This window comes from Wolbachia endosymbiont (group A) of Norellia spinipes, assembly GCF_964273535.1.
The window spans coordinates 692,058-807,400 of the sequence record NZ_OZ187006.1 but is presented as its reverse complement, the minus strand read 5'-3'; the positions used below and the strand labels follow the sequence as shown (position 1 = coordinate 807,400).

General features: G+C 36.0%; 94 protein-coding genes, 2 tRNA genes, 2 rRNA genes and 8 pseudogenes (1 of these 106 only partly in view). 50 read left to right on the top strand and 56 right to left on the bottom strand.

The window, feature by feature from the left end; all coding sequences use genetic code 11:
* Positions 1–64: pseudogene (locus ACFZP3_RS03970) on the top strand (transposase) (its annotated part extends 639 nt beyond the left edge of the window); the annotation flags it as partial.
* 228 nt (positions 65–292) lie between these two features.
* Here ACFZP3_RS03970 and ACFZP3_RS03965 read toward each other — a convergent pair.
* The 3 genes and pseudogenes from ACFZP3_RS03965 to ACFZP3_RS03955 form a co-directional block, all read right to left on the bottom strand.
* Positions 293–1,308: pseudogene (locus ACFZP3_RS03965) on the bottom strand (IS110 family transposase).
* Between the two features lie 304 nt (positions 1,309–1,612).
* Positions 1,613–1,852 (bottom strand): hypothetical protein, encoded by a 240-nt coding sequence (locus ACFZP3_RS03960; RefSeq protein WP_353273122.1) that lies wholly within the window; start codon positions 1,850–1,852, stop codon positions 1,613–1,615.
* A gap of 19 nt (positions 1,853–1,871) precedes the next feature.
* Positions 1,872–4,697 carry a WPE palindromic element domain-containing protein gene (locus ACFZP3_RS03955; protein ID WP_386086888.1) on the bottom strand — a complete coding sequence of 942 codons (2,826 nt, stop codon included), beginning with the start codon at positions 4,695–4,697 and terminating at the stop codon, positions 1,872–1,874.
* Between the two features lie 107 nt (positions 4,698–4,804).
* Between ACFZP3_RS03955 and ACFZP3_RS03950 the strand changes: the two genes are divergently transcribed.
* The 5 genes from ACFZP3_RS03950 to ACFZP3_RS03930 all read left to right on the top strand — a co-directional run bounded on the left by ACFZP3_RS03950 (position 4,805) and on the right by ACFZP3_RS03930 (position 13,247).
* Positions 4,805–7,927 (top strand): AIR synthase-related protein, encoded by a 3,123-nt coding sequence (locus ACFZP3_RS03950; RefSeq protein ID WP_386086887.1) that lies wholly within the window; start codon positions 4,805–4,807, stop codon positions 7,925–7,927.
* 203 nt (positions 7,928–8,130) lie between these two features.
* On the top strand, positions 8,131–8,643 hold the full coding sequence (locus ACFZP3_RS03945) for a hypothetical protein (RefSeq protein WP_253309619.1): 513 nt from the start codon (positions 8,131–8,133) through the stop codon (positions 8,641–8,643).
* Positions 8,644–8,941: 298 nt separating this feature from the next.
* Positions 8,942–11,737, top strand: a complete 2,796-nt coding sequence (gene uvrA, locus ACFZP3_RS03940; protein WP_253309618.1) for an excinuclease ABC subunit UvrA — start codon at positions 8,942–8,944, stop codon at positions 11,735–11,737.
* A 54-nt stretch (positions 11,738–11,791) separates the two neighbouring features.
* Positions 11,792–12,394, top strand: a complete 603-nt coding sequence (locus ACFZP3_RS03935; protein ID WP_253309617.1) for a hypothetical protein — start codon at positions 11,792–11,794, stop codon at positions 12,392–12,394.
* A 121-nt stretch (positions 12,395–12,515) separates the two neighbouring features.
* Positions 12,516–13,247 (top strand): ComF family protein, encoded by a 732-nt coding sequence (locus tag ACFZP3_RS03930; RefSeq protein ID WP_386086886.1) that lies wholly within the window; start codon positions 12,516–12,518, stop codon positions 13,245–13,247.
* A gap of 206 nt (positions 13,248–13,453) precedes the next feature.
* On the opposite strand, the gene ACFZP3_RS03925 is transcribed toward ACFZP3_RS03930, so the two are convergent.
* The 5 genes from ACFZP3_RS03925 to ACFZP3_RS03905 form a co-directional block, all read right to left on the bottom strand.
* On the bottom strand, positions 13,454–15,022 hold the full coding sequence (locus tag ACFZP3_RS03925; RefSeq protein WP_386086885.1) for a UDP-N-acetylmuramoyl-L-alanyl-D-glutamate--2,6-diaminopimelate ligase: 1,569 nt from the start codon (positions 15,020–15,022) through the stop codon (positions 13,454–13,456).
* Positions 14,997–16,238, bottom strand: coding sequence for a cystathionine beta-lyase (gene metC, locus ACFZP3_RS03920; RefSeq protein ID WP_386086884.1), 1,242 nt, complete (start codon positions 16,236–16,238; stop codon positions 14,997–14,999). Before metC ends, ACFZP3_RS03925 begins: the two co-directional genes overlap by 26 nt.
* A 7-nt stretch (positions 16,239–16,245) precedes the next feature.
* A complete protein-coding gene (locus ACFZP3_RS03915) occupies positions 16,246–16,530 on the bottom strand; it encodes a BolA family protein (protein WP_253309613.1) in 285 nt (94 codons plus the stop codon).
* A gap of 88 nt (positions 16,531–16,618) precedes the next feature.
* Positions 16,619–18,541, bottom strand: a complete 1,923-nt coding sequence (dnaK, locus tag ACFZP3_RS03910) for a molecular chaperone DnaK (protein ID WP_264731144.1) — start codon at positions 18,539–18,541, stop codon at positions 16,619–16,621.
* An 87-nt stretch (positions 18,542–18,628) separates the two neighbouring features.
* A complete protein-coding gene (locus ACFZP3_RS03905) occupies positions 18,629–20,392 on the bottom strand; it encodes a ribonuclease E/G (protein ID WP_386086883.1) in 1,764 nt (587 codons plus the stop codon).
* A gap of 149 nt (positions 20,393–20,541) precedes the next feature.
* Here ACFZP3_RS03905 and rpmG point away from each other — a divergent pair, with 149 nt between their 5' ends.
* A complete protein-coding gene (gene rpmG, locus ACFZP3_RS03900) occupies positions 20,542–20,742 on the top strand; it encodes a 50S ribosomal protein L33 (RefSeq protein WP_064124823.1) in 201 nt (66 codons plus the stop codon).
* Positions 20,743–20,767: 25 nt separating this feature from the next.
* A complete protein-coding gene (locus tag ACFZP3_RS03895; RefSeq protein ID WP_386086882.1) occupies positions 20,768–21,043 on the top strand; it encodes a helix-turn-helix domain-containing protein in 276 nt (91 codons plus the stop codon).
* A 74-nt stretch (positions 21,044–21,117) separates the two neighbouring features.
* On the opposite strand, the gene ACFZP3_RS03890 is transcribed toward ACFZP3_RS03895, so the two are convergent.
* A complete protein-coding gene (locus tag ACFZP3_RS03890) occupies positions 21,118–21,999 on the bottom strand; it encodes a zinc ABC transporter substrate-binding protein (protein WP_253309609.1) in 882 nt (293 codons plus the stop codon).
* On the opposite strand from ACFZP3_RS03890, the gene ACFZP3_RS03885 reads away from it, so the two are divergent.
* Positions 21,991–22,731, top strand: a complete 741-nt coding sequence (locus tag ACFZP3_RS03885; RefSeq protein ID WP_386086881.1) for a metal ABC transporter ATP-binding protein — start codon at positions 21,991–21,993, stop codon at positions 22,729–22,731. The genes ACFZP3_RS03890 and ACFZP3_RS03885 overlap by 9 nt on opposite strands.
* Entirely contained in the window at positions 22,728–24,164 is a 1,437-nt protein-coding gene (gene ubiB, locus ACFZP3_RS03880) for a 2-polyprenylphenol 6-hydroxylase (RefSeq protein WP_253309721.1), read from the top strand. The genes ACFZP3_RS03885 and ubiB overlap by 4 nt, the downstream gene beginning before the upstream one ends.
* Before the next feature lie 159 nt (positions 24,165–24,323).
* On the opposite strand, the gene ACFZP3_RS03875 is transcribed toward ubiB, so the two are convergent.
* Entirely contained in the window at positions 24,324–24,716 is a 393-nt protein-coding gene (locus ACFZP3_RS03875) for a TraR/DksA family transcriptional regulator (RefSeq protein WP_253302608.1), read from the bottom strand.
* A gap of 107 nt (positions 24,717–24,823) precedes the next feature.
* On the opposite strand from ACFZP3_RS03875, the gene ACFZP3_RS03870 reads away from it, so the two are divergent.
* On the top strand, positions 24,824–25,471 hold the full coding sequence (locus tag ACFZP3_RS03870) for a heme exporter protein CcmB (RefSeq protein WP_253309720.1): 648 nt from the start codon (positions 24,824–24,826) through the stop codon (positions 25,469–25,471).
* A gap of 819 nt (positions 25,472–26,290) precedes the next feature.
* On the top strand, positions 26,291–26,578 hold the full coding sequence (locus tag ACFZP3_RS03865; RefSeq protein WP_264687830.1) for a hypothetical protein: 288 nt from the start codon (positions 26,291–26,293) through the stop codon (positions 26,576–26,578).
* 7 nt (positions 26,579–26,585) lie between these two features.
* On the opposite strand, the gene ACFZP3_RS03860 is transcribed toward ACFZP3_RS03865, so the two are convergent.
* The 5 genes from ACFZP3_RS03860 to ACFZP3_RS03840 all read right to left on the bottom strand — a co-directional run bounded on the left by ACFZP3_RS03860 (position 26,586) and on the right by ACFZP3_RS03840 (position 29,905).
* A complete protein-coding gene (locus tag ACFZP3_RS03860) occupies positions 26,586–27,152 on the bottom strand; it encodes a hypothetical protein (RefSeq protein WP_265016699.1) in 567 nt (188 codons plus the stop codon).
* An 18-nt stretch (positions 27,153–27,170) separates the two neighbouring features.
* A tRNA-Gln gene (locus ACFZP3_RS03855) sits at positions 27,171–27,245 on the bottom strand.
* A complete protein-coding gene (cutA, locus tag ACFZP3_RS03850) occupies positions 27,236–27,571 on the bottom strand; it encodes a divalent-cation tolerance protein CutA (RefSeq protein WP_253309717.1) in 336 nt (111 codons plus the stop codon). Before cutA ends, ACFZP3_RS03855 begins: the two co-directional genes overlap by 10 nt.
* 42 nt (positions 27,572–27,613) lie before the next feature.
* Positions 27,614–27,757: a hypothetical protein gene (locus ACFZP3_RS03845; protein WP_265045170.1), complete on the bottom strand. Its 144-nt coding sequence runs from the start codon at positions 27,755–27,757 to the stop codon at positions 27,614–27,616.
* A gap of 501 nt (positions 27,758–28,258) precedes the next feature.
* A complete protein-coding gene (locus tag ACFZP3_RS03840; protein ID WP_386086880.1) occupies positions 28,259–29,905 on the bottom strand; it encodes a hypothetical protein in 1,647 nt (548 codons plus the stop codon).
* 156 nt (positions 29,906–30,061) lie between these two features.
* Here ACFZP3_RS03840 and ACFZP3_RS03835 point away from each other — a divergent pair, with 156 nt between their 5' ends.
* The 5 genes from ACFZP3_RS03835 to terL all read left to right on the top strand — a co-directional run bounded on the left by ACFZP3_RS03835 (position 30,062) and on the right by terL (position 35,475).
* Complete coding sequence (locus ACFZP3_RS03835; protein ID WP_264687826.1) at positions 30,062–30,277, top strand: hypothetical protein; 216 nt, start codon at positions 30,062–30,064, stop codon at positions 30,275–30,277.
* Between the two features lie 82 nt (positions 30,278–30,359).
* Positions 30,360–31,394, top strand: coding sequence for an FtsH protease activity modulator HflK (hflK, locus tag ACFZP3_RS03830; protein WP_264687825.1), 1,035 nt, complete (start codon positions 30,360–30,362; stop codon positions 31,392–31,394).
* A gap of 2 nt (positions 31,395–31,396) precedes the next feature.
* Entirely contained in the window at positions 31,397–32,269 is an 873-nt protein-coding gene (gene hflC / locus ACFZP3_RS03825) for a protease modulator HflC (RefSeq protein ID WP_386086879.1), read from the top strand.
* 3 nt (positions 32,270–32,272) lie between these two features.
* The gene (locus tag ACFZP3_RS03820; RefSeq protein WP_386086878.1) at positions 32,273–33,757 is read left to right on the top strand and encodes a DegQ family serine endoprotease; all 1,485 of its coding nucleotides are present in this window, start codon (positions 32,273–32,275) and stop codon (positions 33,755–33,757) included.
* A gap of 176 nt (positions 33,758–33,933) precedes the next feature.
* A complete protein-coding gene (gene terL / locus ACFZP3_RS03815) occupies positions 33,934–35,475 on the top strand; it encodes a phage terminase large subunit (RefSeq protein ID WP_386086877.1) in 1,542 nt (513 codons plus the stop codon).
* A gap of 10 nt (positions 35,476–35,485) precedes the next feature.
* Here terL and ACFZP3_RS03810 read toward each other — a convergent pair whose 3' ends face one another.
* The 8 genes and pseudogenes from ACFZP3_RS03810 to ACFZP3_RS03775 all read right to left on the bottom strand — a co-directional run bounded on the left by ACFZP3_RS03810 (position 35,486) and on the right by ACFZP3_RS03775 (position 46,683).
* A complete protein-coding gene (locus tag ACFZP3_RS03810) occupies positions 35,486–36,376 on the bottom strand; it encodes a hypothetical protein (protein WP_386086876.1) in 891 nt (296 codons plus the stop codon).
* A gap of 60 nt (positions 36,377–36,436) precedes the next feature.
* Positions 36,437–37,849, bottom strand: coding sequence for a hypothetical protein (locus tag ACFZP3_RS03805; RefSeq protein ID WP_386086875.1), 1,413 nt, complete (start codon positions 37,847–37,849; stop codon positions 36,437–36,439).
* A 34-nt stretch (positions 37,850–37,883) separates the two neighbouring features.
* Positions 37,884–38,081, bottom strand: a complete 198-nt coding sequence (locus ACFZP3_RS03800) for a hypothetical protein (RefSeq protein ID WP_253309710.1) — start codon at positions 38,079–38,081, stop codon at positions 37,884–37,886.
* A gap of 339 nt (positions 38,082–38,420) precedes the next feature.
* Positions 38,421–38,600 (bottom strand): hypothetical protein, encoded by a 180-nt coding sequence (locus ACFZP3_RS03795; RefSeq protein ID WP_264687821.1) that lies wholly within the window; start codon positions 38,598–38,600, stop codon positions 38,421–38,423.
* Positions 38,601–38,741: 141 nt separating this feature from the next.
* The gene (locus ACFZP3_RS03790; RefSeq protein WP_386086874.1) at positions 38,742–40,337 is read right to left on the bottom strand and encodes a hypothetical protein; all 1,596 of its coding nucleotides are present in this window, start codon (positions 40,335–40,337) and stop codon (positions 38,742–38,744) included.
* Positions 40,338–40,937: 600 nt separating this feature from the next.
* Positions 40,938–43,124: an ankyrin repeat domain-containing protein gene (locus ACFZP3_RS03785; RefSeq protein WP_386086873.1), complete on the bottom strand. Its 2,187-nt coding sequence runs from the start codon at positions 43,122–43,124 to the stop codon at positions 40,938–40,940.
* Positions 43,125–43,319: 195 nt separating this feature from the next.
* The gene (gene uvrB / locus ACFZP3_RS03780; protein WP_386086872.1) at positions 43,320–45,233 is read right to left on the bottom strand and encodes an excinuclease ABC subunit UvrB; all 1,914 of its coding nucleotides are present in this window, start codon (positions 45,231–45,233) and stop codon (positions 43,320–43,322) included.
* Positions 45,234–45,361: 128 nt separating this feature from the next.
* Positions 45,362–46,683: pseudogene (locus ACFZP3_RS03775) on the bottom strand (IS110 family transposase).
* A gap of 490 nt (positions 46,684–47,173) precedes the next feature.
* Between ACFZP3_RS03775 and ACFZP3_RS03770 the strand changes: the two are divergent.
* Together ACFZP3_RS03770 and ACFZP3_RS03765 are read left to right on the top strand one after the other, a co-directional pair.
* Positions 47,174–48,189 (top strand): annotated as a pseudogene (locus tag ACFZP3_RS03770) (IS110 family transposase).
* Between the two features lie 293 nt (positions 48,190–48,482).
* Positions 48,483–48,617: a hypothetical protein gene (locus ACFZP3_RS03765; protein ID WP_265017381.1), complete on the top strand. Its 135-nt coding sequence runs from the start codon at positions 48,483–48,485 to the stop codon at positions 48,615–48,617.
* Between the two features lie 617 nt (positions 48,618–49,234).
* On the opposite strand, the gene ACFZP3_RS03760 is transcribed toward ACFZP3_RS03765, so the two are convergent.
* Together ACFZP3_RS03760 and ACFZP3_RS03755 are read right to left on the bottom strand one after the other, a co-directional pair.
* Entirely contained in the window at positions 49,235–51,019 is a 1,785-nt protein-coding gene (locus ACFZP3_RS03760; RefSeq protein WP_253309154.1) for a ribonucleoside-diphosphate reductase subunit alpha, read from the bottom strand.
* A gap of 58 nt (positions 51,020–51,077) precedes the next feature.
* Positions 51,078–52,154 (bottom strand): methyltransferase domain-containing protein, encoded by a 1,077-nt coding sequence (locus tag ACFZP3_RS03755; protein WP_386086871.1) that lies wholly within the window; start codon positions 52,152–52,154, stop codon positions 51,078–51,080.
* A 332-nt stretch (positions 52,155–52,486) separates the two neighbouring features.
* Between ACFZP3_RS03755 and ACFZP3_RS03750 the strand changes: the two genes are divergently transcribed.
* Positions 52,487–55,252: ribosomal RNA gene (locus ACFZP3_RS03750) — 23S ribosomal RNA — on the top strand.
* Positions 55,253–55,318: 66 nt separating this feature from the next.
* A 5S ribosomal RNA gene (rrf, locus tag ACFZP3_RS03745) occupies positions 55,319–55,425 on the top strand.
* A 16-nt stretch (positions 55,426–55,441) separates the two neighbouring features.
* On the opposite strand, the gene ACFZP3_RS03740 is transcribed toward rrf, so the two are convergent.
* From ACFZP3_RS03740 to rpmH, 3 genes and pseudogenes are all read right to left on the bottom strand, one after another.
* Positions 55,442–55,666 carry a hypothetical protein gene (locus ACFZP3_RS03740; RefSeq protein ID WP_253309152.1) on the bottom strand — a complete coding sequence of 75 codons (225 nt, stop codon included), beginning with the start codon at positions 55,664–55,666 and terminating at the stop codon, positions 55,442–55,444.
* 89 nt (positions 55,667–55,755) lie between these two features.
* A pseudogene (gene rnpA / locus ACFZP3_RS03735) lies at positions 55,756–56,079 on the bottom strand (ribonuclease P protein component); the annotation flags it as partial.
* A gap of 19 nt (positions 56,080–56,098) precedes the next feature.
* Positions 56,099–56,233 carry a 50S ribosomal protein L34 gene (gene rpmH / locus ACFZP3_RS03730; protein WP_006279898.1) on the bottom strand — a complete coding sequence of 45 codons (135 nt, stop codon included), beginning with the start codon at positions 56,231–56,233 and terminating at the stop codon, positions 56,099–56,101.
* Between the two features lie 107 nt (positions 56,234–56,340).
* Here rpmH and pstC point away from each other — a divergent pair, with 107 nt between their 5' ends.
* The 4 genes from pstC to fsa all read left to right on the top strand — a co-directional run bounded on the left by pstC (position 56,341) and on the right by fsa (position 60,263).
* Complete coding sequence (gene pstC / locus ACFZP3_RS03725; RefSeq protein ID WP_264688474.1) at positions 56,341–57,429, top strand: phosphate ABC transporter permease subunit PstC; 1,089 nt, start codon at positions 56,341–56,343, stop codon at positions 57,427–57,429.
* Between the two features lie 101 nt (positions 57,430–57,530).
* Positions 57,531–58,958, top strand: coding sequence for a F0F1 ATP synthase subunit beta (gene atpD, locus ACFZP3_RS03720; RefSeq protein WP_253309946.1), 1,428 nt, complete (start codon positions 57,531–57,533; stop codon positions 58,956–58,958).
* A 12-nt stretch (positions 58,959–58,970) separates the two neighbouring features.
* Positions 58,971–59,315 carry a F0F1 ATP synthase subunit epsilon gene (locus tag ACFZP3_RS03715; protein ID WP_386086870.1) on the top strand — a complete coding sequence of 115 codons (345 nt, stop codon included), beginning with the start codon at positions 58,971–58,973 and terminating at the stop codon, positions 59,313–59,315.
* 306 nt (positions 59,316–59,621) lie between these two features.
* Positions 59,622–60,263 (top strand): fructose-6-phosphate aldolase, encoded by a 642-nt coding sequence (gene fsa / locus ACFZP3_RS03705; protein ID WP_253309151.1) that lies wholly within the window; start codon positions 59,622–59,624, stop codon positions 60,261–60,263.
* Positions 60,264–60,273: 10 nt separating this feature from the next.
* Here fsa and guaB read toward each other — a convergent pair whose 3' ends face one another.
* Complete coding sequence (gene guaB / locus ACFZP3_RS03700) at positions 60,274–61,767, bottom strand: IMP dehydrogenase (protein WP_386086869.1); 1,494 nt, start codon at positions 61,765–61,767, stop codon at positions 60,274–60,276.
* A gap of 31 nt (positions 61,768–61,798) precedes the next feature.
* Entirely contained in the window at positions 61,799–62,617 is an 819-nt protein-coding gene (rsmA, locus tag ACFZP3_RS03695; RefSeq protein ID WP_386087112.1) for a 16S rRNA (adenine(1518)-N(6)/adenine(1519)-N(6))-dimethyltransferase RsmA, read from the bottom strand.
* Positions 62,618–62,695: 78 nt separating this feature from the next.
* On the opposite strand from rsmA, the gene ACFZP3_RS03690 reads away from it, so the two are divergent.
* Both ACFZP3_RS03690 and ACFZP3_RS03685 read left to right on the top strand, forming a co-directional pair.
* A tRNA-Thr gene (locus tag ACFZP3_RS03690) sits at positions 62,696–62,768 on the top strand.
* A gap of 24 nt (positions 62,769–62,792) precedes the next feature.
* Positions 62,793–63,521: a triosephosphate isomerase gene (locus ACFZP3_RS03685; protein WP_265016707.1), complete on the top strand. Its 729-nt coding sequence runs from the start codon at positions 62,793–62,795 to the stop codon at positions 63,519–63,521.
* A gap of 220 nt (positions 63,522–63,741) precedes the next feature.
* Here the strand turns inward: ACFZP3_RS03685 and dprA are convergent, their stop codons facing one another.
* On the bottom strand, positions 63,742–64,830 hold the full coding sequence (gene dprA, locus ACFZP3_RS03680; RefSeq protein ID WP_253309148.1) for a DNA-processing protein DprA: 1,089 nt from the start codon (positions 64,828–64,830) through the stop codon (positions 63,742–63,744).
* A gap of 61 nt (positions 64,831–64,891) precedes the next feature.
* On the opposite strand from dprA, the gene ACFZP3_RS03675 reads away from it, so the two are divergent.
* The 5 genes from ACFZP3_RS03675 to ACFZP3_RS03655 all read left to right on the top strand — a co-directional run bounded on the left by ACFZP3_RS03675 (position 64,892) and on the right by ACFZP3_RS03655 (position 69,253).
* Complete coding sequence (locus ACFZP3_RS03675) at positions 64,892–65,266, top strand: ferredoxin family protein (RefSeq protein ID WP_010082601.1); 375 nt, start codon at positions 64,892–64,894, stop codon at positions 65,264–65,266.
* Between the two features lie 214 nt (positions 65,267–65,480).
* A complete protein-coding gene (locus ACFZP3_RS03670) occupies positions 65,481–66,086 on the top strand; it encodes a hypothetical protein (RefSeq protein ID WP_386086868.1) in 606 nt (201 codons plus the stop codon).
* Between the two features lie 306 nt (positions 66,087–66,392).
* Positions 66,393–67,412 (top strand): D-alanine--D-alanine ligase, encoded by a 1,020-nt coding sequence (locus ACFZP3_RS03665; RefSeq protein ID WP_253309944.1) that lies wholly within the window; start codon positions 66,393–66,395, stop codon positions 67,410–67,412.
* Positions 67,393–68,151, top strand: coding sequence for a cell division protein FtsQ/DivIB (locus ACFZP3_RS03660; protein ID WP_253309145.1), 759 nt, complete (start codon positions 67,393–67,395; stop codon positions 68,149–68,151). Before ACFZP3_RS03665 ends, ACFZP3_RS03660 begins: the two co-directional genes overlap by 20 nt.
* A gap of 240 nt (positions 68,152–68,391) precedes the next feature.
* Positions 68,392–69,253, top strand: a protein-coding gene (locus tag ACFZP3_RS03655) for an IS630 family transposase (protein WP_386086489.1) whose coding sequence is annotated in 2 segments (ribosomal slippage) — positions 68,392–68,717 and positions 68,716–69,253 — 864 coding nt in all. Because the reading frame shifts where the segments join, the coding sequence is not laid out codon by codon here.
* 649 nt (positions 69,254–69,902) lie between these two features.
* Here the strand turns inward: ACFZP3_RS03655 and murB are convergent.
* Genes murB through ACFZP3_RS03640 form a run of 3 tightly spaced genes read right to left on the bottom strand, consistent with a single transcriptional unit; the run spans position 69,903 to position 71,911 of the window.
* Complete coding sequence (gene murB / locus ACFZP3_RS03650) at positions 69,903–70,790, bottom strand: UDP-N-acetylmuramate dehydrogenase (RefSeq protein WP_253309144.1); 888 nt, start codon at positions 70,788–70,790, stop codon at positions 69,903–69,905.
* Positions 70,781–71,659 (bottom strand): hydroxymethylbilane synthase, encoded by an 879-nt coding sequence (gene hemC / locus ACFZP3_RS03645; RefSeq protein WP_386086867.1) that lies wholly within the window; start codon positions 71,657–71,659, stop codon positions 70,781–70,783. Before hemC ends, murB begins: the two co-directional genes overlap by 10 nt.
* A 39-nt stretch (positions 71,660–71,698) precedes the next feature.
* Positions 71,699–71,911 (bottom strand): hypothetical protein, encoded by a 213-nt coding sequence (locus tag ACFZP3_RS03640; RefSeq protein WP_253309142.1) that lies wholly within the window; start codon positions 71,909–71,911, stop codon positions 71,699–71,701.
* Between the two features lie 1,137 nt (positions 71,912–73,048).
* Between ACFZP3_RS03640 and secD the strand changes: the two genes are divergently transcribed.
* Complete coding sequence (secD, locus tag ACFZP3_RS03630; protein ID WP_265016790.1) at positions 73,049–74,566, top strand: protein translocase subunit SecD; 1,518 nt, start codon at positions 73,049–73,051, stop codon at positions 74,564–74,566.
* Here secD and ACFZP3_RS03625 read toward each other — a convergent pair.
* The 3 genes from ACFZP3_RS03625 to ltrA form a co-directional block, all read right to left on the bottom strand.
* Positions 74,563–75,348 (bottom strand): enoyl-ACP reductase, encoded by a 786-nt coding sequence (locus ACFZP3_RS03625; RefSeq protein WP_253309140.1) that lies wholly within the window; start codon positions 75,346–75,348, stop codon positions 74,563–74,565. The genes secD and ACFZP3_RS03625 overlap by 4 nt on opposite strands.
* Positions 75,349–75,631: 283 nt before the next feature.
* A complete protein-coding gene (locus tag ACFZP3_RS03620) occupies positions 75,632–77,425 on the bottom strand; it encodes a reverse transcriptase/maturase family protein (protein WP_386086651.1) in 1,794 nt (597 codons plus the stop codon).
* A 557-nt stretch (positions 77,426–77,982) separates the two neighbouring features.
* Entirely contained in the window at positions 77,983–79,233 is a 1,251-nt protein-coding gene (gene ltrA / locus ACFZP3_RS03615) for a group II intron reverse transcriptase/maturase (RefSeq protein WP_386086866.1), read from the bottom strand.
* A gap of 786 nt (positions 79,234–80,019) precedes the next feature.
* Between ltrA and ACFZP3_RS03610 the strand changes: the two genes are divergently transcribed.
* Positions 80,020–80,973: a helix-turn-helix domain-containing protein gene (locus tag ACFZP3_RS03610; protein WP_265016319.1), complete on the top strand. Its 954-nt coding sequence runs from the start codon at positions 80,020–80,022 to the stop codon at positions 80,971–80,973.
* A 345-nt stretch (positions 80,974–81,318) separates the two neighbouring features.
* Here the strand turns inward: ACFZP3_RS03610 and ACFZP3_RS03605 are convergent, their stop codons facing one another.
* A complete protein-coding gene (locus ACFZP3_RS03605; RefSeq protein WP_386086865.1) occupies positions 81,319–82,560 on the bottom strand; it encodes a leucine-rich repeat domain-containing protein in 1,242 nt (413 codons plus the stop codon).
* Between the two features lie 520 nt (positions 82,561–83,080).
* On the opposite strand from ACFZP3_RS03605, the gene ACFZP3_RS03600 reads away from it, so the two are divergent.
* A complete protein-coding gene (locus ACFZP3_RS03600; protein WP_264329155.1) occupies positions 83,081–83,353 on the top strand; it encodes a hypothetical protein in 273 nt (90 codons plus the stop codon).
* An 89-nt stretch (positions 83,354–83,442) separates the two neighbouring features.
* Here the strand turns inward: ACFZP3_RS03600 and ACFZP3_RS03595 are convergent, their stop codons facing one another.
* Positions 83,443–84,264: a uracil-DNA glycosylase family protein gene (locus tag ACFZP3_RS03595; protein ID WP_386086864.1), complete on the bottom strand. Its 822-nt coding sequence runs from the start codon at positions 84,262–84,264 to the stop codon at positions 83,443–83,445.
* Positions 84,254–84,793, bottom strand: a complete 540-nt coding sequence (def, locus tag ACFZP3_RS03590; RefSeq protein ID WP_253309681.1) for a peptide deformylase — start codon at positions 84,791–84,793, stop codon at positions 84,254–84,256. Before def ends, ACFZP3_RS03595 begins: the two co-directional genes overlap by 11 nt.
* A gap of 138 nt (positions 84,794–84,931) precedes the next feature.
* Between def and ftsA the strand changes: the two genes are divergently transcribed.
* The 3 genes from ftsA to map all read left to right on the top strand — a co-directional run bounded on the left by ftsA (position 84,932) and on the right by map (position 87,546).
* Positions 84,932–86,170, top strand: coding sequence for a cell division protein FtsA (gene ftsA / locus ACFZP3_RS03585; protein WP_265016322.1), 1,239 nt, complete (start codon positions 84,932–84,934; stop codon positions 86,168–86,170).
* Positions 86,171–86,211: 41 nt separating this feature from the next.
* Positions 86,212–86,613, top strand: a complete 402-nt coding sequence (locus ACFZP3_RS03580; protein WP_386086863.1) for a MazG-like family protein — start codon at positions 86,212–86,214, stop codon at positions 86,611–86,613.
* 150 nt (positions 86,614–86,763) lie between these two features.
* A complete protein-coding gene (map, locus tag ACFZP3_RS03575) occupies positions 86,764–87,546 on the top strand; it encodes a type I methionyl aminopeptidase (RefSeq protein WP_253309684.1) in 783 nt (260 codons plus the stop codon).
* 50 nt (positions 87,547–87,596) lie between these two features.
* Here the strand turns inward: map and ACFZP3_RS03570 are convergent.
* Positions 87,597–88,807: pseudogene (locus tag ACFZP3_RS03570) on the bottom strand (MFS transporter).
* 220 nt (positions 88,808–89,027) lie between these two features.
* On the opposite strand from ACFZP3_RS03570, the gene rsmH reads away from it, so the two are divergent.
* Positions 89,028–89,981, top strand: coding sequence for a 16S rRNA (cytosine(1402)-N(4))-methyltransferase RsmH (gene rsmH, locus ACFZP3_RS03565; protein WP_253309686.1), 954 nt, complete (start codon positions 89,028–89,030; stop codon positions 89,979–89,981).
* Positions 89,978–90,289: a hypothetical protein gene (locus tag ACFZP3_RS03560; RefSeq protein ID WP_265016323.1), complete on the top strand. Its 312-nt coding sequence runs from the start codon at positions 89,978–89,980 to the stop codon at positions 90,287–90,289. Before rsmH ends, ACFZP3_RS03560 begins: the two co-directional genes overlap by 4 nt.
* A 520-nt stretch (positions 90,290–90,809) precedes the next feature.
* Here the strand turns inward: ACFZP3_RS03560 and ACFZP3_RS03555 are convergent.
* Both ACFZP3_RS03555 and ACFZP3_RS03550 read right to left on the bottom strand, forming a co-directional pair.
* The gene (locus ACFZP3_RS03555) at positions 90,810–92,084 is read right to left on the bottom strand and encodes an MFS transporter (protein WP_386086862.1); all 1,275 of its coding nucleotides are present in this window, start codon (positions 92,082–92,084) and stop codon (positions 90,810–90,812) included.
* 442 nt (positions 92,085–92,526) lie between these two features.
* On the bottom strand, positions 92,527–93,399 hold the full coding sequence (locus ACFZP3_RS03550) for a hypothetical protein (RefSeq protein WP_386086861.1): 873 nt from the start codon (positions 93,397–93,399) through the stop codon (positions 92,527–92,529).
* A gap of 466 nt (positions 93,400–93,865) precedes the next feature.
* Here ACFZP3_RS03550 and ACFZP3_RS03545 point away from each other — a divergent pair, with 466 nt between their 5' ends.
* Together ACFZP3_RS03545 and ACFZP3_RS03540 are read left to right on the top strand one after the other, a co-directional pair.
* Positions 93,866–96,514: a valine--tRNA ligase gene (locus ACFZP3_RS03545; RefSeq protein WP_386086860.1), complete on the top strand. Its 2,649-nt coding sequence runs from the start codon at positions 93,866–93,868 to the stop codon at positions 96,512–96,514.
* A 65-nt stretch (positions 96,515–96,579) separates the two neighbouring features.
* The gene (locus ACFZP3_RS03540; RefSeq protein WP_386086859.1) at positions 96,580–97,428 is read left to right on the top strand and encodes a hypothetical protein; all 849 of its coding nucleotides are present in this window, start codon (positions 96,580–96,582) and stop codon (positions 97,426–97,428) included.
* On the opposite strand, the pseudogene ACFZP3_RS03535 reads toward ACFZP3_RS03540, so the two are convergent.
* Together ACFZP3_RS03535 and ACFZP3_RS03530 are read right to left on the bottom strand one after the other, a co-directional pair.
* Positions 97,393–98,467 (bottom strand): annotated as a pseudogene (locus tag ACFZP3_RS03535) (IS256-like element ISWpi15 family transposase); the annotation flags it as partial. The gene ACFZP3_RS03540 and the pseudogene ACFZP3_RS03535 overlap by 36 nt on opposite strands.
* An 85-nt stretch (positions 98,468–98,552) precedes the next feature.
* Positions 98,553–98,852 carry an ETC complex I subunit gene (locus tag ACFZP3_RS03530; RefSeq protein WP_253309377.1) on the bottom strand — a complete coding sequence of 100 codons (300 nt, stop codon included), beginning with the start codon at positions 98,850–98,852 and terminating at the stop codon, positions 98,553–98,555.
* Positions 98,853–98,997: 145 nt separating this feature from the next.
* On the opposite strand from ACFZP3_RS03530, the gene ACFZP3_RS03525 reads away from it, so the two are divergent.
* A complete protein-coding gene (locus tag ACFZP3_RS03525) occupies positions 98,998–99,606 on the top strand; it encodes a 50S ribosomal protein L25/general stress protein Ctc (protein ID WP_250295275.1) in 609 nt (202 codons plus the stop codon).
* A gap of 2 nt (positions 99,607–99,608) precedes the next feature.
* On the top strand, positions 99,609–100,157 hold the full coding sequence (pth, locus tag ACFZP3_RS03520; RefSeq protein WP_386086858.1) for an aminoacyl-tRNA hydrolase: 549 nt from the start codon (positions 99,609–99,611) through the stop codon (positions 100,155–100,157).
* Positions 100,158–100,701: 544 nt separating this feature from the next.
* Here the strand turns inward: pth and ACFZP3_RS03515 are convergent.
* The 7 genes and pseudogenes from ACFZP3_RS03515 to ACFZP3_RS03485 form a co-directional block, all read right to left on the bottom strand.
* Positions 100,702–100,803, bottom strand: a pseudogene (locus ACFZP3_RS03515) (IS630 family transposase); the annotation flags it as partial.
* 253 nt (positions 100,804–101,056) lie between these two features.
* Positions 101,057–101,833 (bottom strand): hypothetical protein, encoded by a 777-nt coding sequence (locus tag ACFZP3_RS03510; protein ID WP_386086857.1) that lies wholly within the window; start codon positions 101,831–101,833, stop codon positions 101,057–101,059.
* A gap of 65 nt (positions 101,834–101,898) precedes the next feature.
* A complete protein-coding gene (locus ACFZP3_RS03505) occupies positions 101,899–102,288 on the bottom strand; it encodes a phage tail tube protein (RefSeq protein WP_182159821.1) in 390 nt (129 codons plus the stop codon).
* Complete coding sequence (locus tag ACFZP3_RS03500) at positions 102,263–102,673, bottom strand: DUF3168 domain-containing protein (RefSeq protein ID WP_386086856.1); 411 nt, start codon at positions 102,671–102,673, stop codon at positions 102,263–102,265. The genes ACFZP3_RS03505 and ACFZP3_RS03500 overlap by 26 nt, the downstream gene beginning before the upstream one ends.
* A 326-nt stretch (positions 102,674–102,999) precedes the next feature.
* The gene (locus ACFZP3_RS03495) at positions 103,000–103,548 is read right to left on the bottom strand and encodes a head-tail connector protein (protein ID WP_386086855.1); all 549 of its coding nucleotides are present in this window, start codon (positions 103,546–103,548) and stop codon (positions 103,000–103,002) included.
* Positions 103,549–103,950: 402 nt separating this feature from the next.
* Positions 103,951–104,262 (bottom strand): hypothetical protein, encoded by a 312-nt coding sequence (locus tag ACFZP3_RS03490; RefSeq protein WP_386086854.1) that lies wholly within the window; start codon positions 104,260–104,262, stop codon positions 103,951–103,953.
* 315 nt (positions 104,263–104,577) lie between these two features.
* Positions 104,578–106,950 carry an ankyrin repeat domain-containing protein gene (locus ACFZP3_RS03485; RefSeq protein WP_386086853.1) on the bottom strand — a complete coding sequence of 791 codons (2,373 nt, stop codon included), beginning with the start codon at positions 106,948–106,950 and terminating at the stop codon, positions 104,578–104,580.
* Positions 106,951–107,019: 69 nt separating this feature from the next.
* On the opposite strand from ACFZP3_RS03485, the gene ACFZP3_RS03480 reads away from it, so the two are divergent.
* Complete coding sequence (locus tag ACFZP3_RS03480; RefSeq protein WP_264688313.1) at positions 107,020–107,145, top strand: hypothetical protein; 126 nt, start codon at positions 107,020–107,022, stop codon at positions 107,143–107,145.
* A gap of 674 nt (positions 107,146–107,819) precedes the next feature.
* On the opposite strand, the gene ACFZP3_RS03475 is transcribed toward ACFZP3_RS03480, so the two are convergent.
* The 3 genes from ACFZP3_RS03475 to ACFZP3_RS03465 all read right to left on the bottom strand — a co-directional run bounded on the left by ACFZP3_RS03475 (position 107,820) and on the right by ACFZP3_RS03465 (position 110,302).
* A complete protein-coding gene (locus ACFZP3_RS03475; protein WP_253309385.1) occupies positions 107,820–108,398 on the bottom strand; it encodes an RlmE family RNA methyltransferase in 579 nt (192 codons plus the stop codon).
* Between the two features lie 76 nt (positions 108,399–108,474).
* Entirely contained in the window at positions 108,475–109,047 is a 573-nt protein-coding gene (locus tag ACFZP3_RS03470; protein WP_386086852.1) for a PopZ family protein, read from the bottom strand.
* A gap of 19 nt (positions 109,048–109,066) precedes the next feature.
* Positions 109,067–110,302, bottom strand: a complete 1,236-nt coding sequence (locus ACFZP3_RS03465; protein ID WP_264688311.1) for a TolC family protein — start codon at positions 110,300–110,302, stop codon at positions 109,067–109,069.
* A gap of 132 nt (positions 110,303–110,434) precedes the next feature.
* Here ACFZP3_RS03465 and rplM point away from each other — a divergent pair, with 132 nt between their 5' ends.
* The 3 genes from rplM (at position 110,435) to ACFZP3_RS03450 (ending at position 111,816) form a co-directional block, all read left to right on the top strand.
* Positions 110,435–110,893 (top strand): 50S ribosomal protein L13, encoded by a 459-nt coding sequence (rplM, locus tag ACFZP3_RS03460; protein ID WP_253309391.1) that lies wholly within the window; start codon positions 110,435–110,437, stop codon positions 110,891–110,893.
* Between the two features lie 10 nt (positions 110,894–110,903).
* Positions 110,904–111,359, top strand: a complete 456-nt coding sequence (gene rpsI / locus ACFZP3_RS03455; RefSeq protein WP_253309392.1) for a 30S ribosomal protein S9 — start codon at positions 110,904–110,906, stop codon at positions 111,357–111,359.
* A gap of 145 nt (positions 111,360–111,504) precedes the next feature.
* On the top strand, positions 111,505–111,816 hold the full coding sequence (locus tag ACFZP3_RS03450) for an HU family DNA-binding protein (protein WP_264688310.1): 312 nt from the start codon (positions 111,505–111,507) through the stop codon (positions 111,814–111,816).
* Here ACFZP3_RS03450 and ACFZP3_RS03445 read toward each other — a convergent pair.
* Positions 111,809–112,516, bottom strand: coding sequence for a pyridoxine 5'-phosphate synthase (locus ACFZP3_RS03445; protein ID WP_386086851.1), 708 nt, complete (start codon positions 112,514–112,516; stop codon positions 111,809–111,811). The genes ACFZP3_RS03450 and ACFZP3_RS03445 overlap by 8 nt on opposite strands.
* 262 nt (positions 112,517–112,778) lie before the next feature.
* Between ACFZP3_RS03445 and odhB the strand changes: the two genes are divergently transcribed.
* Together odhB and ACFZP3_RS03435 are read left to right on the top strand one after the other, a co-directional pair.
* Positions 112,779–113,951 (top strand): 2-oxoglutarate dehydrogenase complex dihydrolipoyllysine-residue succinyltransferase, encoded by a 1,173-nt coding sequence (gene odhB / locus ACFZP3_RS03440; RefSeq protein WP_253309396.1) that lies wholly within the window; start codon positions 112,779–112,781, stop codon positions 113,949–113,951.
* Between the two features lie 103 nt (positions 113,952–114,054).
* Entirely contained in the window at positions 114,055–114,942 is an 888-nt protein-coding gene (locus ACFZP3_RS03435; RefSeq protein WP_386086850.1) for an aminoglycoside phosphotransferase family protein, read from the top strand.
* The last annotated feature ends 401 nt before the right edge of the window (positions 114,943–115,343 follow it).

Here is a 115,343-nt window from a genome sequence, read left to right as displayed (position 1 = left end):
AGCTAACTTCTGGTTGGGAGTGCTAAATGACCTCAAAGAAAGAGGAGATACCGTCTTGTTAGTCAACAAAAAAATTATAAAAATTTCCCAAGTTGCATCATAAAATCAAAAAATACTTCCAATTGTGTAACAGTACACAGATTATAGTTAGTGGATATGTTGATAAGTAAATTAGTTTTATACGCACAAAACAGATGAAGTTTACTTATCAACATATCCACTAACCAACAACATTCAATAAATTTGTGTAAGATACCACTTTACATAAGATAGATAGGAAGCATTTTTGATTTTAAAGTACTAAACCTTCAGTCAACCTCCTAGCCCTGTAGTTTTTGATATGGTTAGGATCAAAAGCACTTTTGGATGTCAGAATACCGAAAATGATATGGAGTAGCTTACGCATTGCAGCACCAACGATGGCCATATTATGCTTACCCTTTTCCTTTAATCTTTGGCAAAAGCTCATAATGATAGGATTGTGATTCTTAGCTACTATGGCAGGAAAGAAAAGTGCCTTACGTAATGTTTGTGAACCGGATTTACTTAATCTGGGTTTGGCATATACAGAGGAACCTGACGTCATATTTCGTGGTATAACTCCTGTATATGCTGCCAATTGCCTGGCATCTCTAAAAACCTCTATATCAGAAACTTCAGCTAAAATAGCTATTGCTGATTCTTCTCCTATGCCTGGAATAGTCAATAGAAGTTGAAAATTTTCCAACAATTCTTTGTGTTGATTTAATAGTTCACGTACGGAGTTTTTTATTGTTTCTATTTTTTGAGCTATATTCATTGCAAGGTCTTCCCAAGCATTTGCAACTTCTTTAGGCAGTCTCTCTTTTTTTTCTAAGTGGTTATTTACTAATGTTAACTCATCTTTTAACGCAACTGAGCAACGATAAAGATGTTTTAATTTTTTCATTTCAGGAGAAGGTGGTGTCCAACTAGAAGGTTCCTGTCTTTGGCAATAATCAGCAATAACTTCTGCATCGGTCTGATCATTCTTTTGTCGTATCAGCTTACTCCTTGCATAAGATTTTATGCAATAAGGATTTACAACACTTACAAAATGTCCAGCATTGTGTAGAAATTCAGCCAGTGCTTCGCTATAACAACCAGTAGATTCCATGCAGGTTTTTACTTTTTCTACATTATGTTTGTGTAGAAAATTCAGTAGACTTTGAAACCATCGTTCTTAAAGCTTCTTTTTCTAGTTTCACGCTTTCCTTTTTTGCTTATAAATGAGAGAAAAACATCAAAGCGATCTTTTGATATATCTATGCCCAAAAAGTTGTTGATCATATATAACCCCATACGTTACCATTAAAAATGAAAAGTAAGGCTAGTCTTGTGAATACAGAATTAGAACCATTCAGGTCTTTCTACGATACCTTCCAGCCTATACTTTTGAGAAGGGAATTCTTATCTCCTCTACAGATTTTATATCTAAGAAGAAGCACAGAGTTCCTCCCTTCTCCACCTAATGCTTAAGCTTAAAACATTAGATGCTTTTGACAAGATACAAGAAGGGGCTACTCGGATAACAAGAAAGAGGCTACTCGGATGACACCCTGACAACCGTCATCCCGCTTCTTGTTAGCGGGATCTATGTTAAGAGATACCGCGAATGAATCGCGGTATGACGTAGGACTGCTGTCATCCCAGTGCCCAGACACTGGGATCCAGTTTTCCATATAATCTCATCGAAAATGTTGTAACCACTTTCTATGCTAGTTTGCTTGCTTACAAGCAAACTTTTCTGGATCCCAGTGTCGGGGCACTGGGATGACAGGAGAAGGAGGCTACTTGCATGACACCATTCTTTTTCCTGAATCCAAGTAGTCAAGCTACTCGGATGACACCATTTACAACCACTCCCCTACCCTTTCTAGCTGTTTATAGCTATTAAATCTCAGGAATTTATCAAAATATGGAGAGGCAATAAAGGGTGTGGAATTACTTAAATAATTAGATAAAAAACCAGGCAGATCATTTTTTAATTCTTGCATTTTGTATCTATAATTTTGTATAGAAATAACTTTTATTTTATCATAATCAAGTTTCCAATAAGCAAGTTCTGAAACTTCTCTTTTTGTTATATGTTCTACCGCTAAGGCTTGCAAAATTAACTGTGGAAAAAACCCCGACATCACTTCTTCGTTGGAAGGTGGTGAACCAAGTTTATAGTCTATAATTGCTACTTGCCCACTTGGTAGATACTCAACTCTATCACATCTTGCTGTCAGTAAAATTTCTTGTGGGATCAGATCTCTATTTGTCATCCAAGCAGTTTCATACTGGGATACATCATCACAAGAAATATAGATTCCAGCGTCACGCGCTGGAATATGAAATATCGGACAGGTAAAACTCTTTTCCAACTCAACATAATTGCTTCGAGTTTCATCAAATTCGACAAAAGATTGAATTATCCTTTGCAGTCTTACCCACCACATATTTGAAAAATTAAACTGACTAGTCGAGAATGCTTTTCGTGCAATGCTCATTGGCGACTTTTTGTTGCGTAAATATCTTGCAAGAATGTTGTGCACCATAGTGCCAAATTCCAATATCGATGGCTTAAAATTCAAGTCTCTTAATTGTTTAAGGCCCAGTATATATTCAACGTAAAATGAATAAGGATTACGAATTAGCTTTTCTATTGCACTGCAAGACATCACCTGCATTTTTTCTTTTCTAACTTCGGTTTGAGGTTTTGGCATAGGCTGAGTACATGGAACAGTACATTCAGGCGTATTTAATATCCTCAGCCAATCGCGATACGGCTGTTTCCCCTCCTTGAGCAGAATTTCCAAACGCTGCAATAGAATTGGTTTTCTATGGCTTAGCGATCTTGTAATATAAACCTTACTTGCACAAAACAAATTGTGTAAAGTATAAAAAAAATACCCCTGCTCTTCTTGCGCAGAAGGAAGGTTAAATTTTTCTCTCGTAAGTGCATTCAAAAGCGGACTTTGAAAGCTTGGCGCTTCATTAAATCCAGCGAGTATTACAACTTTGTTGTGATATAAGCTGAATTTATTCAAGTCATTTGCTACAGAGAAAAACTCTTTCTCTAAAAATAAGGTCAGAATTTGGCTATATAACTCTAAGGAGCACTTAATTTCTATACCCTCACATGCATTCAAGAAATTACAGGTGAAACTACCTATTTCACTATTTAGCTCTGAAAAATTTATACCAGATAGCACATTAATACACTGCAAATGAGTTGCCACCACATCAGAAATAGGGCAATTTATAGAGTTAAGTAAAAGATTAAGTATAGCCTCTAACCTATTGATAATAAGCAATATATCCTCTTTATGTTTTAGCTTTTTATAGGTATTAATAGCATCTATAATATCTTTAAGGCCATTTGTACTAAAGTTGCGTAATATCTCTATTTCAAATTCAGATAAAATCCGAGTGTACTCTTCTTGAGTGTAACCAAAAGTCACTAGCCTATGTTTAAGGAGCGAAAGTAATGACACACTGCTCCAATTTGAGGTCAAAACTTCGATACTATAAAGTAGGAGTGTTATATAAGGATAATTTTCCGGTATGGCACTGTGTTGCCTTGATAAACATGCTATACGAGCTGCAAGTAATTTATCAAAGACAACCAAAGAAACGTTTTCATAACCTTCATTCTCTATAATTAATGATGTCACTTGTGCTTCTTCCTCTCTGGAATCACAAGTGATGACTTCAATATTGCCAATATGTCCATTACTAACTTTGCTTAGATCGGCAGTTGTATCAAAAATGTAATCTAGATATTCCTCAGGACTTCCTGTTATCCCAGCCCTTTCTTCTGTCATCCCAGTGCTTGACACTGGGATCCAGTTTTCATTATACAGCCACCTGGTGCGCTCATTTAAAGTTAAGTTTTCTGGATCCCAGTGTCTGGGCACTGGAGAACACGCTTCTGGCAGAAAACTCACATCTCTTCTATCTACATTTAAATAATCGAGTAGATCTTTCAGGCAATATTGATAATGTTTTTTATCAAGTGATTGCCAATCTTTCTCTTTAATTTTCAAATTCAGATTAGGAAAAATTATTTTTCCAAACGGCAGGTCATATATAGCCTTAATTAACGACTTATCCTTTCCAATTCCAACAAAGATTATATGTTGGTCTTTTTGTAAAGAGATTATCATATTGTTTATGTAATCACTCTTATGTTCTAATATATCTACTACTCCTAAATCTTTTAAAATTTTATTCCAACTCTCAATGAGTAAGCTTATGAAATTCTCTATTTTTTTTGAATGTTCATCGAATTGATAACAATCCGTTGTTTGGGTAGATTGAATTTTATCAAGCAATGATGGCAGGCTATAAGCTAAATCAATGGGGAAATTATCATTATTTTTTCTATTCCACTCCAATATGAATTGAATGAGTAGCAGCGTCCTCTTTGTTGGATTGATAACTTTAACTCTATCAAGATTTAATATTAAATCCTCTTCATCAATGTTTTCCAGTGAAACTATCTCTGGCAAAATTATGCATTTTTTAGCGTTATAATTCTTGAACGCACTCAGCAGCGCTATTACATCCCTTTTGCAGGGAAGTATGATCTTTATCTCGGGAATTTTTTCTCTTTCATATTCAGAAAATATGTGCTGAACCAATACATTGAAAAAGGACTCATCCACATTAACGGTAAAAACTCTTCCCACTAACAGTAACAATTAATACAATATTTTATTATATAGAAATCACTCAAAATATAAATGTGCTCGCAGTTTCTTATGCTATGATATATTAAAGTCTTTCACAATATTACATGGCAAACATCAGAATAGAAGTTTTAAATAAATGTGAACAAGTTGGCCGCAGAAGGGTAGTTAATGTTTACTTGATTTACATAAGCAAAGAATTACCATCAAAATTACATGAAGAAATTTGTGGGCTATTTTATAATAAAGTCATACAAGACTGCCGTTATTATTCCTACAATGAAAACCTTCAATATGACTTCATAGAACCACAAGCAAAGTGGGGCTTGGAAATAAGCTTTTTACCTGGCATGACTGACAATATGGGCAACACAGCGAAACAAATTGTTAGAGAGTATTTAATTAGCAAGGGCCACATTGATGAAGGCGTTCATATCAAAGCAAGAAGTTCAAAGCTGATTTTGGGTAAAGGAAGCATGCCAACCGAAGATGATATAAAGCAAGAATTCAACCCTATCACTGAATATTGCACACTTATCTGTAAGAACTATAGCTGGAAATATTATGGTAAATCGAATACAACACCTGGTGTCATCCCAGTGCCCCGACACTGGGATCCAGAAAATTTCAAGCAATTGTATAATGCAAACTGGATTCCAGTGTCAAGCACTGGAATGACAGAAGGTAGGGTTGGGATGACAGAGGATAGTACTAAGTCTGTTGACCTCAATGTGAGTGACCAAGAGCTTGAAAAAATCAGCAGAGATGGAATCGATGGTAATGGCACTTTAGGGCTCTCGCTGGCAGCAATGAAAGCTATAAAGGATTACTTTAAAAAACTCGGTAGAAATCCATATGATATTGAACTTGAGTCTCTGGCACAGACTTGGTCTGAACATTGTAAACACAATATTTTTTGCTCCCCTATTGATGAAATAAAAGACGGTCTATATGCTCATTATATTAAGCGTGCAACGCGTGAGATAAATTCTGACATATGCGTGTCAGTTTTCTCCGACAACGCAGGAGGAATAATTTTTGATGACGATTACTTGATTGTCGATAAAGTTGAAACTCACAATAGCCCTTCAGCTCTTGATCCATTTGGTGGAGCAATGACCGGAGTGCTTGGAGTTAATCGTGATATAGTGGGTTTCGGGAAAGGCGCGGAGCCTATAATGAATACCTATTACTTTTGCTTTGCCAAAGAAGCAAAAGGCAAATTTTATAGGGACAAGGAGCGCACTGATGAGATCTTACCGCCAAAATATATAATGAAAGAAGTGATTCATGGCGTTAATGTTGCTGGTAACTGTTCTGGCATTCCAACGCAACTTGGATCGGTATATTTTGACGATAGATTTTGTGGCAAGCCATTAGTCTTTGTTGGAAGTGTCGGAATTATTCCACGCAATATAAATAATGCACCTTCACACATTAAAGGACCAAAAAATGGCGATAAAATCGTAATTATTGGTGGAAGAGTTGGAAGAGATGGAATTCACGGTGCAACGTTTTCTTCAGAGGCTTTGTCGGGAAACAGCCCTTCAACGATTGTGCAAATTGGTGACCCCATAACACAAAAAAAACTATCCAATGCCGTCATAAAAGCAAGAGATCTTGGTCTTTATAATGCAATAACGGATAATGGAGCAGGCGGTCTATCATCGTCTATTGGTGAAATGGGAAAAGACGGATTTGAAGTTGATTTGAGCAAGGTTCTCCTTAAAAACGATGGTATGGCTCCGTGGGAAATATGGATATCAGAATCACAAGAGAGAATGACTTTAGCAGTGCCAGAAGAAAATTTTCCTGCGTTTAAGCAAATCATGAAAAAACATGATGTGGAGGTTTGTGTGATTGGAGAGTTTAATGAGAGTGGTAAAGCTGTTGTTAAATGTCCTGAAGGGACAGTAATAATGGATATGGAAACTGAATTTTTGCATGACGGTAATCCCAAAGTGCATTTACAAACAAAGCCATGTTCTAAGGAGCCTGCTGTCATTCCGGAACCCTCTCCTGTCATCCCAACACTCTTCCCTGTCATCCCAGTGCTTGACACTGGGATCCAGCAGGCTGAGCCTGCAAACATTTTATGCAAAAACCCATCCAACGGTGGAATTGAATGTGAAATGGATTCCAGTGTCAAGCACTGGAATGACACCTTTGCATTAAAAAAAATGCTAAGCAGACCAAACATATGCAGCAAAGAGTTCATAGTGGTGCAATATGACCATGAGGTTCAGGGGTCGTCAATACTGAAACCACTGCAAGGCAAGGGAAGAGTATGCAGTGAAGCTGTTGTCTCGAGGCCAGTCCTTTCTTCAAACAAAGGTGTTGTAAAATCGCAGGGATTTGGCTCAAGTTATGGAGAAATTGACACTTATCACATGGCAGCATGTGCGATTGACACTGCAATACGCAACTACGTAGCTGCAGGAGGAAATATAAATCATCTAGCGTTGCTCGACAATTTTTGCTGGTGCGATGCTTATAATCCAGAAAGGCTATGGCAGCTAAAGAGAGCTGCAGAGGCTTGTTACGACTTTGCAACTGCATTTAAAACGCCATTCATATCCGGAAAAGACAGTATGTTCAATGACTTCAAGGGATATGACGAAAATGGCGAGAAAGTGATGATATCTGCACCACCTTCATTACTCATTTCAGCAATTGGAGTTATAGAAAATATTGAAAATGCGGTATCGCTTGATGTGAAAATTCCAGGGGACTTGATATATGTGCTTGGTACAACCCACGATGAGCTTGGTAGATCTGAATATCAGTTATATAGTGGAATAGATAATAACAACGTGCCAAAAGTTGATGCAAAGAGCGCTAGGAAGTTGTATGAGCGTTACAACCAGGCAATAAAAGATGGCATAATTGCCTCTGCAATTGCACCAAACTTAGGCGGCTTAATTATTGCTCTGGCAAAATCGCTAATTGCAGGAGACCTTGGTGCTGAAATCGATCTTTCACTAGTACCAATAGGAAAAACACAAAATACAGACATAATAAACAAGATAATAATGTTTTCTGAATCGCAAAGTAGAATTTTGGTTACTATTGCACCACAAAATCAGCAGAGGTTTGAAGCGTTGTTTGAAGATGCGGCTTATTCATGTATTGGCAAAGTAACAGAGAAAAAGGTGCTAAACATAAAGGATGTTTTAAAAGTAAATCTGAAAGATTTGGGAAATAGTTATTATATAGCTAAAGTAACTTAGGTTTACAGACGATTTGATAAACGACAAACTCGTCATCCCGCTGCTTGTTAGCGGCCGCGGCGGTATGACGTAGGAAAACCTTTCTTGGGTAGCTATAGCATGTCAGTTTAAAATGTTTTTTTTCCATTAGGTTAAATAACTCTTTCACTATGTGCAATATTTACTTAAAATAAATGTATGTCATTGAATTTGGGTAGGTAGTTATGTCTATTTTACTGACACTCTTATTTATCAGTCTTTCTTTACTCAACGCTTCAAATAAATTGATGATATGTGCTGCTTTATTTATAGGAGCTGCTTTAGTTGTAAATTCAATGGTTGAATTTTATGGCAAAGAAAAAGCTACGTATAGCTTAATAGTGTGTACAGCGCTATGCTGTATTTTAAAATGGCAAAGTTTTAGTTTGATGATATTGACTTCATATGCTGCAATTTTAGTATCTCTTCTCTCGAGCATAATTGTTTTTGAAAAATTGAAGTCCAAGTTGAATTTTCATATGGCAAATTTCATTACTTTAATTATGGCATCAGTAATTGATAGTGCCGTTGTATGTGTTGGATTACTATACAAATTTTCTGCAGGTAAATGCTTAGCAATATATATTAGAGATTTAATTTTTAAGTTTTCTTATGCGTCAGTATTAAGCATCTGCTTGTTTGTAGGAATGTATTTATTTTGCTTGGCAAACAAGAAGTATTTTAAGATTTCCACATAACCTGTTTTCTGATATAGCTAAACTGACTTTGGGTCCTGGGGATGTATTTGGTGCGTAACAACAGTTTAGAATTTATAGGTAGTAGATTTGCCCTAAGACTCTAACACAAGTTGTACAGCCCTACGTCATACCGCCCGGTATCTCAGCATAGATTCCGCTAACAAGTAGCGGAATGACGATTTACCAAACGCTGCCTAATTTTCCGTAACAGTTGAAAAAATCAATAGAAAATCAACATATCACTGTAAATTCATGTATTTTAAGGCTATAATGGTTAAAATACGTTATATAGTATAATATGGACGATTTTATAAGAGTTAAGGGTGCAAGGGAACATAATCTGCAAGGTATAGATGTCAATATACCGAAAAATAAGCTAGTTGTTATAACTGGGCTAAGTGGTTCTGGTAAATCTAGTCTCGCATTTGATACGATTTATGCAGAAGGCCAACGCCGATACGTTGAAAGCCTATCAGCTTACGCGCGTCAATTTCTCAACATTCAGGATAAACCAGATGTTGAGTCGATTACAGGTCTTTCCCCTGCAATATCTATCAACCAGAAATCGATCTCAAAAAATCCAAGGTCAACAGTTGGAACTGTTACCGAAATTTACGATTACTTGCGCTTAGTATATGCACGAATAGGGGTTCCTTATTCACCTGCAACTGGATTACCGATAACAAAGCAAACTGTATCTCAAATTGTAGATACTATAATTGCGTTACCTTTAGAAACTAAAATATATATACTTGCCCCTGTTGTGCGTGGTAGAAAGGGAGAACATCTCAAAGAGATATTGGAAATTAAAAGACAAGGTTACGTAAGGTTCAAAATAGATGGTGAAGTGTACAATGTAGATGACTTGCCTAAACTTGATAAGAACAAGAAACACGACATTTTTGTGGTTGCAGATAGAATATCAATATTGGGCGATATAGGAAATCGACTGCCAAGTAGTATAGAATCCGCACTAAAACTTGGTAATGGTCTAATGTATGTAGAAGTAGTAAACCTACCTGACAACCATAATTCCGAGTATAAAAATGGTCAAATTCTGACTTTTTCAGAGAATTTTGCATGCCCCGAGTCTGGTTTCACTCTTGAGGAAATAGAACCAAGATTATTTTCTTTTAACAGCCCTTACGGTGCATGTGGTTCGTGTAATGGGCTTGGTAAAAAGCTGGCTGTTGATGTAAAGCTGATAGTGCCAGATGAAACTCTTTCAATATCTGAGGGTGCTTTAAAGCCAGTAGGACCAATGTTCCGTCAAGTGCACACAAGTTATGGATTTCTAAAAAGTGCAATTCTATCACTGGCTGAAAATTGTAAATTTAGCCTTGATGTTCCGTGGAAGAACATAGATCAAGAAGTAAAAGATATGATACTCTTTGGCTCTAATAAATTTCAAGGTTTGATCAGTATCTTGGAGAACCAGATGGATTATGATGAAACGCTTGTTGAGCGATACTGCTCTGTTATTCATTGTAAGGAATGTACTGGCCATAGATTGAGAAAAGAAGCACTCACAGTGAAAATTGATAGCAGACATATAGGTGAAATATCAGGGCTCAGCATCGATAAATCCCTTAAGTGGTTTGAAAATTTGCCAGACAAGCTCACAGAACAACAGAAGCAAATCTCAAGTAAAATATTAAATGAAATAATCAAGAGGCTAGCATTTCTAAAGAATGTAGGGTTGAATTACCTAACGCTCGATCGAGAATCTAGCACTCTCTCTGGCGGTGAGAGTCAGAGGATCAGACTTGCTTCGCAAATTGGCTCTGGTTTAACAGGAGTGCTGTATGTGCTTGATGAACCCTCGATAGGCCTTCATCAATGCGATAATGATCGGTTAATTGCTACACTGAAAGACTTGAGAGACATGGGTAACACTGTAATCGTTGTTGAGCATGATGAAGATACAATAATGGCTGCTGATTATGCGATTGATATTGGTCCTGGAGCTGGCGTAAATGGTGGAAAAGTTATTGCAGAAGGAACACCAGACCAGGTGCAAAGAAATTCAGGGAGCATAACAGGGCAATATTTGAGTGGAGAGAAAAAAATTTTAATTCCAAGGAGAAGAAAGCAAGCAACTCAGTTCATAAAAGTAATAAATGCATGTGAAAATAACTTAAAAAATGTGAACGTTAAATTTCCTATAGGGAATCTTATTTGTGTTACTGGAATATCAGGAGGGGGAAAATCAAGTTTAGTCATAGAAACGTTATATAAATATTCAGCACATAAGATATATCATTCGTCTGCACGGTATGGTCGGTGTGATAGAATAGAAGGCCTTGAATATATAGATAAAGTTATAGAAGTTGATCAGTCGCCAATTGGTAGAACTCCTGCGTCAAATCCAGCAACATATGTCGGTATGTTTACTCATATAAGAAATTGGTTTGCAGGTCTTTCGGAGTCAAAAGCAAGGGGATATAATATAGGCCGGTTTTCATTTAATACCAGAGGGGGAAGGTGTGAGGCTTGTAAAGGTGATGGGCACTTAAAGATAGAGATGCATTTTCTACCGGACGTTTATGTGAAGTGTGAGCAGTGTAAAGGGCGAAGGTATAATCGTGAAACATTGGAAGTTACTTATAAAGGAAAATCAATCTCTGATGTGCTTGATATGACGATAGATCAGGCTTGTGATTTTTTTGAAAACCTTCCAATGGTAAAAGAAAAGTTGGTTTCTTTGCAGGAAGTGGGGCTTGGCTATATAAAACTCGGACAGTCGTCAACAACGTTGTCTGGGGGTGAAGCACAACGAATAAAGCTGTCCAAAGAGCTATCAAAACGATTTACCGGAAGAACATTATATATTCTTGATGAGCCAACAACTGGATTACACTTTGAAGATATAAATAACTTACTAAAAATACTCCATAGATTAGTCGATCTGGGAAACACTGTTATAGTTATCGAGCACAATTTGCACGTTATAAAAACTGCAGATTATATAATAGACATCGGACCAGAGGGCGGAATAAAAGGCGGAGAAGTGATTGCCACTGGAACTCCAGAAGAAGTGGTAAAAATTCCAGAAAGTGTTACAGGCAGGTATCTTAAAACGTATTTATTATAAACTATTTCTTAATTATATTAGGCTAGGTTGCATATTTATGATTTGGAGAGGGTAATGTCAATATATCAATATTTTAAAAGGTATGCTAAACATGGAATTGTACCTGCTAAGAGAGCAGAAGATTGCACACTAGTTCCAGAAAATAGTTTCTATAAGTCCGTACATTACGTTGATAATGTGCTAGGACCTGTGAAAGATGTAATTTGTGGAGTTGAGAGTAAAGACAATTATAACAAGTATTATAAAAACAATGATAAATGTGAATACGTGGGTTACAGGGCAGAGGAAGTGTTTCCACTTTGTGAACGGGGTGCTTTTCTAGTAGCTAGCATAATATTGCAACCTTTATGTTTGATACTAGCATATTTGTCATACTTCCCAATTAAGTTATTATCAAAAATAACAGGGGACTATTGTTTAAAAGCAAGTACAAAGTCATTAGTTGATCATTCAAATGCATTTTTAAGTGCTGGGCAAGATTGTGCTAGTGCAGTAGCTGAAGTATTTAACAAGATTGTAAGTTATGCTTGCGCTGCTATCATTTGGGCTGCCGCGTCAATGATAACGCCACTTGTGTGGGCTTGCAACAAAGTGCAAAGTAAGTTAAGTGAAATACAGGAGCCAGAAAAACATCAGCTTTTATCTAATAAGTTATAAGTTCTGCTTTTTCAGCAGTGGCTCAGTTTGAATTACATTGAAATGAAATAAAAAGTGAAAGAGTGTAAGCACAAGTTACTTTAGCTATACTATATAAATTTTATAATATATTTAATGAATTGTGAACCTTCTCTTACTAAAAAAAGCTACAAATCTTATATTTCCGAACGTATGCGTAAGTTGCGAATATATCATTGATGAAAATCTTAATCTATGTAGTGAATGCAACAAAAAAATCAATTTTCTAACTAAGCATTACTGCAATGTTTGTGGCGTAGTAATCTCAGACAATATTCATACGTGTGGTAAGTGCATCATCAATCCTCCACCGTTTAAAGTATTAAGATCAGTTTTTGCTTATGATCAACATAGTAAAAACATGATTATAAATTTCAAATTTTTTGATAATTTGAATTACGTAAAAATCTATGCAAAGTGGATACACCAAGCTAATCAGAATACGTTTCAGAACGCAGAGGTCATAATTCCTATACCGTTACATAAAATGCGCTTGTTTAAACGTAAATATAATCAAGCAGCATTGCTTGCAAAAGAGTTGAGTAAGTTGTCCAATTTATCCTATACGCCATTTGCAATAAAACGTCTTCGCCATACTGCGCCTCAAGCTGGTCTTTCACTTAAACAGCGTGAAAAAAATTTGAAAAAGGCTTTTAGCATAACCAACAAGAAAATTATCGAAAATAAAATCGTGATATTAGTTGATGATGTGGTAACAACCGGAGCAACTGTAAGATCTTGCTCTCAAGAAATTTTAAACTCCGGTGCAAGAGAAGTGAGAGTGCTATCACTTGCAAGAACGGTGAATGATTGGACCTCTTGCATAAAAAATTAGCAGTCAGTGTCATCCAAGTAGCTTGACTACTTGGATCTATTTTTTTCTAGATTCCAGTGCCAGCGTTACGCACATAGCTGTACGAACATTGTCTACCAGGAGGATGTCATCCCAGTGTCAAGCACTGGGATGACATCACTTTTGCTTCAATATTCGCACATTAGCCACGTCCCTGAACAGATACGGAGGTAAGCCCATTGTGAAAATCAGTATGTTAAGGCATGATTTTTAATAACCTCAACATCACTGAACTCAAAAGTTTGGCTTCCTACAATTTGGAATTTCTCATGTCCTTTTCCTGCAACTAGCAGAATCATACCCTCGTTATAGGCAATATCTACTCCTTTCTCTATAGCTTCTCTTCTATCTTCTATCTCTAGCGCATTAGGGCAATGTAGTAAAATACCACGACGAATTTCTGCAGGATTCCCATCACGCGGATTGTCATCCGTGATTATCACTTTGTCTGCATATATTTGTGCTACTTTACCCATTTCTGCGCGTTTTGTTTGATCACGATTGCCACCACAACCAAAAACTAGAATTATTTTTTTATTGAAGTGCCATTTTAAAGACAATAGGGCTTGTTTAAGCGCACTTGGAGTATGAGCGTAATCCACAAATGCAAAAGGTTTCACTTTTTCCATTCTTCCTGGTGGAGAAACGAGTTTTTCTACGCATATTTCTCTGTAATTCAGTCCAGACGAGGTAACTATACCCATTGCACACAACAGATTATATGCTTGAAATTGCCCCAGAACCGGAAAAAACGTATCATAAATTTCACCACCAATTTTTATTGTAATGTGTTGACCATTAGGGGTTGGTGTTTGCTCCAATAAAGTAATATCAGAGCCTGTTTTTCCATAGGTGATAATTTTGTTGCTGCGTTTTTCAGCTATCTTAAGCAACGCGTAGTATTCATCTATATCCGCATTTAAAATCGCTGTTTTTCCTTCTGGTAATACCTCGTAAAATAACCTTTTTTTAGTTTCTAAATATTCACCAAGATTTTTATGGTAATCTAAATGATCTTGCGAGAAATTAGTAAAAGCTGCAGCACTCAACTTTAATCCATGGATTCTATATTGATCAATCCCATGACTTGATGCTTCTAACACTAAGTGTTCTACATTTATACCACGCAATGTTGCGTAAAGGTCATCTGCATCTGGAGTGGTAAGACTGTTGCTATTACCTTTTCTACCATTATTGATGCATGTTCCAAGTGTTCCAATAGACGCAGCATTATAGCCAGAGTTTTGCCAGATCTGGCGGCAAAATTCTACTACTGAAGTTTTACCATTCGTACCCGTTACAGCAGCAACATATTTGGGCTGTTTGAATTGATAAAACCTGCTGACTATTTCGCTGTATATTTCTTGAGGATTTGGGTGTTCAAGCACTGCAAAGCTCGAAGTATCTGTCATTCCAGTGCGTGACACTGGAATCCAGTTTTTATTATACAATTGCCTAGTGTGCTCATTTGCAATTAAATTTTCTGGATCCAAGTAGTCAAGCACTGGGATGACATCTTTTTTGGTTCCTTGTATGACAACGTCTACACAGTCGTGTGCGTGATACTGGGATTCAGTAGGAAAAATCTGGATACATGCTGGTTTTCTAGATTCCAGCGTCACGCGCTGGAATGACACCGCAGACACACAAACGAAAAGATAACCTTCCTTGACTCTCTTGGGATTACATGTAACGCCCTTGATTTCAACGTCAAAGTTAACATCAACAATATCATGCAGTAATTCTCTCAGTTTCATGTCCTACTTCATCGTTTTGAAAGTCTAAACATGGTAACCTTTTTAGTGCGTCATTAAGGTCAAAGATTAAATCTTCAGGATCTTCCAGTCCACAAAATATTCGCACGAAACTTCCACCACAATCTGAATTCATTACAGATCTTGACATAGATCTACGATCTACTGGTAATATCAAACTGTCGCACCCTCCCCAAGAAGCACCAATACTAAAAATTTTCATATGATCAACCATGCAGCTTAGTTCTTCACATGAATATTCTCTATCCAGTGCTATACTGAATGTGCCGCTTGCTCCTTTGAAGTAACTTTTCCATAATTCGTGTTGAGGATGGGAGGGAAGTGCTGGATATAAAACCTTTCTAACTTTTTGCTGTGCTTCTAGCCACTTTGCCACTTCCATTGCTGTATTTTGGTGCCTTTTCATACGTGTGTGCAGTGTTCTTAGTCCCCTGTGTGCAAGGTAGCAGTCGTGCGATTGAATGGTTACTCCATAATTTTTATAGCTCTCATAAAGCAATTTAAAAATTTCACCTTCAGCAATAATAGCTCCCATAACTAAATCTGAGTGACCGGCTAGATACTTTGTCACTGAATATAGTGCAACATCAATTCCATAATCAAGCGGCTTAAATAACAAAGGAGTGGCCCATGAATTGTCGCAAACGGTTACGATTCCATGTTCTTTAGCAACTTTTACTATATGCTCTATATTCGAAATCTCAAACATTATAGAACCAGGAGTCTCGATCATTATCAATGAAGTATTACTCTGAATTAAATCAGTTATATCCTGCGTTGGATAATAAAAAGTTACTTCTGTTCCTCTTTTTGGTAGCTCATTTTCTGCAAACCTCCTAAGCCTATAATAACTATTATCTTGAATTAAAACGTGCGAGCCTGCTTTAGTGAAAGTCAAAATAGCAAAAGTAAGTGCAAATAGTCCGGAAGGATAAATAAGCGCTTGTCCACTCCCTTCAATTTCAGCCAGTGCATTTGAAAGATAATGGACAGTAGGAGTACCAACATTACTGTAGCTATAATCCCTTGCAACACCATCGTTGATTACATCGTATATACTTTCTCCATTTGCTGCATTTAAGTAGTCCTTGTAAGTAGGAAATAATATGGTAGAAGAATGATAAACTGGCGGGTTCATAGAACCTTTATAGTCATTAAATTTTCTTCCTGCTTTAACTAATATAGACTCTTCCTTCACATTTTTATTATTTATTTTTTAAATTGTACTCGTTTTGCGTATACAAGTGAAGAGAAATTGCATGTATTAGCTCTATCTCACCCTTCAATAACTCATAAATCAACTTATGTCTTTTTAGAATACTCATTCCAATAAAGCCGTCAGATATTAATATTAATTTAATGTGCGAAGGTAATGTTGAAGATGAAGCAAAATAATGATCAGCATGCTTTGCTGATTCATCGACAATGTTGATATCAATTACATCTATCGAATCGCGTATCTTTTCTTCTATTGTTTTAATAATATCCATAATGGTTTCTTTAAGCAACAACATGCTCCTCTTGTCATCCAAGTAGCTGACACTGGGATGACAGGAAAAGTGATATAACAATACACCCTTATTTATTCTCTTCCTTATTATCTATGTCTTGATAATCAGAATCTACTACTTTTTCTTCTTTATCATTTGGATTCCCTTCTGATGAAAAGCCATTTCCAGCACTATTTTGTTGTGAGGCATTATACATAGCTTCTCCAAGTTTCATAGATAATTGAGAAAGATTAGTAACTTTCTGCTGGATTGAATCAGCGTCATCAATGTTATCAGATTTACTAACTTCTTTTAATTCGTTAACTGCATTTTCAATAGCAGATTTATCTTCTGGTGAAACTTTATCACCATACTCTGTCAGAGACTTTTCTGTAGAATGAACTAAACTATCCGCTTGATTCTTCACTTCAATAAACTTTTTGCGCTTTTCATCTTCTTGCGCTTTTTCTTCAGCTTCTTTTACCATGCGATTTATTTCATCATCAGATAGACCACCTGAAGATTGAATGCGTATTTTTTGCTCTTTTCCAGTAGCTTTATCTTTTGCAGAAACGTGTGCTATTCCATTTGCATCTATGTCAAATGTTACTTCGATCTGAGGAACTCCACGAGGAGCAGGAGGTATCCCTTCCAAACTAAACTGACCAAGTAGCTTGTTATCAACCGCCAATTTTCTTTCACCTTGATGTACCTTAATTGTAACGGCTGTTTGGTTATCTTCTGCAGTTGAAAACACCTGAGATTTTTTAGTAGGAATAGTAGTATTACGTTCAATAAGTGGAGTGAATACTCCTCCTAGAGTCTCAATACCAAGAGAAAGTGGAGTCACGTCAAGTAGTAACACATCTCTTACATCACCTTGAATGATTCCCGCCTGTATTGCAGCTCCAATTGCTACAACTTCATCAGGATTTACTCCTCTATGTGGATCTTTGCCAAAGAATTCTTTAACTTTCTCTATGACTTTTGGCATACGAGTCATGCCACCAACGAGAACCACTTCGCCAATTTGACTAGCAGACAAACCAGCATCCTCAAGAGCTTTTTTACAAGGAGCCATAGTTCTTTCGATTAAACCATTCACTAAGCTTTCAAGTTTTGCTCTCGTTAATTTCATATTTAAGTGTTTTGGACCACTTGCATCAGCTGTAATAAACGGTAGATTTATTTCCGTTTCCATTGCACTTGATAATTCAATTTTCGCTTTTTCAGCAGCTTCTTTGATTCTTTGCATAGCCATTGGATCATTTTTCAAATCAATGCCATTACTTTTCTTGAATTCATCTAGTAAATAACTCACTATTGCGTTATCAAAGTCTTCACCTCCAAGATGAGTGTCACCATTTGTAGCCTTTACTTCAAAAACCCCTTCACCTATTTCAAGTATTGAGACATCAAATGTACCACCACCAAGGTCATATACCACTATTGTGTGCCCATGTTTCTTATCAAGACCATAAGCAAGCGCTGCAGCAGTCGGTTCATTTACTATTCTGAGCACATTTAATCCGGCGATTTTTCCTGCATCTTTTGTTGCTTGACGTTGAGAGTCGTTGAAGTATGCTGGCACTGTTATCACAGCATCTTTTACTTCCTCTCCAAGATAAGCTTCTGCTGCTTCTTTCATGTTTTGTAGTATGAATGCACCAATTTGACTAGGAGAGTATTCTTTATTATCAGTGGTTTTAACCCATGCGTCACCATTTTTTGCTGCAAACACTTTATACGGCACGTTTAGATTTTTCATTTCAGAATCACCGTATTGACGGCCTATTAATCTCTTAGTAGCAAAAAAAGTATTACTTGCATTGGTGGTTGCTTGTCTTTTTGCAGGAGCGCCAATCAACCTTTCTCCTGACGAAGTAAATGCAACTATAGATGGAGTAGTTCTTGCCCCTTCTTTATTTTCTATTACCTTTGTATCCTTGCCCTGCATTATTGCAACACAAGAATTTGTTGTTCCGAGATCTATGCCTATTGCTCTTCCCATAATGAGTACCCCATTGTAAATATTATCTGATATAAGAATATATAAGTATAGGACTTATTAATTACAAGCCCAATTTAGGGTTTCTAATTAGTTATTAGAACTTAAAAAGCGCGAAAGCCATTTAGTCAGCCAAAAATTGCCTCGTAGTTTATTTGAATTATCAACTTCTTCATTGCTGCTATCCTCAATTTGGTATCCAGAGTTCTGTAATGGCTTATAACCATTTGAATTAACATCATCTCCTTGTTTTAAAACAAATGTATTTACATCTAAACTGTTATCAATACTAATGTTCAATGTAATATTAAACTCTTTTTCGATTGTAGAAACTGTATTCCTTTTATTATTAAAAATATGCGCTATAACCGCACTATGCGCTACTAAATCAAAAGACTTATTTTGGTTCCTATGAGCAATGTGTTGTAAATCCCTTAGTATCGATGCAACAATTACTTCGTTCGATTTTACTCTTCCAATACCCTTGCAGTGTAAACACTCTGTAGTATTAATTTCTTGTATGTTTGGTTTAATTCTTTGTCTTGAAAATACCATTAAACCAAAGTCATTTATGTAGCTAAATTGAACTTTAGCTTTATCGTCTTTAAACGCTTGCTTTATAGCAGACTCAACAGCTCTGCAATACTGATATTTCAACATGTCAATAAAATCGACTACTATTAATCCTGATAGGCTCCTAAGATTCACCTGTCTTGATATTTCAGGTACTGCTTCCATATTGGTTCTATAAGCTGTTTCTTCTATGCTATCTTCTCCTGTCATCTTTCCTGAATTTACGTCTATTGAAACAAACGCCTCAGTTAAAGTTATTACCAAAGACCCACCAGATGGCAACTCTACCCTATTGCTATATAACTCAGAAATTTGATCTTCGATTCCATAGTAAGTAAAGATTGGGATAGAACCTCTATACAATCTGTAACGCAACTTACTACCTTTTAATGCATTTTTAGTATATTGTCTCACTGCTTCAAAAGCTTCCTTCCCAGATACTATGACTTCTATACCATCGCTACAAAAATCACGAACAGATCTCATAATTACATCTGCTTCGTTGTAAATTAATGATGGAGCATTTACAGAGAAGGCATTTTTTTGAATGCTCTGCCATAATGAGGATAAGTAATTGTAATCCTGCTCAATTTCTTTCTTATCTTTTCCTGAACCAACAGTTCTTACTATTAAACCTGATCTTTTTGGCAAGTTTATTGAACTCAGTATATCCTTTAACTGCTTTCTGATATTAGCATCTTCAATTCTGCGAGACACTCCACCTTTACTCATGGAATTTGGCATGAAAACACAGTATCTACCCACTAAAGTTATGTATGTTGTAAATGAAGCTCCTTTATTGCCTCGTTCCTCTTTAGTTAGCTGGACCAATACTTTTTGATTTACTGAAATAACATCTTGTAATTTGTATTTTTTATATAAAGGTACCTCTCTTACAAAACCACTACCTAACTCGTTGACATTCTTACTAGCTGCAGAATCTGAAGAAACATTTGCTGAAGCTTCTTCTGTACAATCGTCATTTGAGTAGCCCTCAAAGATAATTTCCTTTTCTTTTTCTGGAATATTGAAGTAATCTAGAGATATCTCGGAAAAAGATAAAAAACCTTGCTTGTTTTTTCCATATTCAATAAATACGGCTTGCAAAGAAGGCTCTATACGCTTTACATAAGCAACGTATATATTACCTCTTAATTGTTTTTTTTCCTTGAATTCTTGTTCAAATTCTACAACCTTATTATTAACTGATAAGGCAACTCTTACCTCATTAGAACAGGCAGAATTTTCTATCAATAATAACCTTTTGCCACTATTTGCCACTTATTTACCGTTTGCTTTTCATTCTGAAGTTAACTTCATGCTACTTAATGCACTGTTGATTGTCAAGAATTTTACGATCTGCATTATTCGGTTGACTTTTAGTGTTTTGCGTAATAAACTCGCATAGAATTTATTATATCATTATAAGTATGGCGAAAAAAAATGCTTCTTTGCTCGTTAAGTTAGTCAGCACTGCAATCAAGATAACAAAAACTGGTGAAGAAAAATCAACTGGCTATTTTTATGTAAAAAAGCGTAATCCAAAAAAGCTCACCAGAAAACTGGAGTTTAGGAAGTATGACCCAGTAGTCAGAAGGCACGTATTATTTAAAGAAGAAAAATTAAAGTAGTTTTTTTATAAGGAATTTTATTATTATGCAAAATTTACAATTAAGTTATCCTATAATAATAGAGGTGGGGGATGTAAAAGATACAAAACTGAAATTAATAAAGGTCATTGCACAATTAATAAGTAAGAGGTACAAAACACAGAAAAAAGCAGCAAGCGCTCTAAAGATTGATCAACCTAAAGTATCTCAAATCAATAGGTCAAAAATCGAAGGGTTTTCCTTAGAATACTTGCTTAACTTATTGATTGCATTGGACCAAGACATAAACGTAAGAATAAAGCATAATTCTAAACCTGTATAATATGTAAAGGACAAATGGTGATTTAAATGCAGAACAATAAAACAGTAAGTCAGAGGCATTTTAAAAAGAACTTGTTACTCAACAAAACAAGATTTGAAATTTTGTGCAATGCTATTGATTATAGCTAGATATGCATCTTTTCCAGGCTCTATGTCTGATCCAATAGGATCAAGAACTACCATTTTTGCGTCATTAGAAAGAGCATTAGGCTTTATGCTATCTTCTTGTGAATGAGCAAATATACATTTAACGTTTTCTTCCTTCATTATCTTTTTTAGCTTCATTAAACTCTTCATACCTATGTACGAATCCTCTTCTATAGAAAGAATGGCGCTTGGGTGATTTAAACCAAAATATTTTTCAAAATATTGATAAGCATCGTGAGTGACGATGTATTTTTGATTTTTAAAATCATTCAGTTCTTTCACGATTTCTTTTACTTCTTGGTCTATTTTTTTTATGGCTTTTGTTGCATTAGAGTTGTATCGATGGAAATTTTCTTTATCTATGTTAGACAATGTTGCACTTATAAAAAGTACCATGCTCTTTGCATTTTCGGGACTCAGCCAAATGTGTAGGTCTTTTTCATCTTGAGTATTGGTAATTTTTCTAGAAAATGAATGTGGCCGAGCAGGAAGTAGGTTGATTACCTTTGACAATTGCACTAGTTCTTTATTATTTTTGGCGAAAGTTTGAACAAACGTCTCTAAGTTATCGTCAGTGTAAAATATGACATCACTTGATTCCAAATTACTCGCATCAGACGGCTTTAATATATAATTATGCGCAGATGTTGCATAGCCAAGCAATTCCGGTTCTAAAATTCCTTCTGTCACAGAAGCTACAAGTGAGTGGATAGGTTTGATTGTAGCTACAACTTTTAAATTGGATGAAAAGGCAATATTATAGTATAGTGTAAATGAAAGTAATAGAAAAAAAGGCAGTAAATGTCTCATATAAACGTTGAGAAGAAGTTAAATTTTGCCAAAAAGTTAAATAATGTCAATAATCGTGTTCTAAAAATAGAAAATCTTGCTCTCACATATGATGGTAAAAGAATCCTTGACAATATCAATATGTTCATGGAAAGAGGAGACGTAATTACAATACTTGGTCCAAATGGTGGAGGTAAAACCTCTTTAGTGAAAGCAATTGCTGGCATAAATAAAAGCTGTACCGGTAGTATCGTATTTGCTGACAACATAAAAATTGGCTATATGCCGCAAAATTTTAGTATTAGTAATTTGATGCCAATAACAGTTGAATATTTCCTTTTAAATAGCTCCTTGAAAAGACTAAAGAAAAATCAATCCATTATTACAGAAGCGATAGAGTTGGTTAGTATCGGTAACATTTTGAAGAATCAAGTGTTAGAAATTTCTGCAGGGCAAACACAATTATTGCTGCTTGCACGTTGTTTAATTGCAGAACCTGACTTGATCATTCTAGATGAACCAGTCAGTGCAATGGATATTAACGCGCGGGCTAAATTTTATGATATTATAAATAAAATAGCAAAAAAACGATTGGTATCGATTCTTATGACTTCTCATGATCTTAACTCTGCTCTACCATCCTCAGATTACGTAATTTGTATAAATAATACTATCTATTGCCAAGGCAAGCCTGATGAGATTATGAAAAATAGAACCCTAAATGAAATATTTAGCAGTTACGCAGCAAAATGATTCAAAATATTTTGCGTCTTCTGCACATAACTACAGTGCTGACACGTTACAATATATTACCTTATTTACTTCCACCATCAAAGAAATCAATAAATAAAATACAAGGCCATAAGCTAAAGTGTGCTCTTGAAAAATTAGGTCCGGTGTTCATTAAGTTTGGGCAGTCTATCTCATCACGTACTGATGTTTTAAATGAGGATATAACAAATAACTTGTTATTGATATGTGATAGATTGCCATCATTTTCACATAAAATAGCAGTTAAAACTATAGAAAGTGAGTTTAATTGTAAATTGAGCGACATTTTTTCAAGCTTTTCTGAAAAGCCAATTGCAGCAGCATCGATTTCTCAGGTGCATAGAGCGGTTACAACTGAGGGTAAGGAAGTTGCTGTGAAGGTTTTAAGGCCAAATATTGAGAAAACATTCTCAAGGGATATAAAAATGCTTTCTTGGCTTGCAGAAATTGCAGAAAAATTTAGCGAACAATCAAAAAGGCTGAGGCCAATTGAATTAGTCAAAACTTTTGCTGAAATTTGCCGATTAGAGTTAGATCTACGTTTTGAAGCTGCTCACTCTTCAGAACTAAAGGAAAACACAAAAAATGACAGAGGTTTTTATGTACCTGAAATAGATTGGAATAGAACTGCAAAAAAGGTTTTAACATTAGAATGGATAGAAGCAACACCAATATACGAAGTTGAAAAACTGAATAATCGTAAGCAAATAGCTATCAATCTTATAGAATCGTTTTGTAGTCAGGTATACAGGGATTGTTTTTTTCATGCTGATATGCATCCTGGAAATCTAATGGTTGATAGTAATAACAATATTATTGCCCTGGATTGTGGAATCATGGGTAGAATAGATCGTGAGACATGCTATTACGTTATAGAGATACTCAAAGGTTTTTTAAATCGGGATTATGACCACGTTGCAAAAATGCACTTTAAAGCTGGTTACGTTTCATCACAGCATAGAAATTTTGTCACAGCTTGCAGGGCAATAGGTGAACCCATTATTGGGCAGCCTATACAGAAGATTTCATTTGCTAGTTTACTTGCTCAGCTATTAAAAATAACTGGTGATTTTGATATGAAAGTTCAAACACAATTGTTATTGCTGCAGAAAACTATGATTTTACTGGAAGGGACATGTAGAAAGATCTACCCAGAAATCAATATGTGGAAAGTAGTTGAAGCGTGGATAAGCAGTCAACATGAAAGTAAAATAGGGTATAGGGAAAAAATTAGAAATTCTTATCCTGTAAAAACAATCCAAGGGATATTTAGCCTTATAGAAAAATTAAACCTAATAGCTGATAAAAAATTAGAAAACATCCAAGTTAAAAATAAATCAAATGGAAAAGTCTATTTTTTACTGTGGTTTGTAATTATAATTCTAATCGTTAAATTTTTAGGGAGTGTTAAATAAACTGTGTCAAACCCAATTTTTAATTCAACTTAATTTTTAATCTGCAAGAGTCGAGTTGAGAATGTCCAATTTTCCACTTTCTTTATAGCATAACATACTTCAGTCCTGATCCGCCTCTTGCTCCTCTTGAAGCCCAATGGCTCACCACTTATGTGTAAATTAATCGTTAATGTTGTACACGTTCTTTTCTTTTTCTACTCTCTCTTGCTCTTCAATACAATATATAGCAAGCGGATTAGCTTTAAGTCTTTCGACTCCTATTTCTTCTCCTGTTCCATCGCAGTAACCATAAGTGCCTAATTTTATTTTTTCTAACGCCTCCTTAATCTTTTCTTTTCTATCTTTTCGGCGCTTGATTAATTCCTCATTTCCACTATCTCCATCAGAATAGTATGTATCAATACTATTATCTTCTAGTTCTTGTTTCTCCAACTCAGCGAGTATTGATTGTAACTTTAAGCTGAAGTATTCCAGTTGTTTTACGCTCATATATTCTTCATCTTCTGAAGGAGTATAATCCTCTGGTGACTTTATTTTCGGTAACTTTTCCATAATTGCATTATCAAAAAAATAATAAAACCTATATAACTTATGAACAAAAAATTATACTACCCTCAAAGTAAACACTATAATTTATAATAAACATTTAAAAGCCTAGTATGATCGACTTAGTAAAAAAATTAGTAATAGATGGTAAGAACCTTACCTATATAGTATGTATTTTTATTATAATGTTAAGTTTATCTTCATTTACACTTGAAAACAACAATAAACAAGAAGTTATGTTAACATTAACATGGATATGTGCTACATTTGTTTTGCAGATCTCTACAAATAATTTGTTTACATCTGATTATCATGATGGAATATTAGAGCAAATCTTTGTACAGCCACTCTCTTCTAGGCTTATAGTTGCTTATAAAATTTTCGCTCACTGGTTATTATTTGGGCTACCGATTTCAGTGGTTTCTTCCATATTCAGCTTTGCAGTTCTAGGCAATAGTATTGAACACTCAATAGCAGTTGGAGTGTCTTTATTATTTAATACGCTGATAATCATTAATATTTCAGCTACTGGAAATGCATTGATGATTGGTCGAAACAACTTAGCATCAGGAGTATCGCAAATTCTTGTTTTGCCAATGATAATGCCAACCTTTGTGTATTTTAAAATGCTAACTCAATTTGAAAATTTGTCCTTGAATATTTATACACTACTAATCACCATGTTAATTTTTGTCGTTTTGATTGTTAACAGCACTATAACTACTCACATGGCACTAAAATTTGCTGTGGAACAGGATTGAAAAATCTTACTGTTATTCAGTAGGTATCCGTTTAGCAGAGTGGCAAAATAGGTAGACAAGATAAACCAAAAAATCAAGAAAAAGTGAGTTTACAACAAATGGTGTCATGCAAGTAGCTGACAACATAGAAACGAAAAAACTTACTTGACAAACTCCGCCAGCCCCTTATTATGAAACTGAAGCTATTTATTTATCTTCTCTGTACAGATTAAATGACAAAAAAACTCAACGTATTTGGCGTCTCATGTTTAATTTTTTGCACTATGTGCACTCTATGTCTTTATCAAATTTCTAGGTTTTTACCTATACAAGCTGAAATACGCTTATAAAGCATTTAAAACATCAAAAAACGCCAACTTAAAAAATGGATAGTGAATAACTAGCTACCCTAGGGTTTCTTTTGCCTTTTTTTCTGTTTAGTAAATTTCTTAAACATTTATGACTAAAGGTTAGTTGCATTAAAAAGCAGCTAAATCGCGGTTATTAAGCGTTTAGAATAAAAAAACGCCATACTTGAAAGTATAATGTAAGTAATTAGCCAATCACGGGGCTTCTTTTGCCTTTTTTTTTATTTGGTAAATTTCTTAAATTTTATAGCTAATCAGTACTGGGATGACAAGAAAGGAGCACTGCTATTATAGAGTGAAATGAGATCCCAGTGTCAGCTACTCGGATGACATTATAGGGGCTACTGGGATGACATTATAGAGAGGCACTGGGATGACACCCTGACAATCGTCATCCCGCTACTTGTAGCGGGATCTGCTGTGGCGACATAAACTCAAATCATTTCAAATTTCAATCCAAAGAGGTATCATTATGTCAAACAACTTCAATTTTAAAGAATTTTTTAACCACTATGAAACAAATAGTACGTCAGATGATATACAAAGGTATTATTTGCTGTGGAAATCAGTAATAGCGCAGGCAATGACTGATGCAGCAAGTCACTGTAAAAAAACAGAAAGCTTGGTAGAGAAACGTAAGGCGATTTCTTGGTTATCGGACTTTAGTCAAGATTTTGCACACACATGTATATTGGCTGATTGTGATCCGGTATACGTAAAAAACAAAATACAGCCAATCTTAAAAAGCCTTACTAGATAAAGCCTTTTTAATGAGGTTTACTCCTTTTACCGAAAAAAATATCATTCAATCTCCTATCTATAGTTGCCTCTATATCTTTGATTAATAGCTGCTTTATTATGTTTACTTTCCGCTTTGCATCTTGAGCGTGATGCTCACTGTTATTGCTGTAATTATTCTTATCACTATAACTACTGCCACTTGGTTTACTACTGTTACTGAACTCACTACCCTTTTTTCTTCTTGTGCTGAGTATCTGCACTATCTTTTCCTTTAAAAAAGACTTCCAGCCTGTGCTAAGGAACAACTTATAGAGAAAATGCGGAGTAAGGAATGCTACTAATATTCGAATAGAAATTCCGTAACCGAGGTCTTCCCTATTTTCATAATACCACTTGCAATATTGAAATAAATGGTAAAACGCATTTTTGAAAGAGCCAAATTCTACAGCATACCAAAAACCATTGCTGAGAAACATGAGCACAATGCTGGATGTGTAAAGATACATTGTGAAGAGAAACAGTTTCACAATTATATCTTTTAGACTACCTAATATATAATTCAATAATCTTAATTTATAGAAAAGTGATATCATTTCACACCCACTTCAATATGGCTGGGGTGGAAGGATTCGAACCTTCGCGTGACGGTATCAAAAACCGCTGCCTTACCACTTGGCTACACCCCAATACTACTTACATCAATAACACTATTAGCCCAATTAGTAAAAGATTTATTTGCTTTTTCTATGGACATCACAGCAATAGCTGGCTGATCATAAGAATGCATTGCTTCGATTTTTTCTACAATTTTATCAACTTGATCATTTTTGCTCTTCATAATTGCTACTACTTCACAACTATTACTAATTTTACCTTCCCATAAATACAGAGAATTCACTTCAGGAAATATATTTACACATACAATTAATTTCTCGTTTAACAATTCCTCAGAAACAGTTTTAGCCTCCTTCAAACTTGAAAAAGTTGTATAAATCAAAACTAAATTATTCATTAGAATCTACGTAAATGCATTTCTACTATACTCCACTTAGGTTTATTCATCAAGAGAAAATAGATTAGATTTTTCTGTCATTCCAGCACTCTCTTCTGTCATTCCAGTGCCTCCTTCCCCTGTCATCCGAGTGCTCTCTTCTGTCATTCCAGTGCTTCCTTCCCATGTCATCCCAGTGCGTGACACTGGGATCTAGGAATTTTGATTGAGCACTAAGTTGGTAAACATGAAAGTGGCTAACATTTTTTAAAACACAGCGTTTTCGATGGGATTGCGTGAAATGGCTAGATCCCAGTGTCACGCACTGGGATGACAAGAGAGGGCGCTGGGATGACAAGAGGGGGTATTGGGATGACAAAAAAAGGAGGCTACTGGGATGGCAAGAAAGGAGCAGCAGGATGACGCCTCACCATGTCATTCCAGCGCTTGACGCTGGAATCCAGCCTTTTCATAATCATCAAAATGTTGTATTTTAACATAAAACGGCTACTTTTATGCTTCCCAACTTAACAAAATTCCTGGATCCAAGTAGTCAAGGCACTGGGATGACACCTTCCCTAGTGGAGAAATCACAATGTTCATACGTTTGTGCGCATAACGCTGGGATTTTTCTATAGTTTAAAAACAAAAAAAGGATGTTACTCATTGAGTAACATCCTTTGGAGAAAGTGAGTGGTTTTGTTTATGCTACTTACCAGATGTAACTCCTGGCTGATGTGGTTCAATGTAAACTTCAGACTTACACGTAGAAGGCTGTTCCACCATTTTGCCCAGATAACCTGTTTTTTTCAGTTCTGCACGAGCTTTACTTAAGTCTTCTAGAGAAGGACTTTTTGGCGTAGAAGAACCAGAACCCATTCTACTATCAGTAGAAGAGCTTCTTGATACCTTTGGTGGAGTAACTGGAATAGGCTGCTTACCAGAAAGTCTTCCTCCTGCTGTTGCAGTTTTACCAGTATTTTCAATGGGAATAGGAGTATCAACGTAAAAAGTGCTCTTTCCTACTTGTCTAGACAACGTGTCTGATTCAGAAAGAACTTGATATTTAACATTAGTAGTTTCTTCTGGTGCTTTTTTACCCCCCAACCATAATGGCACTTTAAATGGAGCAGTTGTTTTCACTTCTTTATGCTTCGCAGGATTGAACAATTCCGCTTCGCTGCTAATAGTACTGTCAGTCCTTACAGAATCTAGTGAACTCATTGAACTGCTTTCTGATAAACTGCTAGTTGATTGTGTAGAGTCTTTTCTTCCTAGTGAAGACAATGATGACGATATAGACCTAGTTAAACTTTTGAAAGAAGGCCTGTTAGCTCTTTTCTCAGCTTTGTTGAACATATTGCTTACGCTTGAATACAAATGACTTTCTTTACATTCTTTAATAACCTCCTTAATCTCATCATAATGGTCAGAGAAAACACTGTCGATGAAATACCTATACTTAGGCAATGACCTTTTTGTTAACAAGCTATACAAACTTTTTTCATTTAAATTATGAATGAATTCTTTCTGTACTTGCCACTTAGGAGTATACTCTTTCCATCCTAATTTTGCTTCCTCTGCCATTTTTAAATCAATTTTTGACGATATTCCAGAAAGTATATTTTTTACTAACCCAGAATTATTTCCTTTGTCAGCAAAAATTGCCTTGAGATCCCCTTTTATTTCTTGAATTTTCTTCTTTTGTGATGAATCAGGAACAAGCTCATCATTTATTCTGTCTGAATAATTCTCGCTACCAGCCGCATTATATAACTTATTTGCCGCTGCCTCAGTCACACGACTTGCTCCTTTCTTTACTTTTTCACCTACGAAGCTAACACCTCTTTCTAGTGAAGCTGCCGAATATTCATAACCCTCTTTTACCTTGTTTTTGGAATATACAGCACCATCTCTAATTTTTCCGCCAATATACTTCGCCCCATCAACTGTCTTTTCTGCAGCATATTTGAAGCCTTCTTTTATTTGTGCTCTATATTTCCACATTGCATAAGAAGCACCAACCAAAACAATAGCTCCTACTACTGCTCCAATTACAATTCCAGCTATTGGTACAGCAGCTGTTCCTGCAGCGACTGTAGCTGTTCCTGTAGTTGAAAAAGCAGAAGCAATTGCTGACCAGTTGGTTGCAACAAGATAAGATATGAAGCCAATTGCTCCCAACCTAAAAATACCACGGTCCAATCGACCCTGCTTTTGTAATGATTTTATTTCTTTCCCCAATGATTCTATTTTTTGTTTTAATAAATCCTCTGAAGAAGGCGTAGAATTATTTTGTTGTTGAAGTTGTTGTATTTCAACAACATTTGAATTTGTTTCATTATTAGGTAACATTTTAAACCTCACTATTAATTAAATATATTCATATTGTACACCCTCGATTCTTAAGTTAGTGTTAATTTGGCTGTTAATGTTCATTTGTCTTTGAATAATTCTGCTTGACGTGTTTTTTGGAAGCGTAGAAAATTAGGTCAAGAAGCCGGAGTATTTATGAGGTGCATAAAAAGAGCACTCATCTTTTTGGCTGTTATAACTTTAATAATAATAGCTTTACTATTTAGGTATAATTCCCATTTTCACGAAGACGTAGTGCACTTAAAGAGTGACAACAAAGAATTCAAAAAAAAGCCAGAAAATTCTATAGAGTCGACCATACTACATAGAGAAAAGGAAGTGTACGATCATGTTTTCCATCCTGATGATTAATTTGTAAATAAAATAGCAATTTATGTTTGCATTTTCTTATTAAAGAAGTAATATTAGCGTATTAATTATAGAATCAATCATTATGTTTGATGAGAATAATCCTTGGAATCTGGGAAAGAAACCGGTAGGGAACAAAACTCCTAATAATGAAGATATTTTAAGTAAAGCTGTATCTGATGTAAGGTTCTTTCTTAATGGATTAACCAGAAACAGGGGCAAAAAACCTTATTTCATCATTTTCATTATTTTACTGTTCTATGCTTGCACTGGCTTTTATATTGTCCATCCTAGTGAGGAAAGTATAGAACTTACCTTTGGTAAATATTCTAATACAGAAACACCTGGTTTGCGTTATCACTTTCCCTACCCTATTGGCAAGGTTTTTAAAGTGAATGTTAAGGAAGTAAATCGTGAAGAAATTGGGGTAAGTAATTCTTATGGGCGAGACACAGATCGCGGTGAAGGTGTGATGCTAACTGGAGATGAAAATATAGTCAACGTTAACTTCGAGGTTCAGTGGCGCGTTAGAGATGCTAAGGACTATTTATTCAAAGTGCGGGATTACAAACCCGGTTTCAGTGTTAAAAATGCTGCTGAAAGTGCCATGAGAGAAATAATAGGTAAAAACACGATCTCTTTTGCACTTGGTCAAGGCAGACCAGAAATTTCTAGAGATACTAGAATTCTATTGCAGCAGATTCTTGATGGATACCAAATGGGCATAGAGATTTTATCTGTTCAAATGAAAAAAATTGATCCACCAGAAAAAGTAATCAGTTCGTTTAGAGATGTACAAAGTGCTCGTGCAGACAAAGAGCGTACTATAAACGAAGCATACGCTTATAATAATGATATTATACCTCGAGCAAAGGGTGAAGCGATAAAGATAAAATTAGATGCAGAGGCATATGAGAATGAAGTAATAAATGAAGCAAAAGGTAATGCAAATCGCTTTTTATCTCTTTATGAGGAATATAGACAGAATCCTTCTCTCGTTAAGAATCGTATTTATCTTGAAACTATGGAAAATATTTTCAGTAAGGTAGACAAAGTTGTTGTAACTGATGATCTGAAAGGTATGTTTTCTTATTTACCTCTTACAAATTTAGGGAAATAACCATGAGTAGTAATATTAAAATTGTTTTTGTTTCTGTATTTGTTGTTTTATTGATTGTTTTATTTAATTCAATATTTGTTGTGCAAGAAACAAAGCAAGCGATAGTTATACAACTCGGTAAAGTTGTAAGAGATGTTATGGAAAGTGGCTTATATTTTAAGTTACCATTCATAAACAGTGTAGAGTTTCTTGATAAAAGAGTTTTAGATTTAAGTCCTGATAAGATCCCAAGGGAAGTGATAACAGCGGATCAAAAACGTATTATAGTAGATGCGTATGCAAAATATAAAATAACAAATCCTGTTACTTTTTACCAGGCTGTGAGGAATGAATCAGGGCTGGTTAGAAGATTGTATCCGGTTATAGAAGCACACATAAGAGAAAATATAGGCAGATTTTCGTTGATTAGTTTGTTGAACGAAAAAAGATCAGAGGTTATGCAATTGATTCAGCGTGGAGTTTATTCTGAAGCTGAAAAATTTGGCATAGAAATAATAGACGTAAGAATTAAGAGAGCAGATTTACCAGAAGAAAATAGTTCTGCAATATTTCGCCGTATGCAAACTGAAAGGGAAAAAGAAGCAAAAGAAATTAGAGCAGAAGGAGAGCAAGCTGGGCAGGAAGTTAGATCAAAAGCTGATAAATTAAAAAGGGAAATTATCTCCAGTGCAGTAAAAGAATCATATGAAATAAGGGGCCGTGGTTATGCTGAAGCAACTAGAATTTATAATGAGGCATTTAAGGTTGATGAAGAGTTTTTTAACTTTTATCGCTCTATGAGCGCTTACAGTAAATCATTTGCCGAAAATAATACTAAATTTGTACTTTCACCAAACAATAACTTTTTAGATATTTTAAACAAAGGATGGAAATAATTTATGAAAAGTAAGGCATTTATTTTATCTATATTTGCATATTTTCTAATTGCGTTTTCTTCATACGCTAATATGTTTGATTGGAATGCAAAAAAGGTCGTTGATGCTAGCACTACTGCATGTAACTGTAATCAAGGACTTGCCGATTTAGTGGAAGAACTCATTCCTGCGGTTGTAAATATTTCAAGCGAACAAATAATCAAACAAGAAAGTAACAATAGAACTAAAATCCCTTTTATGCCAAGAAATAATTTCTTTGATGATTTTAGAGAATTTTTTGAGCATTTTGATCAGTTTTTTATGGATAGGGGCCCTAGTGTTAACAGAGAGGTGGTGCTGCTTGGTTCTGGGTTTATTATAGATAAAGGTGGAAGTATAGTAACCAATTATCACGTTATTAAAAATGCCCAAGATATCACAGTTACTATGAACGATAATACTTATTTCAAAGCAGAAGTTTTAGGCTATGATGCAAGAACTGATCTTGCTGTGCTTAAGGTTCATTCTAATAAAGATCTTCCTTTTGTTGCATTTAGTAATTCTGATACAGCAAGGGTTGGCGATACAGTGATTGCAATAGGTAACCCATTTGGTTTGGGTAGCTCTGTAAGCACAGGAATTATATCTGCAAGGTCCAGAGACATTAGTATCGGCACTATGAATGAATTTATTCAAACTGATGCTGCAATTAATAGAGGCAACTCTGGAGGGCCATTATTTGATTTAAATGGAAAAGTTATAGGCATTAACACCGCTATCTATTCCCCATCTGAGTCTGGCGGTAACGTGGGTATAGGCTTTGCTATACCATCTAATTTAGCTATGTCAATTATTGACACATTAAAAAGTGGCAAAAAAATAAAACATGGTTGGCTTGGTGTGCAAGTTCAGCCTATAACGAAAGAATTTGCTGAGTCTTTGGGTTTAAAAGATACAAAAGGTGCACTGGTTGCAAGTATAGTAAAGGATAGCCCTGCAGAAAAAGGTGGAATTAAGGTGGGTGACATATTATTAGAATTTGATGATAAAAAAATTGATAGAATGACACAACTGCCTCAAATGGTTTCAAGAACTGAACCTGGAAAAAAAGTACAAATTAAGTTACTTAGAAAGGGCAAAGAGGTCAATATTAAGGTTGTGATTGAAGAATCTGCAAATGATGGTCAAGGTAATAATCAAGAAGAAAATAAATCAACATCCGATTACATAACTGGTTTAACTGTTTCAAACCTGCCAAAAGAATCAAAAGAAAGTAATCCTATAAAAGGTGTGATAGTTATTAATGTAGATAGTAACAGTAATGCCACGCTGCGTGGTATTAAAAAAGGAGACATTATTATCCAATTAGATGGAACCGATATAGAAAATACTAATGATTTTCAAAAACAAGTTGATTCAGCAGTAAAGAAAAACGGTAAAGATTCAATAATGTTGCTCATTTACCGCAATGGAAATCAGTTTTTTACTTCAATAAAGTTAAAGAAATAGCACTTTTCGTAGGTTATTTACTAAATTCACAAAGCAGTAGCGTTTGCCATTATAGCTACTTCAATCTTATCAAATAAATCAAATCTACATTAGATTTATTGCATAACCATATATAAAAACCAAAGGATGTCATTCCAGTGTCAGCTACTTGTAAGAACATTTACTAAAATATACACATGAACAAAATCAACTTCCTAAAATTCATTGAACTGTGCTTTCAAACGGTGGTGCCGGGATGTGAGTATAATGATTATCAGTACATAAAAGTCATAGAAGACAGGCTGAAAGCAGCGAATGCTGGCGAAGTAAGGCGCATAATATTCAATATGCCTCCGCGTTCAATGAAGTCCATGTGCATAAGCGTTGCGTGGCCCGCATGGATACTGGGAAATCAGCCAACCGCAAGAATAATAGTTGCAAGTTATTCTCGGCTGCTCAGCGAAAAGCACTCGCTTGACACCAGGTGCGTAATGCAATCGGATTGGTATAAAGAGCTGTTTCCAGAGGTAAAATTATCCAAAGACCAGAACACTAAATATAAATTCCAAACAGTGCAGAGAGGATACAGAATCGCAACATCAGTTGGAGGGACGTTAACAGGTGAAGGTGGTGATCTTATTATTGTGGATGATCCGCTTAACCCTGCTCAAGCTTTGAGTGAAACGTTTAGAAAGCGTGTTACAAACTGGTTCGATCAGACTTTAGTAACGAGACTCAACGATAGAAAAAAAGGAGTAATTGTGCTTGTGATGCATAGGCTCCACCTGGAAGACTTAACTGGGCACCTCTTATCCAAGCCAAAAAACATATGGCATCACATTTGTTTGCCAATGATTTCTGAAAATAAGGAGGTTATTTATTCAATTAATAACCATACTGGTGTCATTCCAATCCCCCCTCCTGTCATCCCAGTGCCCAGACACTGGGATCCAGAAAATTCAACCGCAAAAGACTGGATTCCAGCATCAAGTGCTGGAATGACACTACCTGCAAGAGTATTATACTCAAGAGAAGAGAATGAGTTATTATATCCCCTGGAGGGAGGAAGAGAAGAAGTTGAGATGATAAAAGTTGAACTCGGGAGTTACGCTTTTGCTGCTCAATATCAACAAAACCCCCTGCCGCTTTCAAGCGGTATAATTAAACAAGAGTGGCTAAAGCGCTATAAAAATTTCCCTGATAATCTCTCACATGTAACACAAAGCTGGGACACTGCAGTTTCAACAAACGATTCCAGCGACTTTAGCGTCTGCACCACCTGGGCAAAAATAGATAATAAATTCTATTTACTTGATGTATATCGAGCAAAGCTTGAGTATCCAAAGCTTAAAGAGCAAGTTCTGTCACTAGCTGCAAGATGGGCACCACATGCAATTTTGATCGAAGCAAAAACAAGTGGTCAGCAATTAACACAAGAGCTAAAGGCAAATAGCGATCTACCGATTATTGAAATAGTGCCACACAATGACAAACTCACTCGATTTTATCAAATTGTTCCGACTATAGAGTCTGGCAGGATTTTTCTGCCGCATCAAGCAGTATGGCTCAGCGATTTCGAGTACGAAATTTTAATGTTCCCAGAAGCCCGTTATGATGATCAGGTGGACAGTACGGTACAATATTTACAATGGATGAGAAAAATTAACACCAGTGCTTTCAGGGTCAGGGACTTTGGCCCCAACCCTAATAAAACGCTTAGATGGTTAAGGTATATCTAAAAACCTAAATTTATTTCCCCAAAGCTTCTGACATATGCTTTACCTGTTGCGGATGTTTAAGCTCTGAAGAGACACTTCCCTTATGTGGCACAGCAGGAGAAGCCGATCCAATAGAACAAAAGCCACTATCTCTATTAACTTTTTCAGAACTAAGGTTATCAGATGACGGTAATTGTGCGTTTACACATCGCATTAAGTTCTTTTCTGGACTCTCGAAAGATTTTGTTATCTCGCATTTCCCCGAAGGAGTATGCGTCAAATATAAATGCTGCTCCTCCCCAGGGGAGAAAGAGTTGGAGTCTAGCTTCTTCTGCAGCTCAGGAGAAAGAAATGGGCGTAGTTCCTTCCTCTCGTCACTAGTAAGAGGTTTTAGTCCACCTGACGCACCTTCATGCGTAGGAGAAGTCACCCCTGAGGGTGGATTACTTTTTGCTTTTATTCTAGTTGGGAATGAAAAAAATGGCTTAGACACAGATGATTTTTCAGTTACATGATACACAAGATCACTTTTACTTGAACACATCGTATCACGCTCTACGCTACGTCGCTTAAAAGGTGATAACTTTGCTAGTATCGGCATTCCTTTTTTACAGAACAAACCACCCCCATGTTTCTTCGGAGATTCACTCTCTTGTGACTGTGCTTCAGAACACTCATCACTACTTTCTCGATCACTTTTATCAGTAACTTGCTGTTTTTCAGGTTCCACACTAAAAATGCTCTCCTTACCTTTAACACTTGGAGAATCTGCAAAAACCCCAAGACTTGAGGACATTGAATCATTCCTTGTCGTAAGAAAAGAAGTCGATGATAGCAACCACCAAGTACTATTCCCTATTGACGTGCTTTCATTAGCACCTTTCCATGATAAACCACTAAATCCTGGTTCAGTAAATTGCATTGACGATATCCATTTATTTTCGGACGTGCCTTGTGATAAACAAGGGTTCGTTTGCTGAGTCTAAGCACTAGTCCCTGCTGATCCACTTTCAGCAGCACCTACCTCAGCAGCGCCTACATTATGCGGCAGCACCCCTCGCCTTGGAAAACACGACTGTGGCTCCTTTATCTCTTCAAAGGATGATCTTGGATAGCTACTTGAAGAATGTGCAACAGAATCCTTAGGTTTCGGAGGTGAATTACTATCATAACCACTGTCTGTATCTTTTTTCCTTTGGTTGGGCGGTGTTCTTAGTCCACTCGGTCCTGCATGTATAGGAGAATTTACTGTTGAGGAGAATCGACTCGAGCCACGTCTCTTAAAATTTTCAGGATCCACTGCAAATTCAAAACGTCCGTTTCTTTCACTATATGCAATTGGAGACTCCATAATTTCAGGAAGTAACTGAGCAATTCTTTCATTAGAGATAGCATAAATTGGGTTTTCAGAATTAGTAATATCTGGATCTGCAGTCTTGCCTCTGATATCACTTATAAGATTTTGATATTTTATATTAATTTTGTACACATCCTTATGCTTTAAAAATTCAAGCTGACCACTATATCTTTCTGTTAAAGGTACAAGGACAAAATCATTACCATTCTCTATTTTCTTTTTGTCTGTAAAAATATCATAATCATAAGCGTTAATTGATTTCCCTATCAATTTAAAAATAAAATCGCCAAGAACATCTTTAAAATTTTCGACTTTAGAATCTTCTATTCCTGGAGTTCTAAAATCAAATGCTACTTCCTTTTTAACATATTTTGTTACACTCTTGATTACCTTATCGCTAACGTTTTTGACGTATAACATATGATCTTTATATTCGTAAAAGTCCGAGCTCTTCAGGCCACAGTTTTCTAACCTTGAGTTAAATTCTTTAATATATGCCTGCTTAAAAAATTCAAAAGTCTCTAAATCATATTCCCTCTCAAGGTATTCATCGCTAAAAGCTATACAGTACAAATAAGGCTTACCTATTGCTCCTGTTTTAACAGTTCCTTCCATCCATTCATATGCTTCTTCCTTAGTTATCCCTACTTCTTTTTGTAGACATGCAACCACTTTCGCTCCCACAGCCCTCTCAAACTCATTAGCAAAATGAACCTTCAAGTTACGAATCACTTCATTATTTGTAGAGCCTGCAAGCTTCACTTTCACTATGCCATTACCTAAATCCTCTTTATCAGGATTAGCACCTAGAACAAATGGGAAACAGTTTAAGTTATAATATCTACTTGCTACCTCAGTTCCACCAAGATAGTGCCGCTTTATTATCTCCTCTCCTATTCCTCGCAGATATTCTTTTGTATCAGTATTACTAGCAAATAAACCAACAATCTTTTTACCTTCTACAGTAAAATTAGTATTGATCTTATTACAAGCATAATTATTTAAATTAAACGCTTTAACCAGCTCTTTTATATCCATAACTACCTCTATTAAAAATTGTTAAGAAACAACACTACTTGCTTTTGCCTTTATCTTTACTACTACCGGCACTAGTAGCACTGCTACTACCCAGTTGTGTGTTAGGCTTACTGCTTTCACGTTGCCGCTCGTAGTTTTTATACTTATCAGGACCAATCCATTCTAACCTTTCACTTGGAATCCACGAACCATCAGGTTGAGGTCCTGATTTGCTTTTTTTATCATTTGGCATATTACCCTCCAGTAAAAATATTATGTAACTAATATACTAAAAATAAATTGTAGTGCAAGTACTTTTTTTATATTTTTTAGTATAAATTTTATTCACTCTTTTTTCATAAAACTTAAGTTTTCGAGATTCCGCTAACACGTAGCGGAATGACGAGCTGTCGACATCTATCTATATACCCCTGGATTCCAGTGTCACGCACTGGAATGACAAGTCATTGGCAACCCTAAGTTCCCTACGTCATACCGCGATTCATTCGCGGTATCTCAAGCATAGATTCCGCTAACACGTAGCGGAATGACGAACTGTCGACATCTATCTATATGCCCCTGGATTCCAGTGTCACGCGCTGGAATGACAAAAAGGAAGCACTGGCTCCTGGATTCCAGTGTCACGCACTGGAATGACATGGTGAGGCGTCATCCAAGTAGCTGATGCTGGTTCCATCCAAGAGGGTGTCATCCCAGTGCCCAGACACTGGGATCCAGTTTTTTTTCCATCAAAAACACTCCCTTCTAACATAAAACCATACACTTATCAAACCTAATGTACATCCTGGATTCCAGCGTCACGGGCTACCCTCCTTTGTCATCACAAATAACCCATAGGTGTCATCCAGTACTGGGATCCGGTGTTCTTTATCACATAAGTAGCTAGCACTAGCTATCTCGATAGTGTATTACCATTTCCTCTTGCTGCACGTTCATTCAATACATCAGTAACTTTTGACTTAGGATTTTCTTTAGCATCACTTGCAGAACTACGCTGAGCAGCACTAGATTTTCCATTATCAGTAGTTCCTGATGGAGCTTGCCAAGTATCAATTGGATAATCGTGTTTAATAGTGGCAGATTCTTTTCTTTGAGTGTTCCTTTCAGCAACTTTTTTTGCAAGCTTAGCGTAAGGGTCATACGTTTCCTGCTTATTAGTAGATTTGATTCCTTCCTTGTTAACACTATTAACATTACCATTTAGACGGCTTTCTGCGCAACTAGCAGACCCGCTTTTCTTCTCTTTATTATTGTTTCCTTGTTCATCAGCGGGCCGTCTAGCAGACTTGTTTTCCTTTCCATTATCAAGCTTGTTTCCTTGTCCATTAGTGGGCGGCGTGGTTCCTCTTCCATTAACACTAGTATTTGGACACCTTTCTTCAAAATTAACATACTCGCTTGGCTTAGAATCAAGTTTTATCCCACTTGCCACAGGCTTCTTCTCTGGAACTTTCGGTGGACACACCTCTTTCTTCGGTTCCGCTTTTTCCTTTTCTTTGTCCACTTTTTCTGGTTTTTGTGAATTTTCATGAGATTTTCTTTCAAGCTCAGTAATACGCAATAGATGTTTCAAAGGATCTGACACAATTTCAAGTTCTGGCTTGCTCAGAACAACCGGCCTTACAAATCCGGGTGAAACTTCAAAAAGGGAAACTGGCACTTTAGGTTTTTCTCTTTCATCCACTTTTATTTCTTCACGAACTTCTTTATTTTCTTCCTTTAATGATGTTTTTTCTGCTTTTTTATCTTCTGCTTTAGTTGTTTCTTCTGTAGATGCCTCTACTATAGCTGCTAGCTCAATTCCAAAAATCTCTGCGAACATTGTAATAATCCATCCGGTAACGGCGAGCTGTAACTTGAGTTTCAGATCCTGCAAAAATTGTAGACGTTCGAGCACCCTTGCAAGCTCCTCTTCTGATAACTCACCACTGCCCAATTTCTCCTGCAATTCTTTTATCTCTTTGTCCAACATCTGATCGAAACTTAAATCGTGTGCAAAAATCTTCTTGATTAACTCCTTAAGCTTCTCATGCAAAAACTTCATTATCGCAGCAATCAGGTTTTTTTCTTTCTTCTCCTTGAGCATTTGGTAGATTTTCGGATCATCTACATCTACTTCAAAGAGGTTGAAGAGAGGTTCAAAGAAACTCCAGAAATCTCCGAGTGGTTTTTCACAATCGAAGTAGCCCCCGTCAACATCTTCGATATGTAGCTCTGCTTGAGATGATATTTCATCGATACAACTAGAAGCCTGACGCTCACACTCGAGCCTTCTGAGCAAATCTTGTCTGTCAAGCTTCTCTATGGCTGCTTTCAGTTCATTTAACTTCTGCTCCGCAGAGAAATCTTGCTCCCTGATTTTTCCTTGGAAGATTGAGCTATCGTTTTCGTTATTATCTGAAAAATTTTCCATTATTTTTGTCCCCTCAATAAAATTACTGTCTTTATTGTTACCTGAAAAGCTTTCCATCATTTTTACTCTCTTCATAAAACTTAATAATTTAATTCTATAGTACTAAACATTTAAGAAGTGTTAACGTAAAGATATCAATAAAAATTATTTATATTTTTACACTATGTATATTATATCATACGCCATTTAACCTTTCAATAATATTTTTTATTCTTGCTGCTTTTTCAAGCTCTAGCATGCGCTTTCCTTCTTATTAATGTTCACTTTTGCCTCTACCAACACTTTTTCTTGTAAAGTATTTGATATAAGTTTTATTATACTCTCTAGCATAACTTGTGCAACATATTGTATTCAGAGTGTATTGAACGAGCCTGAAAGGCTGATAAACGAGTATCAACAAAGACTGTCAGAAAGCAAAGATAAAGCTACGTTAGATATATCTTAGCCACTTAAGTAGGGTTGGGCCTGACCCTGAAAGCACTGGTGTTAGTTTTTCTCATCCATTGTAAATATTGTACCGTACTGTCCACCTGATCATCATAACGGGCTTCTGGGAACATTAAAATTTCGTACTCAAAGCCATACCGCTTGGTGCGGCAAAATAACCCTGCCAAATCGGAACAATTTTGAGTGAGCTTATTATTGTGTGGCACAATTTCAATAATGGGTAGATCGCTATTTGCCTTTAGCTCTTGTGTTAATTTGCTGCGAACAAGCTTGCGTAACATCAGTACGTGGAACATCCTTAATAGTCTCGATTGACTCTGTAGGTACATTACCATTTTTCTTAAAACCTTTCTCTTCTATAGCTTCCAGAACACTTTTTCCTCCCAAAAGACAGTTTTCTCCTAAACTTTTCTTCTCAGCTTTTAACTTGTTAAGCCTTTCTTCACTCTCATCATCAATTTCTACTTCTATTTTATTACTATCTTTCTCACTAGGACTTAGATAAATATTAATCTCTCCTGCCTCAGTGATAAAAGACATTTTAATGCTACTTTCTAAGACATCTGTGTAATTTCTTTTTCCATCTTTTGTACCTTCAACTCTTACTATACTCTCCCCAACTTGAAGTATGCCGACTTTTAAATTTAAATCTTCAGCTTTGTTAAAGATTTTCACAGGTTCAATAATACTATCTTGTGAATATTTCACATAAAAACATACATTATCTATGTCTACCTCTTCTGGCTCCCCCTTTTGAGCTTGTCTATCTCTGCCTACAATACTTTCATATGCTATACTCTTTAGCTTGTCTTTAGTTTCTTTATATTTCTTAGAGAGATCATTTATATAATTAGATCCATAATTTTGTGCTAGCTCAGTATTACCGGAGAAAAATTTTTGTCTTGCTTTCCCACCTTTTAACAATAACTTGTTAGTGATGCTTTCTATGATGCCTGAAACTTTATCTTCGTTGCCGTCGTCTTGGTCGGCGATACTATCAGACTGCCTTTCACGCGCTCTGGTTTCATCGCGTGGTTTCACACGATTATTAAGAACACCTTCTATTTCTTCAAGTATTAAACTTGTTACAGTTTCTTTATCACCATTGTCATTTTCATTACCATTATTACAACTTGAATTCAACCTTATTCCTTTCTTCAAGTACTCATTTACTATTTTCTCAATACTTTCTAGAATACTTTCTTCAGATTCTTGTTTATTTTGTGCTGTTATACCTCTTATCTTCTCACAAAAATCTTTAATTAGCCCCTCTTCGCTTGTAGTTAATGGTATTTCTAGCTTCATCGAAAGTAAGTCTTCTAGAAAAAGATGATCACTTGAACTACAGCTCGAATCCTCGTCTTTCCGGTCACAATCACTCGGTTCAGTAGAAATTATTTTATTATCGTCACCGGAGCTATACCCTGGATCATCACGAAGTGTCTGATCATCATTGTGCTTGTTAGGGTAATTACTAGAGTTATTTGTCAAATTCCCTTTATCTTTAGTAGGAACTGTTTTATTATCATCACCGGAGCCATTCCCTTCATTTTTACGAGAATCATCTGAATAATAGCCCTGATCCTTGTCTGGATCCGGATCACTTAATTTAGTACAAGTTGTTTCATCATTAGAACTACAACCTAAATCCTTCAAAGCTTGAAGGCAGTTATGTTCAGTAACATATTCAAATGGAGTCTTTCCACTTTGATCTTGCACATTTCGATCAGCTCCTGCTTTTAAAAGAAATCCTATACCGTCAGTATCGTTACGTTCAGCAACGTAATGTAACAGAGTTTTTCCATCTTGGTTTTGTACATTTGGATTAGCTCTTGCTTGTAGAAGAAACATTATACGTTGAATATAATCATTTAATATACCTCTATCGATTGCTAACCAACCTAAAATATCAGATAATCTTTTATCTAAGTAATGTGACAGAGTTTTTCCATATCGGTTTTGTGTATCTCGATTAGCTCCTGCTCCTAGAAGAAATATTATATGTTGAGCATAATTATCTAATAGACTTCTATCGATTGCTAACTCATTTAAAATGTCACGTAATTTTTCACTTGAGTAATCTGACAGAGTTTTTTCACCTTGGGTTCCTGTTGTATTTGGATCAGCTCCTGCTTGTAGAAGAAACATTATATATCGAGTATAATTGGAATTATCTAATAGATCGCTATTGCTTGCTAACTCATTTAAAATGTCACGTAATTTTTCACTTGAGTAATCTGACAGAGTTTTTTCACCTTGGGTTCCTGTTGTATTTGGATCAGCTCCTGCTCCTAGAAGAAACATTATATGTTGAATATAACCGGGATTATCTAATAGATTGATATCCTGTTCTAACTTATCTAAAATGTCACGTAATTGTTCATTTAATCCCTTGCTTGGTACCCCACCATTCATATTCTATAACCATTACTCACTAATTCTTTAGTGATTACCGTAATACATAGGTAAGTCAATAAAAAAATACACCTTTCCTTCTTCAGTTCTAAGAAATTGTCAAAAGTCTCAAAAAGATGAGTTAAAATAAAAAGAAGAATAGTGGAAGTTTAGTTGTTTACACTTTCATGCTATGCCCATAGCATCATATATTACTTAACCTTGCAATAATTTTTTTATTCTTGCTGCTTCTTCAAACTCTAAATTTTCAGCATGCTCTATCATTTGCTTTCTCAAGTCATCCTTATTAGTATTTACTTTTGATTCTGCTATTGCCCTCTCCTGTAAGGTGTTTGATATAGGTTTTATTATAGTCTTCGGGACAATATTGTGCAATATATTATGTTCTTCTTGTTTTTTTCTTCTTCTTTCAGTCTCTCTTAATGCACGATCTAAAGAACCAGTGATTTTATCTGCATACAAAATTACTCTACCTTCAGCATTACGTGCAGCACGACCGATCGTTTGAATGAGCGATGTTTCTGATCGCAAAAATCCTTCTTTATCAGCATCTAAAATTGCAACCAAACCACACTCTGGAATATCAAGACCTTCCCTAAGCAAGTTAACACCTACTAAAACGTCAATTTCTTTAGATCTTAATTTACATATAATTTCTATTCTCTCCAGCGCACCAATATCAGAATGCAAATAACTCACTCTCATATTTAATTCACTCATATATTCAGCTAAATTTTCAGCCATTTTTTTTGTCAGTGTAGTGATTAAAACACAAAATCCCTTTCCTATTGTCACTTGTGCCTCATGAATTACATCATCAATTTGACTCTCTATTGGTTTCACAATGCAGATTGGGTCTGTAAGCCCTGTTGGACGGATAACTTGCTCTATAAATACATTATTGGTCTTTGCCAACTCATACTTTCCAGGAGTAGCTGAAATGTAAATAGTCTGCGGCCTAACTTTCTCCCATTCTTCAAATTTTAATGGACGATTATCAAAAGCGGAAGGGAGCCTGAAGCCATAGTCAATCAATTTCTTTTTACGCGCCTCATTACCACTGTACATTGCACCAATCTGAGGAACGGTGACATGACTCTCATCAACAAATAAAATTACGTCTTTGGGTAAATATTCAAACAAAGTAGGCGGTGGATCCCCAGCTTCCATTCCATAGAGATAACGCGAATAATTTTCAATACCTTTACATATTCCTGTTGTCCTCATCATTTCAATATCAAAATTAGTGCGTTGCTCGAGGCGCTTTGCTTCAACAATCTTGTTTTGCAAGTAGTAATAATCCAAGCATTCATGCAGCTCTTTTTTGATTAGCTCAACTGTCTGCAACAGAGTCTCACGTGATGTAATGTGATAGCTGTTTGGAAAAATGGTGATTGTATTTAGGCTTTTGGTAATATTACTCGTTATAGCATCAATTTCAGAAATTTCTTCTATTTCATCACCAAGCAGCGATAAACGCCAAGCTTTATTTTCATAATAGGCAGGAAATATATCGATAATATCGCCACGCACTCTGAAATATCCTCTCTCAAACCTGGTATCAGAGCGCTTGTATTGGAGATCAGCTAAGTTACTCAAGAAATCATTAACATGAATTTTATCTCCAACACTTAAAGATATAGTCATGCTGCGGTAGCTTTCAGGCGAACCAAGACCGTATATGCAAGAAACACTGGCAACTACGATCGTGTCCCTGCGCTCCAAGAGGGAGCAGACGGCAGAATAACGCAGCATGTCAATTCTGTCGTTGATTGCAGAGTCTTTTTCGATATAAGTATCAGTTTGCGGCAAATAAGCTTCGGGCTGATAGTAATCATAATAAGAAATGAAATATCCAACAGCATTATTGGGAAATAATCCTTTCATTTCCTCATAAAGTTGTGCTGCTAAGGTTTTATTGTGTGCCATGATCAGCGCAGGTCTGTTTGTCCTTGCTATAACATTTGCCATAGTGAAAGTTTTCCCAGAACCAGTAACCCCAAGTAAAATTTGGTCTCTTTTATTGCTATTTAGCCCCGCAATTAAACTATCGATTGCCTGCGGTTGATCTCCAGCGGGTTGAAAATGTGTAGTGATTTGAAATTTCATAGACTTTACTTACTATCTTTGATTCATTGCATAGTGAACACTATATTGCTTTTAAGATAAGTTGTATAGCTATAAACTTTCCGTAAAGCCATAAAACATTAACCAACAATAGACTTCTCCTAAGAAACTCACTCAACTAACTCTTCTTGTTGAACTAATATGTAGCCAAATTCGCTCGCTTTTTTGATCAAATTTTTTACAGTTCTATCTTTATAGCGTGTTTCATAGTATTCCATTCCTTTTTCTACATATTCCTGTCCGTATTTGAGCATACTATAAAATATGCATGCCATTTTTCTTGCAGTAGCTGTTATTGCTTTTGGTGCTCCTAGTCGTTTTTTCAATCTTCTGTAGTATGCACCCAACGCACTTTTACTATTTCCTACAGAATGAGCAGCTATTCGCAAAGCATTCGCAGCACGGTTAATGACTTTACGTGTTCTTGTGTTAAACACTTTTTCCCCTGTAACTTTATTAGCAGGACTGAGTCCCAACCACGACGAAAAGTGCTTTTCTGTTGGCCATTTACTATGGTTTATACCAACTTCTGAAATTATGGTTTGTATACTTAATACATCAAATCCAGGAATTTTAGTGAAATCCATACCAGTTATTCGGTGCAGTTCCTCATACAAAGCAAAGCTTGGCTTACTTTTGCTATTTTTATTCTTTTGCTTACTTAGCTGTTTGCTTTCACAAGACTTTGTTTCAAACGTTTTATAATAGGCTTCAATATTTCTATCACATTCTGCTATTTTTTCTTGATAAATATTATATAATTCAAATTCTTGCTTTAGCGTGAATAAGTGTTCCTCTCTATAGTCACCAGCTAACGCTTTTGCAATAGTAGACTGATCATTTTTCATTCGCACGTCCCTGAATTCTGCTAATTTTTCAGAATCTCTTTCGCCTTCAATTATAGCTTCAATGATTTTCATACCAGTTATCCCAGTAATATGACTAATAACCTTGTATAATTGTATATTCATTTGAATTAATGCCTTCTGCATACGCAGAATATGTGTAGATGCACTTTCAGTGAGATTTTTGCGTTGCCGCACGTAACTGCGCAATACACACATCTGATTATCTGGCCTAAACGATCCATGAAGCAGTCCGTAGCTATGCAGTTGTTGGAGCCATTGGCAATCTTGAACGTCAGACTTCCTACCAGGTACATTCTTTACATGCCGTGCATTTTACCTCGAATTTGTATGACTCAAGTATTTGAAATAAAGGAATCCAGTATACTCCTGTTGATTCCATAGCTACTGTTGTAACTTTACACTTTTTCAACCACTGTGCTAAGTTATGAAGGTCTTCAGTAAAGCAGCCAAATTTCTGAACGCGTTGTTCATCTCTTCCTTCAGGTACACACACATAGTGTACAGCTGAACCAATGTCTATTCCTGCTGCATTAGATTTCTAATTTACTTTTTGCTTTTTTCATGGTAACTCCTACATATAATTTGTAATAGGGAAACGCTTCAGCTTGGAACGGTTGATAGTACAATCTCCTAACCGAGGTAGTCTAAATGACTCCATCAATGATTTGACCGTTCCTTCCAAAACCATGCTTGCATACGGGCACTTAGGCACCATTGAAAATGTCGGTCATAACTGCAGAGGCGCTCCCTGTACAACTATACTTGAAAACTACTAAAAACTTAAATTTGTGTGTTTCTTTCTGATTTGACAGATTTCGTCTGTTCGATGCTTGTATCTTGTCAAAAGCATCTAATGTTTTAAGCTTAAGCATTAGGTGGAGAAGGGAGGAACTCTGTGCTTCTTCTTAGATATAAAATCTGTAGAGGAGATAAGAATTCCCTTCTCAAAAGTATAGGCTGGAAGGTATCGTAGAAAGACCTGAATGGTTCTAATTCTGTATTCACAAGACTAGCCTTACTTTTCATTTTTAATGGTAACGTATGGGGTTATATATGATCAACAACTTTTTGGGCATAGATATATCAAAAGATCGCTTTGATGTTTTTCTCTCATTTATAAGCAAAAAAGGAAAGCGTGAAACTAGAAAAAGAAGCTTTAAGAACGATGGTTTCAAAGTCTACTGAATTTTCTACACAAACATAATGTAGAAAAAGTAAAAACCTGCATGGAATCTACTGGTTGTTATAGCGAAGCACTGGCTGAATTTCTACACAATGCTGGACATTTTGTAAGTGTTGTAAATCCTTATTGCATAAAATCTTATGCAAGGAGTAAGCTGATACGACAAAAGAATGATCAGACCGATGCAGAAGTTATTGCTGATTATTGCCAAAGACAGGAACCTTCTAGTTGGACACCACCTTCTCCTGAAATGAAAAAATTAAAACATCTTTATCGTTGCTCAGTTGCGTTAAAAGATGAGTTAACATTAGTAAATAACCACTTAGAAAAAAAAGAGAGACTGCCTAAAGAAGTTGCAAATGCTTGGGAAGACCTTGCAATGAATATAGCTCAAAAAATAGAAACAATAAAAAACTCCGTACGTGAACTATTAAATCAACACAAAGAATTGTTGGAAAATTTTCAACTTCTATTGACTATTCCAGGCATAGGAGAAGAATCAGCAATAGCTATTTTAGCTGAAGTTTCTGATATAGAGGTTTTTAGAGATGCCAGGCAATTGGCAGCATATACAGGAGTTATACCACGAAATATGACGTCAGGTTCCTCTGTATATGCCAAACCCAGATTAAGTAAATCCGGTTCACAAACATTACGTAAGGCACTTTTCTTTCCTGCCATAGTAGCTAAGAATCACAATCCTATCATTATGAGCTTTTGCCAAAGATTAAAGGAAAAGGGTAAGCATAATATGGCCATCGTTGGTGCTGCAATGCGTAAGCTACTCCATATCATTTTCGGTATTCTGACATCCAAAAGTGCTTTTGATCCTAACCATATCAAAAACTACAGGGCTAGGAGGTTGACTGAAGGTTTAGTACTTTAAAATCAAAAATGCTTCCTATCTATCTTATGTAAAGTGGTATCTTACACAAATTTATTGAATGTTGTTGGTTAGTGGATATGTTGATAAGTAAACTTCATCTGTTTTGTGCGTATAAAACTAATTTACTTATCAACATATCCACTAACTATAATCTGTGTACTGTTACACAATTGGAAGTATTTTTTGATTTTATGATGCAACTTGGGAAATTTTTATAATTTTTTTGTTGACTAACAAGACGGTATCTCCTGTCATCCCAGTGCTCTTTTTTTGTCATCCGAGTAGTCCCTTTTTTGTCATCCCAGTGCCCCGACACTGGGATCCAGAAAAGTTTGCTTGTAAGCAAGCAAACTAGCATAGAAAGTGGTTACAACATTTTCGATGAGATTATATGGAAAACTGGATCCCAGTGTCAAGCACTGGGATGACAGCAGTCCTACGTCATACCGCGATTCATTCGCGGTATCTCTTAACATAGATCCCGCTAACAAGCAGCGAGATGAAGATTATCGTTTAGCTATAAATATTTAAGAAATTTACCAAACGAAAAAAAAGGCAAAAGAAGCCCTAGTCATTGTCTATTTTCAGTATTTGGCGTTTTTTAAGTCTTAAACACTGCAACTAACCTACGCTGCAAATGTTTAAGAAATTTACTAAGCAGAAAAAAAGGCAAAAGAAACCCCGTGTTAGCTAGTTGTCACTCTCTAATCCTGCAAATTGGCGTACTATACTGTCTTAAACGACTTATAAGCGCGTTTCAGCTTATATAGGTAAAAACCCAGAAATGTTGTGAAGAAATAAGGTGCACATAGTGCAAAAAATTAAAAATAAGACGCCAACTACGTTGTTTTCTTGCTGTTTAATCTGCACAGATGAAGATAACTGAATACCTTCACTATCATGATAAGGGGGATGGCGGAGTTTGTCAAGGAAGTTTTTTCGTTTCTATTCCCAAGAAAAGTTCGTTATATGGTTATGCAAGAAGTCTATTATATTTCCTTACCCATTTGCTTAACTTTCTCTCTACTTTTTTTGAATAAGGTCACTATTGGCATGACAAACATTCATCGTAGTCAATATCTGTTTTGTGTTGCAATATTTCACTTTTTTTGAATATGTCATGCGAAACCTTGTCAGCTCTCTGCATTGATTGTGATCTGCAGTAATATAAGCTCTTCAATCCTTTTTTCCAGGCAAGCATGTGTATTTTATGCAAGTAACGTTTGTGTATGTTGGCAGGCAAGAACAGATTGACTGATTGAGACTGACAAACATACGGAGTTCTATCACTTGCATGTTCTATAATCCATCTTTGATCAAGCTCGTACGCTGTTTTAAATGTCAATTTTTCATGCTCACTAAGAAAATCTAAATGCTGAACGGAACCCTCGTTTGTCGAAATTGAAGACCATATTTTATCATTGTCTTGATTTTTTTCTGCTAATAGTTTTTGCAAGAATTTATTTCGCACTACAAATGAGCCTGTCAGTGTCTTTTGTATGAATACGTTTGCTGCATATGGCTCTATTCCAGGAGAGGTATTGCCTGCAATAATGGAGATTGAGGCAGTTGGAGCAATAGCGAGCTTGTGTGTAAACCTTTCCATTAGATCAACTTCTTTGGCATCAGGACATGCCCCCTTTTCCTCTGCTAATTTTTTAGAAACTATATCTGCTTGCTCACGTAAATACTTAAATATTTTTTTATTCCATTGTTGTGCTATTACTGATTCAAAAGGAACCATTTTGCTTTGTAAAAATGAATGAAAACCCATCACACCAAGACCAATACTGCGTTCTCTGGCTGCAGAATATTTTGCTCGCTGCATTTCATTCGGTGCTTTATTTATGAAATCTTCCAATACATTATCAAGAAAGCGCATTATATCTTCTATGAAGAGTTTATTGTCTTTCCATTCTTCGTAGTACTCAAGGTTTACGGATGATAGACAACACACAGCAGTGCGTGACTTATTCAGGTGATCATAACCTGTAGTTAAAGTTATTTCACTGCATAGATTTGACATCTTGATGTCTAAGTTGAGCTTTTTGTAAGATTCTGGCTTATTGTTATTTGTTGCATCAAGGAAAATAATGTAAGGTTCTCCAGTTTCAACTCTTGCTGTTAATATTTTGATCCATATATCCCGCGCTTTTACAGTTGAAATAACCTTATTGTTGTGAGGGCTTATTAAATTCCATTCTTGATCATTCTCAACAGCCTGCATAAATTTATCTGTTACTATTACAGCATGATGTATATTTAACGCTTTGCGATTTGGGTCACCGCCTGTTGGCTTGCGCAAATCCAGAAACTCTTCTATCTCCGGATGAGATACAGGAAGATAGACTGCTGAACTTCCTCGCCTTAAGGATCCCTGACTAATTGCGAGCGTTAGAGCATTTTGCACCACAATAAATGGTACAATTCCTGATGTTTTACCACTACCTTTTACACTTTCACCAATTGAACGTAAATTTCCCCAATAACTACCTATGCCTCCTCCACGTGCAGCAAGCCAAACATTTTCATTCCATAAGTCAACTATTCCCTGCAAGCTGTCTTCGGTTTCATTAAGAAAGCAAGAGATAGGCAACCCTCTCTTGGTGCCACCATTGCTGAGTATTGGTGTTGAAGGCATGAACCACAAGTTGCTCATGTAGTCATAAAGACGCTGCGCATGTTCTTTGTTATCAGAATAGTAATTAGCAATACGTGCAAAGAGGTCTTGGTAACTTTCATTTTCTATTAAATACCTGTCTGATAGAACTGCTTTTCCAAAATCGGTTAATTTGCTATCCTTTGCGTAATTAATAGTAATGTTATTCATAAAATTCCTTTTATTCTTTTATTATATATAGATACTTAAAAGCCACTTTGAGCGATTTTTAAGTTAGGTTTTTCGGATTTTCTTGTTGATGCTGTAATGCAAACAAGATACCGTCAACCTGACTGCCATATATTTTACAGTAACTCATATAACTTATCTGCATATTTATTTTTTTTGCAACATGTTGAACATAACTTTCTGAGTGATGAAAATAGTCTCCTTTGTTTACAAAGTCAATACCTTCACCTTCCTTTCTTCTTATTAAACATATAATAACCCCTTTTTTGCTCGTAGATCTTTTTGCTAATTCCAATTCTTCTTGAAAGTCATGTAGATAATGTAGCACTTCAGCAAAGATAATTACATCATACTGCTGGTTTTTCTTTTGTTTAAGAAACTCTTTCATTTCCATATGTATTAATTCATTGTAAACAGGCTTACCTTTTATAAAGCATCCTCTTGCGATATTTAGCATTCTACTTGAAATGTCAATTCCTGTTATGTGGCTTCCAGTACTATTTATTTTTAAGAAATGACCACATATTCCAGTCCCACAACCAAGGTCAAGTATATTGAGCTCAGAAGTGGAGTTGTTGAAGATTTTTGTAATTATCATGTGTACAAGTTCATGCCCTCTATACTGTTTAGCAATCAACCAATGCTCAACAAAATATTCACCTGTGTAATCAAAATATTGTCTTATGAGGTTTTTTGGCAATTCTGTAATAGGCGCTGAGTTTGTCATTTTTTTTATATAGTAAGATGCCTCCTCGTGATCACTATCTAATTTTAGTGTCTGTGTTAAATAATTATAAGCTTTATTAGTATTCCCTACCGCAAAATGACACCTTCCGATGTTATACCAGACTATGGGTAAATGGGGGTAAAATATGCTAATTAACCAAAATCGTAACTTTGCATCTGATATGCTACCTTTATAAAAGTGATATAAACCGATTTCAATGTTGGTATTTAACAGGTTCTTAGATTTTTTAAGAAGCACTGTCATTTCTTTATGAAGAGTATTATATTTATTCACAATGAAGTGTTTTACTTTCTTAATATTTAATACACCAATGAGCTTAGACATACAATTTAAAGCAACGTTTTTTATAAAAGAGAGATTACTTTTCATACATGAGAAATACTCCGAATGTTCATTATCATTTTTAGGCAATTGATTTTAACACATTTTATCTTACAAAATATCTTTTTTATTAATTTTTACTGTATATATAAGTTTAACGCATATTTCTCAGATTGTACTGTTTAGGATTGCTAGTATATTGTTGTTGATAATATAAGTAAATGTTTTGTGCAAAAAGGCGTTGACATATTATTTATTAGGTTATAATATAAAGATTAATTTAGTTTTTAGATGTTTGACAAGTTTTATGGTAGAGATTAATTTAATCTCAATTCAATTTTAATAATATTTAACTCTGCATATTCTGCATATAGTCGGATAAATAAATTATTAAGAGCACTTGATGGATGCCTTGGCGTTAAGAGGCGATGAAGGACGTGGCAGGCTGCGATAAGCTGTGGGGAATTGTCAACAAATTTTGATCCGCAGATTTCCGAATGGGGAAACCCAACTAGCTTGGCTAGTTATTACATACTAAGTATGTAAAGCAAACTTGGTGAACTGAAATATCTAAGTAGCCAAAGGAAAAGAAATCAACCGAGATTCTGTTAGTAGTGACGAGCGAAAGCGGAAAAGGCTAGTGATTTAAGAATAAGAATTAGAATACTCTGGAAATAGTAACCATAGAAGGTGATAGTCCTGTATAAGTAGAAAGTTTTTAAATCCTTGAGTAGAGTGGGGCACGTGAAATCCTGTTTGAATATGGGGGGACCATCCTCCAAGCCTAAATACTCCTTAACGACCGATAGTGAACAAGTACCGTGAGGGAAAGGTGAAAAGAACCCCGGGAGGGGAGTGAAATAGAATCTGAAATCAAGTGCTTACAAACAGTTGGAGCTCTATATCAATTTATTGATATTTAGAGTGACAGCGTACCTTTTGCATAATGGGTCAGCGAGTTAATCTATGAAGCAAGCTTAAGCCGTTAGGTGTAGGCGTAGCGAAAGCAAGTCTGAATAGGGCGTTTTAGTTTTATGGATTAGACCCGAAACCAAGTGATCTAGTCATGACCAGATTGAAGGTGTGGTAAAACACACTGGAGGATCGAACCAGTTAATGTTGCAACATTATTGGATGAGTTGTGATTAGGGGTGAAAGGCCAATCAAACTTGGAAATAGCTGGTTCTCCGCGAAATCTATTTAGGTAGAGCGTTGTATGTATGTTGTTGGGGGTAGAGCACTGGATAGACTAGGGGGATTCAACGTCTTACCAAATCTAACTAAACTCCGAATACCAACAATTAATTATACAGCAGGCACACTACGGGTGCTAAGTCCGTGGTGGAAAGGGAAACAACCCAGATCACTATCTAAGGTCCCAAAATTACAGCTAAGTGGGGAAGGAAGTAGAAAAACCATTACAGCTAGGAGGTTGGCTTGGAAGCAGCCATCCTTTAAAGAAAGCGTAACAGCTCACTTGTCTAAATAAGTTTTTCTGCGCCGAAAATGTACCGGGGCTAAAGCTGTATACCGAAGATGTGAGTGCTTATTGATTTCGATCAATAGGCGCGGTAGCGGAGCGTTCCGTAAGTCTGTGAAGGTGGTTTGTGAAAACTGCTGGAGATATCGGAAGTGAGAATGCTGACATAAGTAGCGTAAAAGAGTGTGAAAAACATTCTCACCAAAAATCTAAGGGTTCCTACGTTAAGTTAATCTGCGTAGGGTTAGTCGGTTCCTAAGGCGAGTCCGTAAAGGAGTAGTCGATGGCAATTAGGTTAATATTCCTAAACCTCTTAAGTGTGACGGGTTTCGTATTTGTATAGATCTTATTGGATTGATCTATGCTTAAAAGAAGCTCCAGGAAATAGCACTTATATTTATGAGGCCGTACCGCAAACCGACACTGGTGGATGAGTAGAGTATACTAAGGTGTTGAAAGAATGATGTTGAAGGAACTCGGCAAATTATACCTGTAACTTCGGAAGAAGGGTAACCTGCTTTTAGGCAACTATGAGTAGGTGGCACAAAATAGGGAGTAGCGACTGTTTACTAAAAACACAGGACTCTGCAAACACGTAAGTGGAAGTATAGGGTCTGACGCCTGCCCGGTGCTGGAAGGTTAATAGGAGGGGTGCAAGCTCTAAATTGAAGCCCCAGTAAACGGCGGCCGTAACACTGACGGTCCTAAGGTAGCGAAATTCCTTGTCGGGTAAGTTCCGACCCGCACGAATGGCGTAACGATTTCTCCACTGTCTCCAACATCACTTCAGCGAAATTGAATTCCCCGTGCAGATGCGGGGTACCCGCGGTTAGACGAAGAGACCCCGTGCACCTTTACTATAGCTTTACATTGCTATTAAAAGTGTGATGTGCAGGATAGGTGGGAGACTTTGAAGTTATGGCGCTAGCTATAATGGAGTCAACCTTGAGATACCACCCTTTACACTTTTGATATCTAACTATGTTTCATTATCTGGAACTAGGACATTGTATGGTGGGTAGTTTGACTGGGGCGGTCGCCTCCTAAAAAGTAACGGAGGCGTGCGAAGGTAAGCTAGAGCTGGTCGGAAATCAGCTTGATAGTATAATGGCATAAGCTTGCCTGACTGCGAGGCTGACAAGCCAAGCAGAGACGAAAGTCGGTCATAGTGATCCGGTGATTCTGTATGGAAGGGTCATCGCTCAACGGATAAAAGGTACGCCGGGGATAACAGGCTGATGGTGTTCGAGCGTTCATAGCGACGACACCGTTTGGCACCTCGATGTCGACTCATCACATCCTGGGGCTGAAGAAGGTCCCAAGGGTTCGGCTGTTCGCCGATTAAAGTGATACGTGAGTTGGGTTTAGAACGTCGTGAGACAGTTCGGTTTCTATCTGCCGTGGGTGAAGGAAATTTGAGAAGGTCTGACTCTAGTACGAGAGGACCGAGATGGATATACCTCTGGTGTACCAGCTGTTATGCCAATAGCATCGCTGGGTTGCTATGTATAGATGGGATAATTGCTGAAAGCATATAAGCAAGAAACCCTCTTCAAAAAGATTTCCCAATTAAGGCCGTGGAAGACTACCACGTTGATAGGCTATGTGTGGAAGCATGGTAACATGTGAAGCTAACTAGTACTAATAGCCTGATTGATTTATTTGCTTTCTATATGTGTGTATGCAGTGTTAAATATTAAGTTAAAATTGTTAAGTTAGAAATTTTTATTGACTTGGTGGCTATAGCAAAAATGAACCACCCGATCTCATCTCGAACTCGGAAGTGAAACTTTTTAGCGCTGATGGTACTTGAAAAGGGAGAGTAGGTCGCCGCCAAGTTTATAAAAATTTCTTTTTATCGCCTTTTAATAATTCTTTTATTACGAGAAGTCGCTTCTATATTCAAATCTAATAATTGTGGTCTAGGCTTATTCTTATTCTGCTCTAAGTATCGACTTTGCTCAAATGCTAATTCCCATTGTGTACGATAATTAGATTCTTTATATTCATAAAAATCTTCTTTAACATTATTTGTATTTATATTGAGATTTTTATCTTGTTCTTTTCTACTCTCTACCATTAAACACCCACACCCGTTAATTTATTTTAAAAATTTTACTTATGTTATCATAAAAAATATAGTTGTAAATACCTTAATTGAGATTTTTTTTATTTTATCTTTTTTAAGCAAATAGTTAGATCTTTTTGTAAGTTTTTATAATTTGCTTGCATAATGTTTCTATGAGTTAGTATTATGTAGTAGTGCCCTATATTGCTTATATTTAAAATGCTAATTTTAGCAAGCATTCGTAATTGCCTTTTTATTTTATTTCTTTTTGCTGCTTTTCCGGCTTTTTTACTGATAGCCAGACCTACTCTAATAGTATGAGTGTACTTTTCAGGTTCTCTTTCTTTTATGGCGTACAGTGATATATAAAGCCCACGATAAAAAAGACTGCTGAGTGCTAACTTATTTTTGAAAGCAAAGGAAAAATCTTTTTTTTTATACTTACTATGCGCATAATTTGTTACACCCTAATGAACGGCGCCTATTAAGGATTTTTCTTCCAGCTCTTGTTGCCATACGTGAACGAAATCCATGTCTGCGCTTTCTTATCAAATTTTTTGGTTGAAATGTTCTCTTCATTGTTTTTATATTAATATAATTATTTATTTTAAATTGTTTTACTTTATTGTCAAATGATGGTGAACTTGTATGACATTTTCGTAGAATAAAATTTGATGCATGGGAAAATGAATTCGGTGATAGTCATACCTGTCCTACTAATCCTTTTATTTTGTTTTAGTAGGTTTCAAGAAGTAAATAAGGTTAAATCTTATCTATATCTTAGTTGTGTATGGATGCTAACTTGGTTGTTAGTACTCTATAATAATTGTTTTGTAACTTTTATTTCTATAGCGTTACTTTTTTTCATGCTTGCTTTTATCTTTAAAAATAAAAGAAATAAGATAATAAAACTTTCGTTATTTGTGGCTTTGGCCATATCATTTTTTATCACTTTATTTATAATGCTATCTATTTTTATTCAATCCATTAATTTTTTTAATAAAGTAGCTATTTCAGAATTCTTGTTTTGCTTGAAATGGGGCCACAATGTAGTCACTGTCAATGAAGAGAAGATAGGATATTTTGGTATAGCGCCGCTTTTAGTAGGTACATTACTTATAACTATTATAGCAATGTTAGTTGTCGTTCCGCTTGGTTTATTTTCTGCAATATATATTAGTGAATATGCGAGTGAGAAAGTGCGTTATATTGTTAATACAACTTTGCAAGTTTTATCTGCTATTCCTACGGTTGTATATGGATATTTTGCGGTTGTGTTCTTGTCTTTCTTTATAAAGCAGGTAGCAAATTTTTTTGGTTTAAGTATACACTCAGAAAGTGCCTTAGTTGCCGGTTTATCGATTGGGATAATGATTCTTCCTTTTATTATTTCTTTACTCGAAGATGCCATAAGATCTGTTCCAAAAAGCTTGCGTTATGGCTTCATGGCACTTGGCGCAACTCCAGCGGAAACTATATGGCATATAACAATACCTTATGCAATGCCTACAATTTTAAGTGCAATTTTATTGTCAATTTCAAGAGTGATAGGTGAAACAATGATTGTGCTAATGGCTGTGGGAATCAACGCAAATTTGACTTTTAACCCTCTTAATTCAGTTACTACCATTACCGTGCAGATCGCTACATTACTTACCGGAGATCAGGATTTCAATAGTGTACAAACTCTTGCTGCTTATGCGCTTAGTTTAGTATTGTTTATTATTACTTGGCTATTAAATGCATTTGCATTGTTTGTAATGAAGCGTAACTAGTAAGCGTTTTAATGTTGCAAAATTTCTATTAATAATATAAGATTTATTTTCTTTAGAAGTTCTTTTATGGAATTATAGTGTTGGGTGATAAAAATAAAGAGATGAATATAGGTAGAGCGATTAAGGTAACTCAAGCAGTTGTTGATATAAAATTTGAAGGTGAATTGCCTAAAATATTTAATGCTTTAAAAAGCAAACTAAAATATAAGGATAAGGAGCTGGTTTTAGAAGTTTCGCAGCATATAGGTGACAATATAGTTCGTTGTATTGCTATGGATAGCACAGATGGCATGTCAAGGGGGGATGAATTTGTTGATACAGGCGCACCAATATCAGTTCCGGTTGGGCGTTCAACTTTAGGAAGGATTTTTAATGTTGTTGGAGAGCTTATAGATGAGTGTGGTCCACTGAAGGGAAAATATAACTTAGAGCCTATACATAGAGCACCTCCAAGTTTTACTGAACAGAGAATACAGGAAGAAGTTTTAGTTACGGGAATAAAAGTTATAGATCTTCTTGCACCTTATCTTAAAGGAGGAAAAATTGGCTTATTTGGTGGAGCCGGTGTTGGTAAAACAGTCCTGATAATGGAATTAATTAATAATATAGCAAAAGCTCATAAAGGATTTTCTGTGTTTGCCGGGGTAGGGGAGAGAACGCGTGAAGGTAACGATCTTTACCACGAGATGATCACTTCAAATGTAATAAATATAAATGAGCATGAAAAATCTCAAGCTGTTTTGGTTTATGGTCAGATGAATGAGCCTCCTGGAGCAAGGGCTAGAGTTGCTTTAACAGCACTTACTATGGCAGAGTATTTTCGTGACCGTGAAAACCAAGATGTTCTATTTTTTGTGGATAATATCTTCCGTTTTACACAAGCTGGTTCTGAAATTTCTGCTTTACTTGGAAGAATACCGTCAGCTGTTGGTTATCAGCCAACCCTTGCAACTGATATGGGTGCAATGCAAGAAAGAATAGCTTCAACAACTTCTGGCTCTATTACTTCTGTGCAAGCTATATATGTTCCTGCGGACGATTTAACTGATCCAGCCCCAGCAACTACATTCTCTCATCTTGATGCCACCACAGTGTTGTCAAGGCAAATAGCTGAAATGGGAATATACCCTGCTGTTGATCCACTTGATTCAACTTCTCAGTCTTTATCTGCTGAAATCATTGGTGAAGAACATTATAAGGTAGCTTCTGAGGTGAAACGTATATTGCAAACTTATAAATCACTGCAGGATATTATCGCAATACTTGGTATGGATGAGCTATCTGATGAAGATAAAATTATTGTTGATAGGGCTCGTAAGATTCAGAAATTTCTTTCTCAACCTTTTCACGTTGCAGAAATATTTACTGGTATGCCTGGTAAATTTGTTTCACTTTCTGATACTGTTTCCAGTTTTAAAGAGATTGTTGAAGGTAAATATGATCACTTACCAGAGGCTGCTTTTTATATGGTGGGGAATATAGATGAAGCAATAAAAAAGGCTGAATTAATACAAGCTGAAGCTAAATAAAAGTTAAAGATTATGAATACTTTTAAAGTGCAATTTTTCTCTCCTGATGATCAAATTTCATTCAGTGGAGTGGTTTCTCTTTCAGTAATTGGGCTCGAAGGGGAGCTTATGATTTTAGCTCACCATGCTCCTTACTTAATTTATTTATTGCCTGGTATGATTACTGTTAAAATGAGTAACCAAACAGAAAAGAAGGTTGTAATTGATAGTGGCGTATTAGAAGTTGCAAATAATAATTGTAGCATTATAACAAGTCAAATTCAGGTTTTTGATCGTGCAATTCATGATGAGAAATCGTTTAAAAATAAGAGAATTAGTATATATTTAAGTTATCTTGATGAGAAATTTCTTTCTTAGTTATTTTAGGCAAAAAGTCGGTCTTGTCATCCAAGTAGCCCAACTTTTGTCATCCAAGTGCTTTTTTTTCTGTCATTCAGTATTCTCTTCCCTGTCATCCCAGTATTCATCTTTGTCATCCCAGTGCGTGACACTGGGATCTAGGTGTAAAAATATTTGTAAATTATGCAATGGGTAATAGATTCTAGGAGCATATAATGTTCATAATAAAAAAAAGATGGATCCCAGTGTCAGCTACTTGGATGACAAAGGAGGGCGTTTGGATGACAAGATTTTGCAAGGGTATTTTTTTTATGGGAGATTAATATGGAAATTTTTCTTGATAGCGTTGATTTAAATGAAATTAAAGAACTAAAGGAGTTCATTGACGGCATAACAACTAATCCTTCTTTAATAGCAAAGTCCGGGCGTAAAGATAAATACGAGGATTTAGTGCGTGAAATATGCTCTATTATCAAGGGGCCTGTTAGTGTTGAAGTTGTTGCAAATAACCATGCAGATATGGTTAAAGAAGGCCTTAAGTTAGCGAAAATCGCTGATAATGTTGTGGTAAAATTGCCCCTTACATATGAAGGATTAATTTCTTGTAAAAAGTTGTGGACAGAGCATAAAATACCTGTTAACATCACATTATGTTTTTCTCCTGGACAAGCACTGCTTGCCGCTAAGGCCGGTGCTTGTTTTATTTCTCCCTTTGTTGGTCGCCTTGATGATATAAGCTATGATGGCTTATCGCTAATAGAAGATATATGTACTATATATTCTAATTACGGTTTTGATACTAAAGTTCTTGTTGCATCAGTGAGAAGCCCAGCACATGTAATAGAGGCTGCAAGGCTTGGTGCTGATTCAATTACTGTGCCAGCAAAAGTACTTAGACAATTAATTAATCACCCACTTACTGACCAAGGGCTAGCAATATTTGAAAAAGACTGGGGTGCAAAATAATAAACGGTCACTACTCTGAATCGGTTAACAAATTGGACGCTTGATAAGCGTAATTTGGAGCTTCTTGTGTAATGACTACATCATGAGCATGACTCTCTCTTAATCCTGATGCAGTAATAGTAACAAATTTACAATTTTTTTTCATCTCTTCTATATTCCTATTACCAGTATACCCCATTGCAGCTTGCAATCCGCCAATCAACTGATGGATTACTCCTGAAGCTGGACCTTTGAATGGAACTCTTCCTTCCACTCCTTGTGGAACTAATTTTAGTTTTGAATCTTTATCTTGAAAATAACGGCTAGCTGAACCTCGTTTCATTGCACTAATAGATCCCATTCCTCGATAGCCTTTATATGCTCTGCCCTTATACATGATAATCTCACCTGGGCTTTCGTCAGTGCCAGCAAAAATCGAACCAATCATCACAGAGTCAGCACCAGCTGCAATAGCTTTTGCAACATCTCCTGAGTATTTTACCCCACCATCAGCAATTAGTCTGACGTTTCTTGCTCTACACGTCTCTGCAACATTCTTGATTGCAGAGAATTGTGGCACACCAACACCTGTAACTATTCTGGTTGTACAGATTGATCCTGGTCCTATTCCGACCTTCACTGCATCAACACCCGCATCAATCAACGCTTCAGCAGCCTCCTTTGTTGCAATGTTTCCGCCAATTAATTGCGTATTAGGATACATCTTTTTTATTTCCCTAATGGTATTGATAACGTTTTCGGAATGACCGTGAGCAGTATCCACAACAACTACATCAACTTCTTCTCCGATCAAAGCTTCACATCTTTCTATACCATCTTTTTTACCAGTGCCAATTGCAGCGGTAACTCTGAGCCGCCCTTTACTGTCTTTACATGAATTTGGGTATCTATTGTATTTTTCAATGTCTTTAACCGTAATTAAACCTATACAACAAGAATTTTCATCTACGACCAAAAGCTTTTCTATTCTATTTTCATGCAACAATTTCATTGCTGAGGCACTATTCACTCCCTGCTCCCGCACTGTCACTAACTTATCTTTTGTCATCACTTCGGAAACTTTTACATTCATGTTCTGGTCTTCAATAAACCTCACATCTCGGTTAGTTAAAATTCCAACTAACTTGAGTTGATCGACTACAGGAATGCCAGAATAATTGTGCTCTCTCATTAATGAAATTGCTTCCGCAACTGTTTTATCCGGTGAAATCGTAATTGGGTTATACACGATCCAACTTTCATATTTTTTCACCCTTCTTACTTCTAAAACTTGTTCATCTATTGATAAATTCTTATGTATGCAACCTATCCCTCCATGTTGGGCAATAGCTATTGCAAAGCCCGATTCAGTAACAGTATCCATTGCAGAGGATATGAGAGGGATATTTAGTTCTATATTATTTGTTAAATAAGTTTTTGTATCTGCATCGCAAGGCAATATATTAGAATAGGCTGGCAAAAGAAGTATATCGTCAAACGAATAACAAGCTTCCATTTTTTTCATAGGCTTTATTTAAAGCTTATACGCCAATTAATTAAATTGCAATAGGACTTTTGCAAAATAAGCATTCTACATTATTTGCCAGTAAACAAAACTGCTCAATAGTTAAGTTTTCTGGACGTTCGTTTCCACTCAATTTAGCGTTTTCAAGGACAGTTTCAGCGTGGTTCGTTATATTTTGCAAGCTATTTCTCAGCATCTTTCTTCTTTGAGCAAAAACGGCACGTGTTAATCTTGTTAAGGTTTCCAAATTTACTGCAAACTTTGGGGTAGGCAAAGGATTTACTGTAATTACTGAAGAATGTACTTTTGGCCTTGGAAAAAACTCTTTAGGTTCAATATCAAATTCCTTTTTTATATCACATAGTAACTGGCTTAGCACTGATAAGGAACCATAATCTTTAGAATTGGGTCTTGCCGTAATGCGATCTGCTACCTCTTTTTGAAACATTAATGTCAAGTTCGTAAAAAATTTTATATTATTTAACCAATTTAAAAATAACGCTATCGAGATATTGTAAGGCAAGTTAGCAATAACTTTGACTGGGCGCTCTATCAGCTCTTCTTCTATAACATGCAGTGCATCCGCTTCTATAATTCTATACTTTCCTTGATGCTCATTTAGCAGTTGGTCATGGTGTTTTACTAAATCTCTATCTTTTTCTATAGAAAGTAGAGACTTTGGATTATGCACCAATATTTCTCTTGTTAATGCACCATATCCAGGACCAATCTCAATGACGTTAAAATTCTCTAGATTGCCAGCTAAAACGACTATTCTTTTTATTATCTCACTCGATAAAATAAAATTTTGCCCTAGACTCTTTTTTGGCTTCAGTAAAAATTTTCTCATATTATTTTCATTATACAGTATTTTAAAAATCAGTTGACTAAAATCCATTGATAATTGTATATTATTAATGTGTTTAACGCCGGCTTAGCTCAATTGGTAGAGCAACTGACTTGTAATCAGTAGGTTGTCAGTTCAAGTCCGACAGCCGGCACTCTCGCCCATATAAGTAAAGTTGATGTCCTTTTTAATAGTAGCAAATTGGAAGATGAATGGAACACGGTCTTCATTTGTTGACTTTATAGGCAAACTTAATAACAAGAACAATGAGATTACTTCTAGACTAGTGATTTGTCCACCATTTACCGCATTTTCAGACAGTATAGAGTTGAGCGATAATATTAATATAGGAGCACAGAATTGCCATTATAAAAAATCTGGTTCTTACACAGGTGAAATTAGCGCAGAAATGTTAAAGGAATTAGGGTGTACTTACGTAATACTTGGGCATTCTGAAAGGGCTAACGAAACAGATAGTGAAATAAAACTTAAGTCGGAAATAGCAATAGAATCAGGCTTACACCCAATTATCTGTGTAGGTGAAAATTCAGAAGATTATAAGAATGAAAAAACAAAAGAAGTAATAGAATATCAATGCAAAAACCGTTTGCCAACACACGGTGAATATACCGTAGCATATGAGCCAATATGGGCAATAGGCACAGGTCATGTGCCAAATAATGATGCAATTGCTGAGGTGATAGAGGTAATAAAATTGTGTACTGGTAAAAAACACATTACATATGGTGGTTCAGTCAGTTCAGAAAATATAGAAAATTTGTTAAATATTTCAAATTTATCAGGAGTTTTAATTGGCAGTGCAAGCTTAGATTTCGATCACTTTTATAAAATCATACAACAAGTTGAAAAAAAGTTTTCTCTTATCAATTCTAAAATCAGCAACTAAGAATCCTATAGCAAATGGCATCATTCCAGTGTCAAGCATATATCTGTACGAACATCTAGTAAAACGACATACTGACCTATAGCTAAAGTGACTTAGGTTTACCGATAATTTGAAAAACAAAAATTCGTCATTCCGCTACTTGTTAGCGGAATCTATGCCAAGATACCGTGGCGGTATGACGTAGGAAAACCTTTCTTGGGTTAGCTATAGCTAAAGTAATCTAGAAAATTAACGATATTTTATTCCCCGGTGAACGCTCTATTTTGTTTTCCAACTCTAGTTCTAAAAGAGCCATTAGAGCTATGTTGGCAGAAAGTCCGCTTGCTAATATAAGTTCATCTATATCAACAGGTACAGAGTTAATATGATCAACTATAACAGATTTTGCCTGTTGTAATTTTTCTTGTTTTTGGTTAACAGCATAGTGCTCAACATTAAATAGGTTTTTTTGCTGCGGAGGTAAACTAAACCTAACACTTTCTATTATGTCATCAGCGGACTCGATAAGCTTAGCACCGTTTTTAATTAAATAATTACTACCACTACAGCGTGAATCTAAAGGGAAACCAGAAACTGCAAATACCTCTCTCCCTTGATTTAAAGCAAAATCTGCTGTTATTAGAGAGCCAGAACGTTTCGATGCTTCAATCACTACAACACCCAGCGATAGACCAGATATAATTCGATTCCTTTGAGGAAAATACTGAGGCTTTGGTTTAGTAGCAAATGGAAGCTCAGTAATTACTAAACCACCGTTCCCAGTGATTTTTTTGTATAGATCAAAATTCTCTTTTGGATACACCACATCAATTCCGCTTGCTGTAACAGCAATAGTGGGATGATTTTTGTATATTACACTGTTTGCTGCGGTATCGATTCCTTTTGCAAGTCCAGAAACGATAACAAAACCAGCTTCGCTTAAATCAAGTGCTAGTTTACTGGCAAAATTTCTTCCATTCATCGAAGAGTTGCGCCCACCGATTATTGCAATTATCTCACGGCTTAATAATGATATATTACCAAACGCAGTTATTATAGGAGGACAACTAGAGATATTTCTTAAAAGATCAGGGTAATCTGGGTCACATGCGGGTATAATTTTAGCTCCAATTCTTTCTGCATTATTGATTTCTTCTCGTGCATCTTGAATGCCATACACCTTATTATTAGCCACCCTATTGAGATATTTTAGCACCTCATCTAGCGATCCATGTGTTCTTAGTATACTAAAAAACTTTATTGGTCCTATAGTTCTAGCCAAGCTTAACCATACTTCTAATTCTTTGTTGTTCAATTTATTTATCTTCATAAAAGGCTTGAATTTCTTATCAATTTAGTGTACCCAAGATAATACAAATATACAGTGTTTTATGACGCATTTTGTTACAGATAAATGCATAAAATGTAAATATACGGACTGTGTGGAAGTATGTCCCGTTGACTGCTTCTATGAAGGTAAAAACATGCTCGTGATTAACCCAGATGAATGTATTGATTGCGGAGTGTGCATACCTGAGTGTCCAGTAGATGCAATTGTAACTGATGATTCCATAAAAGATATTTTAGAATTAGATGAAGAATTACTGAGCAGCGAACAAAAAACTTTCAAGTTATTTTACGATATAAATGTAGAATACTCACAAAAATGGCCAAACATTACAGCTAAAAAGCAACCTCTCTATACTGCAGAAGAGTATAAGGAAAAAAAGGATAAAACAGCTTATTTTGATGAAAATTTAGAGTAATACTGCTGAAGAGGAAGAAACTTCTTTTATATCTTATCCTGTTTGTCTTTGGTTATTGAAAATGGTCGCATTATTTAGGTTTTTAGTAATATTTAATATTAGATTAATAATAATCTACTTGGAAACAACGAAAGATTATGTTAAATATAGAATTAACGAATTATTATATAACTTTTAGTAGGATGACAGTATTATAAAATTTAGAGGCATCAAAATGGAAAATCACGCTAAAGAGAGTATAAACCCAACAAAGCATAAAGTAGTATTACCAAACTCAAAAACAATCAATATTGAAGGAACAAAATTTAAGTATGAAATACATTACGATCAATTAGATGAGAAAGATCTCCTTACGATTGAAAAATACGCTAATTATATTTTTCATGCCTACCAAGAGAGATATGATTTAGATATGAACACAGATCATACTGTTAAAGGCTTTACATATAACAACTTAGCAAATTTGTCTGACGATGATTATGATTCTATTACCGCGGATTATCACGAATACCATTATCACAGTGAGTCTATAGCTAATGATTTGACAACAATGATTTATGTTACTCTAAATTTGTATAATGAGAAAAATTACGGCACTTCTTTCCCAAGAGGCGAATTTATAAGAGATGTAGCAGAAGAATTAAAAAACATTGGATTAGACAATAATCAAGGAGAGTTAAATACAGAAGAGAGACCTAAAACAACAATTAATCAGGAGAAACAGGAAAAAGAATTAAAGGAATCTGATCAACAAGATGTTATAACAACTACTGATCACCCGCTAGATGATTATAATCATGATTATCACTTAATAGGCTAGCAAGTAGCGCTAGCAAAAATTAATCAGGAAAAAGGGTTAGAGGGAGCAAGATGTTATCTGATCACTCGCCAGATGAATTATAGTCGTGAGAACCTGTTCATAATCTTTTGAGGATAGGTATACAGATTCCAAAATGAACGGTTCTCACAACCTTTAGTTTTTATTGCTGAAAATAATCATAATGTTAAGTTTTTAACATTATTTAATACTAAGTTAATATTAATTCATTGATAAATTTTTAGCTATAGAAGCAGGTTTTTATTGAAGATAAAAGTATCTTCTATATGCTATATAGCAAAACATAGAATGCCCATGATTCCAACTATAGCAATTTTAAGTGGTGGATTTTCTTGCGAGAGAGAAGTGTCGCTTATGAGCGGAAAAGCCGTAAAGAAGGCACTTGATAGCCTTTCATATAATGCAATAGAAATAGATGTTGACAGCAACATTGTTGAAAAGCTTAAAAAGATTAATCCGGGCCTTACTTTTATTGCTCTGCATGGACCTTATGGTGAAGATGGTTGCATTCAAGGTTTATTGGAAATCTTAGGTATAAAATATACACACTCAGGAGTTATGGCTTCTGCTGTTGCTATGAATAAAGTGATGTCAAAGCATATATTTCGATCCCTTAGTATCGACACTCCAAAAGGTTATGTAATTAGCCAAGAAGATCTACTAAAAAATAATATTAAAATCGATTATCCGTACGTCTTAAAACCAATTAACGAAGGTTCTAGCATCGGAGTGCATATTGTTTCCTCATATGAAGACCATTTAAAATTTAAAAATGACGCTATCATACTTGATGTCATTCAAGTAGCTGACACTGGAATCCAGAAAAAAGAACCAGTGTCAGCTACCTCTATGACAAGAGACTTGATGATCATAGAAGAATATGTCCCAGGAATAGAGTTACATACTGCTGTATTGCTAGATGAAGCAATTGGCACTATGGAAATACGACCAAAAAATAAATTCTATGATTATGAAGCAAAGTATACAGATGGATTTGCAGAACATATATTTCCTGCTGAAATTCCTGACAATATATATAAAATGACCTTGGAACACGCACTGAAAATTCATCAATTTTTAGGCTGTAAAACTATTTCCCGCTCAGATTTCCGTTATAATCCCAAAAATAACACTTTAAAAATGCTTGAGATTAATACACATCCTGGCTTTACTGAGTTATCGTTAGTGCCAGAAATTGCAAAATTGGCAAAAGGAATCAATTTTAATGAATTAGTTAAAATTATTATTGAAGATAGTTTGCAGCACAAAAATATTAGGGATTTAAGTCATGTTGAGCAGTATTACTAGAAGCCAAAGGAGTTTTTTGCGCAAGTGCGCTTTCGTTATTATAACTGCGCTTTTTTTTACATTAGTACTTTATAGTTCACTTGATAAAATAATAAATCGATTTAATTACTACTTTACTTGGTGTAATGAGTGCCTATCCAGTTTATTACTCAGCAATGGATTTTCAATCGATGAAGTAGTCGTGAGCGGCAACAAATTTACAAACAAAAAGGACATTCTAAGTTTGACAGATAGAACGCAACCTATCCTGTATATATCACTTTCAAAACTTGCCGGTAACATACAATCCGTAAGCAGATGGATAAAATACGTAGGAGTTCACAGAATTTTGCCCAATACCCTACATATTAATATAGATGAGCATAAACCGTTTGCTCTCTGGAAAGATAATAACAAAACCTCGGTAATTGATTTCGAAGGCAAAGTGATCGTAGATGACTATCCAGTAGATGATCTTGTTGTAATTACAGGACAAAACTCGTTATCAAACCTAGAATTTGTTAGAGATGTGTTAGAGAGTAAAACTCAATTAAGTAACCACATTTCTTCTTTTGCTTATATAGGGAATAGAAGATGGAATATCATACTTGATAACGATTCCACAGTGAAACTGCCTGAAGATAACCCTTCTAGTGCATGGGACTATTTAAACCACTTGCACAATACAACTGATTTTACTTTCAGCGATTGGAGTATTATTGATATGCGTATTACTGATAAAATTTTTGTGAAGAGGTGATCTGCTGTCATCCAAGTAGCGGGATGACGAGCTTATCGTCATGCTGCCGCGAACCGTCATACCGCCGCGGTATCTCTTAGCCGCTAACACGTAGCGGGATGACGAGTTACTATACCGCCGCGAACCGTCATACCGCCGCGGTATCTCTTAGCCGCTAACACGTAGCGGGATGACGAGTTATAGCTCTTCTCATAATAATCCAAACAAGTTAAGATATGGATTTATGGTAGTGGGGTTTGTATGCCAGCAGCGTATAGTTACGATTTAAGGAAAAAAGCAATGGAGGCATTGGATGAAGGAGAAAGTAGAGCAACTGTTGCAGAGAGATTTAAAATTGGAAAAACGACTCTATATGAGTGGCAGAAAAGGCGTAAGGAAACGGGAGATTTTCAGTCAAAAAAGCCTGGAAGCGTAGGATATAACCATAAAATTACTGACTGGAATGTTTTTACCAAATTTGCAAAAAACCATGGTGGCAAAACTCAGTCAGAGATGGCTAAACTCTGGGGTAATATCAGTCGACAAACGATTCACCGCGCACTTAAAAATATTGGATTTACAAGAAAAAAAGACCTACGGATATAAAGAAAGAAATGAAGGAAAGCGAGCTCAATTTTTAAAGGTTATAGCAACAAAACGTCATGAAAATCTTGTATATATTGATGAATCTGGAATAGATAATACAGAAGACTACCCATACGGATATTGCAGAAAAGGAGAGAGGTTTCATTCATTAAAATCAGGTAAAAAAACTCAGCGTGTCAGTATGATTGCAGCTCTAAATAAAAGGAAGATCATTGCTCCATTGACCTTTGAAGGATACTGCAATAAGGATGTTTTCGAGGCTTGGTTTGAGCAGTTTTTAACTCCAATTTTAAGGTCTGGCCAAACTGTAATTCTTGATAACGCTACATTCCATAAATCTAAAAAAATAGATAATCTTGCTAGAGGAGTTGGTGCTGAAATTCTTTATCTTCCTCCATATTCTCCAGACTTTAACGAAATTGAGCATAATTGGTTTGCTATAAAGAATAGAGCTAGAAAAAATATCCCTATTTTTAAGTCTTTCCGTCAAGCTGTTGATTCTGCTTTTTTATTCTGACTATTATGAGAAGAGCTATACTATACCGCCGCGAACCATCATACCGCCGCGGTATCTCTTAGCCGCTAACACGTAGCGGGATACTTAACCGTCATACCGCGATTCATTCGCGGTATCTCAGCCGCTAACAAGAGATCCCGCTAACACGTAGCGGGATGACGGTTGTCGTTTAGCTACAAACATTAAGAAACTTACCAAATGGAAAAAAAGGCAAAAGAAACCCCGTGGTAATTAGTGTTCACTTCCTAATCCTGCAAATTGGCGTACTATACTGTCTTAAACGACTTATAAGCGCGTTTCAGCTTATATAGGTAAAAACCTAGAAATGTTGTGAAGACATAAGGTGCACATAGTGCAAAAAATTAAAAATAAGACGCCAACTACGTTGTTTTCTTGCTGTTTAATCTGCACAGATGAAGATAACTGAATACCTTCATTGTCATAATAAGGGGGCCGGCGAAACTTGTCAAGCAAGTTTTTTCGTTTCTATAAATCTGGATTTCAGCGTTATGCGCTGGAATAACAACGTAAGGTAAATTTTTCAACATCCCAAAATTACAGAATTTAGTCTGTTTAATTAAGTGTGAAAGGTTACGATCATGCTGAGTCATTAGGAAAGATTAGAATATACAGCAGCTATAAAAACTGTTTAATAGCCACCCAAAACCCTTATTTCCCACTCAAGTTCAACATTAAATTTATCCTTCACTGCATCTTTTACTCTGTTGCCAAGGTTTTCCAAGTCAGATGCAGTTGCATTATCGTAATTGAGCAAGAAGTTACAATGTTTCTTAGAGATTCTAGCTCCACCAATATTTAACCCTAGGCAGCCAGATTTATCAATTAACTCCCATGCTCGGTAGTTTTTTGGATTTTTGAATATGCACCCAGCAGTTTTTCCTCTTATTGGCTGGCTTTTATTTTTTTTCTCAACAATTTCTTTTAACCTTTGCAATATAAGCTCATGCTCTGAGTTTACTCCTTTAAACTCAGCTTCAACAAAAATCCAATTTCCTTTTAAGCTATGTCCACGATAAAAATATCCCATTTCTTTGCTGGAGAACTCATATAGGTTTCCATCCTCTAGGTTCACTGCTTTTATGGATTGTACAACGCTTGCGATGTCACTACCATACGCACCTGCATTCATTTCTATTCCGCCACCAACTGTTCCTGGAATTCCAACTAGAAACTCGAGTCCACTAATTTGTTGCTCTCCTGCAAAGTAAGCAAGGTTCCTGAGCAGCGCAGCACCACCTGCAACAATGGAGTTGTTACCCTTACTTTTAATATATGCAAACTCCTTACCTAATTTTATTGTTATTCCTCGAATGCCACTATCTCGTACTATTATGTTGGATGTTGCACCAATAACGCTAACTGGCAGTTCAGTATTTTTAATCAAGTATGTTAAATCTTCAATATCACATGGTTTAAATAACACATCAGCTCGTCCACCGACGTTTAACCACGTCGCTTTAGACATTAAGATGTCATAACGATAGATTCCACGTACTTTAGGTAAGCTTATAAGCATTTTGATTTCAACTCTAGTCCTGCATCCATACCCATTTTCTCCGCATCTTCTATAAATGAAGTGCGCTCAGTGAAGTATATATTTTTTCCACTTGCTAACATACAACAAAGGTGTAGCATATTTTCGTTCACATATTCAGCAAAAGCTGCAAGTGGTGTAAAACATGAACCATTCACTGTCTTCATAAAACTGCGCTCTGATTTCACTCTTATAAAAGACATATTATTATTAATTTTCTCTACAAGATCGATAATTTTTACATCATTCCTTCTACATTGAATACAAATCGCTCCCTGTCCCACTGCACTTAACATAACTTTTGGTGGCAATACCTCTGTAATTAAGTGATTCTTTTCTAATCTTATGAGTCCTGCTTCAGCTAGAATTATTCCATCAAAACTTTGATTTTGCAATCTAGTTGTTACATTTCCACGTAGCGATATTATATTTAGATCTGGTCTAACATTTAACAACTGAACTTTTCTTCTTATTGAAGAAGTGGCAATAGTAGCCTGCTGTGGCAAAGACTCAAGGCTATTGTGTTTATGAGAAATAAACGCATCGCATGGACTTAGCCTTTCTAAAACACAAGGAATTGTTAAACCCCCTGAGAAAAACGCAGGCACATCCTTTAGCGAATGAACTGCCATATCTATATTATTTTCGAGCAATTCAGCCTCAATTTCTTTAATGAATAATCCTTTACCTCCTATTTCAGCAAGATTTGCGTTTGCATACTTATCTCCAGAAGTTTTTATCTTAACAATTTCAATAGATAAGTTAGGAAAAGAGTCCAGCAACTTTTGTTTTGCTTCCAAAGCCTGGGCAACTGCAAGCTTGCTTCCTCTGGTACCTATTTTGACTAGCATATGTATGACTGTTTGAATACCAAACCTTAACCTAATTAATTATTTAAACACTTTGGTAGCGTGTATCGCATGAACTTCGGTTACCATCTCTCTGATGTCATCCGAGTAGCTGACTACTTGGATCGAGTTTAATTCATCATATGAGCCTTTGCATTTATTGTACTTTAACTTAAAACCAAAAGCAACTTTGCCTTTACAAAATAATAACCTTTTATATGCATAAATAAGCTTACTGGATTCTAGTACTTGCATGACAGCAGTCCTACGTCATACCGCCGCGGTATCTCACATAGATCCCGCTAACAAGCAGCGGGATGACGATTGTCAGGGTGTCATCCAAGTAGCCTCTTTCTTGTCATCCCAGTGCCCAGACACTGGGATCCAGAAAACTTAATTTTAACCAAGTGGCTGCATAATAAAGACTGGATCCCAGACTGGAATGACACCCTACTTAACCGTCATACCGCGATTCATTCGCGGTATCTCAGCCGCTAACAAGAGATCCCGCTAACACGTAGCGGGATGACGAATTACTATCTACACCGTCATACCGCTGCGGTATCTCTTAGCCGCTAACACGTAGCGGGATGACGAGGCTTATCGTCATGCCACCGCGAACCGTCATACCGCGATTCATTCGCGGTATCTCAGCCGCTAACAAGAGATCCCGCTAACACGTAGCGGGATGACGAATTACTATCTACACCGTCATACCGCCGCGGTATCTCTTAGCCGCTAACACGTAGCGGGATGACGAGCTTATCATCATGCCGCCGCGAACCGTCATACCGCGATTCATTCGCGGTATCTCTAGATCCCGCTAACAAGCAGCGGGATGACGGTTGTCGTTTAGCCATAAATATTTAAGAAATTTACCAAACGAAAAAAAAGGCAAAAGAAGCCCTAGTCATTGTCTACTTTCAGTATTGGCGTTTTTTAAGTCTTAAACACTGCAATTTAGCTGCTTTTAAGTGCAACTAACCTTAACTAAAATGTTTAAGAAATTTACTAAGCAGAAAAAAAGGCAAAAGAAACCCCGTGGTAATTAGTGTTCACTCTCTAATCCTGCAAATTGGCGTACTATACTGTCTTAAACGACTTATAAGCGCGTTTCAGCTTATATAGGTAAAAACCTAGAAATGTTGTGAAGACATAAGGTGCACATAGTGCAAAAAATTAAAAATAAGACGCCAACTACGTTGTTTTCTTGCTGTTTAATCTGCACAGATGAAGATAACTGAATACCTTCAGTACCATGATAAGGGGGCTGGCGGAGTTTGTCAAGGAAGTTTTTTTGTTTCTATAGCTACTTGGATAGGTTATTTGGGCAATAGAGAATTTTACAAAAATCTATTTTTAACTTACACTGCAATTTTAAACCTACAACTTATGTACAACAGGCTTATAGTCAAATCTTTTTCAGTATTATGCATCTGTTTATTTGCTTTATACATAACACTGCCAAATTTCTTTGATAATAAGCTTTTTATTTCGAAAAAAAGAATAAACTTAGGCCTTGACCTGAAAGGAGGGGCATCTTTGCTTCTAAACATAGACTTAGACTTCTATTTTAAGGAAAAGCTAGGCATGCTAGCAGGTGAGATAAAAGAGACATTGCTAACAAAAAATATTGAATCTAACGTACAAAATAGCGAACAAGTAATTGTAACTTTAAATAATATTGATGATTATAAAAAAGCATCTGTGTTGATTAATGCGATAAATCCAAATTTAGAGCTAAATAGAAAAGATTCTTCAATTCTCATTTCGTATAAACCCCATTATAAAAATTCTTTGATCAGTGAAGTAGCTGCAGAATCAATAAACAATGTCCAGCGCCGTTTGGACAAACTTGGCACAAAGGAAGTCAGCGTTCAAAAACAAGGGCAGAATAAAATATTAGTGCAGGTGCCTGGAGTAGAAGACACCGAGCAGATAAAATCTCTGCTTGGCAAAACTGCTAAGCTAGCTTTTCATTTGGCAAACACTAACATAGCCAAGGTGCAGGATATAGATCACGAAACTACTGTCATGCTCAAGGATTCTTTAGGTAATTCTTATCCAATATTCCGCAAAACTGAAATAGGTGGCGATTCGCTGGTTAACGCATCAGTTAGATTTGGTCACTTAGGTAAACCAACAGTGCATTTTAAATTTGACAGCATAGCGAGTAAAAGATTCGCGAAAATCACTAAAGAAAATGTGGGAAAACCTTTTGCAATTGTTCTGGATAACACAGTCTTAACAGTACCTACAATACGTGAGCCAATTTTAAATGGAGAGGGAGAAATTAGCGGTAATTTCACTGAAAAACAAGCAAGCGAACTTGCAATACTTTTAAAATCTGGAGCACTGCCAGCACCACTTAAAATAATTGAAGAAAAAAACATTGGCCCAAGCCTTGGAGAAGAATCAATAAAGGCAGGGGAAATGGCAGCAACAATCTCTATTATAGCCGTGGCTTTATTTATAATTATCACTTACGGCAAATTAGGTATATTAGCTTCTGTTGCGCTTTTTTCTAATGTAATTCTTATATTATCAATTCTCACTCTGCTTGAAGCAACTCTAACTTTACCTGGAATTGCAGGTATTGCACTCACTGTCGGTATGGCGGTGGATGCAAATGTTTTAATATTTGAGCGAATTCGCGAGGAAATCAAATCTGGCAAGAGAGTGGAACGTGCTATTGAAGAAGGGTTTAAAAACGCTATAAAGACAATACTGGATTCAAATATCACAACACTCATTGCTGCAGGAATAATGTTCATTATTGGCAGCGGAGCAATTAGAGGCTTTTCTGTCACTTTATCAATAGGAATTTTATGTTCGATGTTTTCTGCAATCACAGTCACAAAACTCCTGATAGAGTTGTGTATGAACCCGAAGGAACTAGTGCTTTGTTAGTCAACCACCTTCATTCCCACAACGTTATATCCTGAATCGACGTGCAAAATTTCTCCAGTAGTGCCACTACTTAAGTCGCTTAATAAGTATAACGCTGCCTTGCCAACATCCTCTATTGTAACATTGCGTCTAAGCGGAGAATTATTTCTATTCCATTCTGATATGAAGTGAAAATCGCTTATTCCAGAAGATGCTAAAGTTCTGATTGGACCAGCGGAAATTGCATTTACTCTGATATTTTGTGGCCCGAGATCACATGCTATATATTTTACACTTGCTTCAAGTGCTGCTTTACATAAACCCATAACGTTATAATTTGGCATAACTTTTTCAGCGCCATAATAAGATAAAGTAAGTAAACTACCACCACCTGACATCATTTTTTCAGCTCTTTGCGCTAAAGCAGTGAAAGAATAGCACGATATATGCATTGCATTGAGGAAGTTATTCAGTGAAGTATTGACATATTTACCATCTAACTCATTTTTATCGGAGAATGCTATTGCATGCACCAAAAAGTCAAGAGTACCCCATTTTTTCTCTATTATTTCAAAAGCGTTATCTATGATTTTTTCATTTGAAACGTCACAGTGTAATATTAGCTCCACATTTAATTCATCTGCTATTGGTGATAGTTTTTCTTTTATTATTTCATTCTGGTAGGTGATTGCAAGTTCTGCCCCGTGCTCTGAGAGAGCTTTTGCTATACCGCATGCTATCGATCTCTTATTTGTTATTCCAGTTATTAACCCCTTTTTGCCTTGTAATAGACTTGTCATCATAGAACTATCTGTTTTTTATAATTTGGAGTATTAACTAGATAAAGTCAATTATGTTTTAAAACATTTTTTGCAGTAACTTGAAGTCTAATACCACTGTTAACAAAAAGGCAGCGATGAGAGTTTCTATAGGGAGAGTAGACCAGCGGACCTTCCCCGCCAGCCTCTCACAGAACTGTGCATGAAGTAGAGTGGGCAGCCAGCGAGTTACTTGTTAAGTACTTTTCCAACAACCCCTCTCCGAACCACGCATGATCGTTTCCGTATCACGTGGCTCTCCAATAATCTAACGTTTTAAGGAGTCACCATCATATTTTCCATATTGGATTTTCTTATGGCATTCATGACAAACAACAAGAGTCTTCCTCTGTCGTTCAATCATTCTCTTTTTCCATTTCGGTAGCTCAGTATTACGTTTACCTAGCAAATCAGCAAGTTTACGTACGTGATGTACTTCAATCTGCTCTTGTGATTTACATAATTCACAAGTTTGTGCCAATAGTCTTTGCTCTATTTCACTACGCTTATTCCATATTGGTATAAGGTTATCACTTATACTTACCCATTTATTCCATTTTAGTGACACAGCACCAAAGTGTGTAATTAATGGTATCTTTGATGGTAAACGATCTACTCTGACTTGGATGACTTTTCGTTTTTCACCTTCGTCGTTTTCAATCATTGCACCAAATTTTCTATAAATTTTCCTGCAAGTTGTTTTGTATTTAGATGCTAAAGTCTTTACTAATGATACTTCCATCACATACTTCAAATAACTTAGTGTGTGAAGGTTGTAGGCCATTTTGTAATATTGTACAATTCCTCGATATTCAGTTTGATACTGAGCAACAATACTGTAAGCTGTATCAAGTGTACGTTGAGGTAAATGTATAGGCTTTCCACAACGCATATATTCAGAACACTTTTTCTGCTTTATATGATGTGGTACACGTAACCCAATACTACCATTAATACATCGTTGTGTCCGATGATCATGTTTATCATCTGCATGCAAGACGTGTATTTTATAACCTAAAAAATTGGCTTTGCTATCACACGCGTGTGTAATAAGCGTTTTATCTTCATTAAGCATAAGTTTGAGCTCCTCATTGAGGAATTTAGCAATCTCATTTTTAATTTGTTCAGCTTCATTTTTTGGTCCTGCAAACCCTACCAGAATATCATCAGCATACCTAACATACCAAAGACGTCGATAATTTAGATCACAAGAATCCTTAGATGGCATACCCTGCACTAATTGACGCAGTTGTTTTGCTTGATCCCAGTTCCCTTGTTTTCTCATCATCGATACTTGCATGGTTAACCTTAAATATTTTGGATTTGTCTTTCTTCGCTTACCTCGGTTATTTGATGGTATTAGTATATGTTCCACATGTTTATCTAACCGATCGAGTAATATGTTACTCAAAATTGGACCAATAATAGAACCTTGTGGTACCCCACTATGACTCTTATTGTACTTCCAATTTTCCATATATCCTGCTTTTAGCAGTCGATTGATTAGCTGAATAAAACGGTTATCTTGGAAGCTTTCACTCAGTATTTTCAACAACATAGTATGATCAATTGAGTCATAACATGCACTGAGATCTCCCTCTATAAACCATTTTGTACCTCTGCCTTTTTGCATTACTGCTCTTAATGCAGTGTGGCATCCACGCTTTGGTCGAAATCCATGTGAACATTCACTAAATTTAGGCTCATAGTAGGCTTCCAATATTAATCGGATTACTTCTTGAAGTAACTTATTTGACCATGTTGGCAATCCTAACGGCCTGCGTTTACCACTCTTCTTTAAAATATAGATACGTTTTACTGGTGTCCACCGATATCGCTCATAGCGTAAATCCTCTATGATTTTATCGATTTTCTCCAAAGACATACCATCAACTGTTTCAGTTGTCACACCTTCTGTCATAGCACCTTTATTACGACAAAGTTTGCCATACGCTCGAAGGTAAAGATCACGCTGATAAAGTAGGCGATATACGTTTTTAACCGGCAAATTTCTTTGTCCACGTTCACGTATAATGTTAAGTATTGTTTCAGCTTTCCGCATCTTGCGTACCTCCCAATTTCAACATTCAATTATCTGTCACCCTTTGCCCTGTATGTGGCTTTCCCACGCTCCCCGGTGATTCGTTACTTTCACGACTACTACGATGACTCCGTAACCATAGAACTCGCGTTCCTTAGGTCATCCCATGTTCCGTCACTAAGAACTGTTCTAGATCAACTTAGGTTTTCCATTCATCCTCTTAAATAAGTTCACTACTTATCGTTCTACAGCCAGAATGTCACACAAACGAAAGTTTAATCTGTGCTTACCGTAGACATGGGGTTTTAAATGCGATACCCATGGATGTGAAGTCCCACCCCTGAAGATTAGAATTCAAGCAGTTTAGCTTTAACCATATTGATCAGGTGTTGCAAGCCGTTATCTTACACATCTTCAGATAACTCTCGCTTTACATACATGCTCTTGTCCTCCTTCCCTTTCGGGTTAAAGTTAGTTGTTCACCTCGAGGCCATTTATTCTGAACCCCGCTTAGCTCTGCTAAGTATTTCTTAATGCGTACCACGGCGCACACTCGCGTCTCATAAAGCTCCCACTAGTCATTGCCCTAACCCTATACTTAATTTCCAGTGCACAAAAAGATTTAGTCTACTCTTTGCGATTCTTTCTAGTAACTTAGCTGCTTTGGTTTTATGCCTACTCAGCTTCTTGTACTTTGTCTGAAACCACTTTCTGAGTTTCCTATTAAACATTCTTATTATGTCCTCTAGCGCAGTTATGTGATACTTCCCGTAATAGTTAAACCAACCCCTTAGAATTGGATTACATATTCGTGATATATCTTCTATTTCCAAGTTTGTTCTTCTAGCAGATTTCCAGCCTCTAATTTCTTTCTTCATCTTTCTCAGACTTTCTTTACTTACGGTTGGAGTAAAACTTACAAATAGACTACCATCTTTTCTATTTCTTACAAGCCTTTTGCGAAATTCATATCCTAGGAATGTAAATGACACATTCTCATGACTATCCTTTCGTTTTCCATCTTGACAGTAGATGATTTTGGTCTTTGTATGTTTTATTTCCAGCTTGCAAGTCTTCAGTCTCTGCTCAAGTTGACTTAAAATTAGTTGTGCTTGGATCTTGCTTACACAATGTATAACACCATCATCAGCATATCTTGCCCACTTTACACTTGGATATTTTCTTCTCATCCACACATCAAAGCTGTAGTGCATGAATAGGTTACTTAAGATAGGACTAACTACACCTCCCTGCGGCACTCCGCTGAGACGCTTTATCTTTGTTCCATCTTCAAGTTGTATATCTGCACTTAGCCATCTTTGTATGTATAAGAGAACCCATTTGTTTGTAGTGTGCTTTCTGACTGCTTTCATCAGTAGATTGTGGTCTATGTTATCATACATTCCCTTGATGTCAAACTCTATTAACCAATTTTGGTCGAAGCATCGCTTCCTGGTTTGTCCTATGGCATCTAATGCTGATTTATTTGGCCTATAAACATATGAATCCTCATCAAATACCTTCTCAAGTTCTGGTTCTAAAACACTTCTTACAACTTCCTGTGCTATACGATCCGAGACAGTTGGTATTCCAAGTGTCCTTGTCCCTCCATCTGCCTTGGTTATATCACAAGCCTTAACTGCAGGTGGAAAATAACTACCAGATGATAGCCTATTCCATAGCCTGTAAAGGTTCTTGCTTAAGTCTTGATCAAACTTTTCAATTGTTAGATCATCAATACCTGCTCCTCCTCTGTTTTCTTTAACTCTTTTATAAGCCATAAACACTAGAGATTTCGGTATATCAAAAGGCTTTGTTCGTTCAATCATTTTCATCCTCCTTCAAGTTGAATGATTTACTAAAGTCGACTAGTTCAACCCCTTCGCTCCATGGTCATTACAACCACTTCTTCACTACTACGAGTTGATCCGCCCCAGTGATTTGTATCGCTACTCTAAAGCTTGAGGATTTGCCTCTTGCTTGTCTCGCTTTGCATCAAATCGACTGGTTCCTGCAGTTCCTTATTAAAGCCCAGATCAGACTCACGCCACCTTTATGCCGAACACCGCCTACACAGTAATCAGGTTCCTTGTACGCTTTTAAGAGGAGAACAACTCACTCCTCCTTTCGATGTTCACTTCCCTTTTCGACACGTTCATCAGTGGTTCACTTACGTTCGCCTTTCTGATCCACACCTTCCAGCTCTTACGCTGATTTTTCCTTAACGCTTATGACCCTATCTCTTAAATAGAGCCACTTAAGGTGGTTTGAAACCTGCTCCTGAAAACCGATTTCGAAGGACCTTCCTTCATCTTCAATAAAGCTTCTCACAAACATTACCCTGTTTGTTGCTGCAGCACACCATCATTCTTTGGATCGAGAAACTTCGAAAGAGCCATAACGAACTAACCTAAAAAGCATTAATAATTATACACAATTCTGAAAAAATATTCAACTTCTTTATTTTTAGTTTATTTTTTTAAGTTTTGAATGCGTTGATGAAAAAAATGTCTCCCATAGGTGGCTTTAGAATACTACTACGCACCTTAGAGGTCCTTTCATAGTAAATTTATGCTAACCTGTGTAATAATGTGTAGTTTATTTCTGTTAGCGGCATGGCAAAACGTACTACTATCTCCATAAGGTACAAAATAGCACAAAATATAAGAAGCTGGATATTAAAGCGAAAATATACCCAAAAAGATTTAGCAAATAAAACAGGTATAGAATACTATACGCTGCTAAGGTATGTAAAAGGAAAATGTGGCATTCCAACTGAAAAGTTAAAACGTATAGCAAAGGCATTGTCAGTTCCTATTAGTAATCTACTTCCTCCACCAAGAGAAGACAGTTGTTTTGATAAAGATAAGGCGCAAGAGACGTACGATTTCATGGGAAAATACATGAAAACAAAGGGGAGAGAACCGCGCAAGGCAATTAATCCATTAACCAAATTTATTCGAGCTCAAGAGGAAAGTGATGTAAAAGCAGCAAGAATAAGAATGGCAAAAAATATGCTCAAGTTAGAATTTGATGCTGATATTATCTACCGAGCAACAGGCTTATCAACAAATGAATATAATAATAAAGAGCTAGTTGTCTGTAAGCGTTACAAGGAAGGACAAGAGATGAAGAAATGGAGGATAATAAGAGAATATACTCAAGAGGAATTGGCAAAAGAGCTAGGTGTAGCACGTTCACAAATACATAACTATGAACAAGGGAAGAGTACCTTTTTAAGCGAGGTGGCGTGTAAAGTTGCAGAAATATTATCAGTGGATGCTGAAGATCTAATAACGGAAGAAGATTACTATGAAGGTGAAGACGAGGAAGCGGAAAATGAGCTATTAAGTTTAACGAGAGAATTCAAAAGAATTGATAATCAGGAATCAAGAGATGAACTGAACATACTAATAGAATTTTTGTCCGAAAGAAGGCAAATCTACAGAGAAAAGATCGACAAAGCAGAAGGGATAAAAGTAGCAAATAATCTACTTATACTAGGTATTTCTGTTGATGCTATTTCTTCAATAACTGGCTTATCTAGAAAACCCATATATACCTCCTAGTCTAAAAAGTACAATATATGAAAACAATATGGTAAAAATACAAACATTATTTCGTATGTCAAGTTTTTTTTACTTCAGAATATCAGAACCAATCATAAGTTATTCCTAATCTTAAAAAGCAACTAGAAATGGGAATTAGTTTGGGAAAGTGTTGAAAAAAAAAGTACATAAATCTTCAAAGAAATGTATCTTTAGGTACTACATGCTTGTTTGACTGCTTTAATTCTTTCTAAAAACGCGAAACTATCATTGCTAGTATGTGTCTAAATAGGATGAAAATAGGCCAACATATTGGACTTTAGGTTACTTAAAGCTTGTGCATATGCTGATAATTTGAATCAAGATTTAAGAATACACTGGCGATTTATTGTGCCCAGTAGTCCATACACTAGAAAGGACGCTCTTAACAGCATCACACGTACCTATATCGGGATCTTCTTGCTTTTCCTCACTAACTCTCTCGCAAAACTTTCCAACACCATAACCTACTAATGCACCAATTACTGCAGCTACAAGAAACACCGCAACAGCACCAACAGGAGTTAAAGTAGCAGCTCCTGCAAGATATGCTATGCTCAAACCTAAAAACAAACCAATTGCTATACCGCCACAAACATAGTATTTGTTGTTGTTTTTAGATTTTATTTGTAATTTAGGGTGTCTTTTAAAACCTATCCCGCAATGTATAAGATTAGCTAACTCATTTGCACCTTCATCACCAATGTTGTTATCAGATAATTCAAGTTTAGTAAGATTCATAAGACTAGCTAAAGCTTTTGCACCTTCATCACCAATATTGTTATATTTCAAATCAAGTTTAGTAAGATTCGTAAGACTAGCTAAAGCTTTTGCACCTTCATCACCAATTTTGTTACTACCTAACCCAAGCCATTCAAGATTTGTAAAATTACCTTCAGCTAACCCTTTTGCACCTTCATCACCAATTTTGTTACTACCTAACCCAAGCCATTCAAGATTTGTAAAATTACCTTCAGCTAACCCTTTTGCACCTTCATCACCAATATTGTTATCAGATAATTCAAGTTTAGTAAGATTTGTAAAATTACCTTCAGCTAACCCTTTTGCACCTTCATCACCAATGTTGTTATCAGATAATTCAAGTTTAGTAAGATTCGTAAGACTAGCTAAAGCTTTTGCACCTTCATCACCAATATTGTTATATTTCAAATCAAGTTTAGTAAGATTCGTAAGACTAGCTAAAGCTTTTGCACCTTCATCACCAATATTGTTACATGTCAAATCAAGTGTAGTAAGGTTTGTAAGACTAGCTAAAGCTTTTGCACCTTCATCACCAATATTGTTATCAGATAATTCAAGTTTAGTAAGGTTTGTAAGACTAGCTAAAGCTTTTGCACCTTCATTGCCAATATTGTTATATTTCAAATCAAGTGTAGTAAGATTTGTAAGATTAGCTAAAGCTTTTGCAACTTCATTGCCAATTTCTGCTCTGTGCAAACTAAGTTTTGTAACGTCTGTTCTATTTTGTAAAAAGCTTACTAGTTCACTTACGTTTACGGCGCAATGACAATAAAGGACACCGTACTTAACATGTTCATTAAAATCCATTTCTTCTCCTTACTAAAATTATCATATAAATATTTTAGCCAGTATTTCAGTGATTGTCAATTTTGTTAACAAATTACGTGAAAATTTGTAGAAAATACCAGACTCTGTAGCGTCACAAAAAATTTGTTCATTTACTTTTTCTAAAACCGCAAAAAAGTACGTATCTTTGTGAGAGCTTGTTTGGTAAAAATAAGGTTGTGAAAATAGAAGGTTGAAATTGTTGCAACGAAGTTAAGCAAATTGGTTCGTATATAAATATGGTAAAAGTAGGCCAATATAGCTAGTTTTGTGGTATAGTAAAATTATTATAAGAAAAGTTCGAACGTGTCATTTGGAAAAGAAGATCATTAGAGGGAAAAGAGGAGCTTGATGATTTGGAAGAGAGCTTAATTGATGAAAGATAGCGCTATGTGTTTCCAAAATTGTGCATAAAAGTAAAACAAAACGAAGGTTAACAGTTGCGTCTTTTTCGCAAGAATAGCTGATAAATGGATTTATGGAAAAAAGGAGTGCCTGAACTATGAAAACATTTACAGGAGAAACTATGAGAAAAAGAACATTAACTGTTACCTGTCGATATGAGCCTGATGAGTTAGCAGATAAACGCTTATCGGATGTATACGGGCAACTGATAGAGAGATTGATAAAGAGAAAAAAAGAAAATAGAGAGAAAGAAACAAATGAAAGTAGTGAGTTTATATGCGAGAGTGTCATCGTGCAAAAAATTAAGCATAGTACGACAAATACAAGTTTTCTTGTCGTTTTAATCTGCACAGATTGCGAAGTTAAATGAAATAGCTTCAGTTTCATGATAAGGGGGCTGACGAAACTTGTCAAGTAAGTTTTTTCGTTTCTGCGGGCTACTTCTTGACACCAGTGGTGTTAAGTATTCGTACAGTTATTGGTATTATTAAGATACTCCCTAATCTTCTTTAAATCCTCCCAGGCTAAACGTTTTTGCATTGGCTGACGCAGTAGGTAAGCTGGGTGAAATATAGCAGCTGTAGTGATTGAGTGAGATAAATATTGGTTAGTGTACGTATGAAATCTACCACGCAAATTCGATATAGTTTTTGTGCTGTCAAGAAGGCTATAACACGCAATTCCCCCGACCAAAATTAGAATTTGCGGTGAAACCAGTGCAACATGCTTCTCAACAAATGGTCTGCACATATCAAGCTCTAGGTCGGTTGGCTTTCTATTGCCAGGTGGGCGCCAAAATACGGTATTGCTTATGTATACCTTAGTGCGATCAAGATTGATTGCATTTAACATTTTATCGAGCAATATTCCACTTGCACCACAAAATGGTATGCCTTGAAGGTCTTCATTTGCTCCTGGAGCTTCACCAACGAGCATAATTTTTGCGTTTGGATTACCATCGGAAAAAACAGTATTAGTTGCAGTTTTTTTTATCTCACAACCTTCAAATGATTCAACTGCACTTCTTAGTTCATCCACACTACTACATTTACTTGCAAGTTTCCTTGCTTCAATTATCCAATCACTTGGAAATATGTCTTTTCCATCTTTAGTGTCACCCCAGCGCGTATCTGCATCTTTCTTCTGGGTCCCAGTTTGGATAACAGAGGGTTGCACACCCTCTTTGCTCTCCAACTTTTTTTCCTCTTCACCCTCTGTTAGTGTGCAATCAACACCCACTTCATGGTAAAATTTTAATAATTCTAGGTCTTCATTGCTCATAATGCTTTTTAACCTTTTGTGCTTTTTTCATGGCCATATCATACTTTAATTTAGATAAATGTCTAATATATAATATGCCATTTAAGTGATCTAGCTCATGCTGAATACACCTTGCGAGCCAGCCGCAAGCTTTTAGCGTCTGTTCCTCATTATTTAAATCCTTATATTTCACAGTCAAATATTTTGGACGCTTAATTTCATAGCTTTGCTCTGGAATTGAAAGGCACCCTTCTTTGAGAATTACTTGTTCATCGGATAATTCCGTAATTTCAGGGTTAATCATGTAAAATTTGCCAGTCGATTCATACCCTACTGGCTCGTCTTCAGCTCGAGAGAGCTGAATGTCCATAACAAAAACTCTCCTCAGCACTCCAACTTGCACTGCAGCAAGGCCAAGACCTTCTGCATCGTACACAGTTTCGAACATGTCGTTTACTAATTCTTTAATTTTATCGTTTATATCTGTTACTTCACTGGCACGTGTGATTAGTCTTTCATCAGGGGCAATTACAATTGGTAATATGGACATAAAAATTATAATTCTATGTTTTGCTTTTCCTTTTGTCCAGAATTTAGTGTATATTAAAATGTTGCTATATCTATAATAGAAATATAAATTATTAAAGAAAGCTACAATTTAAATGAAATTGCGTAATAAGGTTAACTAATGTACTCTGCAGTAATAGCAAAACCAAAGAGAAACGTTTTTGCTGTTTTAGACATAGGTACAACAAAGATTATTTGTCTAATCGTTAAAATAAATGGCAACTTCAGCTATAAAGTGACAGGAACGGGCTATAAGATTGCAGAAGGTGTAAATGGTGGGTCGATAACTAATGTAAAACACGCAAATTACTCCATCTCATCAACTATAGGTTTAGCTGAGCAAGTGTCAGAGGAAACTATAGACCAGATATATGTGAACATTGCTGGATGTGGCATCTCATCTTTTAATGTACATAATGAAATTATTGCAGCTAATCATGAAATTTCTGACCGGGATATAAAACGTGTAGTTTTTCAGACGTTTGAGAAATATATTGAAGAAAATGTTATCATTCACAATATACCACTGAAATATCACTTAGATGACATGACTGACATAAAAGAAGTTGGTGGATTGTACGGAAAAAGACTATCTGCTGATGTTAATGTTGTCACTGCTTCGCGTCCAGCGCTTACCAATATTGAAAACTGTATTACCAATAATGGTGGATTAAATATGGCAGGTTGTATTGCTTCTGCATATTCTGCAGGTCTTGCCTGTCTGAGTGAAGATGAAAAAGAGCTCGGGACTGCTATTGTTGATATAGGCGGTGGGTGCACTGCAATTGGAATTTTCAAAAGAGGGAAACTTGTGTATGCAAGCAGCGTTCCAATTGGTGGCGTTCATATCACTCGAGATATTGCTTACGGGCTATGCACAAGCATAGAACGTGCAGAGTATATAAAAATACTGTATGGTAGCACTATCGTAACTTCAATAGATGAGAACGAATATATTACAGTCCAAAATAGTGAAAATGATGAACCTACTCAAGTATTCAAATCTGAGCTTATTAACATCATAAGACCAAGAGTTGAAGAAATACTTGAAATGGTAAGAGAGCAATTTCAAGAGCAGAAAGATCCAATTAATAAAGTAGTGATCACAGGTGGAACTAGTCAACTCACAAGCATGAAGGAAATTGCAGGCTATATATTCAATAAGCAAGTTCGAATTGGGTGCCCTGAGTCTTGTAGCGGTCTTGATGGCGAATATGATAAAAATCCTGTATTTTCTGCTGCTATAGGTTCTATAAAGCTAATAGTTGAAACTTTTTATAAGAATAACTCTGGAATGCTCGGTCAAGATGGTAAAATAAGTAAGTTGTACCATTGGGTTAAATCAAAAGTTACAGTTTAATTTTACTGAATGAAATTCTTATATCTGTCAAAGGAAACATTATGAATAAAAAACATTGTTTCAAAATTAATAAACTTGTTCGTGATCATACAACTGAAATTATACGTTCCCATGGAATTATTGTTTATGAGAGGGTGATGGAAAAAGATGAATACATTGAACGTCTCAAAGATAAACTTTTAGAAGAAGTAAAGGAAGTTATTGCCTCTAAAACCTCAGATGAAAACCTTGAAGAGTTAGCTGATTTACTTGATGTCATACATGCATTAGGCAAAGAAAGTGGACTATCTATAGAACAAATTGAAGAAAAGCGTATCTCTAAAAAACAAGAGAGAGGTGGTTTTGAGAATCGTATCTACAATACTTACATTGAGGTGAATTCTAATAGCATCGATTACTATCACAAAAAACCTTCAGATTATCCTGAGATAGTAGTTGTATAGTTCAGATTATTAAATAGACTTCTTGCTTGACCACCTTTCATACAAATGACTTGACACTAGGATCCATAGGGCTTATTTTCATAATACGTAAAGTTATTACATTTATGTACTTGCAAGTAAGCGTACCAATTACAATAAGACATGGAAAATATGAACATAACTATACACTCACAAGAAGATTTTGAATTTATGCGCAAGGCTGGCAGGCTTGCTGCTGAAACTCTTGATTTCATTGCACCGTACGTAAAGGTAGGGGTGACAACTAATGAGTTAAATGATCTATGTCATGATTTTATAATTAATGCAGGTGCAATTCCAGCACCACTAAACTATAGGGGGTATCCAAAATCGATTTGCACTTCAAAAAATGCAGTTGTGTGCCATGGTGTTCCCGATGATAAAACGCTTAAAGATGGAGATATTTTAAATATTGATGTCACGGTGATTTTAAATGGTTGGCATGGTGATACAAGTCGCATGTTTTGGGTTGGCAAGCCATCAATAAAAGCAAAACGTTTGTGTGACGCTACTTATCATGCATTGATGGAAGCAATTAAACAAGTTAAACCCGGCAATAAGTTAAATGAAATAGGGCTTGCTATAGAGAAATATATTAGAGATTTTGGATATTCTATCGTACGCAGCTACTGCGGACATGGTATAGGAAAAGTCTTTCATGCTCCACCAAATGTAGTGCATTTCTATGATCAAGATGAAAATCTCATCTTGAAGGAAGGTATGTTTTTTACAATAGAGCCAATGATTAATGCTGGAAAACATGAGACTCTGCTCAGTAAAATCGATGACTGGACAGTGACAACACGCGATCTTTCACTTTCTGCTCAATTTGAACATACGCTCGGAGTAACTAAAGATGGTGCTGAAATATTCACATTATCACCTAAAAATTGGCACTTCCCACCATATAATTAGATTTTTTTAAACTCTGCTATACTGCAACTATACTTGGATCTTGAAGAAAGCTAATCCTTAATTTGCGATATAGCAACTAGCCCAATTAATGCACAGAAAATCATGTAAAAACTAGCTGAAGTCTCTTGTCCTGTAACTTTGATAATTGTTGTGCATATAAATGGTGCAAGGCCACCAAAAAATCCAGCAGCTATATTTCTTGACAAGCCAAATCCGCTGTACCGAACCTTTGTTGGAAATAATTCACACATAAATGCACTGACAGGACCAAGCGATGCAGCTATTGGAATTATAAAAAGAATATGTGCCGTAAAAGTGAGTAAGTAATTGCCACTACATAACATTGAGAAAACTGGATAACTCACTATTACAAAAGCTATAAATGAAAATTTCATAACTTTTTCTCTTCCTACCTTATCAGAAAGTATTGCAAACAATATTGTCAATCCTCCGAGCGCAATTTGACTCAGTATTTCTACCATATGGTTAAAATGAGTATTTATTGTTGATGTAAGCACATTGAAAAATACCAGATATATGTAAAGAGATGAGTTTTCAACTATATCAACCCCAACTGATATCAGAAAAGGTTTTTTATAGCTATTCAATAACTCTTTTAATGGCAGTTTAGATGGATTTTTCTGTCTTTTATACTCTGGGCTTTCATCAAGTATATATCTCATATATATGCTGATTAATCCCATTGCTAAACTGAAAATGAAAGGTAATCTCCACCCCCAAGATTCAAAATCAGATACTTTTTTGCATATGAGTACTGCTATCAGGCTTAATACTGAACCAAAAATTGCGCTTAATACTTCAATGCTGCCAAAAAATCCTTTTTTATTTTTAGGAGCGTTTTCTATTAAAAATGGTGCATTTCCTGCTTCTCCTCCAAGGGATATACCCTGCAATAATCTTAAAAAACTACCAGCATTGACGCTAGTATTCCAATGCTTTGATAACCTGGAACAAAAGCAATTAATACGGTTGATAAAGTCATTAATATAATCGAGAGCAATAAGGCAACTCTTCTGCCATGCTTATCACCAATGTGACCAAATATAGCAGCGCCGACTGGTCTCATTAAGAAACCCACTGCAAACACTCCAAAAGCCTTCAATACGCTGGTTAGTTGATCATCCGATGGAAAAAACACACCACCTATTATGTTTATTAAGTGGCCAAAAAGCATGTGGTCATACCACAATAAAGTGTTACAAATCAAACTTGAAAATATTACTTTTGTTATTTGCTGCATAATTTTCTATAGTTTGTTTAGTATTTAGTAATATACATTACTTTTTTTTATATAATAGAAAAATTTGAACATTATATTAATAATAGTATCTTATTAAATCTTAATATTTTTATATCATTGACTATATTCAAGTATTTTTATATTATTGCCTATATATTTCCATATGTTTTAGTGGGAAGCTATTTTTATTTGTATGCACAGAGTCTTTTGATGGAGCACTATGACACACACTCCAGTTTTGTTAAAAGAGATGCTATCACTACTATCACCGCAGGATGGTGGTATATACGTGGACGCCACATTTGGAGCTGGAGGGTATAGCAAAGCAATATTGGAGTCAGCTGATTGCAAGGTATATGCAATTGATAGAGATGAAACGGTAACTAAGTTTTATGATGATTTAAGCGTTAGATATCCCGATAGAATAAAACTATTCATTGAGAAGTTTAGTAATATTAAAAGTATACTAAGCAGCGTTGAGCCATCTCCTGTCATCCCAGTACTTGATACTGGAAAAAATAACTGGTCACGCGCTGGAATGAAATCAAACGGAGTGGATGGGGTGGTTTTTGACATCGGAGTTTCATCTATGCAGCTTGATAACGGAGATAGAGGGTTCTCATTTTTACATGATGGTCCACTCGATATGAGCATGGATAACTCTTCTTATATAAACGCTTCAACGTTTGTTAACGCTTTACGCGAAGAAGAAATTGCAAATACTATATATAACTACGGAGGAGAGCATCATTCTCGCAAAATCGCAAGAGCAATAGTAAGTGCACGGAAGAAGAAAACTATCAAAACTACATTTGAGCTTGCGAACATTGTACGTTCTGTGGTGTTCCGTGGAAAAAGCAAAATTGATCCTGCAACCAGAACATTTCAGGCAATCAGAATATGGGTAAACGATGAGCTGGGAGAACTTGAGAGGGGCATTAAAGCTGCATCTGAAATTTTAAATGAGAATGGCAAATTAATTGTTGTCACCTTTCATTCTTTGGAAGATCGTATAGTCAAAACTTTTTTTAAAGATCTATGTGAGCCAAGATCTACTGATTGTAAGACATTCTCTCTTCTAAATAAAAAAGTGATCAAAGCAAGTATAGAAGAAGTAAGTGCAAATCCGCGTTCACGCTCAGCAAAACTAAGAGCTATACAGAAGTTGTCATGAGAACTTTCTGCATCATCTCAATAGTTATGTTTTTTCTTAGCATTGTAGGACTATTTAAGATAAAACTACATGTTCAGTCATTAAATAGAGAGCTAATAAAAATAAAAAGTGAAATTAGTTTAGTACAAAGTGATATAAAAGTTTTACAAGCAGAGTGGAGCTATTTGAATAATCCAAAAAGACTTGCAAGCCTTGTAAAGAAATACCTAAAAAATAACTCTTTAATACTGGCTAGCCAGGTTAAAAATCTTGACTCTTTAAATGGCCGCAGTGTGTTAGCACAACTTAAAATCCATGATCAACAGTGAGATTAAGTCTTATTTTTTACAGATGAGCACATCACAATAAAACTTACTTTGTATCCGTTCAGGATAGCGGCAAGGTAGTATAACCATAGAGTAAAAGTGAGTTTACAACAAATGGTGTCATCCCAGTGCTTGACACTGGGATCCAGCCTTTCCATAATCATCAAAAACATTGTATTTTAACGTAAAACAGCTATTTTTATGCTTACCAACTTAATAAAATTCCTGGATCCCAGTGTCTGGGCACTGGGATGACAGCAGTCCTACGTCATACCGCGATTCATTCGCGGTATCTCTTAACATAGATCCCGCTAACAAGCAGCGGGATGACGGTTGTCAGGGTGTCATCCAAGTAGCCCCTTTTTTCTGGATTCCAGACTGGAATGACAGCAGTCCTACGTCATACCGTTACGGTATCTCTAGATCCCGCTAACAAGCAGCAGGATGACGGTTGTCAGGGTGTCAGCTACTTAGATGAAACCCTTTTCCGGTGGAGATCACTATCAAATCACATAAGAGAAAACTAAGACCAATCACATTTTTTATCTTGCGGTTTTATTTGCAATATTGCTACCACACTGATCAACAAGCAGAAGACTATATAAAGCCCAGCAGCAAGGTTTGTTTGAGGAAATGTTACAGTCAACCAAATACAAACCATAGGAGTAAATCCTCCATGTAACGCATAAGAGATGTTGCGTGATAAGCTCACACCACTAAATCTAACATTGGTGGGAAAGAGTTCAGATGCAACTATTCCTATGGGAACTATACCTCTTTCTATTATAGAAAGAGCCATTACACTAAGCATAATTATAAGGTAATTTTTGTAGTAATATGCAATAGATAACGCAGGACAACATAGTGCCATTGTAATTGCTATAAATAAGATTGCAGTGCGCTCTTTTCCAACTTTATCAGCCAACATTCCAAACGCTATTGAAGATATCGGCATTAATACACTGGTTATAATGAGCACAATTTCGTTGATATATGTCGTTACATACACATCCACTGATGCTATTTCCTTTGCGAGTGTTCGAAGAAATATGGTAAATCCGACAGCAACATTAACAGGTACAGATATTAAAATAGCAAGTATAAGAGCTCTCTTGTGGCGCTTTATAAGCTCTATTATTGGCAAATCAGGTAAATTTCTTTGTTTTCGATTTTTTTCATATGCTGGAGTTTCTCCCAATGTGTATATGCTATACGCGCTAATTAATCCTAAAATAGCTGAGAAAACAAATGGCAATCTCCAACCCCAGGTACAAAAATCAGTAGTTTTTTTGCAGATAATTACTATCACCGCAGAAAGCAAGACACCAATGGAGCGACCACAGCCCATTATTCCAAAATACATTCCTAAGTTCTCTTTCCTACTGGATAAATGTTCTATAAGATAAACAGAACTTCCCTGTTCACCACCAAGTGCAATTCCTTGTGCCACATGGATTGCAAGAAGCAATATAGTAGAAATTATACCTACTTGATTGTGACTTGGAATAAATGCAATGAGACTTGATGGTATCGATATTAGCAAGATAGTAATTATTAATGCTATCCTTCTTCCATACCTGTCACCAACGTGACCAAATATGAATGCACCAAGTGGCCTTACAATTGCACCTAGCCCTACAATTCCAAATAATTGCAGTATGTTACTGTAGACATCTTTTGCAAAACAAAACTCTCTGCTAATTATGTTAATCAAATCAGTGAAGAGCATGTAGTCATACCATATTGCGATTCTGCAGAGTATGGTTGATATCAATACCCTTGTTTGGTGATTATCCACTAAATTTAATTCGTAAATGTTTGCTTATTCTATTCTGGCTGCTTTTTGGGATTTTGCAACCTAAGCATGTGAAGTTGACTGTTTTATTATGGTGTGTGATAATTGAGATTGTTAAAATTTAGGTATTCACTGACCGTTCTTGTTATAAACACCAGAATAATAAGCTACTGATATTCTCCATCTTTTTTATCTTTAATCCATCATAGCTAGCGATGCAACAAAGCCATTCCAGTGTCCGCTACTCAAATGACATGGTGAGGCGTCATCCTGCTGCTCCTTTCTTGTCATCCCGCTAACAAGTAGCGGTATGACGATTGTCAGGATGTCATCCTAGTAGTGTGACACTGGTTCACTCTATAATGATTTCATCCCAGCGCCCTCTTCTTGTCATCCAAGTAGCTGACGCTGGTTCCTTTATGACGGTTTCAGCTCAGTGCCTTTGTTACTTCTTTTTCCCATTCTCATTTACTTCTTGTGCTTTCGCTCCATCTACTTGAGTACTAGGTAATGCTACATATGTAATACTACCAGCTACGAGTGCAGATGCTAATGCTATACCAATCATTACTAACATCTCTAACCTAACTGTACGTCCAAGTGCAGTAAATGCTATCAGTCCAGCAGCAAGACCCATACCAACAGTAGCGGTGTACCGTGCTCCATTGCCTTGTTTTGGTTGCTCAGTTGTTTTGTTTTTAGCTTCTAGTGCTTGTTTTTCTTGATCGAATTTAGCTTGTAATTCTGTTTTTTCCTGCTCAGCTTTCAGCTTTTCAGCTTCTAATTCTTCGCCTTTCTTACTTAATTGTTTTTCTAATTCTGTTTTTTGCGTATTAGCTGCACCCAATTGAGTTTGTAAGTCTGTTTTTTCCTTCTCTATCTGCTCAAGTTTATTTACTTTTTCTTGCATTTCATTTGATAGTTCATTTTTAGCTTCAGTTTTTAGCTTTTCGGTTTTTAGTTCAGCTTTTGCAGCCGTTATTGTTGCTTGATCAGCTTTGAGTTCAGCTTTTGCAGCCGTTATTGTTGCTTGATCAGTTTTCAGTTCAGCTTTTGCAGCCGTTATTGTTGCTTGATCAGCTTTGAGTTCATCTTTAGCTTCAGTTTTTATTGCCTCATCAGCTTTAAGTTCATCTTTAGCTTCTGTTTTTAGTTTCTCTCTGAATGCACTTACTATGTTTTCTGAAGTTTCTTCCTCTTTACCTTCCAACACTCCTTTAAGGAAAACTCTCAGCTCTTCTTTTTTTGTAGCATCCAGATTATGACCATTCTTATCTAAAGCACCCAAAATCCCTGCTAATCTTTCAAATCCTATCATAACGAACCTCAATATATATAATTAACATTACATAATACCTTTAGAACCTAAGGTCAAGTAATATTTTTATTATAGCATAGAAAATTTATGTTCGTAAACAAAAAATTTTGGCGTAAAATTGCCGTATTTACTTAATTGTGCTATAGCTAAAGTAATTTAGGTTTATCGACAATCGTCATCCCGCTGCTTGTTAGCGGGATCTATGCTAAGAGATACCGCGGCGGTATGACGGTTAAGTATCCTGCTACGTGTTAGCGGCTTAGATACCGCGAATGAATCGCGGTATGACGGTTCGTGGTGGTATGACGATAACCTCGTCATCCCGCTACTTGTTAGCGGGATCTATGCTAAGAGATACCGCGGCGGTATGACGGTTAAGTATCTTGCTACGTGTTAGCGGCTGAGATACCGCGAATGAATCGCGGTATGACGTTGCTAGCTTAAGGTTTAAAATTGAGAAATATTTATGTTAAAAGAAAAATACGGCTTTAAAGAAGTTGAAGACAAATGCAACATATTATGGGAAGGTAGTAAAGTTTATAAATGGAATGGTGAAAAGGATAACACTTTCACTATAGACACACCTCCACCAACAATATCGGGTAAATTGCATATCGGCCATATATTTAGCTATTGCCACACAGACTTTATTGCAAGGTTTCAGCGCATGCTGGGAAAAGATGTGTTTTATCCAATTGGGTTTGATGATAATGGGCTCCCCACTGAAAGATTGGTTGAACAAACCTATAAAACCCGTGCAAAAGAAGTTGGCAGAGAAAAATTTATAGAGATGTGCCATGAAGTTATTGAAAAATCAAAGCAAGAATTTAAGGAACTATTTAAATCGGTCGGCATTAGTTATGACTGGAGTTTGGAATATCACACGATCAGCAAGGAAACTGTGACACTTTCTCAAATGTCGTTTATCGATCTATATAATAAAGGGTATGCATATAGAAAAATGCAACCTATTCTTTGGGATCCGGTTGATAAAACCGCAATTGCGCAAGCAGAAATAGAAGATAAAGTTTTTGAGTCATCCTTAAACACGATAGTTTTCTCTACTCACGAAAATGAGCAGATCAATATTGCAACTACGCGACCTGAGTTACTTCCCGCATGCGTTGCAGTTTTTTGCCACCCAGAGGATGCACGCTATACCCATCTGATTGGCAAAACAGCCGTAGCGCCAATAACAAAGGAAAAAGTTCCAATAATAGCTGATGATAAGGTTAAAGTAGATAAAGGCACTGGGCTTGTTATGTGTTGTACATTCGGTGATGAGCTCGACATATATTGGCAGCAAAAGCATAATCTGCCGATGAAAATTATCATCGATCAGGATGGGAGGATGAACCTGCATCCACCACATGGTCAGAAGGAAAGAGCATGGATCCCAGTGTCTGGGCACTGGGATGACACCATAGGTGGCACTGGAATCCAGGAAATAGAAGAATGGATCCCAGTGTCTGGGCACTGGGATGACACCATAGGGGCTACTCGGATGACAGGAGAAAGGGCTACTCAGATGACAAAAGAAGACGTCATTCCACCACACCCCGGCGTCATTCCAGCGCGTGACGCTGGAATCTACAATGAAATCAATGGATTGAAAGTTACAGCAGCAAGAAAGAGGATGATCGAAATCCTAACTGAGAAGGAGTTACTAATAGAAAGCACTAGCATTTCTCATTCTGTTAAGTGCGCAGAAAGGTCTGGTGCACCACTTGAGATATTGCCTACTTATCAATGGTTTATCAAGACCTTAGAGCAAAAAGCTCAAGTATTAGATAAAGTAAAAGAATGCAATTGGCATCCAAGCAATATGCGTAAACGCATGGAAGTGTGGATAGAAGGGCTAAATTGGGACTGGTGCATCTCAAGGCAGCGCTATTTTGGTGTGCCATTTCCAGCGTGGTATTCCAAACGTAAGGGAGAAGAAGGTAAAATTATTCTAGCTGAGATAAAGGACCTACCTATAGATCCACTCAAAGATTTGCCAAAAGGGTATAGCAAAGAAGAGGTTATCCCAGATCAAGATGTAATGGATACCTGGGCCACAAGTTCAATTACTCCTCAACTAAGTGCACTGGCAGTAAACAGTGAGTTTAGCTTACCAAATCATCGCTATAATACAATATTTCCTGCAGATCTGCGCAGCCAGAGCCATGAGATAATAAGAACTTGGGCTTTTTGTACTATTTTAAAGGCACATTATCATGCAGATTCTTTACCTTGGAAAAACATTATGATCAGCGGTTGGTGTTTAGCCGATGATAAGAAAAAGATGAGTAAATCAAAAGGTAACATCATCACTCCTCATGTAATACTTGAAACTTATGGAGCTGATGTAGTACGCTATTGGGCAGCGAACTCAAGGCTTGGAGTTGATACAGTCTACTCTGAAAATATATTTAAAATTGGCAAGCGCCTAGTTACAAAACTTTGGAACGCTAGCAAGTTTGTTTCCATGTTCATGGAAAAGCATCAAGTAATGAGCATAAATTCTGCTCACGAGACAATAGATAAGTGGATATTGTCTAAGTTATACAAAGTTATAGAAAGAGCAACGAATAACCTATTACAGTTTGAATACTGCGAAGCTTTGGGCGTAATAGAGGAATTTTTTTGGAAGGATTTTTGTGATAACTACTTGGAATTAGTAAAAAAACGCGCGTACGGAAGCAGTGAAGCAACCTTAAGTGCAAAACAAAGCTTGGCGTATGTGTTAAATGTTATTTTGCGGTTATTTGCACCTTTTTTGCCTTACATTACAGAAGAGATATACCACCAGTTGTATAGTTATAATTCTGTACACAATCAAAGTAATTGGCCAAAATTAGAAGAGCTTATCTACGATAAATATTCAGAGGAAATGGGAGACAATTGCGTGCAGATATTAAACATTATCAGAAAGATAAAAGCAGATAATAATGTATCAGTTAAGCATTTGATAAAGAAATTAGTGATAAAAGCAGATCTACGAGAGGACAAATTGAATCAATCCGCGCAGAATGACCTACAAGCAGTTTGCAATGCGGAAATGATAGAGTGGATGCAGTCTGAGCTTGAAACTGAAGACGGGAAATACATAGTGAATATAGACTTATACTGATTTGTATAGCTTTACTTCCCTTGACATTTATGCTATTATAATACTTTAGTTGTGAAGGAATAATAATGGGGGATTTATATAATAAAGCCAATGCACCATATCTTATAGCTGGTGCTTTTGCTACTTTGGTATTGCTTGCATCTGGGACACTTGCTGTTGCCCCTTATGTTGAGTTCTTGTCTTCAGTTACAGTCTTTAATGTAGCTCTTCCTGTTGCCTTGAGTTTATCTATACTATCTACTTTGATACTCGCACTTTCATGCAAGATGATTAGTAATAATAAGAAAATAGAGGTTGAGAAAAATAAATTTGCTGAAAAAGAGCAAGAGTTAGAAAGCGTAAAACAACAATTTGAGAGTAAGGTACAAGAGTTAGAAAATAAAATAACTCTAGGAAAGGAAGCTGAAGAAGCTGCAAACAAAGAAGTGAAGAATCAATTAAATAAATTAACTCGAGAAAAGCAGGGTTTAGAAAGCGAAATTGAAAGGCTAAATGAGGAAATAGAGTGGTTAAAGAAACAGTTAGAATCACAAGAAGAACTATATGATGAATCAGGAGAAGAACTGTATGATGAATCAGAAGGAAAAGGGGGAGATGAAAATAAAAATGAGGAGTTAGAAAAAAAGATAACAAAAGAAATAGAGGATCTAAAGGCATCCCTCAATATGACAAGTAGAAATATTGGTTTACATAAACAAAACAAAAAGCACTCATCTGAAAATTCTAATATTGATAAAACTCTTTTTAATAAAGCTCTAGAAGCGGAAAAGAAGTTCAACGAAAATATTAACAAGTACGAGGAAACGCTAAGCATGCTGGAACGAATTTTATTACAAGAAAATGCAGTACAAGAAGCAACTAATTCGGGAGTGTTAAATTTTGGTCTTAGTGAATTTCCTAATTTGCCTATGTAGCCCCTCTATGGGATTGGTGGTGTAGATTATCCTCCTAACTGGACCAGAATACTTAAAATAACCAGACAAGTTTTCCCAATTATTCTGCCAAGATTTTATAACCATAGGGTACTTTGTGCCCCATTTTTCATCCAATTCCAACAGATAATTCTCGGCAATTTCCTTGCTTGAAGCTTGATATACCTTCTTTAAATCGCTCAAAAAACTCTTCGCATCTTTACTGGCCACATACTTCAGTGAGTTGCGTATCTGATGCACTATACACATCTGCACTTCCGCATTAGGAAAGACACTGTTTATAGCTGCAGGAAAGCTTTTCAGCCCATCAACGCAGGCAATAAGGATATCTTCTACTCCTCTTTCTTTGAGGTCATTTAGCACTCCCAACCAGAAGTTAGCTCCTTCACTTTCAGCCAAATAAAAACCTAATACTTCTTTTTTGCCATTTTGATCTATGCCTAATATGTTATACATGCATTTACTTACGCAATGCCCGTCCTCTTTGACTTTAAAAAACCATGAAAACTATCGGATATACAGACTGCAGCGGGCGACTACGCCATTCGTTGATTACTGGTAGCAATTTGTCAGTAATACTTGATATCTCTGCCACCGATATTTTGTGATCATAAATTTCCTCAACATGTGACACTATATCTCTATAGCCCATACCACTGGCAAATGTGCTCAAAATCTTCGTTTCAAGCTCTGGATGTAAGTTTGTTTGCCTTTTTTTGACTATTTGTGGTTCGAAACTTCCTTCCCTATCTCTTGGCGTCAAAAGCTCAAATGACCCTGCGCTTGTACGTAAAGTCTTTGCATTCCTCCCATTTCTTCGATTATTCTCTTCGCTTTCAGCCGACAAGTGGTTTTCTATTTCACCTTCCAGGCTTACCTCCAGCAACTTTTTTATAAACGGTGTTAATGCTCCATCTCTTCCTGTCAACGGTCTTCCTTCTCGTATAGACGACAGGATATTTGTTTCTAATTCTTTATAATCTACCAAACCGGTAGTTCTGTTTACTACTTTCTGACTCATTGTCAAACCTCCATTTTTTTATATCAATTTATTACTTTTTTTTCGGTTTGACACAGTTTATTTAACACTCCCTTTGTTGTGCAACTTACTTTAGTATGAAATTGCTTGCGTAAGATTTTGGCAGCCTCTTAACATTTTTTGGCATTTCAATTACGTATTTAACGTTGCGTTTTTTTGCGTAGAATACTGCTTTTTCAAGAGAATCAAACTTTAATACAATCTGTTTTTTTGGATCTTTTGAGCCAACCCACCCCATTAAAGGTTCAATGTAGTAAGAACCAGATTCAATTTTTAGGTGCCAGAGATTTGTATTACCTAAACCAGATTGTGTTGCAGTTTTTGTTGGTTTATAAATCCTAAAAACTACTTTATCATCAATGCCCATAGTTCTTGTTAAATAAGCTTAAATATACATCTAAATAAATCCTTTCACAAACAATTAGTATGAAAGAATGAAGTTTGAAATAAATATTTTTATGTTATATTATTATTAAATTATATTAAAAGGATTAGCTGAATAGGAGTAATCGATGACGCAACAAGAAATAGTAACAATTAATGCAGAGTTACGTGATATAACAAAAACAAAAGCGATGCATTCTCTAAGGAAGAAAGGAAACATCCCTGGAATCATATATGGGAAGGGTCATGATAATGTAAATTTAACATTGTCTGCAAAGGAATTCACGAAGCAATATAAATCAGGCTCTCTTTCTGCACATTTGATAGAGCTGAATATTTCGGGCAAAAAGGAATATGCTCTTGTTCGCGATATCCAATTGCATGTAGTAAAGGATACTGTGCAACATGTTGATTTTCAATTTGTTGATAAAGGCAGCGAAATTAAAATAGACATACCTCTATCATTTGTGAATGAAAGTAAAGCTCCAGGGATCAAGTTAGGTGGAGTGCTTAATGTTTTGTGTCGTTCTATTGCTGTTAAATGCTCTCCTGATAAAATACCTCAGGTTATTGAAGTTGATTTATCCGGTAAAATGATTGGCCAGTCTATACATATTAATGATGTAAAATTACCAGAAGGTGTTAAGTTTGTAGCTCATGAAGAAGAAAATTTTACTATTGTTACAATTTCTGCTGCCGATAGTGACGTTGAAGAACCTCAAGCAGAAACAGAGTAATAGTGCATCTGATAGTTGGACTTGGTAACCCTGGTGGTCAATATGAGTTAACTCATCATAATATCGGCTTCATCGTAGTTGATAAAATTTACAAATATTGGAATTTCCAGTCGTTTTCTAAAAAAGCCGATTATCTAATAACCTCTGGCATAATTAATGATAATAAAATCATGTTAATAAAGCCTTATTCATTTATGAATAATTCAGGCATCCCTGTTGCAAAAATACGAAACTTTTACAAATTATCGCTAGATAATATCGTTGTCATACACGATGACGCTGATTTGGAAATTGGAAGAATAAAAATAAAGAAAGGTGGTAGCTCTGCTGGACATAATGGACTTAAATCCATAGATAGTTTTATTGGTAATGATTATTGGTGCTTGAGATTTGGAGTGGGTAGACCTGAAGATGAAAAAAGCTTAGCAGATTATGTATTATCAAAATTTTCAAATTTTGATAACGTTACTCCCTTAGTGGAAAAAATAGCAAAAAATATACACTTAATGCTGCAAGGAGATAATACAGCTTTTATCAATTTGATTGTATAATATTATGAAACACAAAACTAAATTTCACACAATTAAAATAACAGATTTCTTGTACTACCTCCCAAGCCACAACTGTCATTCAGTGGAAACAAAAAACTTCCTTGACAAACTCCGCCAGCCCCCTTATTATGACAATAAGGGTATTTATGACTCAAAACTTGTTTTTGACCTGCAGGCTCAATGACAAAATTCAGTAAAAAACTTAGGGTATTTTTTGGCGGATTACATAAAATTATAGCGGCTGCATGTCTTTTAAATTTTTTCTACATTCAGCCAAATCGCGCTTATTTTAAGCGTTAGCACATTATTACAGCGCCAGTTTAAATTATTATAGGGTCAAAACTCGCACCACGGGAGTTCTTTGTCTTTTTTTTCGTTTGGTAAATTTCTTAATATTTATGGCTTGGGTTAGTTACAAATTAAGAGCAATATTCACTAGGGAGGATGTCATCCGAGTAGCTTGACTACTTGGATCCAGGAAAGTTTGCTTGTGAGCAAGCAAACTATAGCTAACCCAAGTAAGGTTTCCCCGAGTGCTAAAATCAATAGCCGAATTGATATCGGGCCAAAAGTTCTGCAGAGCTTTTCTTATGGCATGCTTGATGGCAAACCATAACTTTTCAATTGGATTTAAATCCGGCGAGTATCTTTGTCTTTGCACATATTGCCAAATTTTTCAATTATCTTTTCTCTTGATTATCTTCTCCATAGTCATTTTTTTCTCGTCTACTACTTTCAAAACACGTTCCCTCAGATCCTCACTTTGGCATCATTCTACCTTATCTAAAGCCATTTTATACCTTTTTATCCCTTCTGGGGTAACCTTTTTTCAGTTAGCTATATAACCCTAATTATGAATTAACAGACAGTAGAATCGAAAGATTATTACAAGGAAAAGTCTACACAGATCGACCTTTTTGTGAATCTGCGTTTCTGCTTTCTTCAACTTGTTTTGCAAAAGATGTTTCCTGTTTGCTGATATGCTGAAGTGGCTTAGCAATTTCGCGCACAACGGCAGTAACTGCTGTTAAAAATGTTTTTAACAATGCACCTAAAGCTCCACCAACTGCTTCCCTGCCATATATATGAGCTTGCTTTTCGTTATCGTCAGCAGTTTCTCTTGCTCTCCTTCTTGGATCCATCCTATGAGCAATCACCGAAAACAACACTCCCCTGATTGAAGACTTCACTCGTTTTTTTGCTTCATCATCATGTGCTGTTTCATGTCCATGACTTAAGTGTTTAGCGTTCATTAGCTCCTTTTGTTGCTGGGCAAACATGCTACTTAATACTTCTTCTATTGCTTGCTTCCTTCTTTTCTCTCTAACCCTTTTCATAGATTCTGATTTATCGCGAGTATGCTTTGTGGTTTCAAATTCTGCATCAATATCTTCAGACGCAGCCTGACTATATAAAGTCTCTATGAGCCTGTCTATGCTTCGCTTTATTTGCATAGTCCTTTCGTAACTATCCAAATTATCAATTCCTTCGTCGATCTGATTTAGAATATCCTCAAAAACTTTTAAATAGTCTTGAATATACTGTATTATGTATTGCTTATCTTCCTCTTTGTATTGTTCTTCTTGATTTTCATTTTCTAAACTTCTCTCTCTTCTGTCATTGTTATTTTCTTCAATATTACCACCGTCTTCCTCGAAAAGGTTTTCGTCGTTCATGATTTTTTTTAATTTAGTTAAAATTCTCACCAGTTACTATTGTATATGAAAAAATTAAATTAACATTAATGAAAAGCGTTTACAACTTCAGCACTCGCTAAAATTACAGTAAAACTGTCAAAAGCAGCGGGGTCATAATATCTCTCATACAGTTCAACTGAACACCGTAATCTGATCTTTTCCTTAGTGTTAAAATTAATTTCATAATCATTATTAGAGTTTAATATAGCAGAATTACGTAATAATTCATCAGCTAATACAGAGTCTAAAATTCCATTAATTTTTATCGTAATGTGTCTGCTTCCAGCACAATCGAGCACTTTTCTCCAGCCAAAAGAAGAAATATCTTTCACCTCTTCTCTGTTATTACGCAAAGTAAACCTTAGGTTTCGTATATTATTTAACACAATAAAATTATTGTCATGATCTTTAATTTTTAGCTGTAATTTGCTCATTATCGCCTCCTTTCATTAAAATATCAAAATTAATTGTTGAATGTAAAATTTCATCGCGCTGACTAATAGCACAATTACTTTCCAAAATAGTTTCATTATCAGAATATTTAATACTCTTAAGTATCAAGTTAATATGCCTTATAATGGCAAACATACTGCCTATATGATGGGTATATATGTCGCATGAAAATCTTGCCTTTGTAGCAAAATTGGACAGCATGTGCAGATTATTATAATTCACTACATGCAATCTCAGGTAAGGAATGGTGACCTGTTTAGGTAAGTAGTCATAAATGTTAGTAACATATTTCCTTAAATCAGAGTTTGCTTTTAGTGCTGCATAAATACTATTGTACAACTCGTTTATAGCTTGAATTTTTTCCATGATTAATCCTCGAAAGATATATAGCTAAAACATAAGCAGCGTTTCCCGATACAAACTCGTCATCCCGCTGCTTGTTAGAGGGATCTATGTGAGATACCGTGACGGTATGACGTAGGACTGCTGTCATTCCGCTACGTGTTAGCGGCTGAGATACCGCGAATGAATCGCGGTATGACGGTATTTATCTCGTCATCCCGCTGCTTGTTAGCAGCCGAGATACCGTGACTGACGTAGGACTGCTGTCATCCCGCTACTTGTTAGCGGGATCTATGTGAGATACCGTGACGGTATGACGTAGGTAGCCCAGTTTGGATGACAAGAAAGAGCTACAAAACAACCTTTGGTTCGCGAAATGGAGAATACACCTTCTTCACTTCAGACAAATGGCTACTTACCCCCGATTCACGATCTTTGTAAATAGCAGAAACATGCCGCATAATACCTAGTTTTATCTGCTCAGGAACATTGTCACAGCCAGCCTCGTATACAACATCAACTCTTATTGCATTCAAATAATTGAAAAACTCAACGTAGCCCCCTACATCACTAAAATAATACTTAAGTGTTCTCTTCTCTTGACCTTTAGACATCATTGCAGTAGCCAATACTATCTTACTCACAGGGCCATAGCTTAAATAGATCCTACGAGGTACATAATCTTCATATGAAACTTGCCATGTTTGTTTCACCAGTGACTTTTCCATATGCCACTCAGCATAATCAGTTGCCATAAAAATTAGATCTGAAATCAACTTATCATCTTGATCGTTCTCAATGCGTAAAAAAGATTTAACCTCTTCTAAAGTAACTGGAAAAGATTCAGGCTTAGATTTACGTTGCACATGTATTCTTGGTGAAGTAGATCTTGTTGACATGATAACCCTCCTTATAAATATATTTTTGTCATTCTAACGCTCCTTATTTTGTCATCCCAGCACCTTCTTCTGTCATCCCAGTGTCACGCACTGGGATGACAAAAAAAGGAGCACTGGTTCCTTTATGACGGTGTCATCCAAGTGGCTGACACTGGTTTCTTTATGATGGCAGTGCTTGACACTGGAATCCAGCCTTTCACTGTCAAAGATGTTATTTTTAATATAAGGTTAGTCACTTTCGTGCTCACCAACTTAATCTCTAATCAAAATTTCTGGATCCAAGTAGTCATGGCACTGGGATGACATCTTTGTGTTTGAGGCAAAACCGGCTATAATATTTCTTCGCAAACAAATGTTCGTACAGAGCTACTTTCATGACACCACGATTATGCTATAAATTCTTTATCGTATGAATATATTAAGAAGAGAACGTATTAAAGCTGTTTCTCCTTTTTTATTGATAAAATTTGAACTTATAGCATATTCAACTAGGCTGGATTTTAGTAGATTAAAATTTTGAGAATGAATATTATTGAAGATGGAGTTTAACTCTTTAGCAAGCAGACTGCAAAATTTTTGCACACTGTCATATGCGATATTTTCAAGTTCATGTGCAAATTTATCTTGAGCTATAGTTGTTATATCTTCAATTTCCTTATTAAACTCCTCTAGCTTTTTTTCGTTATTTTTAAAATTTTTCGTAAAAGTTTTCATATCAATTAAACTCAACTACTATTATGATTATAATGATAATGAAAAACTACCGAAGTAAAAAATTCACACTACTGTGTAACTTGCAAATACTTTTTACTAGATTCCAGCGTCATGCGCTGGAATGACATGGTATCCTGCTGCTCCTTTCTTGTCATCCCGCGCGGAACAATTAACCGTCATACCGTCACGGTATCTCTAGATCCCGCTAACAAGTAGCGGGATGACGATTGCCAGGGTGTCATGCAAGTAGCTGACACATAACTGTACGAACATTACCTCCTTGGACAATGTTCGTACAGATGTAGGTGCTAAGTTTTACAAACACTGTCGTGCTGAACCTTGAATATCCACTTCTTTCAATTCAGTGTCAGGAGCGATGGGTTTTGATATTGTGTATGTAATGCCACCGGCTATCAGTGCAGATACCATAGAAGCTGCAACTATTAATAGAGCAGACAATCCAGAAGCAATACTAAGAGCAGCACCTACTACTAACATAGCTGCAAGGCTCGCATAGACAACTTTTGGGGAAAATTGTCTTTTTCCTACTTTTTCTAGCGACACTTCATTTGTTTTAGTTTTGCCTAATTCACCCTTAAGTGGTGTGTTTTCATTTTTCAGATTTTTTATTTCTTGTTTTAGTAATTCATTCTCTTTATTGAGTTGTTTCAACTTAGTCTCATGTCCAGCTATGCAACTTTTTGATTCTTCTAGTTCCTTTTGCGTTTTTTCTAACAACGCTTCTGCTTTAGAATACTGACTTTCTGTTTTGTCTAATTTATCCTTAAGCGTTGCGTTTTCATTTCCTAGCTCTTGTATTTTTTGTTTTAGTGATTGATTCTCTTCGTCGAGTTTATTAAGTGTTTTCAGCCTAGCCTCATGTCCAGCTACGTCATCCTTTAGTTCTGCTAGTACTTTGTGCGCTTTTTCTAGTGACACTTCATTTGTTTTAGTTTTTGTTTTTTCTAATTCACTATTAAGCGTTGCGTTTTCATTTCCTAGCTCTTGTATTTTTTGTTTTAGTGATTGATTCTCTTCGTCGAGTTTATTAAGTGCTTCCAGCCTAGTTCCATGTCCAGTGACACAATTTCTCAATACTTCTAGTTCCTTTTGCGCTTTTTCTAATGGTACTTCATTTGTTTTAGTTTTTGTTTTGCCTAGTCCACCCTTAAGCGTTGCGTTTTCATTTCCTAGCTCTTGTATTTTTTGTTTTAGTGATTGATTCTCTTCCTTTAGCTGAGCACATAATTTTTTTAATTTAACTTTACGTTTTTTAACCTTTTCTGTTTCTTCTGGAGTTTCCGTTGCATTGTGTGTTTTGGAATGGGAAGAAGTACCAGATACAACCTCAGATAGCTGACCACACATACTGTTTAGTCTATCTATTATTAGGCCTTCATCCTTTATCAATGAGCGATCTGCTCCATGTTTTATCAAAAGTTTTGCTAATTCTTTATTGTCATTTGCAAGAGCGTAATATAATGGAGTATACTCAGCTTTATCTTGTGCATCAACATCTGCTCCTTTATCTATTAGATATTCTGCAATCTCCACATAACCAAGTACAGCAGCATAGTGTAAAGGGGTATGGCCATCTTTACTCTGTACATCAACTTTTGCTCCATATTCTAACAAAAGTTTCACTGATTCTTTATTATTGTTTCCAGCAGCACGATGTAAAAGAGTCAATCCATTTTCATCCTGTGTATTGTGTTTTTCTAACTCTTTACCGATGTCTTCTGTGGAAGTATTTATTCCACTGTCACTACTATTACTTTCATCAATAGTCGAATCTAAAGAGATCTGTTCCCCATTATGTATAGTATACTGCTGTTCTGTGTGTTGATTGTGCAAATAAGTTTGTTCTATGCGCTTCTGATTATTGGCAAGTCGTTGTTCTGCCTCTTGCAACTTTTGCGCCACAGCATCTCTTTTAGCCTGTTCTCTTTCTAATGTATCACCTACTTTGTCTGTATTGTTTTCATTAATGATTGAGTTTGAAGAAGTCTGTTCATTCTCATTTTGTACATAGATTTTTCTGTTGTTTGGTGTAGTTCCATTGTTCTCTCCCTGACCTTTTGCATTCCATGCTTGCACTGCAGCAGTTATTTTATTTCCGCCCACAGCTAAATTTCCTGGAGTTTTATTATTAGGCTGCGGTAAAGTGCCTTGTCCATAAGTTAGTCTTTTCTTTCTTGCCTCAGCATAACGTTGTTCTCCTTCCTTTAACATTTCTACTATGATATCCTTATTTGGTATATTGCTAACCATATCTCTTGGAGTTCGGCCTTGACTATCTTTTAGTAAAGGATTTGCGTTAGCATCTAATAAAAGCTGAACCATCTCTTGATGACCATGCAAAGCAGCAATGTGCAAAGCAGTGAATTTAGAATTAAAATCACCCGATATTTGTTCATCAACTTTTACTTTCTTTTCTAGTAGGAGTTTTACTATTGGTACACTGTTACATTCCACAGCAAGATGTAACAATGTGTAACTTGCAATTTTATCTAAATCTTGTATCATGAATAGCTTATCTATCTTCAAATTGTTATAAGTGCTATATGCTTCTGGGTTTACACCTTTTAGCTTACTCCCTATCCTTTCAAGCAAATTATCCTTATTCAAACCTTTACTCTCACTCACATTGCGTATTATTTCAAAAAACTTTTCCTTTTCTATTGCCACAACCTTTCCTCTCAATTTATTTATTATTGCTGAATAGTCTCACAAAAAAGTTAAGTTTGTCGAAATTCGATGTTTGATCTAAAAATTAGTCATAAACATTTTCTTCCAATTCGTTGTCATTCAACTCCCCTGTCATCCCAGCACCTTCTTCTGTCATCCCAGTGCGTGACACTGGGATCTCATTTTACTTTATGATGATGTCATGAAAGTAGCTGACACTGGAATCCAGAAGACAACCAAATAATAAAGGCTAGATCCCAGTGTCACGCACTGGGATGACAAAAAAAGGAGCACTGGAATGACACCCTACTTAACCCGTCATACCGCCGCGGTATCTCCTTAGAATAGATCCCGCTAACAAGCAGCGGGATGACGATTGTCGTTTAGCTACAAACATTAAGAAATTTACCAAGTAGAAAAAAAGGCAAAAGAAGCCCCATGGTTGGCTAATTACTTACATTATACTTTCAAGTATGGCGTTTTTTTATTCTAAACGTTTAATAACCGCGATTCAGTTGCTTTTAAGCCGCAACTAATCTAAATTATCAACATTAAGAAATTTACTAAACAGAAAAAAAGGCAAAAGAAACCCTAAGGTAGCTAATTATTCACTATCCATTTTTTAAGTTGGCGTTTTTTGATGTTTTAAATAGCGTATTTCAGCTTGTATAGGTAAAAACCTAGAAATTTGATAAAGACATAGAGTGCACATAGTGCAAAAAATTAAACATGAGACGCCAGATACGTGAGTTTTTTTGTCATTTAATCTGTACAGAGAAGATAAATAAATAGCTTCAGTTTCATGATAAGGGGGCTGGCGGAGTTTGTCAAGGAAGTTTTTTCACTTCTGCGGGCTACCTGGGTTAATATTATATAGGAGGTCTGCTGCCAATAAAGCCTAAACTTACCAAATACATTTCTGTAGATTCAGATCTACTTGACTTTGGTTTAAAATATTTTACTGTTTTAAACATTTTTTTTAGCTTGTTACAAAAATCTTTATCAGATTCTCCTTGGAAAATTTTTACTACAAACGTGCCACCATGGCTCAAGAAATGCTTTGCAAAATTGAGCGCTGCCTCACATAAAAGCATAATTCTGATATGATCCAACGATTTTAAACCACAAGATTCGGGCGCCATGTCAGATAAAATTACATCAAATTTTTGATCCTTGAATTTTTCTCTTAAAATTTCAAGCCCATTGATAATATCACATTGTATAAACTCTACTCCATTAATTGCGTTCATTGGTTTCATGTCAAGAGCAACTACATTTGCACCTTTCTGAGACGCGACTTGTGACCATCCACCAGGAGAAGCACCAAGATCAATAATTTTTTGCCCTTCTTGGAATAATTTAAATTTATTATCCATTTCTACCAGCTTATATGCTGAGCGTGACCTATAACCATCCTTGCTAGTTTTTCGCACATACTGATCATTCAAATGACGATGTAGCCACCTTGTTGAAGATAGTTTTCTGCCTCTAGCCGTCTTTACTCTAGTTTTTATTGCTAATACCCTACTTATTATTGATTATATCTTTGAGCTCTTTTTCAACTACTTCTTTTACCAGTGCATGTAGATATTTATTCAGCCATTCTGAGAGCTGAGGTTTTAAAAGAGATGTAACTAATTCTTCAACAGTAAGATTCGCTCTTTTTTGTTGTTTATGCTGCAATTCGTTTTGCATTTTTCCAAGCAGCGCTTTGATCTCTTCCATATTCTCTTTTAAAATTAGATGATCATTATTTTGCGCTTGTAAGCCGCTATTACTCGCTTTGTTATTACTCATTTGGATATTATCGTACAAATCAATGTCTTTTTTTTCTTCTGAATTGTAGCTATGGCCATTAAATTGGTTGTTGCAAGCCATTTCCTCACTTTGGTCATCATTATCAATGTTCTCTTCTTTACCATTTTCTTTTTTGCCATCTTCTTCTATGTCTTCTGGATACTCTTCTTCAAGGCATAGCACATCATCATTTTCATCCTTTATTTCTGCTTTATCGTTACTTGCGTTTTTACCCGATATAGCTTTTTTTATATCTTCTAGAATATCTTTTACAGATTGATTGCCTTGTTCATCATGCATAGTGCTAATACCATTAAATTTAGAGATTTATACTATTTATTATAAAAAGCAAATTATAAACACTAGTTACATAATTGCTTTTTGCTTCAACTAAGTCTGAACGTGCTTTAAATAATGCATCTTCAGTGTCCAAAAGGTCAGATGTACTCTTTAAACTTAAGTTTACCTCTTGCTCAACTCCTTCCAATGCTAAAGCTGCTGCTTTTTCCGCTTCTTGACTTGCTTTAATAATGGCTTTTGCTGTTAGCACATTATTCCAAGCATTTACAACTTCTTGTTCTATATTTTTTACCGTTTCATAATAATCGTAGGTAGATTTTTTTGCATCCATTTTAGCTTTACTGACACCAAAAGCATTCGCTCCTTTTTTAAAGATTGGAACATCAAGAGTAAAAACTATATGAACATTTTCTAATAGCTTGTCTAATTTTACACCATCCTTCCCAAAATTTTTGCTTGCGCTTAGATTTAAAGAAGGAAGCCACTTGGAGCTTTCAGCGATCACTTCCATTCCGGCTGCTCTTTTTTGATAAACTGCTGCTTTTAGAGATAAATTATTGGTTTTTGCTAATTGTAAACATTCATTTAGCTCTGGGACAGAAGGTAGTTTATCATTAGCTTCAGAAAGGTCATCAGCATCTTCGCCAATCAAATGATAATAAGCAATATTTGCCAATTTTAATTTACCTTCAGCATCAACTCTTTCGGATATAGAAGACGAAAATTTTGCTTTTGCTAGCAAAACTTCAGCGTTAGTAACTTCTCCAAGGGAAAAGCGTTTTTTCATAGCTGACAAATGTTCCAAAGAAACGCGTTCTTTATGTTCTCTGAGCTTTAATATTTCTGTCTTTTGTAAAACACCAACATATGCTTTCACAGCATTAAGTGCAACCTCTTGTTTTAATTGCTGAAATCGCATTTTTTCTGCTTTGAGAAGATGACTTGATCGACTGAATGTGGCAAAGGTGCCACCTCCATCTATTATCCTTTGGCTTAATATCAGACGTTTTCCAGGTAAATTAGGTTGATTATAAAGATTAAAATTACTATCAAAATTGTACTGCAAACTAATGTCAGGTAAAAATCCAGCTAACCCAGAAGACTTAAGCTGTTTTTCTGCGCTTTTATATTGGTAAAATTGAGACTTTATTTTTGAGCTATTTTTGATCGCTTTGCTTATAACTTCTCCCACATCGGTTGCATAGCAACTTATAGTACCAAAAATTATCGCAAGTGTAATAATCAATCGAAACATTCTACTTCCTGTGCATATTGGTTGCGCAGCTCAATTACTAACATAAATTACTTTAATAATCAATAACTAATATTGTTGACACTATTGAGAAATTAAGTATATAGTAGCTTACTATTGTTTAGTTAAATTAAAATGAAAACTTTTTTCTTAAAAGAGAAACAAATCGACAAAAAATGGTTTGTCATAGATGCAGAAGGATTAGTGGTAGGAAGGCTTGCAGCATTTGTAGCGACACTATTGCGTGGAAAGCATAAACCTGAGTATACACCTCATATGGATTGTGGCGATAATGTAATTATTATCAACGCAGAAAAGGTGCATTTTACCGGGAAGAAGCTTAAAGATAAAATTTACTATAAGCATACAGGTTATTCTGGTGGTTTGAAGAAAACTACTCCAGATAATATTTTAAATGGCAAATTTCCTGAGCGTGTAATAAAAATGGCAGTGAAAAGGATGCTTGATGATGGCCCTATGGCGCGTAGACGCTTTGAAAATTTGTATGTTTATTCTGGTTCAGAGCATAAGCATCAAGGGCAGCAACCTGAAAAGATAGATTTTGCCTCTTTGAATCGTAAAAATAAAAAGTAATGGAGTAAAAATGAAGAGTTTTACAATAAATAATAATGATTGGTCAGAAAAGACAATTAAATCAGCAGTTGATTCGCTTGGTCGTTTATATGCTACAGGCCGAAGAAAAGAATCTGCAGCAAGAGTATGGATAAAGCCGGGAAGTGGAAAATTTAGTGTTAACAAAAAAGGCGATCTAATTTCTTATTTTAAAAGAGAGTCAGTGTGCCAAATAGTGAAAATGCCATTTGTAGCAACTTCTACGTTAGACAAATATGATGTATTCGCAACTGTAAAAGGTGGAGGGCTATCTGGTCAAGCAGGTGCTCTAGCTCATGGAATAAGCAGAGCTTTAAGTAGTGTAAGCCAAGATTTGCATTCTATATTACGTAATGGTGAGTTCTTAACTAGAGATTCGCGTGTTGTTGAACGTAAGAAATATGGTCAACATAAAGCTCGGAAAAAGTGTCAATTTTCTAAGAGATAGTTATTTCATAGTGGTGTTTTTTTGTAAGTATTATACAAATATTTGCAAAAGTGTATAATATCCTCTATTTTTGTGATGAATTTAGTTGACTATCGGTGTCAACATAATATGCTATTTGTGTGATTTTTCAATATTAAGGTAATTTATGAGTAAAGAAGATATAATAAAACAATTAAAGGAAGATTGTTCTGGTCAGAATATAGATATAACAAAATCTGATTTGAGCAAGATTCATGATGCGTTTATTAAAATAATAAAGGATGAGCTGCATGGGAAAGGTGAAATACGTTTGCATGGAATAGGAACATTTTCTACTGCTATAAGTCAGGAGAAACAATGTCGTAACCCCCAAAATGGTGAGATCATGACTGTTCCTGAAAAGACAAGGGTAAAATTTAAAGCAAGCCAAACTCTTTTAAGTATTTTAAATGAGAAGGAAAAAGCAGCAGTTAGTTAGACATTATCATTTTCATTGTTTTTACTACGCTGTGTAAGCCATAAAATACAGCTTCGCTAATTAAATAGTGGCCTATGTTAAGAGCTGAGATGTGAGGTATTCTTGTCATCTTCTTAGCGTGTTTATAAGTTATGCCATGTCCTGCGTGGCATTCTATTCCTAATTTATTGACGTACTCTGCAGCATTAGTAATTAACTGTAACTTTTTCTCTGATGGATTATCACAGTAATCCCCTGTATGAATTTCTATTATGTCAGGTTTTATCTCTAGCTTCTCAAGATATTTTAGTTGATTAATATTTGGATCGATAAACAGTGAGACTTTTATGCTAGAGCTATGCATTTCCTCTATTATACTAGAAAGTTTGCTGTGCATATTAATGATATCCAGGCCACCTTCGGTTGTTAATTCTTCTCTTTTTTCTGGTACTATACTAATCGAATAGGGTTTTACCTTTTTTGCTATTTTAAGCATTTCTTCCGTTGCTGCAATTTCAAGATTTAGCTCAGTGCTAATGCTTTTTTTTAGGTTAAATACGTCTTCATCTCTAATATGCCTTCTATCTTTTCGTAAGTGTACAGTAATAAAGTCTGCTCCAGCGTCAATGGCTATTTCTGCTGCTTTCAATAGATCTGGGTAGGAAGTTCCGCGTGCGTTGCGGAGGGTTGCAACGTGATCAATATTAACACCTAGTTTCACAATCTACCTCAAAAATTATTTATGGATTATACATGTTATTAGGTCTTTTGCATAGTCATTGTTTGATTAGCAATACCATAGCCGAGAGACGGGGTTGGCGAAATGTGTCAAGATGGCCTAGCATCACGCGCTGGAATGACATTTGGGAGTATATTATCCGTTTGTCACTTCTAAATGATAAAAGCCTCAATGAATTTATTAGTTTATTACATGTCTCTTTTCATGTATAAATCTATAGAAAGTTTTATACGGAAGTTGTTTTATGAGCAAAATTATAGAAATCAGAGCGCCAAAAACTCTTGGTGGTGAGTCAGTTACGGAAGGTATAGTAAAAATAAAGAAAAATATTGGAGAAGCAGTAAAAGTAGATGACTTGATCTTTGAAATTGAGACTGACAAAACAGCACTCGAATTAACTGCAGAAGCTTCAGGGCAAATAACTGAATTTCTCGTAAAGGAAGATGATGTAATAAGTCCTGATCAATTGTTAGCGAAGTTTTCCGTGGGGGAAGTAAAAGAGGAAGCGAGAAAAGAAGATAAAAGCGAAAGTTCTGCCAAAAAAGATGCTCCGTCAGCTCGTAAAATTATGGAGGAAAATGCAATCAGCGCAGAAAGTGTCAAAGGAACTGGCATGGGAGATAGGATAACAAAAGCAGATGTAATAGGCCATATAAACAAAACAGAACAGCCTGCAATAAAACAATATGAATTGCCAAAAAGTGTAGTAAGTGGAGAGCAAAGAGAGGAACGAGTAAAAATGAGTAAAATAAGGCAAGTAATTGCCGCTCGTTTGAAAGCATCGCAAAATACTGCTGCAATACTGACCACGTTCAATGAAATTGACATGAAAAATGTCATGGATCTAAGAGCAAAATATAAGGATGCCTTTGAAAAAAAATATGGAATAAAACTTGGTTTCATGTCGTTTTTTATAAAGGCAGCAGTGCAAGCACTGAAAGAGATCCCTGAAATTAACGCTGAAATCTCAGGCGATGAAATCATATATAAACATTACTATGACATAGGTGTTGCTGTTGGCACTGACAAAGGCCTTGTTGTACCTGTTATTCGGAGTGCTGATCAGATGTCATTTGCAGAAATTGAGTTGACTTTAGTTGCTCTTGGCAAAAAAGCACGAGAAGGCAAATTACAAGTATCAGAAATGGAAGGTGCAACATTTACTATTTCAAACGGTGGAGTATACGGTTCACTTCTTTCCACTCCGATAATAAACCCTCCGCAATCTGGAATACTTGGAATGCATTCGATACAAAACAGGCCAGTTGCTGTTGGTAATGCAGTAGAAATCAGACCGATGATGTACATTGCTCTCTCTTACGACCACAGAATAGTTGATGGCAAAGGAGCAGTTACTTTCCTTGTCAAAATAAAAAATTATATAGAAGATCCAAATAGATTAGTTTTGGAAGTGTAAATTGGTATTAACTTAAACAATGTCAGCAATTAAAAATGACAAGCAAGTTTTTCTAGAATCAGAAGGTTTCTAAGGCGGATGGTAAAATAGGAAAAATCGGCAAATGGCATCAAAAATTGATAGTCGCTCTTGGTTATTACTTGTTACCGAACTTGTTGCACAGCAATTTCCAAAGTGGGCTCACTTAGAGATCAAACCTGTTGAACTCAGTGGTATAGACAATAGAACTTTTCGCTTGGGTGAAGAGATGTTGATCAGGCTACCAAGCGCAGAAGATTATGCGCTACAAGTTCTAAAGGAGCAAAAATGGCTTGAGATACTTGCACCACATTTGTCATTTTCTATTCCTAAGCCACTTGCAATGGGACAACCATCAAAGCATTATCCCTGGAATTGGTCAATATATAAGTGGATCGAAGGGGAAAGCATAAATGCATTGTCTATAGATGATCTGGATTTACAGATTATTGCTTCTCAGCTTGCACAATTTTTGAATGAGTTACATAAAATTGATGTTAAAGGAGGCCCTAATCCTGGACTCCATAACTTCTGGCGCGGCGATCACGTATCAGTCTATGACACAGAGGTAAGATCGGCCATTAAGGAATTGCAAGGTTTTATTGATGCTAGAACTATAATGTCCTTTTGGGAAAAAGCTATAAGCTCAAGATGGAACAAGAATCCAGTATGGATTCATGGTGACTTTGCAAGCGGGAATATCCTAGCGAAAGATGGATGTGTAGCTGCTGTAATCGATTTTGGATGTGTGGGTGTCGGCGATCCAGCCTGTGACTTGGTAATTGCCTGGACACTTTTGAACAACGAAAATCGGAGAATCTTCAAGTCACATCTATATTTAGATCCAGACACGTGGGCCAGAGCAAGCGGCTGGGCTTTATGGAAGGCACTAATTACAATGCGCGACTGGAAGACAACAGAAGTTATGAAACAACAGAAAATTATTAATGAAATTCTAAATGAAGAAGCTTAGTTTAACCAAAGATTTTCAGTCCTATTTTTGCATACCTACCTTTCTTTGCTGTTCTCAAGTGAATTACTCTTAATCTAGCATAACTAACAACTTAAACGAACAACTATTTTCAGCAAACTAAACAATGCCTGTGATAGGTTCTTAATTTGAAAAGACTCCCCGAATCTAATATGTCATTGCTGTAGGCTGCATTTAGTAATATAATCTCATATTAAATAAGACGTTACTTAAGTTTATGCTAGATTCTCCGCTAATTTTGACAGCCATTCTTATATTTTTCATTTTTACGTTGTCATTCTTTTTTATAAGAAAGATATTTGGGTCAACAAACAAGAAGATAATAAAATCCTTCCGAATCTAATATGTCATTGCTGTAGGCTGCATTTAGTAATATAATCTCA

Coding starts and splice junctions, on each gene's coding strand:
- ACFZP3_RS03950 (WP_386086887.1), top strand. CDS start 4,805: ATGGCAAACATCAGAATAGAAGTTTTAAATAAATGTGAACAAGTTGGC.
- ACFZP3_RS03945 (WP_253309619.1), top strand. CDS start 8,131: ATGTCTATTTTACTGACACTCTTATTTATCAGTCTTTCTTTACTCAAC.
- uvrA (WP_253309618.1), top strand. CDS start 8,942: ATGGACGATTTTATAAGAGTTAAGGGTGCAAGGGAACATAATCTGCAA.
- ACFZP3_RS03935 (WP_253309617.1), top strand. CDS start 11,792: ATGTCAATATATCAATATTTTAAAAGGTATGCTAAACATGGAATTGTA.
- ACFZP3_RS03925 (WP_386086885.1), bottom strand. CDS start 15,022: ATGAAACTGAGAGAATTACTGCATGATATTGTTGATGTTAACTTTGAC.
- ACFZP3_RS03915 (WP_253309613.1), bottom strand. CDS start 16,530: ATGGATATTATTAAAACAATAGAAGAAAAGATACGCGATTCGATAGAT.
- dnaK (WP_264731144.1), bottom strand. CDS start 18,541: ATGGGAAGAGCAATAGGCATAGATCTCGGAACAACAAATTCTTGTGTT.
- rpmG (WP_064124823.1), top strand. CDS start 20,542: ATGGCGAAAAAAAATGCTTCTTTGCTCGTTAAGTTAGTCAGCACTGCA.
- ACFZP3_RS03895 (WP_386086882.1), top strand. CDS start 20,768: ATGCAAAATTTACAATTAAGTTATCCTATAATAATAGAGGTGGGGGAT.
- ACFZP3_RS03885 (WP_386086881.1), top strand. CDS start 21,991: ATGTCTCATATAAACGTTGAGAAGAAGTTAAATTTTGCCAAAAAGTTA.
- ACFZP3_RS03890 (WP_253309609.1), bottom strand. CDS start 21,999: ATGAGACATTTACTGCCTTTTTTTCTATTACTTTCATTTACACTATAC.
- ubiB (WP_253309721.1), top strand. CDS start 22,728: ATGATTCAAAATATTTTGCGTCTTCTGCACATAACTACAGTGCTGACA.
- ACFZP3_RS03875 (WP_253302608.1), bottom strand. CDS start 24,716: ATGGAAAAGTTACCGAAAATAAAGTCACCAGAGGATTATACTCCTTCA.
- ACFZP3_RS03870 (WP_253309720.1), top strand. CDS start 24,824: ATGATCGACTTAGTAAAAAAATTAGTAATAGATGGTAAGAACCTTACC.
- ACFZP3_RS03865 (WP_264687830.1), top strand. CDS start 26,291: ATGTCAAACAACTTCAATTTTAAAGAATTTTTTAACCACTATGAAACA.
- ACFZP3_RS03860 (WP_265016699.1), bottom strand. CDS start 27,152: ATGATATCACTTTTCTATAAATTAAGATTATTGAATTATATATTAGGT.
- cutA (WP_253309717.1), bottom strand. CDS start 27,571: ATGAATAATTTAGTTTTGATTTATACAACTTTTTCAAGTTTGAAGGAG.
- ACFZP3_RS03840 (WP_386086880.1), bottom strand. CDS start 29,905: ATGTTACCTAATAATGAAACAAATTCAAATGTTGTTGAAATACAACAA.
- ACFZP3_RS03835 (WP_264687826.1), top strand. CDS start 30,062: ATGAGGTGCATAAAAAGAGCACTCATCTTTTTGGCTGTTATAACTTTA.
- hflK (WP_264687825.1), top strand. CDS start 30,360: ATGTTTGATGAGAATAATCCTTGGAATCTGGGAAAGAAACCGGTAGGG.
- hflC (WP_386086879.1), top strand. CDS start 31,397: ATGAGTAGTAATATTAAAATTGTTTTTGTTTCTGTATTTGTTGTTTTA.
- ACFZP3_RS03820 (WP_386086878.1), top strand. CDS start 32,273: ATGAAAAGTAAGGCATTTATTTTATCTATATTTGCATATTTTCTAATT.
- terL (WP_386086877.1), top strand. CDS start 33,934: ATGAACAAAATCAACTTCCTAAAATTCATTGAACTGTGCTTTCAAACG.
- ACFZP3_RS03810 (WP_386086876.1), bottom strand. CDS start 36,376: ATGCAATTTACTGAACCAGGATTTAGTGGTTTATCATGGAAAGGTGCT.
- ACFZP3_RS03805 (WP_386086875.1), bottom strand. CDS start 37,849: ATGGATATAAAAGAGCTGGTTAAAGCGTTTAATTTAAATAATTATGCT.
- ACFZP3_RS03800 (WP_253309710.1), bottom strand. CDS start 38,081: ATGCCAAATGATAAAAAAAGCAAATCAGGACCTCAACCTGATGGTTCG.
- ACFZP3_RS03795 (WP_264687821.1), bottom strand. CDS start 38,600: ATGTTAGAAGGGAGTGTTTTTGATGGAAAAAAAACTGGATCCCAGTGT.
- ACFZP3_RS03790 (WP_386086874.1), bottom strand. CDS start 40,337: ATGAAGAGAGTAAAAATGATGGAAAGCTTTTCAGGTAACAATAAAGAC.
- ACFZP3_RS03785 (WP_386086873.1), bottom strand. CDS start 43,124: ATGAATGGTGGGGTACCAAGCAAGGGATTAAATGAACAATTACGTGAC.
- uvrB (WP_386086872.1), bottom strand. CDS start 45,233: ATGAAATTTCAAATCACTACACATTTTCAACCCGCTGGAGATCAACCG.
- ACFZP3_RS03760 (WP_253309154.1), bottom strand. CDS start 51,019: ATGAATAACATTACTATTAATTACGCAAAGGATAGCAAATTAACCGAT.
- ACFZP3_RS03755 (WP_386086871.1), bottom strand. CDS start 52,154: ATGAAAAGTAATCTCTCTTTTATAAAAAACGTTGCTTTAAATTGTATG.
- ACFZP3_RS03740 (WP_253309152.1), bottom strand. CDS start 55,666: ATGGTAGAGAGTAGAAAAGAACAAGATAAAAATCTCAATATAAATACA.
- rpmH (WP_006279898.1), bottom strand. CDS start 56,233: ATGAAGAGAACATTTCAACCAAAAAATTTGATAAGAAAGCGCAGACAT.
- pstC (WP_264688474.1), top strand. CDS start 56,341: ATGAATTCGGTGATAGTCATACCTGTCCTACTAATCCTTTTATTTTGT.
- atpD (WP_253309946.1), top strand. CDS start 57,531: ATGAATATAGGTAGAGCGATTAAGGTAACTCAAGCAGTTGTTGATATA.
- ACFZP3_RS03715 (WP_386086870.1), top strand. CDS start 58,971: ATGAATACTTTTAAAGTGCAATTTTTCTCTCCTGATGATCAAATTTCA.
- fsa (WP_253309151.1), top strand. CDS start 59,622: ATGGAAATTTTTCTTGATAGCGTTGATTTAAATGAAATTAAAGAACTA.
- guaB (WP_386086869.1), bottom strand. CDS start 61,767: ATGAAAAAAATGGAAGCTTGTTATTCGTTTGACGATATACTTCTTTTG.
- rsmA (WP_386087112.1), bottom strand. CDS start 62,617: ATGAGAAAATTTTTACTGAAGCCAAAAAAGAGTCTAGGGCAAAATTTT.
- ACFZP3_RS03685 (WP_265016707.1), top strand. CDS start 62,793: ATGTCCTTTTTAATAGTAGCAAATTGGAAGATGAATGGAACACGGTCT.
- dprA (WP_253309148.1), bottom strand. CDS start 64,830: ATGAAGATAAATAAATTGAACAACAAAGAATTAGAAGTATGGTTAAGC.
- ACFZP3_RS03675 (WP_010082601.1), top strand. CDS start 64,892: ATGACGCATTTTGTTACAGATAAATGCATAAAATGTAAATATACGGAC.
- ACFZP3_RS03670 (WP_386086868.1), top strand. CDS start 65,481: ATGGAAAATCACGCTAAAGAGAGTATAAACCCAACAAAGCATAAAGTA.
- ACFZP3_RS03665 (WP_253309944.1), top strand. CDS start 66,393: ATGCCCATGATTCCAACTATAGCAATTTTAAGTGGTGGATTTTCTTGC.
- ACFZP3_RS03660 (WP_253309145.1), top strand. CDS start 67,393: ATGTTGAGCAGTATTACTAGAAGCCAAAGGAGTTTTTTGCGCAAGTGC.
- murB (WP_253309144.1), bottom strand. CDS start 70,790: ATGCTTATAAGCTTACCTAAAGTACGTGGAATCTATCGTTATGACATC.
- hemC (WP_386086867.1), bottom strand. CDS start 71,659: ATGCTAGTCAAAATAGGTACCAGAGGAAGCAAGCTTGCAGTTGCCCAG.
- ACFZP3_RS03640 (WP_253309142.1), bottom strand. CDS start 71,911: ATGCAAGTACTAGAATCCAGTAAGCTTATTTATGCATATAAAAGGTTA.
- secD (WP_265016790.1), top strand. CDS start 73,049: ATGTACAACAGGCTTATAGTCAAATCTTTTTCAGTATTATGCATCTGT.
- ACFZP3_RS03625 (WP_253309140.1), bottom strand. CDS start 75,348: ATGATGACAAGTCTATTACAAGGCAAAAAGGGGTTAATAACTGGAATA.
- ACFZP3_RS03620 (WP_386086651.1), bottom strand. CDS start 77,425: ATGCGGAAAGCTGAAACAATACTTAACATTATACGTGAACGTGGACAA.
- ltrA (WP_386086866.1), bottom strand. CDS start 79,233: ATGATTGAACGAACAAAGCCTTTTGATATACCGAAATCTCTAGTGTTT.
- ACFZP3_RS03610 (WP_265016319.1), top strand. CDS start 80,020: ATGGCAAAACGTACTACTATCTCCATAAGGTACAAAATAGCACAAAAT.
- ACFZP3_RS03605 (WP_386086865.1), bottom strand. CDS start 82,560: ATGGATTTTAATGAACATGTTAAGTACGGTGTCCTTTATTGTCATTGC.
- ACFZP3_RS03600 (WP_264329155.1), top strand. CDS start 83,081: ATGAAAACATTTACAGGAGAAACTATGAGAAAAAGAACATTAACTGTT.
- ACFZP3_RS03595 (WP_386086864.1), bottom strand. CDS start 84,264: ATGAGCAATGAAGACCTAGAATTATTAAAATTTTACCATGAAGTGGGT.
- def (WP_253309681.1), bottom strand. CDS start 84,793: ATGTCCATATTACCAATTGTAATTGCCCCTGATGAAAGACTAATCACA.
- ftsA (WP_265016322.1), top strand. CDS start 84,932: ATGTACTCTGCAGTAATAGCAAAACCAAAGAGAAACGTTTTTGCTGTT.
- ACFZP3_RS03580 (WP_386086863.1), top strand. CDS start 86,212: ATGAATAAAAAACATTGTTTCAAAATTAATAAACTTGTTCGTGATCAT.
- map (WP_253309684.1), top strand. CDS start 86,764: ATGAACATAACTATACACTCACAAGAAGATTTTGAATTTATGCGCAAG.
- rsmH (WP_253309686.1), top strand. CDS start 89,028: ATGACACACACTCCAGTTTTGTTAAAAGAGATGCTATCACTACTATCA.
- ACFZP3_RS03560 (WP_265016323.1), top strand. CDS start 89,978: ATGAGAACTTTCTGCATCATCTCAATAGTTATGTTTTTTCTTAGCATT.
- ACFZP3_RS03550 (WP_386086861.1), bottom strand. CDS start 93,399: ATGATAGGATTTGAAAGATTAGCAGGGATTTTGGGTGCTTTAGATAAG.
- ACFZP3_RS03545 (WP_386086860.1), top strand. CDS start 93,866: ATGTTAAAAGAAAAATACGGCTTTAAAGAAGTTGAAGACAAATGCAAC.
- ACFZP3_RS03540 (WP_386086859.1), top strand. CDS start 96,580: ATGGGGGATTTATATAATAAAGCCAATGCACCATATCTTATAGCTGGT.
- ACFZP3_RS03530 (WP_253309377.1), bottom strand. CDS start 98,852: ATGGGCATTGATGATAAAGTAGTTTTTAGGATTTATAAACCAACAAAA.
- ACFZP3_RS03525 (WP_250295275.1), top strand. CDS start 98,998: ATGACGCAACAAGAAATAGTAACAATTAATGCAGAGTTACGTGATATA.
- ACFZP3_RS03510 (WP_386086857.1), bottom strand. CDS start 101,833: ATGAACGACGAAAACCTTTTCGAGGAAGACGGTGGTAATATTGAAGAA.
- ACFZP3_RS03505 (WP_182159821.1), bottom strand. CDS start 102,288: ATGAGCAAATTACAGCTAAAAATTAAAGATCATGACAATAATTTTATT.
- ACFZP3_RS03500 (WP_386086856.1), bottom strand. CDS start 102,673: ATGGAAAAAATTCAAGCTATAAACGAGTTGTACAATAGTATTTATGCA.
- ACFZP3_RS03495 (WP_386086855.1), bottom strand. CDS start 103,548: ATGTCAACAAGATCTACTTCACCAAGAATACATGTGCAACGTAAATCT.
- ACFZP3_RS03490 (WP_386086854.1), bottom strand. CDS start 104,262: ATGAAAACTTTTACGAAAAATTTTAAAAATAACGAAAAAAAGCTAGAG.
- ACFZP3_RS03480 (WP_264688313.1), top strand. CDS start 107,020: ATGTTTGATCTAAAAATTAGTCATAAACATTTTCTTCCAATTCGTTGT.
- ACFZP3_RS03470 (WP_386086852.1), bottom strand. CDS start 109,047: ATGCATGATGAACAAGGCAATCAATCTGTAAAAGATATTCTAGAAGAT.
- ACFZP3_RS03465 (WP_264688311.1), bottom strand. CDS start 110,302: ATGTTTCGATTGATTATTACACTTGCGATAATTTTTGGTACTATAAGT.
- rplM (WP_253309391.1), top strand. CDS start 110,435: ATGAAAACTTTTTTCTTAAAAGAGAAACAAATCGACAAAAAATGGTTT.
- rpsI (WP_253309392.1), top strand. CDS start 110,904: ATGAAGAGTTTTACAATAAATAATAATGATTGGTCAGAAAAGACAATT.
- ACFZP3_RS03450 (WP_264688310.1), top strand. CDS start 111,505: ATGAGTAAAGAAGATATAATAAAACAATTAAAGGAAGATTGTTCTGGT.
- odhB (WP_253309396.1), top strand. CDS start 112,779: ATGAGCAAAATTATAGAAATCAGAGCGCCAAAAACTCTTGGTGGTGAG.
- ACFZP3_RS03435 (WP_386086850.1), top strand. CDS start 114,055: ATGGCATCAAAAATTGATAGTCGCTCTTGGTTATTACTTGTTACCGAA.